Source organism: Stieleria mannarensis, from assembly GCF_014154935.1.
Lineage (GTDB): Bacteria > Planctomycetota > Planctomycetia > Pirellulales > Pirellulaceae > Stieleria > Stieleria mannarensis.
This window is the reverse complement of record NZ_JACEHH010000010.1, coordinates 1-115,343: the sequence shown is the minus strand read 5'-3', so window position 1 is coordinate 115,343 and position 115,343 is coordinate 1. Positions and strand designations below refer to the sequence as shown.

Sequence of the window (115,343 nt, the reverse complement as noted above, 5' to 3'; positions counted from 1 at the left end):
ATCCCTTCGGCAGCCATCCGATCCAACATCGGCGTCTGATGCCGTTTGGAATGCGCCGAATCGTTTTGAAACAAAACCCCGAAATCCCCCCAGCCCATGTCATCGAGCAAAATAAAGATCACATTGGGTCTGGACGGGGCGGCGCCGGCCCGGGAGAGGGCGGTCGAGCTGAACAGGATGACGAAAGACGCGACGAAGATGGCGAAGGAGCGAAACATCGGATGCATGGATTGAGAGACAACGGATTGGCGCAAGACGCGACAGTTTAACAGCTCTCCGGTCCGACATCATTCTGCCCCGTATCATTCTGCCCCTTTGCCTGCCCTGAACAGGAGAAACGGCAGAATGATACGGGGCAGAATGATGTTCAGTGAAGGAGATTCATGACGCGTCCGCGTCAAACTCGAGGGCCGCTTTGGCCTTGGCAAAATCGGTCGTGTCTTCAACCACCCGGCCGTCACGGAGCACGATCGTGCGTTCGGCGTTGCGCGCGATGCCCGGATCATGGGTGACCAGAATCACTGTGATCCGCTGTCGTTCATTTAGCTCCCGAAACAACGCGATCACCTCGCGACTGGTCCTTGAGTCCAAATTCCCGGTCGGTTCATCCCCCATCAAGATCGAGGGACGATTGACCAGTGCCCGGGCGATCGCGACGCGCTGCTGCTGACCGCCGGAGAGCTGGCTGGGATGATGATGATAGCGGTCACCCAGCCCGACCTGGTCCAACACTTCCCGCGCCCGATCGTGCCGCTGGCGAGCCGACATCCGCGGGCCATACATCAGCGGCAGTTCCACGTTTTCCAGCGCCGAGGTTCGATTGAGCAAATTAAAGTTCTGGAACACGAACCCGAGCTGTTTGTTGCGAATCCGCGCCCGTTGGTCACGAGTCATCGAAACGATCTCTTCACCGTCAAGCCGATAGCTGCCGTGCGTCGGCCGATCCAGACACCCCAGCGTGTTCATCAGGGTGGACTTGCCGCTGCCGGACGGTCCGACCAGCGCGATGAATTCGCCCTGTTCGATCTCCAAACTGACCGTGCGCAGCGCATGGACCTTGACTTCGCCCAAGTCGTATTCGCGTCTGACGTCTCGAAGTTCGATCAATGCCACGCGATTCACTCGTAACGGAGCGCGTCGATCGGATCCAACTTGCTGGCGCGGCGGGCGGGATAGAATCCGAAAAACACGCCGACCGCCGCGGCAAACCCCATCGCCACCAACGCCGCGGGAAACGACACCACCATCGGCCAATCCGTGCCCGGCTTGTACGCGTTGATCAACATCGTCGCGGCCATCGACATTGCCGTCCCGAGCGCCAATCCGATCACGCCGCCGATGCTGGACAACACCACCGATTCGATCAAGAACTGGCTCAAGATGTCTCGACCGCGAGCCCCCAAGGCCATCCGAATGCCGATCTCGCGCGTCCGCTCGGTCACCGAAACCAGCATGATGTTCATGATGCCGACGCCGCCGACGACCAACGAAATCCCCGCGATCGCCGACAACATCAACGTCAACGTCCCCGTGATCATCCCCAACATCCCCGCGACCTCCTCCATGTCCGTGATGTCGAAATCATCTTCTTCCCCCGGTGCGATGTCGTGCCGCTCGAGCAGTAGATTGCGAATCTGACGCGTCGCCACACTCATCTGATTCGTGCTCCGCGCCGACACCATGATTGCGTGGATGTTGTCCATCGGCGATCCGAGCAATCGCTTGCGGACCGTCGTCTGCGGCATCAACAACAAGTTGTCCTGATCATCACCGACCATGTTGGCGCCTTTCTTGGACAGGATTCCGATCACACGCACCGGCACGTTGTTCACCCGCAACGTCTGACCGATCGGGTTGGTGGTGCGAAACAGTTTCGGAATCAGCGTCTGTCCGATCACGCACACCTTGGCCTTGGAATCGAGGTCGGCTTGGCTGAAGAACGAACCGGCCTCCAGTCGCCAATTGCGGACCAACAAAAAATCGGTGCCGACGCCCAGCATCTCCTTTGGGCTCCAGTTCTCATTGCCGTAAATGACTTGACCGCCGGTGAACACCAGGGGTGATGCGGCCAACACCGCCGGGCATTGTGAACCGATCGCTTCGGCATCACCGGCGGTCAACGACGGCGCGTCGTTCTGGCGGACACCGCCGTCGGTGGTTTGCCCGGGAATCACAAAGATCACGTTGGTCCCCAGGTTGGCCAGTTCACCCTGCACCAACCGGTTGGCACCCTGGCCGATCGACACGATCGTGGTCACCGCCGCGATCCCGATCACCACGCCGATCACCGTCAACACGGCGCGCATCTTGTTTTTCAACAAGGCCCGCAACGCGATTCGAACGGTATCTAAAAGCGACATGGAAGGCTACGTTTTCAATGGACTACTGTTTGATCTGCTTGCCGGTCACCAATAAATCACCGACCGACAGATCGCCCGACTTAAGCTCCGTGAACCCGCTTTCGCTCAGCCCGGTTTCGATTTCAACGGCCCGCAACCACTGGCCATCGTCGACCCAGACGTGGCGTTTGTTACGCGACTTGCGCTTGGCCGCTTTCTCGACCGCCGGCAATTGCGACTGGTCCTCGTCGCGTTTGTCAGTGGACTTCCACAGCGACCCGTCGATCAGATGCCGATCCGACGGTCGCACCGATTCGATGTCGTCGGGAAAGAAACGCAGCGCGGCGTTGGGCAACTTGGGCACATCGGTGATCGAGTCGACTTCGAAGGAGATGCTGGCGGTCATTCCGGGCAACAGTTTTAAATCGGGATTGCCGGTCGCGATGACGACCGGATAGGTCACGACGTTTTGGTTGGCGACGCTGCTGACACGAATCTGTTCGATCCGTCCGGTAAACAACTCATCCGGGTGCGCGTCGACCGTGAACGTCACCGGCCGGGATTCGGATTGCGCCTTTTGCACCAGACCGATGTCGGCTTCGTCGACCGATGCGAACACGTGCACTTTGTCGCGCAAATCCGGCGCCACGATGAACAGCTCCGGCGTCTGGAACGAAGCCGCCAGCGTTTGCCCGGGATCAATCTTTCGATCGATGATCACGCCGTCGACCGGCGCGGTGATCTCACAATAATTCAAGTTCGCCCGAGAATTTTCCAGCGACGCTTCGGCCTGCTGAATCATCGCTTCGGCGACCTTCAACTGTGCCTCCAGCGATTGCAATTCAAACACCAACGCATCCATTTCGGACTCGGACAAAAAACCTTCACTTTTGGCGTACAGCTTCTGACCGCGCTGATAACTCTTATTCGCCTGGACCAACTCGGCCTCGATCCGCTCCCGTTCGGCCTGACGAGTGGCCAGCGTCGCTTCGTCTCTGGCCACGTCGGCTTTGAACAGTCGCGGGTCGATCGTCGCTAGCACGTCGCCCTTGTTGACCTGGTCGTTGAAGTCGACGTTCAACGCGTCGATCGGCCCCGAAACGACCGATCCGACCGAGACCGACTGGACCGGTCGCACCGAACCGGTGGAATTGACGTAGCGGGTCACGTCCCCGCGGACGATCGCCGCAGTCTCCCATCGCACCCGATTCCGCTGCTGCCAATACGTCACCGCCGGTTTGTAACCGAATGTACCGATGCCGATCAAAATGCCCATCGCGACCAGCATTTTGACAAGCATCTTCATTCAACCGCAGGCTTGAAAAAGTAGAACGGCGACCATTGCCCACTCCAGTCTAGCGAATCGAGCGGGTAAGCAAAAACATTGTCCGTCTGTTCGCGTTCCAATCGCCTTTCTTGGCAGCGATTCCCAGGTCGCGTTCTTAACCGCTGCCCCTTCCTACCTCCAAAATCTTCCTACCTCTCCTCGCGGCTACCGGTTTCCGATCACGTCGGTGGGAGCCCATAGAGCGATAGCGGAACGATCCGGGGCAGAATGATGGGTGCGCGCGCAGGCGGGCATCGGGTCAGGACCACATTTGAAAATCGCCGGCGGCTTCGAAGGCGTGTTCGTAGTGCTCGACGCGGACCGGCGCCGGTTCGCCCTTGGGCCACCAGATGGCGATCACGTCGAATCGGCAGGGCGTGCCGAGAAGGTTGCGGCGTTTAAGAAACCGCAGCGCGGCGCGGGTGATCCGGGCTTGCTTGTTTTCGTCGACCCGATCGGCCGGGTGTCCGGGACGAGTCGTTTGCAGCGTTTTGACTTCGACAAAGATGACGCTGCGCGAGCGTTTGTCGGCGGCGATCACATCGATCTCACCGGCGCGGTCGGATTCGCTTTCCGCGACGACCACCAGCCCCTTTTGGCGCAGCAACCGCGCCGCCACCTGCTCGCCTTGGCGGCCGATCGGCGCTTCGGGATCGATCCGCCCGTAACGCCAGTCGGTGTAGCGATGATGAATTCGGCGAATCGCAGCGGGCAGCGAGGTGCGTTGCATGGTCGCGAAACAGCGATTGGCTTGTTGGATGAATCCGATGCTCGGAACCCACAACGATCATGCCAGCCCGACGCGTGAGCGAGGGGCCACCCGGCGCCCCTCGCTCACGCGTCGGGCTGGCAACGTTGCATTGCCCCTTTCGCGTCCAGCGCTTCAGCAAACCGTTGGCGGCTGTCGCAATGCCAAGTGGACTGACAGGCTGGAAGCCTATCCCACTGGTTCCCGCTACGATCGGCGGCGTTCTTTCAGACGGACGGCCTTACCGACGCGGTCACGCAAGAAGTACAGTTTGGCGCGACGGACGACACCGCTGCGTTTGACTTCGACCTTTTCGATACGGGGGCTGTGCAGCGGGAACTTACGCTCGACGCCTTCGCCGGCGACGATGCGGCGGACGGTGAACATCTCCTTCGATCCGCTGCCGGACATCGCGATCACGACGCCTGTGAAGACCTGGATCCGCTCCTTGTTGCCCTCGAGAATTCGCAGGTGAACGTCAACGGTATCGCCGATTTCGAACTTCGGCGGGTTTTCTTTGATGGAGGTCTGTTCGACCTTGGCCAGAATTGCTTGGCTCATCGTTCTACTCTCTTCGTCTGACTGATCGCCGAAGTCACCAGACCTCGGGCGTGGAATGGGTGCTATCTATTCTTCTTCGTCGAACAAATCTGATCGACGTTGTTTCGTTCGGATCCGGCTTTGCTCGGCCCGCCACGCGGCGATCGCCTCGTGGTTTCCGCCCAGCAAAACGTCGGGAACACCGTGCCCGCGAAAGTCTCGTGGCCGCGTGTACTGTGGGAATTCCAACAACCGGTTCCCACGGCTGAAGGAATCATCGACATGGCTGTTTTCGTCACCGAGCACGCCGGGCAACAACCGCACAACGCCGTCGATGATCGTCATCGCCGCGACCTCACCCCCGTTCAGGACAAAGTCGCCGACACTCACTTCCTCTGGTTCCAATAGGTCGACCACTCGTTGGTCGAACCCTTCGTACCGTCCGCACAGCAACATCACTCGGTCGCTGGTCGCCAAGTCCTCGGCCATGCGTTGGTCAAAGCGTTTGCCTTGCGGCGTCAGCAAAATCTTCCTGGCCGGCGTCTGTGCCATCCGCTCGATGTCCTCCACGCAGGGCACGGTGACATCGACCTGCAACAGCATCCCCGGGCCTCCGCCGAACGGGCGGTCGTCCACTTTTCGGTGCGGCGTGTCGGCGGCCCAGTCTCGCAAGTTATGTCGGTGGATTTCGACCAACCCCTTGGCGATCGCTTTTTCCAACAAACTTTGCGTCAGGTAACCGTCGAAGATCGCCGGGAACAGCGTGACGATATCAAATCGCACTCGTCTCTCTCCCGCGATCCTGGTTGCCGATAAAAAGGGAACGGTTCAACCGCGTCGGATCATTCGGCCGTCGCTTCGGTTTCGGCAACCGCTTCGCCTTCGGCGGCGGGTTCTTCCGTAGCAGCCTCTTCGGCAGCCGGCTCTTCTTTGGCAGCCGGCTGTGGCGGTGCGGCGGGAGCGGGCGTGTATTCCTTTCGCTTGCCGAGTCGCTCGAGGGCTTCTTTTTGGGCTTCCAGGTGCGTTCCTTCGGTGCCGTACTTCTTGATCAACACGGCAACCTTTTCGCTCGGCTGCGCACCGACGCTCAACCAGTGATCGACGCGGTCACTTTTCAGCTGAACACGCGCGTCGGTCTCGGGGCACATCGGGTCGTAGTATCCCAACTCTTCGATCACCCGACCGTCGCGCGGCGACCGCTGGTCCATCGCACAAACTCGGAAGAAAGGTCGGTGGGTACGACCCATCTTTTTCAGACGGATTCGAACTGACATTTCAAACTCACTCCAGGGAAAAATAAATTGTGTTGGTGAATTGCTATCGCTTGTTTCGTTTTTTTTGACGCTTCAGCTTCTCGCGTTGCTTTCGCAACTTGGCGCGTTCGGCGTTGGACAATCGCTTGCCGGTGCCTTTTTTGACCCGCATGCCATCCAGGCTGCCGTTGCCGCTGGCCATCGCTCCTTGCAACTGCTGCATCATTTTGGCTCGATCCATCATCGAGCCACCCGCCATGCCCTGCATCAGCGGCTTCATGATTTCGAACTGTTTGACCAGCTGGCTGATCACCGGCGTTTGCACCCCGGCCCCCTTGGCAATCCGCGTCCGACGCGAGGCGTCGATGATTTTGGGGTTGCGCCGTTCGGCCGCGGTCATGGCATTGATCGCGCCGATGGTTTGCCGGATGCCGCCGGCCGCCTCTTCGCTTTCCAACGCTTCCTTGAATTGGCCCATGCCGGGCATCAAGCCCATCATGCGGCCCATCAGGCCGGGCTTGCTGACCTTCTCCATCATGTTCTTAAAATCGTCCAACGTGAAGTCGCCGGAAGCCATTTTCGCTTCCAACTCCTCGCGTTCCTTCTCGTCGACGATCCGGTGCGCCTCCGCGGCCGCGGCCACGATGTCGCCCATCTGCAGGATTCGGCCGGCCATCCCTTCGGGACGAAACGGCTCGAGTGCATCAAAATGTTCGCCGGTCCCGATGAATTTGATCGGGACGCCGGTGACGTGCTTGACCGACAGCAACGCCCCGCCGCGGGCGTCACCATCCAGCTTGGTCATCACGACGCCGTCCAGCTCCAACGACTTATTGAACGCATCGGCGCTGTTGACGGCATCCTGGCCGGTCATCCCGTCGACGACCAGGTAAACCTGGTCCGGGCCGACCTTTTTGTCGATCCGCGCCAGTTCCGCCATCAACTCCTCGTCGATGGCCAAGCGTCCGGCGGTGTCCAAAATCACGACCCGCGAGCCTTCCGCTTCGGCTTTGGCGACGCCGTTTTTGCAGACCTGGACGGGGTTTTTGTTGTCTGTTTCGCTGTAGACCGGCACGCCCAATTGCTCGCCGATCACCTTCAATTGCTCGATCGCCGCGGGACGCTGAAGGTCCGCCGCCACCAACGTCGGCTTGATCTTTTGCTCGATCAACAACTGCGCCAACTTGCCGCAGGTCGTCGTTTTCCCGCTGCCCTGCAACCCGCACAGCATGATGATCGTCGCGCCATCTTTTTTCAGATGGATCGACGGGTCGACCGGGCCCAGGATCGACACCAATTCGTCATGGACGATCCGGACCAGTTCCTGCTCCGGCCGCAGACTCAGCAGCACCTTTTTGCCGAGCGCCCGCTCGGTCACGTGCCCCATGAACTCCTGGACGACCGGGTAACTGACGTCCGCTTCCAGCAGAGACCGCTGAACGATCTCCAACCCCTCGCGCATATTGCCTTCGGTCAGCTTGCCTTTGCCACGCAAGCTCTTGAACGCCGACTGCAAACCGTCTGAAAGGGAATCAAACACGCTGAAACAGGAAAATCACGAGTCAATAGACAACACCCCGCCGGTCGAAGCACCCAACAGGCGCACCGATAGCGGGCACGGGAAAGCCCGGCAGTGTACGAGGGGCAGGGCCGTTTTGTAAATGGAGAAAGCCCCTACTTTGCCAGCGGTTTCTCGGGTTCGGCCAACCCGGTGACCTGCAACACCCACTCCAACGGCCCGTCGACAGACACCAAACCGGTGTGAGTGGCCGAAAAAGTCTTCGTGCTCGTCGGATTCGGCAAACCCAACGCACTTTCCACGGTGACCGCTCCATCGCCCTTGCCATCAAACAGCTCCTCGGCGTCCATCAGCCGGTTGATCCGTGCGGCGTAGGCCTTGGAGACGGCCAGACGTGCCAGCTCCCCCGGCAACGCCGCGGCCAATCGGTCGCGTCGCGACTTGGTCAAAAAACTCTTGGTCCCGGCGGCCAGATGAAATTGAATCCCCGCCGGCCGCTCCCGACGATGCAATTGCCGCAAAAAATCGCTGCCCGGCTGGAGTGCCTCCGCCGCCTCCCCCCGACCGTCGGCGACCGTGTCGAGCGCCCCGCGTGTCCCCGTGGCCAACCGCACCACGACGTCGAACAACTCCAGCTCGTCATGAAACGACGCCAACGCCGAACCGCGAAAGGGGGTTCCTAGCGTCACCACGTGCGGGACCATCCGGGCCGGAAAATCACTCTCGGTCACCGCCCAGGTCGACACCAGACCGCCCAGCGAATGCGCGACCAGATGAACGTTTGCGTCGGGATGCTCGCGTCCGAATTCTGTCAGCTGCTCGGCCAACCGACGACCGATCTCCGCCGGCGGCCCGTCGTTGGGGTAATCAAATCGCATCGACGCGATCCCCTGCTCGACCAACGCTTCGGCGGCCCCGGCAAACGTCGACTCGCCGCCTTCCAGCCCGTGCACAAACACCACCACATCATCGGCATCACCGACGTCCTCCCGCCCGATCAACCGCGGCGGTGCCAGTTGCTTCATCAGGTCCCACTTCGGCGTCTGCTTCAGCTCGATCACCAACTCGTCGTCGCTGAGCTTGAACTGGATCTTTCCGACCAGCTCCAGCGTGACCAACCCGAGGCGATCTTGGTTGCCGAATTCGCGCCACCGCGGCGTGCCATCGGCTCGCCCACCCATCGCACGCCGCAGTTTGTTTTCGTCGTAACGCCCCTCGACCAGAGACAACCGGATCGTGGTTGATCCCGGCTCGGCCGATGCTTCGGTCGGCGGCTGCGCTAGCGCCGGTGTCGAATGGCTGCCTAGGATGACGGCAGCCGCGATCAACCCGACGGCCCGCACCCGCCGGATCCCCAACCGAGTCGACTGCATCCACAACACGAACCAAGACGCCGCAAAACAGATCGCGGAGATGACCGCCAACGCAGCGGCGGAGCTCCGCTGGACCGAGCCGGCTTGCTCGGGCGGCTCGGTGGTCACCGCAAACGAACGCAACCATTTGTCCCCGTAACGGGACAAGGTCGCATAGGAAAACAGTGACGTGGCCCACAGCGGTCGTTGTTCTTCCACCCAATCATCCTCCCACTCGTCTTCCCACTCGTCTTCCCAATCGTCGTCGTCCACTTCTTCGGCATCCTGCTGCTGCGTCAACACCGTCAGCGAATCATAGTCGGCCAGGGGCTCGTAACCGTCGGGGTCCGAGATCGCGAATGGCGCGCTGAATAGGATTTGAAACATCATGACAACCGGCAAGATCGCCGCGGCCAACAACGGCCCGCGCCCGGCCATCGCCGAAATCAACAACCCCAACATCGTCGCCGCGATCGACACGCCCAACAAACAGAGCACGACACCGGGCAACTGTGTCGCCCGCTCGTCGACAAAAAACGAACGCGCCAACCAGCGATCACGAATGACGTACAGCAACCCCGCAAACACCAGCGTCTGCAGCATGCCGGCGATCGCGAGCACGACCGTCTTGGCCGACAACAACTGCCCCCACGTCACGCCGTAGGACCGTTCGTAATCATACAGCTCGCGATCCCGTGTGATCGACAGATGGCTTCCGCTGGCCGACATCCAGATCACCGACACGACCGCCAAAAACCCCAACCGATTGATCGGCCCCATCTGCCCATAAAGCCCATCGGCGACATCGCGATCCGGGTCCGTCGGCACGCTGATCGCAATCGCAACGGCAAACAACACCGGTACCAATAGCAATCCGATCACCAAATGCGGGACGCGAAGAGGTCCCAGTGACAAACGCGACAATTTCGGCGAAGTCAGTTTTTGTCGTTCGCGACGAAACAGAATCGCCATCCGATTGCAAAAACGATACATCGCCGACGGTACGTCATCCTGATCGTCTGGCAATCCGAACTGACCGGGCGACGACGGCGCCGCGTCGGCGGTGCCCTCGACCGCGCCCCCATCAGGCGTGGCGCGCATCGTGATCACGCGGTCAAACGAATCGAGCACATGGCGGTGATGGGTCACCGCGACGATGGTTGCACCGCGGATGGCCAACGAGCGCAACAGCGCGATCACTTCGCCGGCCGTCTCGTGATCCAACCCGCTATCGGGCTCATCCAACACGATCACCCCGGCACCGGACAACAGCGCCCCGGCGATCCGGAACCGACGCAGTTGCCCGCCGCTCAGCTCTCCCGGAAACTTGTCCTTGGCCGACGCGGGCAACCCGACCGAATCGAGTGCCGCGTCGATTTCAAAGGGCAGCGGCTGGCGTCCGTACAGCCCCGCGATCGCGAGCAAGGCATCGCGGAGTCTTAAGTCGTGATGCACCAAATCACGTTGCGGCACGAAAAACACGCGGCCGGCCGTGTCGACGTCTCCGGCCAGTCCGCTGCCGTCACGAATGGTTTCCAACAACGTCGACTTGCCACAACCGCTGGGACCGACAAGCGCCGTCATTTCACCGCGGGAAAGGTGCAGCTTGGTCGCGGTCAAACGCCCGTCCACTTCCGCATCCACGGCAAGATCGAAGCCGGCGATCGGCGTGACCGGCGCCAGCAGGCCTTTGGTCTGGTTGAACTTCCACCCCAGCGGACCGATTTGAACCACCGCACCGTCGACCATTTGTGCGAGCGACGTCGACCGCCCATCGACAAACACGCCTCGCTGATCGGGACACAGATCGACCAGCCAGACCGAGTCCGATTCGCCCGCCAAGAACGCGACGTGCCGCGGCTGCAGTTCGCGATGCCGAAACGTCTGCACGTCGAATCCATCAAACGCCTGATCATCGCGGCCGACGATCACGCCGCGGTGATCGGCCAACCGAATCACCGCGCCGGCATTTTGAAATTCAATCGCGGGCCGCGTGACGACTCCGCCGTCCAGATTCGAACCGGGCGTGACTTCCAGTGCCCGATAAGTCGTCAGCGGAAACCCGCACCGCGAACAACTCCCCTGCCCTGCCCCGCCCGCCATCTGGCAACACGGACATGTCCCGCCGATCTCCCCCTCCATTTTTTGACCACCCAATCTTTTGACCTATTTCTACGGTCGCGTCGTCAACGAATCACTGCCCCTTGCCCAACAACTTGGCCTCATAGCGAAAATCCGTTTTCACATCGCGCTGCCATTTCGTGCCGAACAGCAAATGATTCTTGCTGCGAACGTTGGCCTGAATGTCGCAGGTCCCGTTGGCCAGCAGAACCAGGTAATCCGATTTGCCATAAAACACGCGTCCTTGGATGCCGCGGACGCGGGCGTCGTAGCGTTTGGCGTTCTGGTCCAGTGACATCGTCAGCTCGCCGCGCTGGATCGCCAGCTGACGACAGGTCTGGCCGTCGTAAGTTTCGTCACGCAAGTATTTTAATTTCAGCGAACCGTCGGACTGTCCGCCTTGCTGGTGAACCATCATTCCGCTGGCGTCCTTGGCATCGACTTCCCAACTGTCGCCCACGGGACGGTCGACATTTTCCATCACGTAGTAATCCAACAACGGATCGGCCGCTTCGGCCCAACGCCGAATGTCATCCAGCTTGACCGTGACCGGGCCATCGGTTTGCCGGACGCGTGTCACGCCCAACCCGTTGGACCAAACGACTTCGAACGTGCATCCGGAATACTGCGCGGGGTCTTCGACAAGTTGGGCTTCGTCGATTTGTGTCAACCGTTCGACGTCAAACCCACTGACTTCGGCCAATCGCGTCAACGCCCGTTCGTACCGTGGGTCGACCTTGCCGTACGTCACCACCAACTTGTAGGCGACGTCGGCCGGCGGCAATGCCGTACGGGTGACGTCGAGCAATTGCTCCAAACCGATCTTCAGGATCGGCGACGCTTCGCTGAAATCGGCAACACGCAACCGTTTCTCACTCGTGATCCGTTGCTGAGACGCTTCCAAGACTTCGATTTCAAAAGTCACGTCGCCGAATTGGTTGGACACCACGCGGGTCTTGCTGGAATAACGATTGGTGTAAACCACGTTGGTGCGGCCTTCGATGCCCCAGTTCTCGTTGACGGCCAACCCGCGAATCCGCAACACCTTCGACGCCGCCCAAGACTTCCCGACCGGGTAACGCTGCAACAGCTCACGCGTGTCGACCTTCGCACGCCTGGGTGACGACTTGTCGGCGCCCAACGACAGCCACTCGCTCGGATCGACCGCCGGTGACGGACAGGCCACGGCGACGGTGATGAGGAAACAAAGTAGGTAACGCATCAGTGTGTTCTCCGAGCGGTTTCAAGTTTCAGGTTTCAAAATGCCGGGTCGGGAGATCGGCAAGGGATGCAGTTGCGGCGGAACAGGAAGGGGCAAAACGATGGGGGGCAAAACAATGTCAGGACCGACCACCGCCTCGCCCTACCACACCTCTCTGCCGCACATCATTTCCGGCTCTGGGATACTCCCCCCCTGCCCTATCAACCTGCTGCCAACGTTCTCTCTTCCATCATTCTGCCCCGCATCATTCTGCCTTCCATCATCCTACCGTCCATCGTCTTGCCCCCATCGTTTTGCCCCCATCAATCCAACCCGAACGGCAAATCATCCATCGGATCCACCACTTTCCGTTCCCCCGCATCGACCACCACCTCCGCGGCCGACGACGACTCCAGTTTCACCGGAGGCCCGAAGCGGACGTTGGTCGAAAGCAGCACGGCGTAGCCGCTTTCGCTGTTCTCCAGCTTCAACCCTTTGGCCAGTTGCCAAATCAACAGCGGGCTATCGAACGTGTGCTCGATCACGGTTTTATCCCAATAGGGGATCGAGCTGTCTTGTTGCACCCAATACGTCAGCGTCTCGCCGGCGTGATAGCCTTCGATCTGCAAGCCAATCGATTCATCGGTCCCTTCGACCGACGCCCACTCCCAATCCACCGTTTCCGAATCGGACGGCGTTTCGAAACCGATGACGTGTGCCAGAAACTTGTTGCCTTCAGCGACGTTGATCACTCGCGTACGAAGATCAAACGATCGGACCTCCAGTGCCTCGGCCAGCCATTGTCCCAAAAACTCCTTCACCAAACCGGACGGCATCAGGTCATGCTGCGTGCGGATTTCATCGATGCTGCGATCACTGCGAGCCCACTGGGTCCAACGGGAATGGGCCTGGCCGAGGGCGAGGATGCGGTCCTGAGCCTGCTGGATGACCACATCATCCCACGGTGCATCGACGGCGCGCTGGAACAGTTGGCGAAGTGTTTCGTCGGCGATCCGCCATTGCATTTGACCGGGCAATTGTCGCAGCTTGACCAAACGCTCGCGCCACTCGCTGGGCTGGAAATCAGCGGATGCCGCGATCGCTTGTTCCAACGCCCGCCCGGCGATCGCATCGGTCCAACGGTCACGGTCGCTGGGACGCACCGATGCCGGTTCGGGGACCGCGACGGCCACCGGCGTCGCGATCGCAGGGGGGGCGGTCATTTCAATCGACTCGGCTTGCCGCCGCAATTCATCCACTTGGGATTCCAAGGCCGCAATTTGCTGGTCGCGTTGATCTCGTTGCTGAACGTTCTGATAGGCGGCCCAAGCCAAGGCGGCCGAGGTCAACAGCAACGCTGCGGCGGCAACCAGAGTCGGTTTTCGGCCGCCGGACGAAAGACGCGTGCTCAAGTGGCCGATCGTCGCGTCGCTAACATTGCCGCTTGCCCCTTCGCGGATCAACGCGATGGCGAGTTTTCGCAGCCGTCGATCGCTCCGTGACCGTTTCAAGTTTTTGATCAGACTTTCAACGAACTTCCCATCCTGTCGGCTCAGTTCCCAGATCTTGTGCACCGCCGCGGAGGACAACGCGATTTCGGCCATCACGATACCCAGCGCGTACCAGTCATCGGCCGGTTGCGGCGGCTTCCCCGATTGCAGACGCGCGGTGGTCCAGTAAATCGATTCCGGGTCACCGCGGTGGACAGCATCGGCTTGAGCGGCCAGCGCCGGATCGATCCACAGCGTCGCTGCCGGTTCAGTCTCGGTCCCGCGATTATGAAACGACGCCGACGTGATGCGGCCGTAGCACAGCCCGGCGTCGTGCATCTTCTGGAGCGACCGGGCGACATCGACCCAGGAATCCGCCAGCGACCGCAAAGCCGACCGCTGCAGTCCATCGATCGGCAACGGCTCGAATCGACGAAAGGCATGTTGCGGCCGGTTTCCCTCAGCCGAGCCATCCCCAGCCAAAATCGGCAGCGAGCATCCCGGCAGCAGTTTTCCTGCGTCAAGCGTTGAGAAATCAGAACGATTGACGTCGTGTCGAGTCATCTCGGCTCAGGCGTAAAAACAGGGCGATTCGGGGCGCAGCACCAGTAGTTTACCGCAGCTCAACTGGCGTCCTTGCCGGTGCGTCGCGACAGTCGCCGTGTTCTCCGAACTCGGCGTCCGAAGAGCGAAACGGTGCCCGACGCCGACCTCGGAGAGGACGGCGACGATCCAGCCGATCCCCAAAAAATAGGCGCCGGCGTCGCGACACGCTAAGGATAGCACGCCGGTAGCGGCCTATCGGACATCGACCCAATCCATCCCGGCTGCCTGGGCGGCTTGGAAACCGAGCGGAGAATCCTCAAAAACGACACAATTTTCCGGTTTCACCTCGATTCGCCGGGCCGCTTCCAGAAACACGTCCGGCTCGGGCTTGTGCCGCTGGGTGTCTTCGGAGGTGACGACGACGGAAAACCAGTGGTCGATCCCCAGCGCGATCAATTGCTTTTCGACGACGACGCGTCCGCTGCCACTGGCGACCGCCATCGGCTTTTTCCCGTGAAAGGTCGCGGCGATTTCGCAGACGGCCGCCATCGGCTGGACTTGGTCGATCAAGCTTTGGAAATGCGTCTCCTTTTCCACCGCAACCGCCTCGGCGTCGACGTCCACGCCATGTTCATCGGCCAACAAGGCGACGATCTTTGCACTCGGCATCCCGCCCATCGAATAGAATCGTTCTTCCTTGAATTCGATCCCATAACGCGACATCGTTTCGCGCCAGGCGACATAATGCACGGGCATCGAGTCGGCCAAGGTGCCGTCACAGTCAAAAATCAAGCCGTCGTATCGTTCAAAGTCGTTTGCGTTCATCGCCAAAGAATCGCACAAGACGCCCCTTTTCGGAACCCGCCCCGCGTCAAACCACGCTCGCTCCCATGAATCAGCCCCCGCAAATCACCCCCCAGGTGTCCCACTCCTCGTCGGGGAAAGACGGCCCGCAAACCGATAAATCGGGCAGCGAGAACATTGCGTTTTGTGACTCGATCTTCGCCAAGGCGTTCCAGGCAAGCGCGTCGGACATTCACTTCGAACCGTTCGAACAGGCGTTTCGCGTGCGGATGCGGGTCGACGGGGTGTTGTCCCAAATCGCCGCCGGCCCCGCGGCCGATTACCCCCAGATCTCCTCACGGGTGAAAGTGCTCTCGGAATTGGACATCGCCGAACGACGGCGTCCCCAGGAAGGCCGTTTGCGATTGGTGATCAGCGGTCGCAACGTCGACTATCGGGTGTCGTCGGTCCCCACCCGGTTCGGTGAGAAAATCGTCTTGCGGGTCGTCGATGCGACCGGGCTGAAAGCCGACCTGACCAAACTGGGCATGAACCCCAAAGAAGCCCAATTGATGGCCCAGGCCACCGGCCAACAGTACGGCATGTGCCTGGTCACCGGCCCGACCGGTAGCGGAAAAACGACGACACTCTACTCCGCGCTCAATCGGCTCAACCAGATGGACCGCAACATCTCGACGATCGAAGACCCGGTCGAATTTGACGTCTTTGGCATCACGCAGATCAATGTCCGGCGTGAATTGAACATGGACTTCGCCCAGGTCCTGCGGTTACTGTTGCGGCAAGACCCCGACGTGATCCTGGTCGGCGAAATCCGTGACACCGAAACCGCCAAGACCTCGTTTCAAGCCGCGATGACCGGCCACATGGTGCTCTCGACGTTGCACACCAACGACACCGTTTCGGCCATCGCGCGATTGCGCGACATGGAGATCGAACCCTTCTTGATCACCGCGGGGTTGAACGTGATCGTCGCCCAGCGGTTGGTGCGACGCATCTGCCAGCATTGCCGAGCCCCCGTGACGATCTCCGCCGCCCAACTCAAATCGCTCGGCATCAGCGAAGAACAAGCGGCCAAGGCGAGTTTCCATCGCGGACACGGCTGTGCGAAATGCAACGGGTCGGGCTGCCGCGGCCGCGTCGCGATCTTTGAAATGCTGACCTTGTCGTCGAAACTTCGCGACATGATCTTTGAAAACGCATCGGTCGAAGCACTCCGCAAACAAGCGATCAAGGAAGGCATGCGGACGCTCCGCGTCAGCGCGCTCAGCAAAGCGTTTCAGGGTCTGATCACGCTGGAAGAAGCCGCCCTATTCTCCGGTCGGGCCTGAAAGCCGAGCGCAACCCAATTTGCGTACATGACGATGCATTCGAAGCGTCGCCGTGTTCTCCGAACTCGGCGCGGGCGCGAAAAAGCAGAGCTTTGCCCCGCGCCGACCTCGGAGAGGACGGCGACTGTCCAACCCCATCGAAAACTAAACTCCGGAAGAGTACCCGTGTTTCATGTTCTATAAGCTGAGCGCCCCGCACGTCTCGATCCGCGAGTACATGTACGAAGGCAACGTGATCACGATGCCGATCGTGCTGCTGATCGCGTGCGTCGTCAAACTGCTGCGGATCCCCCTGCCCGGATCCACCGACCTTCCCCCGGTCGCCTCGTTGCAACCATTTCGCGTGCCGGGTGAAAAAGTCGACCCGGAGATTTTGAACGCGATCACGGATCTGGATTCGCAAGTCCACGATTTGGGGTTCAACCGCATCGACCTGATCGGAATCAACGACCGACAGAACAATACGCGTTACGGCGGCGCGGCCTACCGGTCGCCCGACGGCGAGACCGTGGCCTGGATCCGCTATCGGCTGTGGCCCAACTTGGAACGCCGCAACAAGTTTGCCCGCCTGGCGCTCTATTCACTCGGCCCCGGCGGGGAAATCATCCTGACGACCTCCGCGACCCGGGACCTGCTCGATCCGCCCGACTGGCACGTCCAGTACCATCCCAAAGTCGATGCGAACCAGTTGCGTGATCTGCACCAAACCCATGTTCGCAAGGTGTTGGGAAACGCAAGGCCGATGATCGCCGGTGATACCGATTCGGCGTTTGATTTATTGGAACACACGCACAAAGAGTTTGTCGACTTCCAAGTCGATCGCGGCGTGTTCGTCCCTCCGGCTCCAAGCCAGACTGCCGTTGCTGACGATGACGTCCCAGTCGCCGAGCTGGTCGACGTCTCCGACGAGATCACGGCCGATGCAAACGTCCAAGAGCCGGCCGCTCCCGCCGATGCCGTGGCTGCCACGGAAGTGCTCGCTGACGACCTGCTCGCCGATGAAACGCGGCCGATCATCGAAGCGGTCCGAAAACAGGAAACCAAGCAATCCGGGTGGCTGACGAAATTGGCGATCCTGGCCGTTTCCATCTTGCTGTTCATCGGGCTCGGCGCGTGGCAATGGGAATTGGAACTGGTGTTGATCCTGGTCCCGATCCTGCTGGTCCACGAACTAGGACACTACGTCGCGATGCAAGTGTTCGGGTACAAGAACATCCACATGTTCTTCATCCCGTTGCTGGGTGCCGCGGTCAGCGGCCGCAACTATCGCGTCAACGGTTGGAAAAAGGCGATCGTCGCGCTCGCCGGTCCGCTGCCCAGCATCGCCATCGGACTGGTGCTGGGCGGTGCCGGTCTGATGCTCGGCAACGAGTGGTGCGTCAAAGGCGGATTGATCACGTTGATTCTGAACGTCTTGAACCTGGCGCCGTTTCTGCCCCTGGACGGAGGCCAGGTCGCGCACGTGACGTTGTTTTCACGATCCAAAGTCATCGACTTGCTGTTCCGCATCGGAACGATCGCGGTGCTGATGCTGGTGGCTTGGTTGCTCGATGCAAAGTTGTTGTTTGGAATCGGTGTCGCAATGGCACTGGGGTTACCGACCGTCTGGCGCACGATGAAGGTCACCGAATCGATCCGCGATCGCGAGCTGCCCCAACCGAGCAACGACAGGATGCCCGAGGATGCGATCCGCGTGGTCGTCGATGAAATCCAACGTGCCAATCTGCCGACCCAGGGCACGTCGACCCTGGCAAAATTGACGCTGTCGGTTTACGAAAGCGTGATCACCCGACCGCCCTCCTGGCCGGCGACCCTGGGGATCTGGGCCCTGTATTTCGGCGGGCTGGTTTCCGGCGTCGTGGGCATGATCGTGATCACGTTGGCCAGTGTCGGTGGCGGGTTGTTTGACGACCTGCCCGAATTCGAATCGCAGTATGAACAAGTCGAAACCGACGACGGTCAATTCCGGCTGGGGGCTCCCGACGTCGACCCCACGGCGACAAAACTGGACTTGTTGGTGTGGCGATTTGCCGATGCCGACGCCGCCCGCAAGGCCTATGACACGCTGGTCGAATCGACCGATGACTCGGTCGCAAGACTCGGCAACGTCGTGTTCACCAGCACAATCGCCGACCGCGACGCTGCCCGATTCAACGACGAAGATTTTGCCAAAGGCTTCGAAGCGTTCGCGGCCAATGACCCACGACTCGATCGGCTAACCGATGCCCGGTGGCGGCGATCGTTCGACGGCGACTTCCCACAATTGATCGTCGCCGTCTCCAGCGACACCGCCGACGAACTGATCCGAGCCTCCGAAAACATGCCGTACAACATCGGCGATTCGGTCGCGATCGCCCCCTGGACCCCCAAGATCCAAGCGACCGAAGACCAACTGCGATTGCAAGCCAAACTGTGTGTCCTGCAAGGCAAAACCCAACCGCTGCCCTGGGAACAGCCACCGCCGGCCGACCAGGATGACGCGGCGGCAGACGACGAACCGATGGACTTTCGCAAGCTGATGCGTCAATCTGCCGAGCGTTTCGAACAGATCCAACAGAATCGAATCGATTGGATCGGCGAGCAAGCCGAATCCAGCGACGGCGCCGCGCGACGTCTCTACAACGCCTACCTGGACTTCGAGTCCGAATCCGAGGCCTGGCGACAAGACGAACGCCCGCATGAGCAAAAAGGACCGCCTCCGACGCTGCCCGACGCGTTGGCCCCCTTGCTGCCCGAACTCGGCTACCTGCACCCGGCCCATCCCCTCCGAGAGACGAGCGTCAACGTCGACGCCTACCGCTTGGAACCAGAAGACGAACTCCTCAGCGAGACCTTCCCCCTGCAGCGCGACGGCCGATCACTCGTCTACCTGCACCTATCCCCCACCCGCGACGCCGCCGCCGGCTACGCCACCGTCCACGCCTGGCTGAAAAACCACGGCATCGAAACCGTCATCTGGGCCTACGACACGCCCGTGGAGTGAAGTTTCGAGTCGGCAGGTTTCAGGTTTTTCGAACTGCCTACTGCCGGCTGCCCCCCATTTTCCTGCCCACTCCCCACTCCCCACTCCCCACTCCCCTTACTTGCTAGCAAAACTCTCTTCCCTCCAATCACCCTCGGCGGCCGAAACGATCTACCCTTGTCCCCCGCCGGCCACCTAGAATCTTGAATGAACTGTCGCCACCCCAGGGGATTGCATGGATGCATGAACGGACCCAGCGAGCCGTCGCTCGATTGTTGTTCGTTTTCTGCTGCGCGGTCCCGACCTCGATCGTTTTCCTCTCGATCCTGGTCACCTGGACGCCGTGGTACCAGGCCAACAAGCTGGCCGAGCTGACGCATCATCTGAATCTGCAGACGGGGTTGGTGTTTGAAATCGGTCGTTGCGAGCGTGTCGCGCCGGGCAAGTACCTGTTGGAAAACGTCCGCGTCCGCGATCCGGATTCCCGCCAGCACGTCGTGACAATCCGATTGATCGATTACCTTGTCGAACGTGAGCGGGCGGCGATCATTTTGCACCAGCCGGAATTCCAGTCGGCCGGGCTCGGTCACGCTTGGACGATGCTGCACGACCGTTTGATCAGCCGTCCGGCCCAGACGTTGGTTCCGATTTCGATCCTGGCGACCGACGTCAGCATCCTCAGCCGCACCGGATCGATGCCCCCGGTCGACGTCTCGGCGGAGATCACGCCGGAGGGCGACAGCGTTCGCATGATCGCTCGGGCCGGGCATGCCACACGTCACGTCGGCCCGCGTCTGCATGTCGAACTGTTCCGCGATCGGAATCGCGAACTGCCGGCGACCGAATTGGTGCTCTCGACCGAAGGCACCGCCCTGCCCTGCTCCGCCTTGGCCGAGTACGCACCGGCGATCAAGCATCTGGGAGCAAACGCGGAATTCGTCGGCGTGATCGCATGCCGGCAAACGCCCCACGGTTGGACCTATGACCTGGGATCTTCCTCGCTGAACAAGCTCAGCTTGAACGACCTGACCGATCATTTGCCGCACCGCGTGATCGGCGAAGCGGAAGTCCAGTTTCGACGCTGCGTGATTCATCCCGGCGAATCGGTCAACTTGGTCGGCACACTCAAATCGTCCAAGCCGGCGAACTTGCGGATCAAGACACCGCTGCTGGCGGCGATGCGAGATCACCTGGGGATGGCCGTCGACGAGCGTGAATTGGTTCCCAATCCGAACGGCATCGAGTGCGAATTGGCGCTGAACTTTGACATCCGCGACGAAACGATGACGCTGACCGGCATCGGCGACAACGTCGTGCTGTACTCCCGCGGTCGGCCGATCGCCGCCCCACCGGCAGAACTGATCGATGCCGACCGGATCACCGCGATGCTGGCCCCGCCGAGCCGCTGGATGGCGGCGTGGAATTCGATCCTACTGCCCTCTTCCCCCGCCCCAGCCGACGACGCTTTACCATCCGCAGCGTTTCGAAGCGTTCGCAACCTGGACGGCGACGCCTCGATCCGCCAGCAGTAGCGAAGCGGAGAACCAACCCTCCCTGGCCGTGGCCTGGCGAAAATCAATGGAACCTGGAACGTTGGTTAGGTTCGGGGACGTTCAGCGATTCTGCTGGATCCCTCGATTGCAAATTGCAAACTGTTCATTGCAAAATTCAAATTTTCCGGGAATCGTCGCTCCAATCATTTCGCAATTTGCACTGTTCATTTTGCAATTTTCAATCGTTGCCGGTTCACCACTTTTCGACGCCACGTACTTTTCACCAGGCCACCCTGGCCGGGAGGGTCGAGCGTAGCGAGGGGAGGGTCGATTGGTGGTGATGGGGTGCTTCCGAGCCACAGCGAACCCTCCCCGCTCTGAACGCAAACTCCTCCGCGCCCCTCACTGGAAGCATTGGCGTCTACATCCTTTTCCATGGCTCCTTTCTCCCCCGGCTTTGCGCACAGAGAAGGGCTGGGGATGAGCCCTGGAGTGATTCGATGCCGTACGCCCGCTCTTAACGGCAGATCATCAACTGACCACACAGGTCGGCATCGACGTTAGACGGACACACGCTCGATTGCTGCTATAAAACAATTCCACGCTCTCGACCTTCACGTTCGGAACCTTCTGCGATGACTGAGCCCCCGCTGGACCTTGCCACGTTGTTGGCAATCGCAAACCAACACCCGCATGACGATGCCGCCGCGGCGATCGAGATTGCCAAGTCACTGTTGCTTCGCTCGCGTGCCTTGCAAACCCCTCAGGAACGTCATCAACAAGCCGAATTGGACCGGATGATCGGCCGGCCCGAGGACAAGGCCACGCTGGTGGAGATGACCGACCAGGCCTTTCGCACGCACAGCCCGGCCCGCGTCGCCGATCAGTTGACGCACATCTTGGACGTCCAAGGCGTGCCACGTTTCTTCAGCCCGTTGGAACAAACCATGCTCCGCGGATTCCAAACCTTTGGCGGCTACCTGCCCGGCGTCGCCGTGCCGCTGGTCAAAGACAAGATGCGACAGGAAACGGCCAACGTGATCCTGCCGGCCGAAGACCAACCGTTGCGAGAACACTTGGCCGCGCGCCAGGACTCCGGCGTGCTGATGAACGTCAACTTCCTAGGGGAATCGTTGCTCGGCGAAGAAGAAGCGAATCGTCGCTTGCAGAACTACCTGCGGGCACTACAAATCCCCGAGATCGCGTGCATCAGCGTCAAACTGACGACGTTGCTGAGCCAGGTTTCAACGATCGCCCGCCGTCACACCGTCGGCATCGTTGCCGATCGCTTGGAACTGCTGTATCGCGCCGCCGCCCGCGAACGATTCACCCGCCCCGATCGCACGTCCAGTTCCAAGTTTGTCTATCTGGACATGGAAGAGTACCGCGATCTGCATCTGACCGCCGACGCGTTTGTCGAAACACTCGATCGACCGGGGCTGGAAAAGGTCCGTGCCGGGATTGCGTTGCAAGCCTACATCCCCGACTCTTTCAACGTCCTCACCGATCTGATCGCCTGGTCGGCCAAGCGAGTTCAACGCGGCGGTGTTCCGATCACCGTCCGGTTGGTCAAGGGCGCCAACATGGAGATGGAGCGTGTCGAAGCCTCGTTGGGCGGTTGGCCACAAACGCCGTACACGGACAAGACCCAAACCGATGCGAATTTCAAACGCATGTTGCGGTCGATGATCGCGGCCGCCGCCCAAGGCCATCTGGTGATCGGAGTCGCGTCGCACAACCTGTTCGACATCGCGCTGGCGATGCTGTGGGGATCGCGCACACCGCTGACCGCGGCCGACGCTTCCGAGTCGGGTCGATCGACGGCGCTGGAGCGGATGCAGTTCGAGATGCTCGAAGGGATGGCCAATCACCAACGCCGCGCCTTATTTGAATCCGCACCGCGGATGCTGCTGTACGCCCCGGCCTGTCGCCGTGAAGACTTTATCAATGCGATCGGCTACTTGATTCGCCGTTTGGACGAAAACACCGGCAAAGAGAACTTCCTGCGTTATTCATTCCGCCTGACGCCGGACTCGGACACCTGGAACCGACTGGCCGACGGCTTTCGCGATTCACTGGCGATGATCGACAGCGTTTCGGCACAGCCCCGTCGCAGCCAAGACCGACGTCAGCCACCCACCCAACCGGCCGCAGCGGCCCATTGGAGTTCCTTCGTCAATGAACCGGACACCGATTGGGCGCTCACGCAGCACAGCGAGTGGGCTGAGTCGATCGTAAACGACTGGAAAGACCGCTGTGATGACCGCGCCGTGCATATCCCCTTGAACGTCGGCGGCGAAACACGGGATCCGAATGCATCCACCGAGTCGGACGATCGTGCCTTGAAAGCATCGGCCGACCCGTCACGCCCCGATCACGTCGCCTGTCGATTCACCCAGGCGACCGACCAAGACGTCGATGATGCGATCGCGTGCGCGAGCAACGATCCGGATCAATGGCGTCAGATGTCCTGGGACGCGCGGTACGAATTGTTTCGAGCGGCCGCACAGAACATGCGCCAGCGACGCGGCGACTTGATCGGTGCGATGATGATCGACGGCGGAAAACTGATCGGCGAGGCCGACCCGGAAGTCAGCGAAGCGATCGATTTCACCGAGTTCTACCCGTTGACCGTCCAGGCGTACCTGCAGCGTGCCCAGGATCGCCAAAGTCCGTTTTCGGCATCACCGCGCGGGACCGTCGCGGTGATCAGCCCCTGGAACTTCCCGCTGGCGATTCCCTGTGGCGGGGTCGTGTCCGCACTGGCCGCCGGCAATACGGTGATTCTGAAACCGGCCAGCGATACCGTCTTGCCGGCCTATCTGTTGGCCAAGTGCTTTTGGGACGCCGGTGTTCCCCAGACGGCGCTGCAATTGATTCCCTGCAGCGGGTCGGGTGCGGGCAAACGATTGGTCACCGACCCGCGAATCGAGGCCGTGATTCTGACCGGCGGCACGGAAACCGCCAAAACAATGCTCAAGCTGCGGCCCGAGTTACACCTGATCGCAGAAACCGGCGGCAAGAATGCAACGATCGTCACCTCGCTGTCCGACCGTGACCTGGCGATCAAGCATGTCTTGCACAGTGCCTTCAGCCACTCCGGACAAAAATGCAGTGCCACGTCGCTGCTGTTGCTCGACCAAGAGGTCTACAACGACAAGGACTTCCGAAACACGCTAGCCGATGCGGCGGAAAGCCTGCCGGTCGGATCGGTTTGGGATCTATCGTCTCGCGTCGGCCCATTGATTCGTCCGCCCAGCGGTGAGCTGGAACAAGGCATCAAGGAATTGGAATCCGGTGAAGAATGGTTGGTGATGCCGCGGCGGATCGGAGACAATCGCCAACTGTATCGACCGGGAATCAAATGGAACGTTCGCCGCGGCAGTTTCACTCATCGCACCGAATTGTTCGGTCCCGTGCTGGGCGTGATGTCGTTCACTCGACTCGAAGAAGCGATCGAGATGGTCAATGCGACCGGTTACGGTCTGACCAGCGGGTTGGAAAGTTTGGACGACCGCGAGCAAGAACTTTGGCGTGACAATATCCGCGCCGGCAACCTGTACCTCAATCGCCCCACGACCGGCGCGATTGTGTTGCGTCAACCCTTCGGCGGCATCGGCAGCAGCGGCTATGGGCCGGGTGCCAAAGCCGGTGGACCACACTACGTCCTGCCGCTGATGCGTTTGGAAAACGATGCGAACGCAATCACCAATGCCCCCGGTGACGCGGCATCAAAACAGACGGCCGACACCACATCGATCGACGACGCGCAACGTGCGATCGAGTCAATCGACACAGCCGACATCGACGCCAACCGCGTCTCGCGATTCGCGGCATCGGCCAGACAAGTCGTCCGGGAACTTACCGGCACGATGCATGACCACTTCCGATTGACCGGCCAAGACAATTGGCGGCGTTACCTGCCGGTCGGCCAGCTTCGTGTCCGGCTGCGGGGCGATGAAACGGCTGGCGATCTGGCCATCTCCATGCTCGCCGCGGCGGCGGCCAAATGTGTCGTGACCTATTCCATCGCCGATGACGCCGAGGCATTGATCCCGACGTTGGAAGCGATTTCAGATCACCTGATTGAAAACGCCAGCTCCACGTGGCGCTGCGAATGGGTGCAGGAATCCGACGTGTCGTTGGCCGACGAGATCTCCGACGGTCGCGTCGACCGCCTGCGTCTGCTGCTGCCCACCAAGTCGCTTCCCACGATCATCCACGACGCCTGCAGGAACGAATTCATCAGCATCATCGCCGAAACGGTGCTCGATGACGCGGAGATCGAAATGTTGCGTTACTTGAACGAGCAATCGATCTCCGACGACTACCACCGCTACGGCAATTTGGGACGGCGGCAAATGGCGGAGTAGTGGCCGGGTGCGCGGACGGCGCCACGTTTCGCACGTCGCCAGTCAACCGTAGCTACCTTCGCCAGAAGGTGGTCCGCGGCGTTTGTCCACGCTCGCATCGAGCGTGGCTACGCCGAAGCTGACCAGATTGCACCTCACGCCGGCTTTCGCCAGGCAACGAGCCCCGCGATCAAAAACGCGAATTGGGTGGCCATGAAGATCATCAGCCACATCAACACGCCTTCGGTAAAGCCGTAACTGTGCAATCCGATGCCCAGTTCGTTCGTCCCGAACCAGCTCCACGCCGTGACGATGTTGCCGCCGATGGACAAAATCGCAAAACCGCGTGCCTTGACCATCCCGTCCCAACGGGCGTGCAACATCAGCGCGTTCCAAATCACGATCAGCAAGGCGCCGTTTTCTTTGGGGTCCCAGCCCCAGAACCGGCCCCAACTGTCGTCGGCCCACAGCCCGCCGAGAATCGTCCCGACGGTGCTGAACAGGATCCCGAAGCAAGCCGCCCCGTACACCATCCGGTACAGTGATCGCCCCGCTTTCTCTTCCGCCCCGACCCAGTTGCTGATCAGGTAGCCGATGCCCAGCATCCCGGCGACCAACGTCGCCACGTAACCCAGCGAAACGCTGATCACGTGCGTCGCCAACCAGAACTGGGTATCCAGCACGGCTTGCAACACCGGCATCGTATCCCCGCTGCTCAGCCCTCGGGCGACCAACAACGAAAGCGTTCCGGCGGTCGCGGCGACCAAGTTACCGAATCCCAAACGGAAGATCCGATCGATCACCAACCCGCCCAACACCGCGGCCCAACCGATGAACACGGCGGACGAATAAATGTTGATCACCGGCGCGCGACCGGTGATGTAAATCCGGCTCAAGATGGCGACCGTGTGGATCAGGGCGGCGACCAGCAACACGCCCCAGGTCGCGTTTCTTAATCGATGGTCACCGACGGCCAGGAACGCCAATGCCATGATCATGGACAGGATGTACAGAATCGTCGAACGCACTTCGGGCGAATTGGATTCCATCCAACGTTCCAGCGCCACTTTGTTGGAATTCAACCCGGGAATCGGATAGGCGGTCGACAGTGCCAACTGGTCATCGACGGCCTGGTTGAACCCTTCAAAATCCTTCTTTTCGTCCTGATAGGTTTCGATCATTCGGCTGAAGGGATCCGACGCCAGTTTGCGATCGGAGTCCTGTGACGGGCCCTTGGCGGCATCGTCAAAGAACGCGGGGGCAAAGGCGGTCCAATCGGGATCATTGACCGCATCGGCCGCCTCGTCAGCGGTCGGAGGAATGATCCGCGCCGTCCGCATCGTCTGGATCGATTCCATCCTTCGCTGCAATTCACCCAGCGCGAACCGCTGCACCATTTCTTCGGTGATGCCTTCGGGCAGGTTGTCCGTTGGAATTTCCGGCGGCCGCGGCAATTGGAATGCTTCGGCGGTCACCATGTACTGACGCGTGCGAAGATCCAGCTCCAGCAGTTTCTGTTCCTTGAACGACAACGCCGCTTCGTCCTTGCCGCGAGCCGCCTTGATCAACGCGTCCGCCTTGGGCCATTCGGCCAACAGCTCGTCAAGCGAGTACAGCTTGCTCTTGCGTCGTTCCAACTTCAATTGACTGCGGACTTCTTCGGCATCGACCCGGAACATCGGCAGGTAACGAAGTGCCGGATCATCGATCGCGACTTCCATCAACCATTGCATCGCCGACATGGACTTCTTATCAACACGGCTCTTGATCGCGCCCGGAGCATTCTCCATCGGCAGCGATTCTCGGTTGCTGATCGCCTTGAGCGTTTGGCGGGCAAAGGAATCCAGCGGCAACATCCGGCCGCCGAACTGGGCGGGAATCTTGCCGGCGGCGTAGAAATCGTAGCCCTTGTCACGCGAACCCGGACGCAGCGTCGTCATCGCGGCCGACCACGGGATCAGCAACATCAAGGCGAGCACGGCGGCGACGTTGAACGCGATCACGGCCGGTCGCGAGGACGTGATCACCTGGCGTTCATCGGCGCTCATGGCCGCCATCTCCTTGGCCCGCTCGCGTTCGCGCCTGCCGACGAAACGTTTCAACGTTCCGGTGAAGTGTGCGAGCATGCCCAGCGCCATGATGCTGCAGGCGACATACGGGATCAGCCAGCCGCTGTTGCGCACCACTTGAAGCCCCGTCATCTCCTTCCCACCGGGCAGCGGCGTGTAACTGGATTGAAAGAACGTCTCGCCGCGATACCGCAGCGGGTTGTTCATCCAGACACGTTCACGACGGTCCTCGCCGGTTTCCGTGTCGACGATGCGGATGTACGAACTGTAATCTCGCGGTGTTTCGGTCCCGCTGTAATTGCGACGCTGGACGTCTTCCAAGTGAACCCAATACGGTTTCACCTCGCGGTGATACTTCAGCCCGACCTTGTACTCGGTCTCGCCGATCGTGACTTCGTCGTAGACGTCCTTGGCCGATCCGCCGGGGATCAACGTCTCTCGGTCGGACAACATTTGGCTGACCAGGTGCGTGCCCAGCGACTCGCCCGTCTCCTTGTCGATCAATTCGATGTAGGCCGACGCCACGTTGACTTCCCCATCCGTGCCGCCACGCTTGCGCGCCTGGACCGCCTGGACTTCCAACCCGACCCCCTTGGTCGCCGGGTTGCCGGTCGGTTTCGGATTGACCAGATCCGAGTTTTCGTAAAACGCGACCACCTTCACATCAACCGGCAAGGCGTCGTCGCGGATTAGTTCGCCGCTGGACAGTGCCTGGTCAATCTGCGTCCCAGGAATCGCCGTCACCGTGTCTTCTTCTTCGCCAGGCTGGACGAAGGTCAGTTCGATCTTGTCCAGATTGATCAATGCGTTGGTCGATTGGCCCTCGACCAGACTGATCCGTTGTTCCAACTGGCGGTCACCGAAGGCGAATTGGCCGAACATCAACAGCCCGACGCCGAAGTGCAGCAACAAATTGCCGCCCTGGCGTCCGAAGATCAGCAAACATCCGACCAACAAAATCACACCGGCACCGAGCCCCTTGGCCAGTTGCCAAACGATCCGCAATCCGGGATCACCGATCCGCGAACCGCTGAACAACGTGTAAACGACGACGCCGGCCAAGAGTGCCGCGCCGATGTAACCGGCAATGCGCAGCGAACGATGTTTGACATTCGTCGACACGGCGGTCAAACCGATCGCACCGGCAATCCCGATCCCCTGCAACACGTTCCAAAGTGCGGGGTAAGAGATCGGCGGTGCGCCCTGCAATCCGTCACTGCTGTGTCCGCTGGCGATGATCAATCCGGCGACAACAAAACCGGCCAAGATGAAGAGGATGCCCGCAGCCAATCGACCGCCCGACGCGGAGACGCGGAACCGAGTCGCCTTGGACGCGATCAGGTTCATCATCAACAACACGCCGATCAACGCCCCACCGGGAAACGGGATCACCCCCGGAATCGGATTGGCGTGACGATAGAACGCTTGCGGGATGAAGTCGTCGAAATGCATCCACGCGATCCATGAAACGAAGTACCGTTCCTTGACGTCCTGCATGTTCATCTCGTCCTGGGCCAGCGTCCCGACCAGGACGATGATCAGGGAAGCAGCGAACAAGCCGACGGTCAGCTTCAATGACCCGATCGCCGAAAGCACGTCGGCCGACGAGATCACCGTCGATTCATCACGCTCTTTGGGGAACTGGCCGGTGGGATTGGGGAGTGTCGCCATTTTCTATCTACCATTGTGTTTTATCGCCATCGATCCATCGCGTTCCCGAGTCGGAGAGGCTTCCAGCCTGTCACTCGCATCTCGACAGGCTGGAAGCCTCTCCCACCATCCTAAAACGACAACGAATCCAAAAACGCTTGCATCGCTTCGGATTGATCCGCGACCGTTTTCGCGTCACCGGTCATTTTAATGAACTTGCTGCGGCCGCCTGCCATTTCAACAATTGTCGCATCGATCGATTTCTGTCCCTTTTCGGCGTCGCCTGCGATGATAAACCGCTGCGCCGGGCGGCCGGAAACATCGAATTTCTGTGCCCCGGCCAGCATCTCGTCGACCGCCGCATCCTCGGGAGAATCTCCGGCGACCTGCCCCATCCAACGTGCGACGTTGCTGCGCAGGTCACCACCGGCCGTGATCACCGTGATTTCGGACTCACCGACGCGGAAGGCGGCTTCACGCATCCCGCCGGGCCGGACGTCCAGCTTTTTCCAACCGTCGGGGGTTTCAAATTCCAGTGGTGACGTCGGCGTCGCCGCCGTGGTCGCCCCGCCCGCTGGACTCGTCAGCGGACCGGCGCTGGGCATCCCGGCGCTGGACATCCCGGCGCTGGGCAATCCAGTTCCAGGCATTCCTGCACCGGACATCATTCCCATCGGCGCCGATCCAGCGCCCGGGACACCGACCAGATCGACCCAGACGGCATCGCCCTGGGCCGCGTCGACATCGATCGCTTCGCCGCCGGACCAGGTTTCGGTCGACGGGTCCAAGCCGACTTGGCCGCGCCACCGGTTCACGTTTTGTTGGACGTAGTCGTCCCATGCGTCTCGGTCCATTGTGCCGGGGACCGACAGATTGGAAACGCTCAGGTCGAGTTGTTTTTCGGGCGTATTGATGTCGATCGTCGCGAATCGCATCGGCTTTTCTCCGCCGCGACGCCAGCCGTCGGGCAACGATTCGAGAACCGGTTCGTCATTGGCATCGAACTGGACACTTTTGACAAATGCTTTGAAGGCGTCATCGATCCGGGCGACCGCGTCTTCGGGGCCCAAGACTTTAAAGAACCAGACTTTTTCGCCGCGGGGAACCATCACCGCCAGCAAGCGTTCTTTACCGGGCAACAGCTGCTCGGGGACCTTCTTGGGGATCTTGTAGGTGACGATCCCTTCGGGCTGCTCACAACCGGCCAGGCAAACGAGCGCCAGTATCAGCACCGGCAGCACGGCCAACCGTCGTCGGATCCCACCACCGTGGCGGTGCAAGTTCTCTGTCAGATCCGGAATCATGGGCGCGATCAAAAGCGGGGCGGGCGGGAGGGTGAAATCCGTTTCCGGCGGGAGTGTGGCATCCGAGCAGTGTCAGTATAGACGCGCCACCACCGTTCTTCGTACCCGCCACAGCCAGACCGGGCTCAGGAATCCCAGCCCATCAGCCCCTTTAACGAATCCGCCCAGGGACTCACAGGCGCTGAAAGCCCAGACCGGGGCTCAGGAATCCCAGCCCATTAAGCCAATCAGCGAATCCGTCAGGGCGCTCACCGGCGCGGAGATCTCGTTGTAAGCCCACATGTTTCGGACCAGATCGGACATCAGCATGCCGCCCAACGAAAGCGTCAGGATGATGAACATCAGCGATAAACACTGCATCAACGAGAAGGGGACTTCGTATCCCACCCCGGCGACGGCCGCGCCGACCGCGGGGGCTTCGTCGACCTCGTCCATCTCGATCGCCTCCCCTGCCATGGGGTCTTCGCCCAGTCCGCCCTCGGCCACCGGCGCTTCGTCAAACGCGTCGACTGCCACCGCTTCGGCGTCACCGAATCCGGCGTCGGCAAACCCCGCGTCGTCGCCGAAATCATCCTGGAAATCAACGGCGTCGCCGACCATTTCGGAATCTTCGACTTCGATGACCTGTGAGCTGCTTTCCAGATCGGCATCCAGCCCGACGCCCGACGGCGAGAGTTGGAATTCTTCGTCCGAGCCCGAGCCGCTGCCGCCGGCATTCTTGCCACTGGATCCCGAAATCCCGCTGCCGTCGGTCAATTCGGCCCCCAAATCCAGCGCCGACAGACTGCTGCCGGCCAAATCCAAGGGCTCACTTTCGAGCGACAAGCCGCTGTCACTGGGGCTCATCAGATTGATCCCGCTGTCCCCGGCGACCGAGATGTCACTGACACTGTCCAGCATCAGATCCGCGTCGTCGTCGGCGATCACCAAGTCGTCGTCTTCGTCCAGGGCGTCATCCATTTCGTTGATCACGCTGGACCCCAGTCCGCTGCCCAGCCCGGAGGAGGTCAGCAGGTTTTCGCTGTCGCCGGAGATCAGCCCGCTGCCGCTGCCGGATTGTTCGGCGCCCAGCAAGTCCAATTCGCTCAAGACGTCCGCACCGGACGATTTCATCTTCTCGCCCGAATCCGGCGAATCGAGTTCGTTCATCAGTTCCAGACTGCTCGCCCCGGCCGCTTTGACCTGCAGTTCATCTTCGCTCAGCGAATCCAGATCCAAGCTATCGCTGTCTTCGCCCAACAGCAGATCGTCGCTGTCGTCTTCGTCCAGCGATCCGGAAAACGCGAACTCTTCGTCCGAGCTGGCGTCGTCAGCGACATCCACGTCGCTGATCGAGATTTTCTCCGCTTCGTCCTTGATTTCGGCTTTGGCGACCGGACCGGTGCTGCCCTCTTTGGGATCGATGGCGATGTCGATCGAATCGATGCTGTCGTCCATCAACGCCGGGTCATTGAGTTTCAATTCGGCCGAATCGATTTCCTGCAGCGCGTTTTCGTCGCTCTCAAACAGCGAGTCCTGCTCCAAATCGTCGCTCAGCTTGCCACTGTCGGATGTGACCAGTTCGACATCGCTGCCATCTTCTTTCGATCCGGTGACCAGGTTCACGTCGCTGCCCTCGCCGGGCGTCTCGCTGCCGATGCCCAGATCGCTGCCTTCGCCCTCGCCCGGCGAATCGCCTCCGATCACACTGCCCGATCCCATCCCCGATTCGTCGACCAGGATCCCCGATCCGAAGCCGTCGGCCAGTTCGTCGGCCAAACGGTCGATCTCCGTCTCGGGAAATTTCCAACTGGAACCGTCACGAAAACCGCGGACTTGGCCTTGGCTGCGAAGTTCGACCAGGCGATCGGTGCTGATGCCAAGTTTCGAAGCAGCTTCTTCAAGTGACAGATAAGACATGGGCGAGGATTGATTCGAGCGGGGGAAAGACAAAGTTGATGATTGATTGCCCTGTTTCCCTATCGCTCGGATCACCGGCAGTCGCTACTTCGCCGGACTGCCAAGTTGCCGGATTTGTCCGGGAAGTGGCTTCGTCAGGTTAAGCGATAAGGAGAAGTCGGCATCGATCGGGCGGCTGCTGACCAAGCGGATCTGGCCCGACCTATCGATATGATACACGGCGATTTGCATTTTTCCGGTATGAACCAGCGTAATTGTTTGACTTCCCGAGCCGGTAAATCCGTTAAACCCGATCAACTCCCCCGCCGCAGCAACCTGAGGCCCCTTTTCCGACGCGGACAGCTGCATCAGCGACGCGCCGCTCGGCTGCGACACCTGTTCGGGGGGCAAGCCAGATTCGAAGCCTTCTGCACCGATGTTTTCCGGAATCCCGTACGTCCCGGGCTGGTCCGCCACACCGCCGACGACCAACGCCGAAAGCAACCCCAATCCCAGCAATCCGACTCGCCAATGCATCCTGCATGCTCCTGATATTGTGGGGGACTTCGACTCACCGCCGCCAAACCGTCCCCGTGTCCTGACTCTTCACCGCCCCTCTGTACGACGGTCCCTTCCGGGCCGTCGCCTCCGACCGAATACCACCCCGCCGCGGTCAATCGCAACCCAAGATCCGGCAAACGGCATCATGAAGCACTCCGTTGGTGCCCACGCCGTCACCGCCCCGAACCGTCGCGACGCCCTTCCAATCGGTGAAACGGCCGCCCGATTCGACCATCACCGGCAGAATCGCAGCGACATCCCAGGCGTTGCAAATCGGATCGATCATCACGTCGGCCCGCCCGGTCGCCACCATCAGGTAACCGTAACCGTCGCCCCAGGTCCGGGTGATCCAGCACGCCCGTTCGATCTGTTTGTAAGTCTCCGCCCGGTCGCGGGCATCGAACGAGCCCACTTCGCTGGTCACGAACACGGCCTGCGAAAGCTCACTTCGTTCGGAGACACGAGCCCGCGTCCATTCCGCCGGCGCCCCATCGGTCTCGCGGCGCTGGTGCCAACACCCCTGCCCCAACGCCGCGACCACCATCTCGCCGAGAGCGGGAATGAAGATCACGCCGCCGATCGGTTGGCCGTCTTTCTCCAGCGCCAACAACGTCGAATACAGCGGCACGCCGCACACAAACGACTTCGTTCCGTCGATCGGATCAACGACCCAGCGGTAATTGGATTGGCCCACCGTCTCGGCGAACTCTTCGCCTTGGACCGTGTCTTCGGGAAAGGCCTTGGCGATCTTTCGGCGAACGAGCTGTTCGGCTTCCCGGTCGGCGATCGTCACCGGCGAATCATCGCTTTTGGCATCGACGTGCAACTCTCCCGTGCCGAAGTACTTCAGCGTGTGTTCTCCGGCGGCCCGGGCGATGGAAACCATGGCCGAAAGCCGCCCCGATTCCAGCGACGACCAGTCGGCAGGTCCCTGCAATGTCGATGAGTCCATGTTTAAATCCGTCATGCGTCTGAATCTGAATGTGTCTCGTGATCTGGCGTGTTCTGATCGTCGGCCGATGAGTCGATGAACTGCCCCGGAAAAAAACTTTGGTACAGCAACATCCCCGCACCGACCACCAACAGCGAATCGGCGATATTGAAATTCGGCCAAGTCCACTGTTCGTTGATCCGCCACAAGATCCAATCGCGGACGCCACTTTGCCACTGTTCCGGGTAGCCGGGTTGCCACCACAATCCCAACCGATCGTAAAGGTTGCCGATGATTCCGCCGCCGACCAGCCCCAGCGCGACGGTCAACCAGCGTGATTCGGCCGCCCGAAACCAGAACAACCAGATCACGATGCCGATCGCGGCGACGACACTCATGGCGGCGAAAAAGGTGCCGCGTCCGGCCCCGACCCCAAACACCGCTCCGATGTTGACGGCCGTCTCGATCCCGAAATACGGCTCCCAGACCCACCAGATGTCGCTTTGGGTCGGCAGCCCGCGCCAGCGGAACACCGCCTCCTTGGTCCACAAATCCAACCCTCCGCCGACCACCGCGATCCCCAGAAACACCCAAAATCGGCCCACCAGCGACCTCGGCGGTCGCGACGTCGCAGCGGCAGGTGCGGTCTCGGGGCCGTCGATGGTCGATTCAGCCTGATTCATTGTCTTTCTATGATCCGGTGTTGACGTTGCCAGCATTCCTTGGCCCGCGTTGTAAGGTTGTCCGCTGAAAACTGGAAAGGCCCTACACGGTAGAATCGTTCGCCCCGCTTGCCCAGATCAACCTGCGGGAACTCAGGGCCCACTGCGTGGTTGCACTCTAAGAGTCGCCGTGTTCTCCGAACTCGGCGCGGGAGCAAAAAAGCAAAGCTTTGCTCCGCGCCGACCTCGGAGAGGCCGGCGACAGTCCAGCCCGACCCCTGAATCAAGTGTCGACGAAGCCCGGGGGGTTCTTCCCATCGGCATCCCTGCCGCCCCGCGTCGCCAAGAGTTACATTACGGCTCCGTTCCCCTTTCGAACCCGCTTCCCCAGACGAGCACCCCACCCACCATGTCCACTCCACTGAAAATCGCCGTCCACGGAGCGGCCGGTCGCATGGGTCGCCGAGTCGTCGCGCTGGCATCGGAAGATTCTGCCCTGGAACTGGTCGCGGCGATCGAAAACGACCAACACCCGCTGCTCGGCCAGGACGCCGGCGACTTGGCGGGCGTCGACACGCTGGACATCCCGCTGTCGTCCAAGTGGCCCACGGATGCCGATGTCGTGATCGATTTTTCGTTGCCCGAGGCGATCGATCGCTGTATCGAGAAATGTGAACTGCACGAAACCGCACTCGTCGTGGCCACCACCGGCATGACCGACGCCCAAGTCGAACGCCTGAACGAAGCGTCAGAAAGTATCCCGATCGTCTGGGCCCCCAGCATGTCGCTGGCAGTCAATTTGTCGATGAAACTGGCCCAACAGATCACCGAGAAACTGTTGGACGTGCCGGGCGGGTTGGATATCGAAATCATCGAACGACACCACCGCTACAAGGCCGACGCGCCGAGCGGAACGGCACTGAAATTCGGTGACTTGATCGCCGAAAAATTGGGCGACGACACCAAACACGTCCACGGCCGCGAAGGCCACACCGGCCAGCGAACCCGCAACGAAATCGGATACCACGCGGTTCGCGTGGGCGATAATCCCGGCGAACACACGATCGTTTTCGGCATGCTGGGCGAACGGATCGAATTGAACGTGGCCGCCAGCAGCCGCGATTGCTACGCCGCCGGCTCCTTGGCCGCCGCCAAATGGCTGAGCGACAAACCCGAAGGCATGTACGACATGTTTGACGTGCTGGAGATGTGATGAAGTGTGACGAGGGTTACCGCTGCGACGTCTGCGGCCAAGACGTGACCTCGATCGTCGAAAGTGACTTGTACCTGCGTTACGTCATCGGCGAGCTCGATCCGGAAACCCTGCACACGGCCGCCGAGCGACACATCCGCTGCAACCCCGTCCTGGCTCAATTCATCGATGACGACCAGTTCGAGCCGGTGGTCATCGCTGGACCGATGGCACTGGCCCACCTGGACGGTGATTTCGTCGCCCAGCGACGCCAACTGGTCTCACGCGGCTACCGGCGGCTGCTTGAAATCGTCGACTGGCCGGGCGACCGCGATCTGACCGAATACCCGCTGCCCGAAGCGGTCCGGCACTACCGCTCGCAGTAGCGGCCTCGTGCTCTGTCAGCATCAAACTATCCGGTCGGTTGATTGAATCGAAATGGCCAAGCTAACGATCAGCCGATGGGCGCTAGCCCCGGTCTTGTGGCGGCGAGAACCGCGGCACTAGGGGAAAGGTTGAACGATGCGGCATGTCTTTCCCGATTGCGCGTCTTCTCTAGCGAAGTGCCTTGGTGCGCCGTCAACACCTGATCGCCGATCGCGGGGGACTGCAATTGCCGACGGTCTTGGCAATCCGCCAATCGTCAGCGGGGGTTTGACGTCGACCCAGGCGCTGCTTGATGTGCGATCTGGCGAAGTGTAGTCTAGTGCTGAGGATTTCTGCTCTTTTCCAGCCGTCGCCCCCCACCAGCGACTCGTCTGTTCACCGGATCCCCCATGACGCGTTCAGTGCTCCTTCTGTTTTGTTTGACGATTGGCGGTATCGCCGTGACCGGATGTGGCAGCTCGACGACCGTCGGCAAGCCGACCGGTGGCGACGCGACGGCCTCGGGATACGACGCCATGTCGGACGCGCAAAAGGCGAAGTACGATGAAGCAATGTCGAAGCAGATGGGCCAATAGTTTTGCGCCACGTGAGCCGTTTACTCGTCCGAACCGAAATCCCTTTCTTTTGTCTCCGTAACCTTGGAGTGTTCTATGCGACGTGATTCGCCCCGAGCCGGCTTTACGCTGGTCGAATTGTTGGTGGTGATCGCCATCATCGGCATCCTCGTCGGACTGCTGCTGCCTGCCGTCCAAGCGGCACGTGAAGCGGCACGACGAATGAGTTGCAGCAACAACTTCAAGCAGATCGGATTGGCGTTGCAAAACTACCACTCCGCCTATCAGCGGCTGCCGATGAATTACGGCGGCACGACCCCCGTCGCGCCGCTGGTCAACGGCCCCGGCGGTGTGACCAGTTGGTGGGAAAGCAATAACTTTGGCAACCATGAACTGCTCAGCATGCTGGTCCCGCTGACGCCCTACATGGAACAACAAGCGCTCTGGGAAGCGATCAGCCAACCGCTCCCGATCGCCATGCCGGTCGCCTTCACGTTTCCCGCCATGGGTCCGACACCGACCCCTGGCAGCGCGACCGATCCCGCCCGCAACGGCTATGACCCGTGGTGGACGGACCTCCCCACGTTCCGCTGCCCCAGTGACCCCGGTGAAGGCTTGCCGGCGATGGGACGCTCCAATTACGGACCACAATGTGGTGACAACCGCAGCATGACGTTCGGAGCGAAGGATGCTGGCTTACAGATCGTGAATTCGCTGGACGACCAAAACGGAAAGTTGAACCGTGGGTTCTTCTTGCCACGCGAATTCACGCGTTTCCGCGACGTGCTGGACGGGCTTTCCAACACCATCGCGATGGGCGAAATCATCACCGACCTCAGCGACGGCGATAAACGCACGACGCCTGCAGTCAGCATCATCGGGTCGATCGCGGCCAACCCCAACTACTGCGAAGAGAACTTCGTCAACCCGGACCGCCCGGGGTTTTGGCTCGACCCCGATGGCATGTTGGGTAACTTTCCAGGCGACCAGCCGTATCCGGCCGATGTCGGCATCGGGCGAGGGTTTCGTTGGTGCAACGCACGCCCGGTCTACACCGAGGTCAATTGCATCCTGCCGCCCAACAAGGGACTCTGCACCAACGGGTTCCCGGAGAACGAAGCGATCGCGCCGCCGGGCAGCCGACACCCCGGTGGCTGCCACGTCCTGATGGGCGACGGCGCCGTCGTCTTCATCACCGACTCGGTCGAATCCGGCAACTCCAACGCCCCCCAACCGACCGCAGGTGTCGAAAGCCCCTACGGCTTGTGGGGCGCCCTGGGCACGCGATCTGGAAAGGAAGTCGTCGAAGAATCACTCAACCAATAAGGTCGAGAGAGGCTCCCAGGCTCGTCGATCCAGCCCCCTGCCAGCGGGAAGCGTCAGCGAGCGGCCGAAGAGTTTTACCCCGCCTCCAGCGCCCGCCACTAGCTGACGTCACGTGCTGGCAACCCATGCCAGCGGGAAGCGTCACGGCCTGTTGATCGAATCAGCCGCACGGCGCTAGCCGCGGTTCTCGCCGCCGCAAAACCGGGCTAGCGCCCATCGGCTAGTCGTTAGCTGTTTCGTTTCGACTAAATCAACAGGCCGGTCAGCGAGCGGCACGTGCTGGCATCCATCCAAAACCGATCTGATCGCGGGACAGGGGTGATGCTACAATCGGCCGACACCCGACCGACGCATCGCCACCAACCGCATCAGCGCCGCACCGTGAAAGAGCCTCCTGCCAAGCTGTTCAATGCCGGATTTCTGGGCCTGATGGTGGCTCAATTCTTCGGGGCGATGAACGACAACCTGTTGAAAGTCATCCTGGCCTTTGCCGTCGTTCGCGGCGTCTGGGAAGGCCAACTCGGCGATGGCGGCGAAGGCATCGTCAGCATTTGCTTCACGCTCCCGTTCCTACTGCTGTCGGGTTTCGCCGGCCAAATCGCCGACCGCTACTCCAAACGCACCGTAACGGTGTGGGTCAAAATCGCCGAGATACCGATCGCACTGACCGCTGGCCTGGGGTTCTATTTCGAAAACCTGTACCTGACACTGCTGGCGCTGATCGCCCTGACCTGTCAAAGCTCATTCTTTGGCCCGGCAAAGTACGGCATGATCCCCGAGTTGGTCAGCGACCGTCACCTCAGCCGGGCCAACGGATCGATCAACATGATGACCAACATCGCGGTGATTCTGGGCACGGTGATCGCCGGATCGGCAAGTGTCCGCTATCACGGGGCCGAGGGCGTGGCGCGGACGGCCTGGCTTCCGCTCGCGTTGTTTGTCGCCACCGCGATTCTGGGATTCGTCGCCAGTTTGATGATCACGCGTCTGCAACCGGGCGATCGCGATCTGCAAATCGACTACAACCCGTTTGCGATCTACATCGAAACGATCCGCAAGATGGGCCAAACGCGATTGCTGATGGTGATGATGGCCTGGGGCTACTTTTACCTGCTGGCCGGACTGGCCCTTTCGACCTTGTTCCGGTACCCCGAAGTGCTGGGCGTGGGGGACGACGAAGCCAGCGTGCTGATGGGCGTGCTGGGCGTTGCGATCGGCCTGGGCTGTGCCGTTGCCGGCTTCATCAGCGGCGACAAAATCGAACCGCGGTTGACGACGATCGGCGCGGCGGGATTGGTGGTGTTCTTTTTCCTGCTGGCCGCCGTTCCGCCCTGGATGCCCGACGCCCGACCGATGGTTCGCGTCGCGCTCAGCAACGTCGCGTTCTTTATCTTCTGCGCCGGCTTCTTTGCCGGTTTCTACATCATCCCGCTCCAGGCACTGTTGCAGAAACTCTCCCCGGATGACGAGCGCGGCCAATTCCTCGGCACCGCCAACGCCGTCTCCTTCGCCTTCATGACCGTCGCGGGACTGTTGTACTGGGCCGTGATGCCGGCGTTCATCAACCGCCCGCAAAGCATGTTCTATGTCTCCAGCGCGCTGATGCTGGTCGGCTCGCTGTTTTTCCTCTGGAAACTGCGTGGCACCGGCATCCTGATCGGCACCAAGCCGAGCGAACAGCCGGCCGCGTAGCGAGGGCCAGCGTACCCAAGTGATGGATTAACCCTCCCTGGCAGGGAGGGTCGAGCGTAGCGAGGGGAGGGTCGAACGATTGATGACAACGGTCATCCACCGCAAACCCTACGATGCATTCGCGTCGGCATACGCCGCCCGCCACTGCAGGCAACCCACGCCCCCGACGGAAAAATCGCGACAGACCTGTGGCCGGTGCTGATGATGGCGACACCGCTTTGTCTGTCGGTCCAACCACGTACAAGGTCCGTCCAGCGCCCCATTTCTCGGCGCAACGTGCCCGGCCATCTGCTCCAAAATCCCATCGCGCAGGCCCACCGGCATGGCGACCCAACGCGCCAGGTCAGCCGACGCCACATCCGATAGGGATGCCCGATCGATGCGTTCCACGTCGGACAACTGATCCAACGTCAAATTGAACGCCGGAAAACCCATGTGCATGCAGCAGACGCCGCATCCGTCGCAATCGACAACCGGCAACCCACTCACTCGGCGACCGGCAGCCCGACGAGCTGCTTGTCCTTGGCCATCTTGCGGATGTCCTCGGTGATCTTCATCGAGCAATACTTGGGACCGCACATGCTGCAGAAGTGGGCGCTCTTGAAGGTGTCTTGGGGAAGCGTTTCGTCGTGGTAACGGCGCGCGGTTTCGGGGTCAAGCGAAAGCCGAAATTGCTCGTTCCAATCGAATTCGAACCGGGCTTTGCTGAGCGCGTCGTCGCGGTCTTGAGCCCCCTTGCGGCCGCGAGCGACATCAGCCGCGTGGGCGGAAATCTTGTAGGCGATCACCCCCTGCTTGACGTCTTCTTCGTTGGGCAATCCCAGGTGTTCTTTGGGAGTGACGTAACACAGCATCGCCGCACCGTGCCAACCCGCCATCGCCGCGCCGATTGCGCTGGTGATGTGGTCGTATCCGGGAGCAATGTCAGTCACCAACGGCCCCAGCACATAGAACGGCGCCCCCTCGCAAAGCTCTGCCTGTTTTTCCATGTTCATTTGGATTTGATGCATCGGCACATGCCCCGGCCCTTCGACCATCACTTGCGTGCCGTTCTTTTTGCCGCGTTTGGTCAGCTCGCCCAACACCTCCAACTCGGCAAACTGAGCCTCATCGGACGCATCGGCGATCGAACCGGGTCGCAGTCCATCGCCCAGCGACCATGTGACGTCATACTCACGCATGATGTCGCACAGGTCATCAAAGGCATCGTAAAGCGGGTTTTGCTTGTTGTGAGCCATCATCCATTTGGCGATCAACGAACCGCCGCGACTGACGATCCCCGTCACCCGGTTGATGCTCAGATGCAGGTGCTCCAGTTTCACCCCACAGTGGATCGTCATGTAGTCGACGCCCTGCTTGGCCTGGTGCTCGACCATATCGAGAAAGTGCTGGGCGTTCATGTCTTCGATGTTGCCGCCGAGCTCTTCCAGCATCTGATAGATCGGCACCGTCCCGATCGGCACCGGGCTTTTCTCGATGATTTGCCGGCGGATGTTGTCGATGTCTTTGCCGGTCGACAAATCCATCACCGTGTCGGCGCCGAAATGAACCGCCGTGTGCAGTTTTTCCAGTTCCTCACCGGCGTTACTGGTCACGGCGCTGTTGCCGATGTTAGCATTGATCTTGCACTTGGCCGCCACCCCGATGCACATCGGTTCCAGAGCGCCCGCGGCGTGGACCTTGTTGGCCGGGATCACCATGCGGCCGGCCGCCACTTCGTCGCGAATCAATTCGACCGCCAGATCTTCGCGTTTTGCGCAAAACTCCATCTCCGGAGTGATTTCACCTGCCTGCGCCGCCAAAATCTGCGTTTTGCTCATCGATTTACTCCGATTGTCCCGCCATCACGCGGGGAAAAAGCTCGTAACTGGGAGGCCCTGTTATACGCCTGGACGGCGACGGAGAGTAGATCCCCACCGGCCGGCGGAAACCTCCCACTTTCGATCGTTAAACCGATTCCCCGAGACGCTGATTCAGGTAAGAAGATTATTTGGGTAAGAAAATGGTGAAATCCCATCTCCCTTCGCTGGAGCCAATTTTCTAACCTCCAAAATCTTCTGACCTCTCCACCTGACTGCGGAGTCCTGCCACATCGCCGAGAGACCCCAGTGGGATGGCAGAGTCGATCGGCGGGAATTCCTGGCCGCCACTACAGCGTTTTGAGATACTCCAGCACCTGCCGCTTTTCGGTCTCGCTGAGCAAGTCGGGAAAATCGTGGCCAAAGTTGCTTTTGCCGAATTTCCGCGTGTCGAAGTAACTGCGCCGCACCGCCATGTCGGTGACGCCGTCGGGGATTCGCGGAACCACCTCGACCGTCAGCCCGATCTTTTCGGCGTCCATGTCGGTCGACGTCGGCCGCCAGACCGTGGGCCGTTGCTGGGGATGCAGCACGTCCCACAGCGTCGGCACACTGCCGTTGTGAAAATAGGGCGCGCTGGCCCAAACGCCGTCCAGGGGCGGTGCGACATAGCCATCGGGATCGACCACCGTCTGCTGCTGATCCGCCTCGCCGGCATGAGCGAACCAGCTGCGCGCATACTTCTTACGCCCCTCCACCGTCAGCGCGTTCAACCGCACCGGGTCGGTGCCGATCTCGCCGATCGGGACACGTCGATTCGGATAGTCACCCTCGGCGCCGTAGGTTCCATGGCACTCGGCACAATTGGCCTGGAAGACCGCCCTGCCCTGCTCTGCCAACTTTGAATCGATCACGCCGTCAAAAACCGGCGCCCGCAGCGAACTCAAGTACGCGTACACATCCTTAAAATCTGCCTCGTGACGGGGATAAAAATCCGGACCGTTCTCGGGCACCAGGGTGAACTGCATCAACCCGCGATGCCCCTTGGCGGCAAAGCCGTCGATGTAGATGTTGGGTCGTTTGTGAAAATGCCACCACGGTGGCGCATCCATGTCGTGATGGGTGAAAAACTTCGGCGTCCGGAGGACCAAGTTCAACTTCTCGTCGCGACCGTTCATCAGCCCCATCCCAAACACGACCGCGTTGGTCGTCCCGTTGGTCGTCCCCAACGGCACAAACATCGCGCCCAGTTCCATCCGCCCGGGCAATAACCCCAACTCCAATTTCGCTTTGCCGATCTCCTCGGTCAACGTCTGCAATGCAAACCGATTGTTGGGGGCGCCCGGCGTGACGTCGCCGTAGACCGTTCCGCCATGGCAGGAGAAACAGTTCATCGTCCAGGCGCCTTTGGAATCCACGACGTATTGCAACGGTTTCCCGGAATCGTCCCCCGGCCGCGTCGTCAAACCGTAACGCTCAAACGCCATCTCGCGGCGCCGCTGCGGCGACGCCTTCTCGGCTTCACCGCGCAGCGGTTCGGGCCAAACGGTCCACAACGCGTCGAACGTCGATTGATGAAAATCACTCGGCAACACCGCCGTTTCGGTCAAGAACCGATAGCCCCGCGCGGCCGCCCCGGAATCCACCGCGGCGTCTGGTTCGACGGCAGTCACGCCCGCCGGAAACAGGCATGCCTGGCCGATCCCCAACGCGACGATCACAACGGCAATGAAAGACGGTTTCATCAAGAGAATTTGGTTGTGAACGATGTCTCGAATTTCCACAAAATACGACGTGCGCTGGTGTCCAGCCTTTCGCCGCTCGCCGCTCCCACGCTCCACGTACGGTGGCCCTTCCGGGCCGTCGCCGGCAGCAACTCACCGCGACGACCTGGAAAGGACGTCGTGCATTGATCCCTCCCCGACCGACGAGCGACCGAGAATCGGCTTCAGCCTAGACACCGGCTTCAGTATACGACTCTGCCCAGTCTCGACTCACAATAAACTTGATTCCTTCACCCACCAAAATCCAATCGATACACGACCGGCCGGCCGGGGAAGACTTGCTCGGCCGAAACAGACCGAGAACGATTCAACCGCTCGATCAATCGCTCGCTCGACCGCACACCGGATCGTGAAATCAGCCAAACCCTGGCCCCGGGCCGCGGCAGATTCTCCAGCTGATGTTTCATCCAGCTTTCATGCTCATAGGCACCGACGACCACGACGGGATCGAGTCTGTAGGGGCCGCGGAGCGGAAACGCCAAGTATTCCCACTGGCGATCGGGGATCGATCCGACACTTGAGATCGGCTGCCGCAGAAAACTCGCCTCGATCAGTTGACTGTCCAACCAGACCACGTCTCCGTCGCGGATTTCCTTGCGGACCGCCGCCACCGCACCGCGCCAATGCTCCCCACGCCACTGGACCGGCCAACGCCCCGCGGCAAGTGTCTGCAACGTGCCCTGGTACCAAAGCATGTGACCGACCAGCAGCACCGCCAGTGCGATTCCGATTGCCCGCGTCATGATTCGATTTGCGTCACTGCGTTGACCACTCCATCGGCGCAACATCCCGCCGACCGCGGCAACACAGATCGCACACGACTCACCGGCCGTCCACGCCATCAAAGGAAGCGCGGCGACGAAGTAACGACGATGCCAGAGCGGCACCCACTCGAAATAGGAGGCACAAAAGAACAGCACCGTCCCGATCGCCCCGGCCAATCCGGGCAGCACGCCGATCCAGTCCGCGTGCCGGCGCAAGCCATCGCCGTGCCCCGTCGGATCGGGCCGCAACGAAAACACGAGTCGACGTGCTAGGAACGTGACCGCCGCCGCGCCCACCGGCAGCATCACGATCGGCACCCAGGACCAAGCGTACCAGAGCTGCCACCAAGTGGTCGCCTGCCCGAACGCTTTCCACAATCCCCGCCGCTGCCACGATTCCGGCAGCGACGACATCGCCAGCGCCGCCAGGGTCGCCGACACGATCACGCCGGCGATCAAATCGGCGCGCCACAAACGCAGTCGCCGCCATTTCCAGGCGACCGGCACCGCGAGCGGAACCAGCAACGCCAACACGCCCAACGACGTCGGGTGCACCAGCGCGGCAACACAGATCCAAAACAACATCGCCAGCCGCCATCGCGCTCCGCCGGGACAACTTCCGTTCCGCGCCCCTGGATCAAGTCTCTCGGACGACGGTCCCAGCCATGCCATCATCGACCAAACGGCCAGCACCGCATACAGCATGACGAACGCGTACGCCCGCAACTCGCAACCGAAAAACACCCCGTTGGGATCGATCGCCAACACGGCGCCGGCGACCGCGCCGGCCGACGTCTTTCCCGTCCGCCACGTCACCCCAACGACCAACAAGACCGACGCCAACACACTCGCCAACACGCTGCTCATCCGCATCGGCAATTCGCCCGGGCCGACCAGCGCCGACCAGGCCCACAGCAGATGGAAGTAGCCGGTGGTCTGGTTGCCCGCCGCCGCCCGGGGCGCGACGTCAGAAAAACGGTCCGCGACCGCCCACGCCGAATGAAGCTCATCGAGCCAAAAACTCTCGCGGCACGAAGGCAAACGGAACGCCAGCGCGACCCCAGCGACCAGCAGCATCGCGAACCACATCGCCCGCCGATCGATCTTTCCTTTCTCAGTCCCCTCGCCCTGATCCGCCGTCATTGAGTTCTCCGTCGATCTCAGATCCGCTGTGTTCCACGTTTGTTGCGGTGTATTGTTCCCTGACCATCCGCGGCCGCGCGTGTCGCATCGCCGCATGGTTCCAACCGGGGTTGGGCGCTATCATAGGGATTCCGCCCGGATCGCCATGCCCCCGTCCGCCTCCGGGTCCATCATTCGAGCTCGATAGAAACCTGCGATGTCCGCCCCTGAAATCCGAACTGTGAACTTGCAACGCGTCGACGCACGCGTCGGATCCGCCGAAATCCTGCAGCAACTCCGTGACAAACTCAGCCCCCAAGGCGACGTGGTGTCCCCCCGCGGACGGGCGCTGACCGAAGAGGTGTTCGGGGCGCCGCTGACGCCGATCGAAGTTGTCGGACGAATCTGCCAGGAAGTCCAAAGCGAGGGCACCAAGGCGCTGCTGAAATTCAACCGTAGCCTCGACAAAGCCGACCTGACCGCCGACCAATTGCGTGTCCCCGCCGCCGACTTGGCCGCCGCACACGCCGCCGCCGACCCGGAATTGATCGAATCGATTCGCCGAATCCGCGACAACGTGGCCACGTTTCAGAAAGCGATCCTGCACCGCGACGTCACCATCCAGCCCCAGCCCGGCGTGACTTTGACGCAACGTTACGTCCCGCTGCGACGGGTGGGAGTCTGTGTTCCCGGCGGCGCGGCGGCCTATCCATCGACCGTTCTGATGACTGTCGTTCCGGCTCAAGTTGCCGGGGTCGCGGAAATCGCCGTCGTCGCTCCCCCCACCCCCTTCGGAGCGTACAACCAAGACATGCTGGCCACCTGCCACGAACTCGGCGTCACCGAGGTGTATCGGATGGGTGGGGCGCAAGCGGTCGCGGCGTTGGCCTATGGGACCGACACCGTCCCGGCGGTCAACAAGATTGTCGGCCCGGGAAACCTGTTCGTCGCGTTGGCCAAAAAACACGTCTACGGCACCGTCGACATCGATTCCTTTGCCGGCCCCAGCGAAGTGATCGTGATCGCCGACGGCACCGCCCGCCCCGATTTCATTGCCGCCGATCTGTTGGCCCAAGCCGAACACTCCCCCGGCAGCGCGATCCTGATCACCTGGGACGAATCATTGATCGACGCGGTCAGTGTTGAAGTCGCCAAACAACTCGCCTCACTGGAACGCGCCGATTTGACACTCGACAGCCTGGAAGCCTTCGGGGCGTTGATCCTGGTCCGCGACGAAGCCCAAGCCTGTGAGCTGACCGATTCGTTCGCCCCCGAACACCTGCACATCGAAACGGCCAACCCACACGACCAGATCGCCAAAATTAAAAACAGCGGCGCCGCCTTCCTGGGCCACCACACCCCGGTCGCCCTGGGCGACTATGCGGCCGGCCCCAGCCACGTGCTGCCGACCGGAGGCACCTGCACCTGGGCCGCCGGACTGTCCAGCAACAGTTTTCTCCGCAGCGGCAGCGTGACCGAATTCGACGAAGCCGCGATGAAACAGATCGCTCCCGACGTCGAGCGACTGGCCGAAAAAGAAGGCCTGACCGCCCACGCCCGCAGCGTCTCAATCCGGAAGTAACTCCCAACTCCCAACTCCCAACTCCCAACTCCCAACTCCATGTCAAAAACCGACCTCCGCCCTGCCCTTTCGCGGATGTTGCCCTACACGCCGGGCGAGCAACCGCCGCCGGGCAAGTACATCAAGCTGAACACCAACGAGAACCCCTACCCGCCACCGCCGGCGGTCGTTTCGGCGATCCAAGACGCCGCCGCCGGGCCACTCAATCGCTACCCCGATCCGACCGCCAGCCTGTTCCGCCGGGCCGCCGCCGACGCGCTCGGTCTGCCCGGTCCCGACTGGATCCTGGCCGGCAACGGCAGCGACGAAATCCTGACCATCCTGGTCCGTGGATTTGTCGGCGAAGGCCAGAAGTTGCGTCTGCCCTACCCCAGTTACATCCTGTACCGAACCTTGGCCGATATCCAAGGCGCCTCCTGGGAACAGATTCCGTTCCTCGACGGCTGGCACCTGCCGGCGATGTTCGGTCAAGGCGACGCGGACCTGCGTCTGGTCTTGTTGCCCAATCCGAACAGCCCCAGTGGGACCGTGGTCCCGGCCGATCAGATCGAGCAGCTCGCGGCCACGTTGCCCTGCCCCTTGGTCGTCGACGAAGCCTACGCGGATTTTGCCGACTTCAATTGCCTGGACCTGGTCCAGCGCCACGACAACATCCTCGTCACACGAACGCTCAGTAAATCCTACGGCTTGGCCGGAATCCGCTTCGGGTTCCTCGTCGCCCAACCGTCGCTGATCGCAAAATTGTCGAACATCAAAGACAGTTACAACTGTGACTATCTGGCGACGATCGCGGCCACCGCGGCGATCAACTCCCAAGACTGGCTGGCCGAAGTCGTGGCAAAAATGAATGCCACGCGGGCCAACCTGGAAACCCGTTTGTCCGAACTGGGATTCAACGTGACGCCCTCATACGCCAACTTTGTTTGGTGCCAACACCCCAGCGGCCGGCACGCGGACCTACACCAGTTCCTCAAAAAACACCAAATCCTGGTCCGCTACATGGACTTCCCCGATTGGGGCGACGGGCTGCGAATCTCCGTCGGAACCGACCAACAAAGCGAAGCGTGTTTGATGATGATCCAGCGGTTCTTGGAATCGCTGTAGGGCGGCCGGTGGGTCGGACCGATAGGACACATAGGTCCCATCTGTCCCATTGGTCCTATCTCGGCTTAGCTGTCGACCGCAGGGGAAAATAGGACCTATAGGACATAGACGACCTATACGTCCCCTATGTCCCATTGGTCCTATTGCGCCGCTATATTCTGCCAACTCGCCAATCCCAAACGCCCCCAACCAAGCCCCCATGTCACGCTCCGCCACCATCCAACGCACCACCGGTGAAACCGACATCCGTCTTTCGATCAACTTGGACGGCGACGGCTCGGGGACACGCAACTCGGGGATTGGATTTCTCGATCACATGCTCGACCTGCTCGCCAAACATGCGTTGACCGATCTGGATGTCGATGCCAAGGGTGACTTGCATGTCGACGACCATCACACCGCCGAAGACATCGGGATCGCGCTCGGCCAAGCGGTCGACAAAGCCTTGGACACTCGTGCGGGCATCCGTCGCTACGGCCACTTCACGCTGCCGATGGACGAATGTTTGGTCACCGCAGCGGTCGATTTAGGCGGACGCTATGCGTTCGAGTACCACGCACCGATCGCGGCTCCCAAGATCGGGACCTTTGACAGCGAACTGGTCGAACATTTCTGGCAATCCTTTGCCGCCAATGCCAACTGCAATCTGCACGTCGTGCTGCACCACGGCCGCAACGCACACCACATCGCCGAATGCGTGTTCAAGTCGGTCGCCCGGGCGATACGCATGGCTGCCGAATCCGACCCGCGCTCGGACAGCGTTCCCAGCACCAAAGGCGTGCTGTAACGACTAACCATAAAAGCAAAGGTAAGCGGTCGCCTGTTTGACCTGCAATTGAAATTTTTCTCCTGCGGGGACACGGAACTCGGTCCCGGTCGGGTAGGAGGCAAACTCGGCGGCACCGGGCAGCTTCACCTTCAATTCACCCGAGACGACTTTCACAAGCTCGTGCTCGCTGGTGGAGAATTCATAGGCGCCAATGGCCATCACGCCTGCCGTCGCTCGGCCTTCGCTATTTTCAAACGCGATCGATTTGACATTCCCGTCAAAGTACTCGTTGACTTTCATTTTCGTTGTTGTTCGTCCTAGCGTGCGATAATGGAATCGAGTGCAAAATCCTCGTGTCGGTCGTACGGGTAGAATTGCCGCGCGATTCGCTTGCCTAAAATGCCCAAGTACAGTTTTCGGAACCGGGCTTCGGTGGTTTCGTTGGTGTAAACCCCGGCGGTGTTGGGGTACGTAAAATCGTCGATGTCTCGACTAAAAAGTTCGTCGCCGGTCTTCGCATCGATCACGGAAATGTGCACATCGGCGCGGCCCCGGTACAAGGTCGCTCCGTCGCGGAGTTTCAGATTCGTCACTTCGATCGCCAGCACTTTTTCGGCGTCGACGCCACGGCCGATTTCGGCAAATTCGATCTGGTCCCAGCCGTGCGTGTCGCGCCAGTTGGCGATCTTGTCATCGCGCACCAGTTCGATGTCATCCACCTCTTTGGCCAACCACTGCATCACGTTGCGGCCCAGAATCCGCGCCGAAATATCATCGCTGAATTGGCTGTTTTCCGTGAGCGTCACCACGGCAACTCGTGATTCCTCCAACCCGTCATAGGCGGCCGGAGTCTTGTCGGCCCCGGAGGCATGAATCAGGTTGGACAGCAGGCCCAGGCACCCGGTTTGGCTGGAAAGGAGAACGCAGACGACCGCCGTCAAGCCGAGGCTTGCGACCAGGCGAGACCGTCGGCCCGGGGAATGAAAACGAGACAATCGCATCGACACAAAATCCTTTTCGTGGCTGATCTTCTGGTGAAACCTTACGCCATACCGAAAACCCGCCCCTGACCGCAAGACGCATTGCTGACGGATTGCAATCCAATCCCGCCAGCTCACGCATCCTGCCAAATCACCCCCGCATACCCCACCACGCGGTCTTTACCACTGCCATACTCAGCGCTGGTCGCGTAGGCGATTTCCTCCGCCTTGGCAGTTTTGCCCAGCTTTCGCATCACCATCAACACGATCGCCGCGGGTATTTGGCCGCACATGCTGATGTTTTCTTCGCCGCAAACGCGCAGCAATTCCGCACCATCGCCGGTGGCCAGTGCGTCGAGTGCCAACCGGTCTCGGCGACGATTCTCGCTGTCTTCGGCGAAATGATTCATGTCGCTGCTGACGACCAACAGCGGAGGCTGATCCTGCTCGCGAATCCAGTCCGCCAGGGCCGACGCGGCCGCTTCAAACGCCGGCAAGTCCCCGCCATGCATCGCGATCGCAGCCAGCCGGGCATCGGGGCACAGCCGATTCATCAGCGGCAATTGAACTTCGATCCCATGCTCGCGCGCGTGGGCCCGCGAATCCAGTTCCATGCCGGGAATCTGTTCGGCCAACTCGCGAGCCAGTTCTTCGTCGCCGGCAATTTGGACCGATGCACTGAGTTGCCAATGGTGATGCGGCGCGACGGCCCAATCGACGCCATCGGCCGTGTGTTTGGGCCCGATGATCAAGACGCGATCGGGGACCTCGATCCGTCGCCAAATTTCCGCCGCCACCCGTCCGCTGTATCGCAGCCCCGCGTGGGGCACCATCACGGCAAACGCCTTGCGTTTCTCACAGGGCGGTAACCCCTTGAGCAACCCATCGACTTCCGTTTCGCGGGCCGCATCCTCGGCGGCATAAAACGCACCGGCCACGGCGGGTTTTCGGACCGTGAATTCGGCGTCGGCGCGCGGCCCAAGCGAAACCGAGATGGAATCGCAGGAACAATCACAGTGCATCGAATACAGCTGTTCGTCACCACGAAACGCCTCCATCGACCGAGCCGCTTCGATCAACGCGGGTGGTTCTTGCCCACGGTCATACTGAATCGCCCAACGCCGGCCATCGGTCAACACCATCGCGCGTGTTCCGCCATCGGTCCCCCGCATGTCCGCATCCTCGACCGGTCCGTGATGGACGCAATCACTCAACACAGCCAACTCCACCTCACATTCGTTCGCCGAAAACACGCGTTCATCAAACCACAGCGATGCCTGTTCGGTCATCTGGTACAACGACGTTTGCATCGGCCGTGTGTCCTTGATACTCAACTGCAACCACTGATGCGAACCGTGGGTGGGATGTCGAATCGACAGGATTAACCCCAGGACTTCCAGATCGCTGACGCCCATCGCGTAATACATCGGCGTCGCTCCGATCTGCAACGCGATCAAATTGCTGCGCACCCAGTCGCGACAGAGCGACAATTCGTTTTTGCTGAGCAAGTCGTTCTCGTGTCGCAACAGCGAGGGATCGGTTTCGAACTTACATCCGAAGTGGACGCCGTCGAACAACCTCACGTCGGCATCGTCGCGCAGCCAAACGCCGGCCGGCAACCCCGCCTTGCGACAGACCGCATCGAGGAATTGGTGTGCATTCCAGCCCTGTTCGGTTGCGACCTGTGGCAACAGCAGTCCGCTGTTGTGACCGAACTGGATGCGCAAACCGTGCTTGCCGACTTCGACGGCCTGTTCGCGTTGGTCCCCTTGGACGCCGATCGGTCGCAGGGGGCCGAGCAGGGAAACCGACAAATCCAAGTACGGCAATTCGCTCATCGACAGCGGCGCCATCCGTGGGTCGCGTGCCGTCCGCGCCGCGGAATCCGCCATCGCTTCGCCCAGTTTCATCGCCCCGCCCTGACGGCCGCAACAGCCGCGCAGCGTTTCGCCACGTTTGACGGTCACAAACACGCCGTCGATCGGCAGCTCGGCCAAATCACCGAGCGACTCGATTGCCACGGACAGATCCAATCCGCCGACCGCGGCCTGGACCATCGCCGAGCCCGCTTTCAAAATCGTCTGTTTCTGATCCTCGGTTAATTTCGTCAGATCGTTTAGGTCTGTCATCGTCACTGCACTCCCCTCCACCGTTGGTTGCCGTTGTGTTTCGTCGCTTCCAGATCTCGCCGCATCGATCGGTTCGCGCGGCTGCTGATTTGGCACCTGCTGCTTTGGCGGCTCCAGTGGTTCGATCCGGACACGCTGCCGCCGTCCGCCCCAATCCCCGGGCGCCTTTTCAAACACCCCCGGGATCGTCTCCCCACACTTGGAACAACGATTCCCCGATAACGTGTAGTGTCCCAACTGGTGCCAGTCACGTTCGATCAACATCGCACCGCAACCGTGACAATACGTGCTCTGTCGGGCGACATCGTGCACGTTGCCGACGTACACATAGTTTAACCCGCATCGTTTGGCGATCTCATAAGCCATGACCAGTCTCGACGAGTCTGTCCCGTTGCGATCGGTCATTCGGAAATCGGGGTGGAAGGCCGTGAAATGAATCGGCACATTGGGCCCGACATGGTCCATGACCCACGTGCACATCTGCCGGATTTCATCGGCCGAATCATTCTCACGCGGAACGATCAAATTGGTCAGTTCGACCCAACAATCGGTTTCGTTGCAGACATACTCGATGGTGTCTAAAACCGGTTGCAGATGCGAACTGGTCACCTTGTAATAAAAGTCCTCCGAGAACGCCTTCAGATCGATGTTGGCGGCGTCCATCGCAGCGAAAAAATCACCGCGGGCGGTCGGCGTGATGTAACCGGCGGTCACGGCAACAGCCTTGATCCCCAAATCGCGACAGGCCTGTGCCGTGTCGATCGCATACTCGGCCCAAATCACCGGATCGTTGTACGTGAACGCGACGCTGCGGCAACCGGATCGTTGTGCCGCCACCGCGATCTCATCGGGCATCGCACGATCGCTCAATCGTGCCACTTCACGACTTTTGGAGATGTCCCAGTTCTGACAAAACTTGCACCCCAAGTTACAGCCGGCGGTACCGAAACTGAGCACCGGTGTGCCGGGCAAGAAATGATTCAAGGGTTTCTTTTCGATCGGGTCGATGCAAAATCCAGTGCTCTTGCCGTAGGTGTCCAACACCATTCGGCCGCCGACGTTCTTGCGAACAAAACAAAACCCTCGATCGCCATCCTTCATCCGGCAGGCCCGCGGGCAGAGCTGACACAGAATCCGCCCGTCGTCTGTCTCCGTGTACCAGTGTGTTTGAGTTATCATGGGTCAACTCCCTCTTCTAAACGTGGGATAGGCTTCCAGCCTGTCATGTCCAATGTGGGATCGGCCTCCAGCCTGTCGCCCCAACATTCAGACAGGCTGGAAGCCTATCCCACATCATCCACACCAACCGAATCTAGCATCCATGACCCTCAGTCGCCGTTGCTTCCTCGCCGCATCCGCCGCCAGTTTCGCCGCTGGCATGACCGCTACCGACGCAAAATCGACGCTCGGAAATGACGAGGCGGCCTCATCTAAGAATACCATCTGCGTGTTCACCAAACCGTTTAACTCGCTCTCCTTTGACGAACTGGCCGAAAAGATCGCGGCAATCGGCTATGACGGCATCGAAGCCCCGATCCGTCGCGGCGGACACATCGAGCCGCAAAACTGCGCCGACCAATTGCCCAAATTGGTCGAAGCGCTGGCCAAATGCGGCCTGAAAATCACCGTCATGACCTCCGACATCAACGACCCCGGCGATCCGTTGACCGAGCGTGTGTTGCGGACCGCCGCGACCTTGGGCATCACGCGCTACCGCATGAAATATGTTCACTATGCCCCGGACCTGTCGATCGACGACCAAATCGCCAATTGGCACGATCAATTCGTCGATCTTGCCGCATTGAACCATGATTTCGGGATCACCGGCTTGTACCAAAACCACGCCGGCAACAAGTACATGGGCGCCGCGATTTGGGACCTGGATCGCGTCCTTGCCGGTATCGCGCCGACCGATATCGGCATGGCCTATGACATCCGGCATGCCACCGTCGAGGGAGGCACCAGTTGGCCGACGACCTTTCGCATGATCCGCGACCACATCGACACGGTCTACGTCAAAGATTTCGTCTGGGAAGGCGCGAAGATGAAAAACGTGCCCCTCGGCGAAGGACGGGTCAACCCATCCTTCTTCAAAATGCTCGCCGACAGCGACTTCACCGGCCCGATCTCACTGCACGAAGAATACCTGGATCATCGCCCATCGGAACTCGTCCCCCAACACCTCGCCGCGATCAAACAGGACCTCGCGACACTGCAGGAGATGATGAAGTAGTCCTTTCATTCAAACGTTTTAACCCGACAAAAGTTCGGACAAACTGACCGGAGACGCCGGCGGATTGTCCGATCGAAGCGCGGTCCAGATCCGCTGCTCCAAGTCCGGTGGAAGAAACGTCCAGTCGACGTTCACCGTCAGCGACGGTCCCGATGGAAGTGCGGCGGTCACGGAGATCAGGTGTTGTGCCGACGCTTCTTCGTACAGAAACTCGATCGATGAATCGTCGGCGTAATGCGTTTGACGCGACACGATCGCACCCAACGTCTCTTCAAATCCTTCGATCGGCCGACGAACATCGTCGGGCTCCACCAATTGCGGCGGCCTCACGGGGAGTTCTTCCGTTGGCAGAATCACGAGCGGCGTGCCGATCGACCAGCCGGGAATACATAGATACTGCTCAATCGTTTCGCTTCCGTCGCCGCCGAACTGCGTGACCGTCGCCGCTCCATCGCCATTGGCATATTCGGCGACCAACAAGCCACTTGCCGGTTTGGCAATGATCAAGGGCATATAATCCTGATTGCGCAGATACACGTTGCCTCGATTCCAGACGACCGTCACGCCGGGTTCATCCACTCCGACCGACTTGAATCGTCCATCGTCCGCGGTGTACACCACCGAAGTCGGTTCTCCCTGGTCATCCGGGATCACCGCGACCTGCCCGTTTACAGGCGCCGACGCCTGCTGGATCGCCAATCGATTGATCACGCGCAAGACATCCACCAGCCCGATCACTCCGTCGCCACTGACATCCGGATGAAATCCACCGAAGGGTTCCGTGGCATCGGGAACGTCTGCGTTCCAAGCCGATTGCATCGTCTCGATCGTCGACAATTCGTAATCACCAATCAAATTGATGATTTGCAACACATCGATCGTGTGCACATAGCCGTCCCCATTGACGTCGCAGGCATTGCTTTGGTTGTGCCAGTCACCAAATTCGACGTTCACCCCGTCTCCGGCCAACTGCAGGCGTGGTTCCAACCTTTGCAACCGCAGACGCCGCCGCGGCGTTAAACGGCGTGATGGCAGATTCGGCATGGCGCGAGCACTCAAGTTCGAGGTTTAAAATGATTTCCCTTCCTCTCTCCGTCTATTGTTGGCTGAGTCGCTTGTGAATTGTCACGCAGAATTAAAAAAACTTCCCGAGAATCGCCACCGCACCTTCCGACAACCGCCTCCGTCTGGATTGATTCAGCAACCGTTGGTGTCTGGCCTTTAGGCGATTCCCCCGTCGCTGCTTCGCAGCAACCGTTAATCAGAAAGCACTAACCGCCCACTCGTTTCGCGCCAGACAGCTTCCTTCTTTCCATCGATCGCGCCATCAGACAAACGAACCGATTCAAACACAGATCGCCAGTTCCACCGACGTCGTCCCCCATCCCCTTTATCGAGATCGCCTATTGAACAGCCTGAATGTCACTACTGGTTTAGTTCAGCTATTTTGAAAAAACGAGAGCCAGGCTATTGACGCCCCCCCCCTAGAAGTCTAGGGTGCGTGTGGTTGCAATCCGCGCAATCGCGTTACAGAACGGTGGAGTAGGTGAGGGGCGGATGCCGGGGCAAATTCACCAATCGAATCAAACTTGGGATAGGAGCGGTTTTCTCCTAGTCTCTTTGGGGCTTATCGTGAGTGCAGGCCTAAAGGTCTATACACTCACGTCAGACGACTTCGCGGATCTTCATTTTCAACTTCCGAGCTCTCTTCTCTGGGTCTCGATCGTATTCGAGTTTGCTTACGCTACTTTTCTATACTCAAGCGTAGCGACAGCTGCTAAACAGCTCTCTTGTGTACTCGTATTCTCGGTCTTCGCCGTCATCTCCTTGATTCGCTGGGGCCTGGGGTATGTGGATTGCGGGTGTTTCGGGATGGTGGCGATCCATCCAGTGATTACCGGCGCCATCTGCGCCGTGGCGGCTACCGTTGCTTTGGTAAGACTGTATTCCCATCAAGGATTGACGGATGCGATAAGCGAGCTGTCAGAATTATGGTCGCTCCATCAAGTACCGATTTGGTTTACTGTCGGTCTTGCCTGCGTGACATGGCTGGCGACGGAAAAACGCATCGAAGATTGGGGCGATCGTCTGATCAACGGTCCCAAACCGATCCTCGCGTATGTCGACCAGATCGGTGAAATCCCCATCAATACGGAAGTTTTTGTCAACTTCCAACTCCACAATCGATCAAGCAGCGATGTCGAAGTCGTCGGCGTCACCACCAGTTGCTCATGCATGGGGACGCGTCGCTACGCAGGCTTTATTCGACCGCATGAGTCTCGGCAGTTCGAAGCGCGCCTGGTCAGCACGACTCCTGGTCGATTTCATGAGCGGCTATTGATCTACACCGATTCCAGACGTCAGCCCGTTGTTGCCGTCGATTTTTTTAGCGTCACGATGGAGAAGTAGAATGCGTTCTATTTTAAGTGGTTTGGTTCTTGGTTTGGCCGTGTTTGCTGCGTCTCAGATTGCACACGCCGCGTGTACTGACACTTGCGCGTGGAATCAGGTAGGGGATGCTGGGAGTGGGAGTTATGTCTACGTCTGCTCTGGGGAATGCAGCGGTGTTTCGGGTGAGTTTGAGTGCTATCGGTGCATGCACCCGTTTGGTGGTGCAGGCACACCGTGTTACTGTGCTGTAGTGTAGTAGGCAAGCGTGTGACACGATCTTCCATACGCCATGGCTGAACGGCGGGCTCTTCGCATCCCCCAGCTATGGCGTGTGGATAAGTGGTGCACACTATTTGATTCAGTGCGAGCGATTTCGTTTTAAGGCGAACTGTCAATGTCGATGTCAAAAGCTAATCTAGTTTATGGGGTCAATGTATTACTTGCGAAGTCGACTTCCGACAAACGGATTCCTGAGCGTAAGTGGCTACAATTAAGATCCTGGGGTGCATTGCTGATACTTGCCTTCAGCTATTCGTGTTCATTTGATGCATCCGTCGCTCGGTCACAAGACAGACTTCCGCTTCATGAACGCACTGCGGATTCGATCACTGTCCCGATGTTGTGGGATCATTGGATTGAAAACCAACGCGGACTCAGGAGTTTGCCTCCAGTTGCAATCGAGGCGGAAGTTGTGCGTCACGGCTTTGGGGACCAGGGGATCGAGTACAGTCGTGTCACGATCTATGCCGATCGACCGGAGTATCTCGTTGAACAGGGTGAACGCATCGCGCTTGCAGCCGGTCTGCAGCCTCCACTGAAGCCTTGGTACGTGGCGATTGATGAACCCAACGCGTATTCCTTTCTAGAGAAAGACCGAAAGAGTGAACGCTATCGGGTCGGCTATGTTTCACCCAGTCGACGTGATCCTGCTCCCTTATTTCTGTTCGATCGAATCCTGGATTTGCCTGTTGCAATCAGCCTGCAAGACCGTCCTTTGAGCGAGTTGTGTTCGTTCGAAGTTGAGTCGAGATCGGACGATGCGATTGAAGTCCGTTTTGAACCGTTGACCGAAGAAGCAAAAAAGGCGGCGGGTCCCCGGGCAGGTGGGATGGTGCAGCATCTGCATGTTCAGTTTTCGAAAGCCGAGCATTGGCTTCCGACGCGCATTGACAGGTACCTCAAGGTCGAGGAAGCGAACTACCAAGGATACAGCACCTTGATGTTGGACGACTACCTTGCACTGAAGGACATCTTTGTCCCCGGTCGCTTCGGATTCGGAGGCGGCACAGAATCGAGAGACTGGAGCTACGGAAACGATGACCGGTGGAATGTTGAAATCGAATCCATCAAGGAGGTCTCAAGGAAGGATGTAACGGACCGGGCGTCGAAGGAGTTTTGGGATCTTCCAGAGCAGCGGTCGAGTTCAGGAGTATTTTTCAGGGTTCTACTTGGGATCATCGCTGCCGTCGTCCTGGCGATCGCAGTGGGCATCTCAAAGTACAGAGCCAGAGCAACGTGATCGCTACCGATACGCAAGACAGGCACATGATGACTCAACATTCTCGTCGTGCATTGACGTTGATCGAACTGCTGGTCTGCATCGCAATCGTTGCCGTGGTGGTTGCGGTTGCACTTCCCGGCGTTCAAGCGTCACGTGAAGCAAGTCGCAAGACGGCGTGCAGCAATAACCTTCGGCAACTTGCGTTGGGGATCCACCAATTTCACAATTCCTATCGTCGCATACCGACAAACGGATGGGGATTCCGCTGGATGGGGGAACCGGGACGTGGAACGGAGGAGCAACAACCCGGTGGGTGGGCATTTCAATTGCTCCCTTTCATCGAACAAGGGCAGATCAGTTCGTCCATCTCCGCCGTGTCGGGGACAGAACGAGCCAATCGACTTGCGGAGATGGCATCAATTCCCATCTCAATTTTCAGATGCCCAAGTCGTCCGGGTGCACCAACGATGCCCGTCGCCGCAGAGATCAACTACGTCAATGCGGCTAATGTTCAGTTTTCGAATCGCACGGATTACGCGATCAACGAGGGAGACTGGGTCAGCAACTCGGGGCCAGGCCCACGGTCAGCTTCTTTAACCGACATTCGATCATACCCATGGATCGATTCGCAAAAAGTAACGGGAGTTTCTTGGGAAAGGGGAAGCGCCCGGCTCTCTGACATTTCGGACGGAACGTCCTACACGTATCTGATCGGAGAGAAAAGAGTATCGGAACTGGGATATGGTACAAGTGCCGACAACGGTCACGACCAGAGCATGTTTAGCGGCGTTGATCTCGACACGACCCGTTGGACACACGTTCCACCTGCGGCTGATTCACGACACATGGAGCCGCTCGAACGACGATTTGGCGCTGTACATTTCTCTGGTTTTCACGTTTCCATGTGTGATACCTCCGTCCATTTTTTCAGCTACAGCATCGATGCAAAGCTCCATCGCGAACAGGGAACGCGACGCTAGTCGCGGCTCACTGTCTTCCCTCTCAATTTTCTTCGGCTACCCCATAAGCTCTTTTAAGCTGCGTTGCAGAAAAAATGCGAATTGAATAGCCAGCCCAGCCAATTGGTTCTTCCCGACGCAATCGCTCCAGCGGTCGCGAATCCATTTCGACAAATTTCCCGTCTCTGTCAATGATCGAAACTGGCATTCCATAAAGAACATTGGTTGAAACCGCGTACGACGCTCGGTGATCAATCGCCACGGCTTGGTCACTTGATGTCCAAGGCCATTCGTCGATGGAATCCGCGAGCAGTTCAAATGGATTGTATTGCCCCTCGAACGCAAGGTACGTTCGGTCCTTTGCGTGACTGGGCTGCAAATCCCGCCAGCGCTGAAGCCATCGCAGGTCTTGCCCCCAATCAATGTTGCTACCCAGCAAGTAGTCTGCACCTTGCTTAGGACCACCTGAAAGGACATTGAAAAAGCTGATGCAATGCGGAAACACCGTCAAACACTCGATACCGTGCAGAGTAACAAGCGTTAGCAAAAACATGCCACGAATCCGCCGGTTCCGTGTTTGACACCCAAGCTGGCGAGTATTCCCCCGGTCAATTCGCTTTGTGTCGGCTTGGCCAGGGTGATCGCACGTGGCTGCAAAACCACTTAGCCAAATACAGAGAAATGGCAGACAAGGCAATAGATACCTACCGTGTTGATTCAGTCCCGTCTTTAGACTTGCGACGACAAAGATGACGATTGCCGGCGCAAGCAAGGTCGTGCCCTCAACGGTCTGCCAACGACTCGCCGTAGCCCATGGCAATGACACACTCCGCACCAACGCCAGCAGCAGGAATCCAGCCGGTGCTCTCAGTAACAGTACCCACGCGTAATAGGCCAACCAGCCCTCGGACTGGTGTATTCCAAATAAGTAGTTCGGAAGACGCGGTTGGTCAAAATCCCGTTGCTGTACATCAATCCCAAGCAGATAATTTGCAGGTAGAGGGACCGGAATTGAGTGTAGGACCGTCCCCCCAAAGACATTGCCCACACGGCCTCGCGTCAGGTCGTCACCACCAAGACTTCGGCTGACAAATTCAAACTCACCAAGAGGTTCGAAAGAACGTTCAAACAAATATCCAGCATGAATGATCAAAGCAGAAAGCAGTCCGCTCCACGCGATCATCGACGCATCTTTAAAACATCGTCCACGGGAGCGATCGGTTAAGAGCAAGCCACGTACCACCAGCCACAACAGGAACCAAATCGGAACAAGAATGAGTGCCGTGAACTTAGTCAACAGCGCTAATCCCAGCGTGATGCCCATCCACGTCGCATTGTGCCACCCCGGAGCGAATAACCATCGCCGGAACAAAAAGCATGCCAAAACAATCACGGATGCTGACGGAACATCGGGAGTGATTAAGCACCCATGTCCAATGACCATCGGAAAGAATACCCAAAGCGAGGCCGCGATCCGTGCCGCCAGTTTTCCGTACAGCCCGTTGGCCCAATAGTAGCAAACCACGGTGCCGAGCAGCGCGAATGGAATCACCATCCACCGCGCCCATCGCAACAACGACATCGTGCGAATCCCATTGGCATCAACAAAATCCGCGCCCAGACGAAACACGGGCCGGCTGCCGGCTCGGTGCGCAAACGGATCGACACGCAAGAGCGACAAGTCAGTGTGATGGGGCATCGCCAAAACGGGCAACGTCGCAATCAGCCGCACTAACGGCGGGTTGACGCGATAGAGATCAAATGCTCCCGTTTTCCAATTTTCGAGGCCGGCAACCATATGGCCCGGCTCATCTTGCGTTGGACTTGAGGAAACAGAACAAATGACCAGCATGATGGTTTGGACGACCATCAGAATTCGAAGCACTGTGTCATTCATTCTGCATTCTAGAACTTTATCGATTGATCGCAGGCACCTGACGCTGAATTGTTTTAGCGTAACACGGCAGGCGAACGAACGGTTGCCGCCGCAAGCGTTTATTCGATCAAGTTGAAAGCATTAGCATGAGGTGTTTTCACTCTTGCATCGCCCCTGGCACGATCGTATCGATCTCGAAACATCGTCAAGGCACTCAGTGGGGTGGCATCTTTTTTAAGATCCCGATGCCAGACCTAACCGCCCAGATTCAGTTGATGCCGGGACAACGCGAGTCACATTTAAAGCGCACCTTTCCTTCACCACCGATCATTTTGCCGAGTAGATACCCGATTTCAGTCCTGATCATCCCGGCCGGCCCCATCGCTCGGATCGGCCTCCAAGTCATCGCGTTCAACAATGAATCGAAACCGATCGATGAACGCTCGGCCGGCGTTTGATCCTCGATCAGCGTCGCAATCAACCCCCGTCCCTTTTAAATCCGCCTAGGAGCCGTTGTTCGCCTTCGGAACAAAAAACCCGACCGACGACAGCCCGACCAGACAGAGCAACACCGAATACAGCAGGTGATTGGAAAAGAACGCGATCGAAAAGAAGATCGCCATGCCCAGCGCCGCTGCCCATTTCGGCGGCAACAACCAGAGCCCGAATCCGAACAGCGTCTCGACCACGATCACCTTGCGACTGTACCAGGTCGCAATCCCACGTAACGTCTCGGCGTCGTAGGTCTCGCGCAAGTAGTTGAACACCCAGAAGTCGCGGTCGAGAAAATAAATGTCAAAGAACACCTCCCCCGACCAATACTCCGGGGTCCACTTTCCGACTGCACCGCCAAGCAAGATCATCGAGGCGATCGCGCGGGATAAAAACGCCCCGCGACGAAATAACTCACTCGGCTCGTCGCGATCCATCCGCGTGGTAAACCAAAACACCCAGATCGACGCCCACAAGCTGGTCGCAAACGTCATGTCGTTGTGGCTGGCTTGGTGGATCAACAAAACGCCCAAACACCCGACTTGGCCGAGCGCGCTGAGCGTGCGAACCCAGGGCAACATCCCGACCACGCCCAAGATGATCGCGGCGAGGGATCCCAGGTAGGCCCAGCGGACGACCTCGGCCGATTGCAACCAGGCAGGAAAGAACGGATCGGAAAGCAGCAAGCGGTGATAGACCTGATCGGCCAACATGAAGAATTCGTACTTCCACGCCAGTGAGCCGAACACGCTGATCTGAACGATCAAGTACGCCCACAACACCCGCACCGAACCTGGACTCAGGGTCTCGACATCACTGGTCTGCGGTTCAGGCGTCGCTGCAGCATCCATCACGGTCCTCCCTCGGGCGACAGGAACTCAGACGATTCGCGAATCCACTCGAACCGGCCTTCACCGATCGGCTTGGCATGAATCTTTGTGATCAGCGTTTGCCCGCGATAGGACGACCACAGCGTCACCCAACGGTCCTGGCCGGGATGCAACAACGAGTAACGCCCGTTGGCAAATGTCAGCACCCGGGTGGGAAAGTGATTGATGTAGCGGGGGCGACTGGCATCGATCACCGGCGTGATCAAGCCTTCGGGCAAATCGCGGATCTCATAGCGATTGCCGAAGTTGTACATCGCCGGAACCGGAGCTTGGACGGCCCACAAAGCGAACGAGTCGGTCGACAGATGAAAGCGTTTCATGGTCGCCCGCGCGATCGCCGGATAAAACGGCATCAACAGCAACCACACGGTCACGACACAGACGCCCAGCAGGATCAGAACGAACAACGGATCGCGTCGGGGATGCGGTTCGCGATTGTCCATGACATCCTCCGTCTCATCGTCACGAGCGTTTTTGTTGATGTAATCGCGTTATCTACCGCAACTTCGTTTTCGATCGGGCTGGACAGTCGCCGTCCTCTCCGAGGTCGGCGCGGGGCAAAGCCTGGCTTTTTCGCGGCCGCGCCGAGTTCGGAGAACACGGCGACTATTCGCAGCTCGCCGAGTTCGGAGAACACGGCGACTATTCGCAGCTCGCCGAGTTCGGAGAACACGGCGACTATTCGAACGCATCGTCAGGTTTGCAAATTGAGTTGCGGAAGCTTATCCCAGTCCCTCATACGCTCGATCAAGATCCAGCGTCAGGTTTTCAATCGGCAACCGGACGGCCCGCCCTGCACCGTACTCGCGCCGAACAAAGCCCGAATCCCCGCGGGCGTAGACCACTGCCGATTTCACGGTTTGTTCCACCAGCACATACGCTTCAAGCGTCTCAATCGCCAAAATCGTCGATCGAAACGAGCGGCTTGGCCGGAATGCTGCTCATCAATTCGTTGCTGCCGAGAGGTGGGACTGTTCTTTGACTCCCTATTGGTACGGGTTGTTGCCCGCCGTCGTCGCGGAAGTCGCCAAGACTTTCGCATGCCGCGGGCCCTCTCTGGCGTTTGCTTGCTGGGCAAACGCCGTCTCTCCCTGAGGGAGAGAATCTGAGTTCGTCTGGATGTCACGCACAGCATGCCCCACGGGTCGACCACCCCTGCTCACGCCTGATCGATCAATCGCAGGGCGATCTCACGGATTTTTTGCGGGTTGGCGTTGGGGTTCTTGCCGCGGGCCTGACCGATCAACGAACCGACGGCTTTCTGGTTGCCGTTCTTGACATCGTCGACGACCTTGGGGTTGGCCGCGAGCAGCTCTTTGACCAGCGATTCCATTTCCGAATCGTCGACCGCTTCGATCCCCAACGCCTTGATTGCATCTTCGATACCCCCACCGTTTTCGCTGACGTGTTTGAACACGTCGCGGGCACGGTCGTTGGTCAATTCGCCGGCTTTGACTTTGGAAAGCAGCTTGCCGAGTTGTTCCGCTGAGACGCCGAAGGATTCGATGTCACTGCCCTGCTCTTTCAGCGTTCGCATCACGTCTTGCTGGATCCAACTGCTGGTCCGTTTCCCGTCGCCACTGGCCATCGCGGCGGCGTCAAAGTACTCGACCATCGCGCGGCCTTGAGACACGATCACATCGGCATCGTACGCCTTGATGCCGTATTGTGATTGCAACCGCTCGCGTGTCTCTTCGGGTGTTTCACCCAGCGACGCGCGGATCTGTTCGACACGCTCGCGAGGGATTCGAATCGGCAGCAGGTCCGGGCAGGGAAAATAGCGATAGTCCGCCGACTCTTCCTTTTCACGCTGGGGATACGTGACGCATTTGACGTCGTCCCAGCCGAAGGTGCGTTTGCCGTGGGTCTGGATCGTGTGTCCGGTTTCCTCCCATTCGGCGTATTGGCGTTCGACTTCGTAATCGAGCGCCGCGGCGACGTTGCGAAAACTGTTCATGTTCTTGACTTCGACGATCGGGGTGGCGATCCGCTGGCCGTGCTTGTCGATGTGCAGGTTGACGTTGGCGTCGACGCGCAAACTGCCCTCTTGCATTTCGCAATCCGAAACGCCCAGGTGCGTCATGATCTCTTTCAGTTTGATCAGATATGCCAATGCCTCGTCGGCCGTTCGCATGTCGGGCTCGCTGACGATTTCCAACAGCGGCGTGCCACAGCGATTCAAATCGATGCGGCTGTCGGCACGACCGGCCGCTTCGTCATGCATGCTTTTGCCGGCGTCTTCTTCCAGGTGGGCGCGGATGATCCCGATGCGACGGATGGCATCGGGATCGGCCGGATCGGTGATCTCCAAACAGCCGTCGGCACAAATCGGCAGATCAAACTGGCTGATCTGATAGCCCTTGGGCAAATCGGGATAGAAGTATTGTTTTCGGTCCCATTTGGTCAGCGGCGGGATGTCACAACGGATCGCCAACCCGGCCCGGATGGCCAGTTCGATCGCGTGTTCATTGATCACCGGCAACGCGCCGGGCAATCCCAAACAAACCGGACAGACCTGGGTGTTCGGTGGGCTGCCGAATTTGGTGCTGCAACCGCAAAACAACTTGGTTGCCGTCTTCAATTGGACGTGGACTTCCAGTCCGATGATCGTCGTGGTCGGTAGCTGTGACATCGTTTATTGCTTCGGTCGTTGGGTGTGATAGTCGGTCGCCGATTGGAAGGCGGATGCGGCAAACAGCAAGCGACTTTCCTCGAGCGTCGGCGCCTGCAATTGAATCCCGATCGGCAATCCCGCCGGGTCAAATCCGCCCGGCAAGGAGATCGCCGGCACACCGGCCAGATTCGCGCCGACGGTAAACAAATCGCACAGATACATCTGGATCGGATCGTCCACCTTGTCACCCAACTTGAACGCCGGCGTCGGCGTGACCGGCCCCAACAGCAGATCGACTTGCGAGAACGCGGCGTCATAGTCACCGCGGATCAGCCGCCGCACCTTCAGCGCCTTGTTGTAATACTCGTCGGCATAGCCCTCGCTGAGCGCGTAGGTCCCGACCATGATGCGACGTTTCACCTCCGCCCCAAACCCTTCGGCACGGCTGCGGCAATACATCGTGACCAAATCCTTGGCCTCTTCGCCGGCGCGATGCCCGTAGTGGGCGCCGTCGTATCGCGACAAGTTGCTGCTCGCTTCGCTGGGCGCGATCACGTAATAGGTCGGCACCCAGTACTCGCGGTGCGGCAGATCCACATCGACGATCTCGGCCCCCAGTTCTGCCAACACGCCGATCGCGTGGGAGACCGCGGTGCGAATCGATTCGTCGATCCCCTCGGCCTGCAACGATTCACGCAACACGCCGATCCGCATGCCGCGAAGGTCATTGGATTCGGTCGCCAAGGTATAGTCGGGGACGGGCTGGTCCAGCGAGGTGGAATCCCGCGGCTCGAATCCGGCGATCACGTTCATCAACAGCGCACAATCGTCGGCCGACCAGGCGATCGGGCCGATCTGGTCCAGGCTGCTGGCAAAGGCGACCAACCCATAACGACTGACCCGACCGTAGGTCGGTTTCAATCCCGTCACACCACAAAACGCGGATGGCTGGCGGATCGAGCCCCCCGTGTCGGTCCCCAGGCTGAGCGGCACGGTGCCGGCGGCCACCGCCGCGGCCGCCCCGCCGCTGCTGCCGCCGGGGGTGCGGGTGGTGTCCCACGGGTTCTTGGTGATCCCAAAGGCACTCGTTTCGGTGCTCGCCCCCATCGCGAACTCGTCCATGTTCGTCTTGCCGACAATCACGGCGTCGGCGGCACGCAGTTTTTCGATGACCGTGGCGTCGTAGGGTGGACGAAATCCACGCAACATCTCCGAGGAACAGGTCGTCGGCATGTCCGAGGTGCAGAGCACGTCTTTGACGGCGATCGGCACGCCGGCCAGCGCCCCGAGCGGTTCTCCGGCGGCCCGCTTGGCGTCGATGGTTTTTGCGCTGGCGATCGCCGACTCGCGATCGACGTGCGTGTAGGCGTTGTGCACGGTCTGAGACGCCTCGATCGCGTCCATCGCGCGCTCGGCAATTTCGACCGCCGATGCCTCACCGGCGGCCTGCATTCGCAGCACTTCCAAAGCAGAATCAAGCATGAAGAGGGTGACCCGTTACGACCAATTGGATGACAGGTTCGAATTATCGACCATCACCGCTCGATCGAACACCGGGCATCGATGGGAGGAAATGGCGCGAGGATTGGTGTCTCGCCTTGAGGGACCGATTTAGATTCTCTCTCTCTGGGAGAAACGGCGTTTGCGCAGCAAGCAAACGCCAGAGAGGGCCCACACGGCAAATGTCGCTTCCGCCCCTGCAAAACGAACGTCTTGACGACTTCCGCTACGATCAAATCCGCCACCGATTCAATCGACGGGCCAAGCAACAACGCTGAGCGGCAAAAGCCTGGACACCAGCGCAACCCGTTCACTCCGAGATCGCGATCGTGGCGACGCAACCGGCCAGGCCGCCGGAAAGTCGGATCGTGGCGTCATGCAATTGGGCGACGCGGTAGGCACGACAAAGCCCCAATCCCAAGCCGCGCCCGGCCTCGCGGCCGCTGTAAAACGGATCAAACGCATGCCTGGACGCCTCCACACTTAGCCCCGGTCCGCTGTCGGCGATGTGGATCAACCACTGCGGATCCCGCGAAGGGGCCTCCTCCCGCTCCATCGACAACACCACCGTCCCACCGCTGCCGATCGCCTCGATCGAATTCCGCAACAGAACGCGGATCGCTTCCAACATCATTGCGCGGTCCGCCATCACGCATGCCGGGTCGGCAAGCGTCTCGACCATCAAGCGGATGTCGACGTCCGACGCGATCGAGCGGAACTCGTCCCCGGCCTCGCGGACCAACTCATTCAAATCGATGCGTTCTCGATTGGTCTCCGGCGGGTTGGCGAAAAACATCAATCCCGCGATCATCTCGTGCGCCCGATAGACTTGCTGGACGATTTGCTGAAGCGATTGCTGTCGCTGTGGATCGGCTTCGTCACGGACAAGCTGCTGGGCCCGCGCCGAAATGTTTGCCAACGGGTTGTTGATCTCGTGGCTCAACCCGTACGCCAATTGTTTCGCCGCAGCCAACTTCCGCGTCTCGGCCAGCTCCGACAAACTGTTCTCGGTCGCCAATTCCCGCTCACGCGCTCGCGCCAATCGCTGCAACAGACGACTGCCTTCGAGTTTCGGTTTCGGCTCGGAGCCGCCGTCCCAGATCACCGCCGGCAAGCGCTCGATCCAATCCGATTCCACCACCGGCCCCAAGACTTGCAACCACTCGGCCGCCGAGGCGATCCAGTCCTTCGGCTCGGTCGTTCGGCTGCGGGCCAGCAGGCGCGACCAACGATGCTGGTGCATCTTGGTGATTCGCGGTGCCGAAACGATCCACTCTCCGGCGGAAAACTCACCCGGCGCGGCGCCGATGAACCACTCGGCCAATTCGGTCACCGAAACAAAATCATCGCCAGGCCAACGCAGCAGTGCGAACAACAACAACGGCGGATCTTCGAGAAACGCCGCTGTCACGCGACGGGCCACCAGCGGATTCGAATTGTCCCACTGCGCGTCCGAAGCGGAAATCGCTGTCGCGATGGCAACCATCGCCGCATCCGACAGCGGCAACCACCAACGTTTGCCCGCGCGGTCGATCGGCGGCAGAACACCCCACCAGCCGAGCTCGAGCGACGAGGCCGGAAACGGGGATTCGTTCGATTGGTCGCGGAGACTCGTCACCGCATTCATCTAATTCGGGACTTTGCGTTCCATTTCCAACAGATCGCAGGATCGCAACACCAAGTCGTCGATCGCAAACGGCTTCTGCATGAAATCATTCGCACCGGCGGCACGCAGCGCATCGACCTTGTTGTGCTCCACCATCCCGGAAATGCAAAGAATCTTGACCATGTCCAAGGCCGGATCACTGCGGACCCGCTGGCAGACTTCTTTGCCGTTGATGTCGGGCAACATCACGTCCAGAACCACCAGGTCCGGACGAAATTCCTTGACGCCCATCCCCGCATCAAACCCGTTGTTGGCCGTGCGGATGTCGAATCGCCCGTCGCGTTCAAAGCCGTCTTTCATCAATTCGACCAAATCCTGGTCGTCATCGACGATCAACAACTTCTTCTTGCCGCTCTCGAGCGCGTCGGTCGGAATCCCATTGTCTTTCATGAACAGATAAAGCTGCTCACGTGGAATCCGCCGAAATTTGCTTCCGGGAACCCGGAAGCCTTTAAGCGACCCGTTGTCAAAACAACGAATGATCGTCTGCTGGCTGACCTTGCAGATCTTAGCCGCTTCGCCTGTCGTAAAGACCGTCTTCGTGGTCATCGCAGAAACCATCCTCCCTGCAGGACGAGCCGTTTCCCAACCTGTGCGTTTGTCGTGAGTGAACCCTCAACCAGGCTCACCCTGTTCCATGTCCTTTCAGTGCTAGCATTTGCCGACACTGTTGTGCCGGTCACCAAACCAGCACGACAAGGTTCTTTTAGCAAAACCCCCACGCTTCCGCACAAGAGCATTTCATCGCCAATTTGCGTCAAAAACGTAGGCAACAGCAAACTCCAAAACCCTCAAGCTTGCCGATCTTGCCCGACCAACGAATCTTACCGAATCCCCAGGCGAGGTCAAGATCGCTTGGTGGCGATCTTTGATCGGCGGTCGAGCGTGGTGGACGATTACCGTTCGCCCCGCCGAGTTCGGAGAACACGGCGACGGTCCGACCGCATCAACTTGATGACGGTGCTTCCAGATAGGCTAGCAACAGCGCGATGTCCGCCGGCGTGATCCCGCTGATCCGCTGGGCCTGGTCCAGCGAGACGGGGCGGATGTGGCTGAGTTTCTCCTTGGCTTCGTTTCGCATTGCGGCGATCGATGAATAGTCGAAACCGCCGGGAATCTTCTTTTTGAGCATCCGTTGCTGCCGGGCCACCTCGTCGCGTTGACGACTGACGTAGCCTTCGTACTTGATGTCGTAAACGACTTGCTGTGCCGCTTGGCCGCCGATATCGGCAAGCTGGGGGACAAACTCGCACATCTTCGCCCAATCGACCTCGGGGCGGCGCAGGTAAACGTCTCCCTTGACGTCTCCCTTGGGCGTGTTGATTCGGACCGCCGAGAGCAACTCGATCGCCTTGTCAATGTCGGTCAGTTTGTCGGCGAACCGTTGTCGCCGCTGGGCATCGATCAGGCCAAGTTCATCCGCGTCCGGAGTCAAGCGACGATCGGCGTTGTCTTGTCGCAACAGCAGCCGGTATTCGGCGCGGCTGGTAAACATGCGATAGGGTTCGTCGGTGCCGCTGGTCACCAGGTCGTCGACCAAGACGCCGAGGTAGGCCTGGTCGCGGGTCGGCACCCACGTCGATTTGCCGGCGACTTGGCGGGCGGCATTGAGCCCCGCGATCAAGCCCTGGCCGGCGGCCTCTTCATACCCGGTCGTCCCGTTGATCTGGCCGGCCAAAAACAAACCCGCAACGCGTTTGGATTCCAGATGCGGCCAGAGCTGCGTGGGCGGACAAAAGTCATACTCCACGGCGTATCCGTAACGCATGATCGACGCCCGTTCCAATCCGGGAATCAAACGGAACATTTCGTCTTGAACGTCACGCGGCAAACTGGTCGAGATCCCGTTGACGTACACCTCTTCGGTGTGATGCCCCTCCGGTTCAAGAAACAGTTGGTGGGCACTCTTGTCGGCAAACCGCACCACTTTGTCTTCGATCGAAGGGCAATAGCGTGGACCACGGGTCTGGATTTGTCCGCTGTACATCGGCGCGCGATGAAGGTTGGCGCGAATCAAATCGTGCACCGCCTGGTTGGTCATCGCGATGTGGCAAGGCACCTGATCGATCGCCAGAGAATCGTTCAGGAACGAAAACGGCTGGGGATCGTCATCGCCGGGTTGTTCATCCAGACCGGCATAGTCGATGGTGCGGCGATTCAATCGTGCCGGCGTGCCCGTCTTGAAACGATCGATCTGGAATCCCAACCGATTCAGCGCGCCGCTGATGCCGGTCGTCGTCCCTTCGCCGGCCCGTCCGCCGGCCGTCTTGGACTCTCCGGTGTGCATGATCGCCGACAGGAACGTGCCGGTGGTCAGCACGACCACCGGCGCACGGTATTCGGCGTCGCCGCGGACGCGAACGCCCACCACCCGCTCGCCTTCGCCGCTGGTTTCGGTCAACAGATCCTCGACCGTCTCCTGGCGCAGGTCCAAGTCGTCCTGCAATTCGATGGCGTGCTTGATGTATTGCTGGTAGGCCTTTTTGTCGGCCTGGGCGCGGGGACTGTGCATCGCCGGTCCCTTGCGGCAATTGAGCAATCGGAACTGAATCCCGGTCGCATCGATCGCCTTGCCCATCAATCCGCCCAACGCGTCGACCTCGCGCACGATCTGGCCTTTGGCGACGCCACCGATCGCCGGGTTGCAGGACATCTGCCCGACGGTGTCCAGATTGGTCGTCAACAGGGCCGTGCGGGCCCCCAGCCGCGCGGCCGCCGCCGCCGCCTCGGTCCCGGCATGTCCCGCCCCGATCACCACCACGTCATATTGATACTGAATCATCAACTCTCACTCATAAGTCTACTGCAGTTTCGTTTTCGATTGGGCGGAACAGTCGCCGTCCTCTCCGAGGTCGGCGCGGCGCAAAGCTTCGCTTTTTCGCGCCCGCGCCGAGTTCGGAGAACACGGCGACGTTTCGCAGCTCGCCGAGTTCGGAGAACACGGCGACGTTTCGCAGCTCGCCGAGTTCGGAGAACACGGCGACACTCCGAACGCATCGTCAAATTTTATGGCCTGTTTCATCTGGTCCGTCTGGCGAACTCCCGTCAGGGTACGAAACGATCGATGCACCACTTTTTCCCGCATCCCGATCAAGATCGGCCCATTCTTTTGCCGAACCGGAAATTGAGGTACATCCGTTTCTTTCGACTCCGGCATTTCCGATGGGCGTATTCGGCCAATTCGTCAGGGCGATCGGGCATCGCCCGCAATCGATTCTGTCGGCATCCCCGTGGATGCCGGCCGCATCCCTGGGGACGCTTGTGTTCCTGGCGATGTTCGCCGTCCGGACCGGCCCCGCCGCCGCAGCGGAAGTCGACCCGGACGCCATTGTCCTCACATCTCGCGTTTTTGACATCCCATTTCAGATGGATCGGGGCACCAAAGCGAGCCTGGTGCGGCTGTACGTCTCGGCCGACCGCGGAAAAACCTGGACCCAAGCCGCCCAGCAGCCGCTGCCGATCAAGAAATTTCACTTCGAAGCGACCGCCGACGGCGATTATTGGTTCACGCACGCGACCGACCTGGACCCGCCCCCCCAGCCGACCGCAAAGTTGACTCCGGAACGCAAAATCTTTATCGATACGACCGGGCCGGAGATCGAGCTCAACGGGGGCGCCGACTCCGATGGAAACGTCACGGCACAATTGAAACTGACCGACCCACACCAGGTTGCCACGCTGCGCGTCCTGTACGCGACCGATGTCAAACGCCAGTGGGTCACCGTCGCCAACGCACAAATCGATCACGAAGGCCGTTTCGCGATCCGGCCCCAAGAGGACTGGCGACAGATGTCGGTCCACATCACGGCGACCGATTCGATCGGTAACGCGTCGGTCCAGGCCAAGACGTTCCGCCGCCCGCGTGTCGCAGCAACGAAGTTGCCACATCTGGCGGTGTCGCCCCAGGACTCGATGGCGCAAGAAGAACGAAACGCCGGGGAAGATCCACAAGCGGAAATCGACGCGATGCATCATCACGTCGCTGACAATCACGTCGCTAGCGATCATGCCGCAGACCAGCAATCCGAAGCGACCGCCCCGGCGGGCAACCAGCTTCGCGCCCAAACCGTCGCCGGCCCGAGCGACCCGCCCAGCTATCTGCTCGGACCGACCGCCGGCGCGCCCCCCTCTGCCGCCGGCGCGACCCCCTCTGCCGCCGGCGCGCCCCCCTCTGCCGCCGGCGCGCCCCCCTCTGCCGCCGGCGCGAATCATCCGGCCGCGACGTCGCCGAATCATTCGGCGTTGCAGTCCCCCGGCGCGGGCCCGTTGCGGCCATCGCCCGGCACGCTGCGATCGCCCGCCGGTGCGAACCCGATGCGGAACACGCCGCCACCCCGCAACGAAGGCTCCAACCCGCGCTCGCTGTCCACCTTCGGCTCGGCCTTCGGCGCCGCTACCCGGCCGGCGACCCGACCGATCGAATCGACACCCGCCGGCCGGACCGCCAGAGCCGATTCAGCGGCCGGGAATGAAACCGGGCCCCGAACGCTACCGGCTTCGGGACTGACGGCAAAGCTGACCCCGGAAGGCATCGAGGTCTTGCCGACGCCCCAAGCTGATCCGGCCCCGGCGACCGACGCATCGGCAACCGACACACCGTCTGCAACCAACAAGCCGCCCGCTGCAGCCCCGACGCCGGCACCTGAAATGCTGCCCGCGCCGACTCCGGAAGCGGTCGATGGGCCGACAATCAATCTCACACCGCCGAGATCGCCCGGTGACCCGATCACCGAATCGCTGCCGCTGCCGGCCGCCGAAACGGATCCGCAAACAGAAGCCCGGCGCTCACGCACGCTGGAAGAAGCCATGCGTCCGATCACACCCGGTGCCGCGACGACGCCGAACCCGCCATCCACGCCGAACCGACCGGGGGCCGAATCGGGCCCCGAGCAAATCCCCACGCCGGCTCCCAGCAGCACGCCGGAGGACCAGCGTCGCTATCGAGCCGAGCGTGCCGCAGAACTCAGCCGCGAACAACAACTGCGTTACGACCGCGCCCAACTGGCCCGAACCGTTCCCTTTCGCTGGAGCGACTCGAACCGATTCAGCTTGGAATATGAACTCGAAGCCGTCGGGGCGTCCGGAGTCGAAGCGGTCGAACTGTACGGCAGCCTGGATGCCGGCCGGACGTGGAAACGCTGGGGCGCCGATCCGGATCGAACCAGTCCGTTTGACATCGAAACCAAGGGCGAAGGCGTGTTCGCGTTCCGGATCGTGGTGCTCGGCAACAACGGCCTGGCCAGCCCTCGTCCGCTGCCCGGCGACCAACCCGACATCGCGGTGATCGTCGACCAGACCTTGCCGGAGATCAAGATCACTTCGGCCCGCTACGGCGAAGGGGACCGGACGGGATCGTTGATCATTCGTTATGAGTGCAGCGACGAAAACCTGATGAACCGTCCCGTCTCGATCGCGTTTAGCGATTCGCTGGACGGTCCGTGGACGACCATCGCCGCGGGATTGCGCAATGACGGGCTGTACGTTTGGCCGGCCGATCCGAAGTTGCCGCACGAAATCTATTTGCGCATCGACGCGACCGACCAGGCGGGCAACACGGGCAGCTACTTGCTGGATCAACCGATCGCCACCGGTGGTCTGGCCCCGCGGGCTCGAATTCTAGGCTTCCGCTCGCGATAGCAGCCGGTCAAACATAGCTACCTTCGCCAGAAGATGGTCCACGGGGATTCCCGCGCCTGCATCGAGCGTCGCGACGTCAAAATGGCGCGATCGTCCGATGATGGACGTCGGATGGATCCGTTGTGGCTACACTATGCTCCCCTGCCCTGCCCTTCCCCGCCTCGGAGCCCGTGATGCGTTGCCTGCTGTTGATCCTGGCGTTGATTCCCCTCGCCTGCCACGCCGCCCGTCCGAACATCATCTTGGTGATGGCCGACGACCAGGGCTGGGGCGAAACGGGTTACAACCGTCACCCGCGACTGCAAACGCCGCACTTGGATGCGATGAGTCGATCCGGGCTGCGTTTCGATCGGTTCTACGCCGGTGCTCCGGTCTGTTCGCCCACCCGCGCGGCGGTGTTGACCGGACGATCGTGTTACCGCGTCGGGGTTCCCGAACACGGCTACGCGCTGCGGCACCAGGAGATCACGTTGGCCGAGGTACTCGCCGATGCGGGCTACCAGACGGCGCACTTCGGCAAGTGGCACCTGAACGGACTGCGTGGTCCCGGCGCACCGATTCTCGGACACGACCGGTTTCATCCCGGCACGTTCGGGTTTGACCATTGGCTGTCGGTGACCAACTTCTTCGATCGCGATCCGTTGCTTAGCCGCCAGGGAGAATTCGAAGATCATCGCGGCGATTCGTCGGACGTGATCATGCAGCAAGCGCTCAAGCACGTCGAACAACAAGCCGCCGCCGACCAGCCGTTCTTCACCGTCATCTGGTACGGCACACCGCACTCCCCGTTCAAAGCGTCCGCCGAAGACAACGCGCCGTTTACCGACTTGAACGAAGCGTCGATGCATCACTATGGCGAACTGGTGGCGCTGGACCGCAGCGTCGGCGCGCTGCGAAGCCGATTGCGTGAACTGGGGATCGAAAAACAAACCTTGGTTTGGTACTGCAGCGACAACGGCGGGTTGCCGAACATCAAACCGGCCACGACCGGCGGACTGCGTGGGAACAAGGGAACGATTTACGAAGGCGGATTGCGGGTGCCGGGCATCATCGAATGGCCCGGTACAATTCGGCCGCGGCAAACCGCTTTCCCGGCCAGCGTGATGGACATGATGCCGACCCTGCTGGAGCTTGCCGATCAACCGCACCCGGCCCCGCAACGACCGCGAGACGGCATCAGCCTGACGCATCTGTTTGACGGGCCGTCGGACGCGGAACAACAACGCCCTGAGCCGATCTTTTTTCGCTACAAGACATCGGCCGCAGTGGTCGACGGCGACTGGAAGTTGTTGACGCGAAACTTCAACCGAGACGCGTTCCAGCTGTACAACCTGGTCAAGGACGTCGACGAATCCGACGACGTCGCCGCACAACATCCCCAACGATTTAAATCCCTGCGACAACAACTCCGCGACTGGCTGGAATCCACCGACGCCAGCGAAGCCGGCCGAGATTACCCGCAGGGGACCGTCGCGGCCGACCATCCCCAACCGATGTTCTGGGTCGACCGCCCCGACTACCAGCCCCACCTGAAACAATGGCAACACCGCTGGGAATACAAATCCTGGCTCGACCGCCGCAGGAAACAGAAGAAGTAGGGAAGGATGGCAGAATGGTGAAGGCGGGAGGGGCAAAACAATGGGGGCAAAACAATAGGCAGCACCTTGGGGACGCAGATTGAGTTATGACTCAATTGTTGCCATTTTGACATCGTGGTGATTTAGGTTTGTCCATTGGATGCAGCGAAGGCTGGTGTGGCACAGCAGTCGTTTCAGTTGCTCCTCCATTTCAGTGATTCCGTCGGTCAACGTTGTGATGGACATCGCCGTGTGACTGTCGATCAGAAACACGTCGTGCAATCCAGCCTGAAAGTCTCCGTCAAAAATTGGAACACGCACGGATCCACTCTGGGATCCTTTGAGCAAACACATGGAGGCTTCACGATAGAGGGAGGCGTTTAAGAAGACGCCCCAATCATCTAACAGGTCCTCGACAACCTCTCGCGAACGCACGCTCGCGTCATCGACACCCCGCCACCTTTTCGCATCGACTGCGAATCGGTGACGTGCGACCGAATCGAGATTCGTTGAAATGAAACGTTTTTGGACACGTGGTGTTCGCAGATTCACCAATAGCCCATGTTTCATTCCCGTCAGCAGCAAATAATTGATGGCTTGAGCTTCGTGAGCGGGTGTCAGGCAATCAACGGTTTTGGCTTCCACCATCAACGCATGCCCGAGCAGCAAATCCATGAAATACGACTTGCGAAAGTGTTTGTGCGACAGCCTGATTTCGACCTCGCGTCGAGCGGGCAAGACGCCTGCCAATTCACACCGTCGACGGATGATGTTCTTGAACGGCGTCTCGTCGATCAGTCGACTGAAGTCATTGTGAGCGGAGAAGATGATTCCCATGACTTGGTAAGCGAATGACTGGAACTCATCGCGGTCAAGCACCTGAATCTCGGAATCAACTTCAATAGGCATGACGATACCTCTCGTAACGAGTGAAAAGGTGGCAAAACAATAGCCAAGACCCGAGTAAATGCCCCCCCCCCGACCCATCGTCTTGCCCCCATCGTTTTGCCTGCCCAGCCCTGGTTCGTTGGACACGTTCTGCCTGTTAGACTACGCCGATGTCGAAAACTCATGCGTTTGAATTCTTGGCTGCCCACTCCGGCGCCGCTCCGGTCGACTTTGCCGTGGCGGGGTTGTTTGGGGGTGACAGCACATTGACCTCTTGGGCGACCGCGGTGCTGGCCGGTGCGGCGGATGTCACGGAGGTGGACGGGACGACGGGTCGTTGGGCGGATATCAACGACGAATTGTCGACCGCCTCGTTGTTTGACATGGGCGAAAAACGGACGGTCGTGATTCGCGATGCCGACAAGTTCGTTTCTGCCAATCGCCCCGAGATCGAAACCTATCTGGCCAAGCCCGGGATGGCGGCGCGGCTGGTGCTGCAGTTCGAATCGCTGGCCTCCAACACCAAGGTCTACAAGGCACTCGACAAGTCTCACGTTCTGGTTTGTTGCAGCGGCGAGACGGGGCAAAAGACCGGCGCGACGGCGGCCAGCCGGCGCAAATTTTTGACCCAGTACGTGGCCGCACGCCATCAAACCAAGCTGACCGGCGGGGCAGCCGACGCCTTGATCGAAATGCTCGGCGAAGACATCGGGTTCCTCGATACCGAGATCGCCAAACTCGCCCTCTACCTACCGCCCGGTGAAACCATCGAAGAACCGTTGGTGCGAGACGTCGTGGCCGGTTGGCAAGGCAAGACGATCTGGCAGATCACCGACGCGATCTCCTCGGGCAACGCCGCCGAGGCGATCAAGCAACTCGACAAATTGATTTCCGGCGGGCAACCGGCGATCGCCCTGCTGCCGCAAATCGCCTGGTCGCTGCGACGCCTGGGGCTGGCCGCGTCGGCCCATGTGGCGGCCGAGCGGGCCGGCAAACGCCAGACCCTCGAAGACTCACTGGCCCAAGCCGGCGTGCATCGTCCGGCGGAGATCTCGCGTGCGATCGCCGACATGAAACGGATGAAACGCGAGAAAGCCGTCCAGCTGCTCGCCTGGCTGCTCGATGCCGATTTGCGGCTGAAAGGAACCCACAGCGCCGACGGCCGCGACCGGTTCATGCTGGAACAATTCGTGATGCGTCTGGCCAGTGTCACCTAGCGTCGGAACCAGCGTTTTCGTTTCACATAACACTCGCGCATCGGGTCAAAGAACACCGCGTGGCTGTTCTTTTCCAGCAGCGAGAGGAACTTGTGAATCCCGCCGGTGTCAATCAGCTTGCGTTCCGCCTCGGTGATCGTCATCAACCAGAACAACTGGATCACGCCGCCGATCCCCGCTTCGGTCTGGATCGGTTTGGAATCGGATTCGATCACCGGCAACATGTAGACACAGTCCTTTTGTTGACTGTCGGGCATCAGGTCGTGCAACCCTTCGAGTGACCCGGTGGTCCCGATCGAAAGCCCTTTCTTTTTCCGATAGGGTTCTTTAGCGGCGCCACGGACGATCTGGATGGCCAAGTCATCCAGGTGGGTGACGTAGAGCAACAGTTCGGCCCGCACGCTCCGCTGTCCATTCGGCATCGGAATCGGATAGTCGCTCATCCCGCTGGTGACCAGCGTCATGAAGTCTCGATTGCCCTCGGGGGAATGGACCGAGACATCGACGCGCATCGTGGGGTCGTCATCGACGTCATAGCGACAGCAGGGTCCGAAGCGTTCCTCGAACGCCGCTCGGCGCAACCGATTCAACTCCGCGTCCGTCGCCGGGACACCGGCGGCGACCGCCACGTTCCCTTCGGACTCCGCCGCTTGAGAAACGCCGTCGTAATGCGGCAACTCCGACGGCAGAATCTCCGACGGCAAGCGATCCCGCCGCGGAACATCCGATTCCGGCAAATCCTCGTGATGCGTCGGTGGATCATCGAGCTGCGCCCCCGAGGATGCTCCGTCGTCGGCATCCACCGGATCCTCGTCGGGCCCAACCGTTTCAGAAAGTTGGTGTTGGTCTTGCGACGTCACCGGCCCATAGCGTGGGGCATCGTTGACGGCCAATTCGTAGGCGTCGGCCCGCTCATCGGTTCGCCCCAAAACGTCCTCCCACGAAGCAGGTGCAGCGTCGGCGGCCATCGACTCGTCCGGCCGCTCGACGGCCGGCTCGGCTGCATTGTCCTGGTCGATCGCTGCAGGCGGGGACGCGTCGGCGGAGACAACGTCGATCGAGGACACATCGGCCTGCTCTGGCGCCGCTTGCTCTGGCGCCGCTTGCTCTGGCGCCGCCTGCTCTGGCGCCGCCTGCTCTGGCGCCGCCTGCTCTGGCGCCGCCTGCTCTGGCGCCGCTTGCTCTGGCGTGGCCTGGTCGTGTTGGGGTTCCGGCTGAGCGGTCGGCTCTGGGATAACCGAGGCACCGGGGCGGACGGTGATGTCCAATTCGCGCCGAGTCAATTCGTCTTCGCGACGCATCAGGTCGGCTTCCCGCTGCGACAAGGACGCCTGGCGGGCGGCGAATTCTTGCAGCAGTTTCCGCTTCTCACTGAGAATCGATTCGGCCGTTGCGTCGGAGACTTCGGCATGGCGACCGTCGATCTCGCTCTCACGCTCCGCTTGCGACGTCGCTTGTTCCTCAAGCGATGCTTGTTTCCGGTCAACCGCTTGCTCACGCTCGACCAGTTCTTGCTCGCGCTGGTCCAGTTCTTGCTCGCGCTGGTCCAGTTGCTGTGTTCGCCCGTCGATCTCCTCTCGCTCGGCCGTCAGTTGACTCTCGGCTTGCTGGACTTCGGCACTCCGCGCCGCAAGCTGCGATTCGCGCTGTTCCAACTCATCGCGTCGGGCTTCGCATTCGGCTTGCTGCTGGGCCAACTGTGAACGGTCATCGGCAAGCGTTTGCTGTTGGTCCTTCAGCAACGCGGTCTGCTCAGCCGACTGCGATTCCAACCGTTCACGCTGTGACTCCAGTTCCCCACGCTGTGACTGCAGTTCCTCTCGCAGCGATTCCAGTTCATTACCTTTGGACTCCAATTCCTCCTGTCGCGCCCGCAGCTCTACCTCGCGCCGTTCCAGCTCACTGTCACGGGCGTCCAGCTCACTGCCACGGGCGTCCAGCGTCTTTGCCAGACCCTCGAGCGTTTGTTCCCGTTGCGTCAGTTCTGCGATCCGCCGCTGGTGATCCTCGTCGCCGCGCGTTTGATCGGGTGCGTCGTCTGTTGGTGATTGCGCGGCACGTTGCGGATTGGCAGCCGCTTGATCAGCCCCCGGTGCTGCGGTCCGATGGGCCGCGCGCAGTTTGGCTATCGATTCGGCGGGAAACGTCAGGCCCTGGACCGTCGCCGCTGCGACCCACGGGCCTTTTCCGTCTCTCAATCCGGCGTTGGGCAGAATCGCGCCGGCATCGACGTACCGCTGCAACTTCTCAATGGGATAGGGGCCACGCATTCCATTGGTGGTTTTGATGTACCACTGTCCGGGTGACTGCGGGTCAGGCATCAGATGTACTTGGGGGGAGAAGAGTCTTGTCGGCAGCAGAAACAACGGGGAATCGCGATCGCCACCTCGCGTCTGACAATCCTAGCACGCTGCGATCGCCACCGGACAGGCAGTGCCATCACCTACCCTTCCCATCGGCATCAACTGAAGACGAAACCCTACCTGGAAGAGGCCGTGCGTTGTTTAACCTCTGAAACAACAGAAGTTTACGACTTCACCCTCCCGTTGGGAGGGTCGCGGAGGAGTATGCGACGACGCGGGGAGGGTCCGCTGTGGCTCGGATCCACCCAATCGCCACGAATCGACCCTCCCCTCGCTGCGCTCGCCCCTCCCTTCCAGGGAGGGTGAATTGCCAAAAACCGCACGACCTTGGAAGGGAGGGTGAATTATTTGACTAATGGTTCCACCTGTTCGCTTGATGCAGATGGTGTCATTTCCCGATCCCCCGGTTGCTACATCCGAGTGCTGGTGCCCTTGGTCAGCGCCATAAAGGCCGACTCCAAATCGAGTTCTTCTTCGGAGAAACGCTTCAAGTCGATGTTGTTTTCGATCAACAGCTTGGGCAGCTCGCTGTACTGGTCGACCTCCGGTTTCAAAATCACTCGGACGGCCGCATCCCCCAGTTCACAGCTTTGCACTTTGTCATGCCCGGCCAACAGGTCGATGATCGCGTTTAATTGTTCCGGTTTGTTGGGTTGGATCACCAAGACGACATGCTCTCGCACCATGCGAATCACTTCGGTGACCTCGGCATTTTGTTTCAGTTCACCGCGATCGATGATGCCGACCTTGTTACACACGTCGGCCAGCTCCGGCAGGATGTGGCTACTGACGATGATCGTTTTCCCCATTTCACCCAACTTGCGCAACAAGTTACGCATTTCGATTCGCGCCCGCGGATCCAACCCTGAAAGGGGCTCGTCCAACAACAGAACCTGGGGGTCGTGCAACAGGGTTCGCGCGAGGCCCAGTCGTTGGGTCTGTCCCCGTGAGAGTGTGTTGGCAAAGGCATCGCGTTTGAATTCCAGGTCAACGATTTCCAGCATTTCGTTCACACGTTCGCGGCGTTGCTGGCCGTTGATCCGATAGGCGGCGGCGAAAAATTCCAGGTACTCGACGACGGTCATGTCGTCATAGACGCCGAAGAAGTCGGGCATGTACCCGACCAGTCGCCGGATCTCTTTGGGGGCGGTGTGGACCGAATGGTCACACACATACGCTTCGCCCCAACTCGGTTCCAGCAACGTCGCGATGATCCGCATCGTCGTCGTTTTCCCCGCCCCGTTGGGTCCGATAAACCCGAACAGATCGCCTGCCTTCAGATCCAGATCGATGCTGCGAATCGCGAAGGCATCGCCATACTTTTTGGTCAAATCGACGGTTTTGATCACGGGAGTTTTTTCTCGTAAGGGCGGCAAAAAAAATAAATTCCGCGTTTGGCATATTTGCTTGAAGGAATCCGTTGCTGAAAACTCGATTCCCACAGTGATGTTCGCGTCTGATAAAACCGAGGTGTTTTCGGAAACGGATTCCTTCTAGCGATGTCCACTTGGCTTCTGACCGATCTCGCTCAAGTTTCACCATTCTCAGTTTCTTCCGCTCACGTGAGGCGAGTGTTCGAAAACCGCACTTCACACTGCCGGAAGAGAATTGAACGCACATCGCCGAGTGATTGAGTGGTTCGTTTTCGATGCGTTCTCGACTCGGTTTTCCGGACCGGAACTTATAAGAGCAAGGGAGTTTAACTGCTTCGATCGAAATCAACCATCATTGAACCATCGATCGCTGCGGATACGTTCCACTCCCTTGCTCTTATAAGTTTGCCAAACGCGGAATTTATTTTTTTGCCGCCCTAACGTTCTGGCGGATCAGTTCAGGCGAGTCTCGCGGACGGGCATGACCACGCGGACCATCGACAACACGCGGCCGCCGGGTTGGACGAAACCGGCGGATTCATCCATCGTGTCTTGGACATCGAACTCGAACAGCGGCGTTTCGGTCCGCCCCATCAACAGGCAGCGGTCATCGACCAGCACCCCGGACAGGTCCAGGTCACCGATCACGTCGTGGCGAAGTCCGGTGTAGAGTTCTCCGCCGGCGGCGCGATGAAACAGAATCATCTCGGCGACACGCTTGGCGTCCGAAAAATCGCTCGGCGTCCACGAAGTCGTCGTGGTCGTGCTGTCTTCGGACGATCGTTGCCGAGTCAATCGCCAACGAAAATTCTTCTGCCTCAACTCGCTCAACTCCGGCACACCCGATCCGGTAGGCACACGCGTCGGCAACAGATACACCCAGTTTCCATAAACCAACACGCCGTCCAGGATGTCATAGGGCAACGGGTTGACGAACTTGCCCCGCAACAGCTCGCTTCCGGGCCGCCGCGTCACCGGAGCGGTCTCAACGGTCTCGACGGCAAACGTCGCCCGTGTGGCAATCGACTTGCTGCTCCGCGGGGCGATCGTCAATCCACGGACCTCCGTCGCCACCCCTTGCTGGCCCTGTTTGTCGATCGACGCGGGCACCACCGAATAATCACCGAACACGCTGTTCTCACCGGCCAACTGAATCCCACCGAATTCCCGACCGGGGTACCCCATCGGAAACACAAACGAGCGTGGCGGGGCTGCACCGGGCGATCGATCCGATGCCGGCGCAAGCGGTTGCAAGTTTTCTCCGGCGGTATAACGAACGTCCACGCGGGCCGGATGGTGCGAGTACAGCGAGCACCAGGCGAACCCGCGTCCGGCGCCATCGATCAAGTCGATGTCGGTGACTTGAAATTGATTCGCCCGCAACAATGCCGCTGTCGGTGAAGCGGTCGATGCCGTGTCGGGGATCACCTTGGGTGCCGCCTGAAAGACCAGGAATACCGAGAGCGTGATGGCGACCAGCGGAAACGAAATCCACCCCAACAGCGGCTTGCCCCAGACCCGGTTGATCAAGAGATAATCCAGCGGTCCGATCGCGGCAATCAACAGCATCACGATCAACGAAACGACCGAAAAGCTAAACCGCGGCTTGATCACAAACTGGTCCAAGACGCCGCGCATCTGGCCGGCCAGGTCAGCAAAGGCCGTCGATCCCGTCCGAGTGTCGCGTTCTGCGTTTGGCTCCTGAAGCAACTCGCCGACGACCTCTTTGACCAAATCCAACCGTTCCGGCCAGCCCGCAAATGGAGGACGATCCAAGTCCGCCGTGACGACGGTCAGGTGACCCAACCCGACGACGTAATCCGCGGCCAAGACGGCGGCCACCCGCCGCGTCGTCCGCCCGGAAATCAGCGTGCGGCCCTCGCGTCGCGGCAGTTTGATGCCACGAAAAATGTCCAGCGGCGTCTGACTGGACGTGAACGTCTCCAGCGCCGCGGGGTCATACCGCGAAACCGTGACCTCGTCGACCGGCAACAGCGAAATCAGCCACGGCGCCGCCTGCACCGTCCGCTCGGTCGCTTCGCCCAGACAGACAAACAGATGTCCGCCACGACGCAGCCACGACACCAGCGCCCCGCGCTGGGCCTCCGTCATCGCCTCCAGCACCGGCACTCCGGTCGCGTTGACCATCACCAGGTCCACGCCGTCATAGCCGAGCGGTTGAAACGGCAATCGGTCGGCGGTGTCGATTTCGCTCACCGCGATGCTGGCCGCTTTGTCCAACAACACGTTGGAGGCACCGATCTGGTCCACCCCCAATGGATCGCCGATCGCGACCACCCAGGGCATTCCGGCTGGAATCATCGAGGGGCCACGTGAGGGAACACCGGCCGCGGGAAAACGCGTCTTGGCGACGACTTGGGTGCCGGATTCGCCGGCCCGATGGATCTCCAGCGGTGCCGCTTCGGACCCCGGCACCACATACCCCAGCTCGCTCGATTGAGTCTGGTCGGGCACCGCGGGATAAGCCCCAAATCGAACCTCCACACCGTCGCCGTCGAGCGTGTGCAGCGTGAAATCCGACCGTGGCGTGTCCTCCGGTAGACTCGAACGGACCGATTCGCCCAACCGGACCGCGGTGCAGCGACCGACTCGGTAGTGCCCGTTGATGCCGACAACGACCGCAGCCGGAGCGGCATCGGCGACCGCCGATTCTGCGTCCGCGCTCGGCACAGGGTCCTGTGCGGAATCCTGTGCGATGGCCGCTGATCCCAACAGCAGCAAGAAGACCGCAGTGGTGGCGGCAAACTTGACGTGATCGGTCATGGTTTTTCTGAATCGGGACACTCGCAGACCAATTTGCCACAACCGGGACACCCGCCGCCGTATTTCGCGACCAAGGCAGCGTTGAGGTCGATTTCGGCGACGTTGGCAATCGTCGTCAGCCAAGCGATCACGTCGGCGAATTCTTCGGCCAAATTGGCTCGATCGTCACCCCGCAAGGCCGACGACAGCTCGCCGACCTCCTCCATCAACCACATGAACGTGCCCTCCACCCCTCTGGCAACGTCCTTCTCGTGGTACATCTGACGAATGTGCCGCTGAAGATCCGCAAACGATAATTCAGTAGAATCACTCATGCTGGCAGATTGTAGCGCGTGGGTGGCGCTTTCGCGATCGGGGTGGGCTGAGTTAGATTAGGGTTTAGCCTTCCGTACAGTCTGCCCAGCGATTTGGTTCAGTCTGCCCAGCCATTTGGTTCAATGTCTCCGATCATTACCCCGCCTTTCGAATCTCTCTCATCTCTCTCATTTAACCCCGCAGCGTCCTTCGTTGACTGATACCGAGCACCGCCGGCCGGCCTCCCCTGTCGATACAGCGAACCTTGCCGACAACGCCCCGCCCGCCGAGCGAACCCGACGCGACGACAACGCAGCGGCCAAGCCGCGGGCGGAGTTTCACCGCTACCCGTTCTACGCACCGCGGTTTTGGCACGGGATGCGTCCGAGAACCTGGTGGGGGCTGTTGCGTCAGGGACGATTCCGGATCCACCCGAGCCGGTTGCCCAACCTGTTGGGCGTTTCGCTGGCGACCCCCTGGAACACGGTGCTGGCGTGGATCCAGCAGTTGTTTTTCCGCAAACGCCTTGCCAAAGCCGAATTACACGGCCCCCCGGTGTTCATCATCGGGCACTGGCGCAGCGGCACCACGTTGTTGCACGAGCTGTTGGTGCTGGACGAACGCTACAGCAGTCCGACCACGTTCCAGTGTTTCGCCCCGCATCATTTTCTGGTCACCGAATGGATTTTCCAGCGTTTCTTCGGCTGGTTGCTGCCGGGCAAACGGCCGATGGACAACATGGCGGCCGGCTGGGAACGGCCGCAAGAAGACGAATTCGCGTTGATGAACCTGGGCCTGCCGTCACCCTACCGGAATATCGCGTTTCCCTGTGAACCGCCCGTCGATCTGAATTACTTGGATTTCCAAGACGTCTCACCGACCGACCTGCAGCGTTGGCTTGCCGCCCTGCGTCGCTTCCTGCTGGGCGTCAGCACGGTCACCGGACGGCCGCTGGTGATCAAAAGCCCCACTCACACCGGCCGCATCGCCGCATTGGCCAAAGAATTCCCCGACGCCAGATTCATTCACGTCACCCGCGATCCCCGCGCGCTGTTCCCATCGACCTGCCGCCTGTGGGCCGGATTGGCCGAAGCCCAAGGCATGCAGGTGGCCCGAGATCCGAGTGACGATTCGACCGTCAGTCCGACTGCGCGGGCAGGCGACGACCAGACGTTGAACCCCGAAAAACAATACGTCGTCGACTGCCTGCGCCGCATGTACGACGCCTTCCTTCGCGATCGCCCCGGCATCGACCCCAATCGGATCGTCGACATCCGCTACGAAGACCTGGTCGCCGATCCAGTGGCGATGTTGGAAACGATCTATCGCTCACTCAAATTGAGCGACTTCGATTCGGTCCGCCCGGTCATCGAATCCTGGGCGGCCAGCGAACACCGCTCCTATCGAACCAATCGCCACCAATTGTCCGACCAAGACGAAGCGACCATCCGCTCGGCCTGGAAACACTATTTCGAAACCTATGGGTACTAGCCGCATGCACCCGCACCTGAACGACTCGCGCCGCACCCACCGGCGCACGCCCTTCACCGCCGCGTTCGCCCCCTGTGCGATACTCGTCCTGGCGAGTTCGCTGATCGGTTGCGGCCAAAAGGATGCCGCAACACCGACGGCGGAACAGCCGGCTGCGGAACCTGCCGCAGCCGCCGAACAGGCGACTGCTCCGTCAGAACCTGCACCAGCTTCACTCGCATCACAATCCTACTCGGCCAGCGCCGACGAATTGCTGGCCGCCCGATTGAGTGACGAAGAAGCCGCGGCCGGTTGGATCCGCCTGTTCGACGGGCACACGCTGTTCGGATGGGAGATCACCGGGGATGCAAACTTTCGCGTCCAAGACGGCGCGATCGTCGTCGACCAGGGTGAGCAATGCCTGATGTGCACCTCGTCGACCTGGGGTGACTTTGAATTGACCTTCGACTTCAAAGCCCAGGAAGACACCAACAGCGGCGTGTTTGTTCGCACCCCGTTTCGACCGGCCGACATCACACGCGATTGTTATGAAATCAACATCGCCCCCGATGACAACCCGTTCCCCACCGGCAGCATCGTCAAACGGCAAAAGGTCGACGCCGAAGCGGCGGGGCCACAAACGCCGGGCCAGTGGCGAACCATGTCCGTCATCGCCGATGGCAACCAGGTCACCGTTTCGCTCAATGGCAACGTCGTGTGCCGGTACACCGATCCGGCCGACTTGGCGCCCCAACGCATCGGGCTGCAACACAATTCCGGTCGCGTGGAGTTCAAAGACATCAAAATCCGACCGTTGGACCTGAAACCGATGCTCGATGCGGAACTGTCACAGTGGAAGAAATACCCGGAAATGCCCGGGTCCTTCACGGTCAACGACGACGGCGACCTACATGTCCGCGGCGGCAAAACGCAGCTGGAAACCAAACAGTCCTACGGCGATTTCTTCCTGCTGGCCCAGTACAAGATCGACGACCCGGAAATGAATTCCGGGATCTTCTTTCGCTGCATCCCCGGCGCTGAAATGATGGGTTATGAATGCCAGATCAACAACGGATTCAAAGACGGCAACCGATTGACGCCGCTGGATTGCGGCACCGGAGGCATCTTTCGTCGCCAAGACGCCCGGGTGATCGCCGGAGAAAACGCGGCCTGGTCAACCGTGCTGCTGCACGCCAGCGGCAACAAAATCGCCGCCTGGGTCGGCGGGGTGCAAGTCAGTGATTGGGAAGACACCCGCGAAGCACACGAAAACCCTCGCAAAGGGAAACGCACCGAAGCGGGAACGATCATGATCCAAGGTCACGATCCGGAAACCGATGTGCTGTTCCGCGGCCTGCAGATCGCCGAGCTGGAGTAAGGATTGGCAGAATGATGAACAGAGCCGGGAGCAGCGGGCAAAACGATGGGGGCAAAACAATTTTAATGCCCGAACTCAAAGATCGACTCAATCGCGTAACCTGACGCGTCCATCACCCAACCTCCCCATCATTCTGCCTTCTTATCGTTTTGCCCCATCTCACTCCTTCACTCCTTCACTCCTTCACTCCTCCACTCCTTCACTCCTTCACTCCTCCACTCCTCCACTCCTCCACTCCTTCACTCCTTCACTCCTTCACTCCTTCACTCCTTCACTCCTTCACTGCCCCACCGAGATCGCCCGCAACGGCTTGGGCAACGGAAACTCCACCGACTCTTCCCGCACGGTCGCCGTTTCCACCTCGGCATCAAACTCTCGTTGAAGCCACGCGATCGTCTCCTGCACCACCGACTCGGGCGCGCTCGCACCGGCGGTGATCAACACGGTGTCGGAGTCATTAAAATCGTTGCGTTTCAGGTCCCCGGGTCCATCGACCAGGAACGCCCGTTTGCCTCGGTCGGCGGCCAGTTCCCTTAACCGCGCGCTATTGCTGCTGTTCTGGCTGCCGAGCACGACGACGACGTCGGCATCTTGGGACAGGGCTTTGACGGCGTCTTGCCGGTTCTGGGTGGCGTAACAGATGTCGCCTTTGGGCGGGCTTTGGATCGCCGGGAACCGTTCTCGCAGCTTGGTGATGATCCGGTTGGCGTCGTCGACGCTAAGCGTGGTTTGGGTCAGCAGTGCCAATTTGGATTCATCGGCGACCCGCAACCGCTCGACGTCCGCTTCATTCTCGACCAACACGATCGCTTCGGGCGCTTCGCCCATCGTGCCGATCACTTCGTCATGCCCTTGGTGCCCGATCAGGACGATGGTGTAGCCCAATTTGGCGTACTTGATCGCTTCCAGGTGCACCTTGGTGACCAGCGGGCAGGTGGCATCCAGGGCGGTCAGGTTACGTTGCTTGGCTGCGGCACGGATTTCCGGCGACACCCCGTGTGCGGAAAACATCAGCACGCTGCCTTCGGGGACCTGATCGACCGAATCGACAAACACGGCCCCCTTTTGCTTGAACGTGTCGACGACGTACTGATTGTGTACGATCTCGTGATAAACGTAGACCGGAGCACCAAAATGTTTCAGCGTCAACTCCAGCGAGTCGACGGCCATGTTGACCCCCGCACAGAATCCCCGGGGGGCGGCCAGCACAATCTTCATCAAATCAATCCTGAATGTCGTCCGGAACCACGTTGCCGATCGAATTAAAACAAAGCGAGCAGTTTTGCCGTCGGCTCGCCACAGGGCACTACGAGAATTTCCTGGTCGCTTCTATTTTACTGCCGCGACGCATGCGACAACCGTTTTACAACATTTATGCGTTTTGTCGTACCGCCGACGACGTGGCCGACCAGTCCGCCAGCGACACGATCGCCCTGGAAGGGCTGGACCGCCTGCAACAGCAAATCGACTGCGTCTTTGACGGACAATCCCCGGCCGATGGCCTGTTTCCCGCCTTGGCCGACACGATCGCGACGTTTCATTTGGACAAACAGCCCTTTGATGACCTGCTGTCGGCCTTTCGGCAGGACCAACGGATGAAACAGTACGAAACGACGGCTCAGTTGTTGGACTATTGTTCGCGTTCGGCCAACCCGGTCGGACGCCTGGTCCTGCAGCTTGCCGATTCACTGACCCCCACGACGGCGGCGTTTTCGGACAAGATTTGCACGGGGCTGCAATTGGCCAATTTTTGGCAAGACGTCTCGCGCGACCATGCGATCGGGCGGATTTACCTGCCCGGCGACGTCCGCCGACGATTCGGGGTCACGCCGTCGATGTTGTCTGCCAGCTCCACCCCCCCTGCCCTGCGTGAAATGCTGGCGTTCCTCTGCGACCAAGCTGAAAACTGCTTTCGGCAGGGATTGCCGCTGGCCGATCATGTCCCCAAGTGGCTTCGGAGCGACATTCAATTATTCGCCCACGGTGGTCTGGCGACACTGCAGGCGATTCGAGACATTGACTTCGACGTCTTGAGGGTTCGCCCGACGGTGGGGAAACTCACGCAGGGGTGGCTCGTCGCGCGCGCGATCGTGGGCAGACTTTAAACCATGCCATCGTCCTCCATCACGAACGACAGCTACCGACAAGTCCGACGCATCGCGCGGCGCAGCGGCAGCAGTTTCTATCGCTCGTTCTGGCTGTTGCCGCGAGAGAAACGGCGGGCGATGTACGCGTTGTATGCCTTTGCACGGATCACCGACGACATCGGCGACTGCAACGAACCGGCGGCCCTGCGGACCCGTTGGCTGGATTGGTGGCGACAAACCACGGCACTGAACCTGATCAGTGACACGCCGATCGACCGGGTACCGCTGTCACCGGGCTTGGCCGACGACACCTCGGATTGGCCGATCGACCTGATCCGTCGCGCCCAAGAAATCATGCCGGCCCTGCGCGATTCGACGCGACGTTTTCAAATCCCCACACGCTACCTGTTGGAAATCGTCGACGGCGTTCTGGCCGATCAACAGAAAACACGTTTCGACACCTACGAACAATTGGAACATTATTGCTACCTGGTCGCTTCGGCCGTCGGTTTGGCCTGCTTGCACATCTGGGGATTCAATGGCCCGTTGCCGATGCGTGCGGCCGTCGACTGTGGGCTGGCGTTTCAACTGACCAACATCCTTCGTGACATCTCCGAAGACGCCCAGCGGGGGCGGATCTATTTGCCTCGCCAACACTTTGCCCAACACGGTTTGTGTGAAGACGACTTGTTGCAACCGCGACCGGACGACCGATTGGTTTGCTTGATCGAAGACGAAATCCGCCGCGCCAAGACGCTTTACGTCAGCGGTTGGAACGTCTGGGATGCACTCGGTCGGGACGGTCGCCCGATGTTTTCGATGATGTGGCGAACCTACCGCCGGTTGCTCGATCGCATCGCGGAAAACCCCCGCGCGGTCGCCACACGACGGGTTCAACTGAGAACCGGTGAAAAGCTCGGAATCGTTTCCCAACACTTCGTCAAACCGATCTTCCATCGTCTGCCCGTCCCGCCGACCGAAGTCAGCGAGGTCGGATCGTGACCAAGCGTGCGCCCGCGCCGCCACACGTCGCGATCGTCGGCGGCGGGTTGGCCGGAATGTCGGCCGCCGAAACGCTTTCTCGCGTCCATCCCGAACTGCGTCTGACGCTGTTGGAATCCAAGCGGCTGCCCGGTGGCCGAGCCGGTTCGTACGTCGATCCCCAGACCGGCGGTGAAGTCGATTACTGCCAACACGCAGCGATGGGATGCTGCACCAACCTGATCGACTTGCTGCAAGCGTGTGGCTTGGAACAACACCTGCGCCGCGACCGCTCGCTGACCTTCTTGCATCCCGATCATCCGCCCAGCCGGTTCGCCCCGAGTCGCTGGCTGCCGCCGCCGCTGCACCTGCTGCGGACGCTTCACGCACAGCGTTACCTTTCGGCGAGGCAGAAACGCGAGATCCGATCCGGGCTGTGGAAACTGATGCGGACGCCGGTGGATACGCTGCGGAACTGCCGCGCACACCAGTGGCTCTCGGACGCACGGCAAAGCGAGGACACGGTGCGAGATTTCTGGGACGTGATCTTGGTCAGCGCCTTGGGCGAACACACCCGGCGTGTCTCGATGGCCGCCGCCCGCAAGGTGTTGATCGACGGATTCGCCGCCTCACGCGGCGCCAGCGATGTCTTGGTTCCGATCGTCCCGCTGGCCGACCTGTTCGGGCGTCAGTTGGCAAGCGAACTGACGCGGCGCGGCGTGGAAATTCAATCTGGACAAACGGTGCGACAGATCACGTCGGAGGCGCGTGTGATCACGTCGACGCAGACACTGGACGCGGACGCCGTGATCTGTGCCGTCCCCTGGCACCGGATCGCCGAGCTGTTTGATCAGTGGCCCGACGGCCGGCGCGACGCGCTGCCGGATCTGCCGGCGATTTCAGCGATTCCGTCCTCGCCGATCACGGGGCTGCACCTCTGGTTTGATTCGCCCATCACCCCGATGGACCATGCGGTGATGGTCGGCACCGTCGCCCAGTGGTTGTTCCGCGCGCCGTTCGGTTCGCAGGAAAAACATCACTATTATCAAGTCGTGATCAGCGGCTCGCATCCGGCGATCACCGGAACCAAACAGACGCTGATCGACACCGTCCTGGCCGAACTTCGCCACGCATTTCCGGCGGCCCGCGATGCGACGCTGTTGCGACACCGACGGGTCACCGATCCCAACAGCGTGTTTTCACTTCGCCCCGAAGTCGATGCGATCCGACCGGCGGCCACCACCAATGTCCCCTGGCTGTCGTTGGCAGGGGATTGGACGCAGACCGACTGGCCGGCCACGATGGAAGGCGCCGTGATCAGCGGACGCCTAGCAGCCGCAGCGGCGGTGAACCACCTGCAACGTGACACTGATTCCTCGTCGCTGGCCCCCGACCGCTTTCTCACCCCCGGCCTGGCCCCCGGACGGCTCGCCGGCCTGTTGATCCGGTCCGATCAACGTGACGGCGATGCGTGGACGTAGCTACGCTCGCCAGAGCGTGGGAACCGTCTTCTGGCGAAGGCAGCTACGATTGACCAAACCGGCCGAATGATTGACATTCGCTTACCATTAGACGCAGGACTTTCGTTACCCCGACCGAGACCAGAACGCTTGGACATCGCGCTGCCCCAACACATCGCCGAGCGTCTTCGTTGGCTCGCGCCGCCCGACCGGGGGGCGTACGAGCCCGGTCAATTTGTGTTGTACTGGATGCACAATGCATTGCGGGCTCACGAAAACCCTGCGTTGGACGCCGCGATTTGCCTGGCCCGGCAAAATGGTCTGCCGCTGCTGGTTTATCACGGACTCAGTGAGGATTACCCGTACGCCTCCGACCGGCTGCACGCCTTCATGTTGCAGGGGCATCGCGACGTGCAACGCGAATTGTCCGACCGCGGCATCGTGGCGGCGTTTCATTTGCAACGTCAGGGCCAACGCGGACCCTACTTGCGGAACCTGACGCGGGCGGCGGCTTGCCTGGTTACCGAAGAGATGCCGGTGCAGCCGCTGGTCGGTTGGTTGGACCGATTGGTCACGACCTGTCGCACCCCGGTGGCGACCGTCGACTGCTCCTGCATCGCACCGGTCACGCTGCTCGGTCAGACGTGCACTTCGGCCGCCGAATTTCGCCGCCACGCAAAACCGCTGCACGAGGCGCGTCTGAACGCGCCCTATCCCGAACAGACCATCGACGTGCCGATGTGTGACGTCGATGACTTGATCCCTTCGCTGGGCTTGGAACCGATCTGCTTACAAGACGTCGATCTGGCATCATTGATCGGACAGTGTCGCATCGATCACTCGGTCGCCCCGGTCGCGGACACGCCCGGTGGATCCCGCGTTGGCTATGCGCGCTGGAACGACTTCAAAGAACGCGGTCTGGAACACTACAAACACGCTCGCAATGATCCGCTGGCCGAAGGCACCGCCAGCCGCATGAGCGCCTACTTGCATTACGGGATGGTCAGCCCGTTTCGGATCGCCCGTGAAGCATCACAGCGGAACGCGACAAAGTTCCTCGACGAATTGCTGACGTGGCGCGAGCTGGCGTTCCACTACTGCTTTCACAACCGCGACATCATCGACAGCCTGGACGCGCTGCCCGATTGGGCCCAGGAGTCGCTTCGCCGGCACCAGGATGACGCGCGCGAACAGGATTGTAGCTGGGAAACGTTGGCGCGGGCCGACACGGGGCGTCCGCTGTGGGATGCCGCCCAACGCAGCCTGCTGAAACATGGCGAGCTGCACAACAATGTCCGCATGACGTGGGGAAAGGCGATGCTGCCCTGGCTGGAATCCCCCCATCGCGCGTTACAGGTGACGTTGGATTTGAACCACCGCTACGCGCTGGACGGTCGCAACCCCGCGTCTTACGGCGGTGTGCTGTGGTGCTATGGCCAATTCGATCGTCCGTTCACACCCGAGCAACCGGTGATCGGCAAGATCCGACCGCGCCGCACCGACGAACACGCCCAACGGATCGATCTGGAGGGCTACCGCCGGCATGTCGATCGCCCGATCGCCGGCTCGCTGCCGCGTGTCGCGATCGTCGGCGCCGGCATCGGAGGCCTGTCGGCGGCTCGGACGTTGGCCGATCACGGCATCGACGTGACGGTGTTCGACAAATCGCGCGGCGTGGGCGGACGAACGGCCACGCGACGCGCGACGTCGCCCAACGGTGCCGGCGAGCTACGGTTTGATCATGGCGCCCAGTACTTCACCGCCCGAGATGCGCGGTTCTGCAGACTGGTCAGCAGTTGGATCCACGACGGATTGGTCGAACCCTGGATGGGACGGATCGTCCACCTCAGCGATCGCGGTAAACTGCTCGGGGAAAAGAACGACATGCCCCGCTACATCGGCATCCCAGGGATGACCGCCGTCGCCAAACATCTGGCGAAAGGCCTGACGGTGCAACTGGGAAAACCGATCACTCGCCTGACCAATCGATCGGGACAATGGCAGATTGAAAATGCCGACGGCGAAACACACGGCCCGTTTGACGTCGTGCTGTGCAATTGCCCGCCGCCGCAAACACTCCGCTTGATCGACGGCCACACCGAATTGGCTGATGTCGTACGTTCGGTCACGATGCGTCCCTGCTGGGCATTGATGCTGGCTGATCCGTCGCTGCCTGAAGCCGCCTTTGACGGTGCGTTTGTCGACAACAGCCCGATCGCGTGGATCGCTAGAAACGATCGGAAACCGGGACGAACCACGCCCAACGCCTGGGTCGTTCACGCGTCGGCGGATTGGTCGCAGTTGCATGTCGACGACGATCCCGCCGACGTAGCCGTCGCCTTGCAGTCGGCGTTTGCGTCGTTGTTGGGCGTCAAGATCACGCGTCCCGAAGTCGCAACCGCACACCGCTGGCGATACGCCGTGCCCGCCCGGCCGCTCAATCAAGAGTGCCTGTTTGATGCCACCACGGGGATCGGCGCCTGCGGTGACTGGTGCGGCGGATCCCGGGTCGAGGCGGCCTACCTGAGCGGCATCGCCCTGGCAGGCACGCTATTGCGCCGTTACACGATCGACCGGACGCCGTTCATTTCAGCGACTTGATCACCTCTTCGATCTTCGCCGGGTCTTGTTTCGCATTGACCGCCGAATCCTTGTAGGCGATGTTGCCGTCCCGATCGATCACAAAGGTCCAACGTTTCGCCGTCGCAGTCCGCAACAAATCCGTTTCGACTCCGTCAATCTCCCGGGTCACCGTCTTTTCGCCCAACGTGACCGGGACCCCGAACGCTTTGGCGACCTTGCCGTCGGTGTCGGCCAGTAGGGCGAAGTTCAACTGGTGCGCCTTCTTGAAGATGCGATGGTTCTTGGCCGAATCGCCACTGACCCCGACAACCTCCACCCCGTCGGCGGTGAACGATTCCATTTTGTCGCGATACCCGCAGGCTTGGGCCGTGCAACCGCCGGTCATGTCGGCGGGATAGAAGTAAACGACCAGGATCTTTTTGCCGACATGATCGGCCGACTTCCACGTCGCGTCGGTATCATCGATCGCTTCAAAGGACGGCGCCTTGTCGCCGACGTCAACCGCCATCGCGTCCGAGGTGACGAACGACAACAACACACAGGACAACATCAGGAAGGAACGCATTTCGGAGAGACCTTTGTATTCGGTGGGAAGGGGTAGTTGGCAGGACGCACCATTGTAAACGATCCAGCCACCGTTGGTGTCTATTCGTTGGTGTCTAGCCCTTAGGCGATTCCTCTCGCTGCGATCGCAGCGACCCCGGGCGGCGAAAGGCCCAATAGCGCGACGTTGACGACAGCCGATTGACGTGGGACCGTTGGTCCGCGAAAAGTTCGGCCAACGGCCGTGGACAATGCGTTTTCCGATCCCGGCGTTGCTGGTGTGCATGGCCGTTGGCCAAAAGTGTTTTCCTTCACCGGCCTCCTGGGGCGTTGCCCCAGGCTACCGGTGTATATGCCCTTTGGGCAACCTGCACCCCAACGCGCATGCTGGTGCCGCTGGCCGCTTCGAGTTGCCGCCGCCAGAAAACTATTTCGCCAGAAAATACTCGTTTGTCGGATAACTGTTGTACTTCGTCGGTGGGGCGTTGCGCTCGGGCAATGCAGCCGACAGCTGGTCGATGACCGGCTTCATCGCCGGATCCGACGCGAGGTTCTTCCATTCGTTCGGATCGACCTGATGATCGTACAACTCCATCGAACCATCTTCGTAGCGATAAAACCGATAGCGCTCGGTCTGGATCGCATGATTGTCTTTTCCATAGGTGGTGATCGTGGGCGTCGGCCAAGATTGTTCCGGATCGTCCACCAAGGGAACGATCGAACGCCCCTCGTTCATCGGATTGGCCTGTAGACCACACAGGTCCAACAGCGTCGGGTACAAATCGATCAATCCGACCGGTTGTTTGCAGATCTTGCCTCCCGCGCGACCAGGAACGGAAACGATCAAGGGCACACGATTGGCGCGATCCCAAAGCGCCTGCTTGGCAAACCGGTTCTTTTCGCCGACGTGGTAACCGTGATCGGACCACAGCACGACGATCGTGTTGTCGGCGTATCGGCTGGCGTCCAACGCATCGAGCACCTTGCCGACCTGGGCATCGACGAACGTGGTGCAGGCCAAGTAGGCCTGCACGATGTTCTTCCACTCGTTCTCCTTGATCGCCCACTCGGTCGTCGGCATCGCGGGCAATTCGTTGACCCGCCGCGACAGCTCCGGAACGTCGTCCAGATCGTTCTTCAAGTACGGCGGCAATTGGATTTGATCGATCGGATGTTTATCGAACCATTCCTGCGGGCAATACCACGGCACGTGCGGTCGCATGAATCCGACCGCCAGGAAGAACGGCTGGTCATGCTTCTTAGATAACTGCTCGACACCGTAGGCGGCGATGTGGTAATCCGGCATCAAGTCGTCCGACTCGGGAAACACGCCCCAATCGGTCTGGGTGCCGCCGATCTTTTCGGGAAACCAAGCGGGATCGTACTTGAATCGCTGTTTCGGTTTCGGGCCGAAACTGGAATGCCCGCCGTAGTCGTCGAACACCTTGGCGGCGTCCCCGTTGTGAAACAACTTGCCACAGGCCAACGTCGTGTAACCGTGCCGTTCGAAGTAATCGGGCATCAACGTCGCCCTGGCGGTGATGTCACTGGCCCGTGGAATCAGTTTGTCCTTGATCTGACCATAAATCCCCGACGTCGACGGCAACAGTCCGGTGAACAGACTCGCCCGGCTGGGGCCACAGATCGGCGCCTGGCAGTGGGCGTTGGAAAACAACACGCCACGTGCGGCCAATCGGTCGATATTGGGCGTCGACGCGTTGGGGTGCCCGCCGAGACAGCCGACCCAATCGTTCAGGTCATCGATTGCGATAAACAGCACATTGGGTGGTGGGGTCGATTGCCGCGCGATTCTCTCTTGGGCCGTCGCAGCATTCGGCACCGCACTGGCGATCAAAGCGACGAAACAAACAGCGGCAAAACGGTGGCAACGCATCAATCGTGTTTCCGGTGAACTGACAGGCTATGATGGGGAGCCCCGATTGTAACCGGACAGCGTCAGATTGACGTAGCCACGCTCGCCAGAGCGTGGAAAGCCCTCCGCCCCCACCTTCTGGCGAGGGCAGTGCCGTTTCACGGACGGTTCGCGATGCTTTAACTGGACCGTGGCGTTGTCCGGCTCACCTGATTCCCACCGCGAGGATTGTATGTCGACCGATTTTCATCGCCCCCACCAAACCGGACAGCCTCACGAGACGGTATCGACGCTCGTCGGAACGCGAAAACCCCCAGCGATCCACCTTCTGGCCAAGGCAGCGACGTTTTATCGGCCACGGCCCCTGATGATCGCCGTGATTCTGTTCGGCTGGCTTTCGATTCAAAACTGCGACGGATTCGCGGCGGAAACCGCCCCCGTCAAAATTGCCACCTTCGATCTGGATGTCACGCCACCGGTCGGTTCGATGATGGCCTATGATCCCGTTCGCCGCCAGGACGAACTGGGACTGCGCTGTCGTGGTTTGGTGATCGTCGGTTCGGGCCAACCGATCGTTTTGTGTGCGTTTGATTGGATCGGCATCGCCAACGGTGCCCACGACGCCTTCCGCGACGCCTTGGCAGAGGCCGCCCAGACGACCCGTGATCGCGTGGCGGTGCATTGCCTGCATCAACACGACGCGCCACGCTCGGACTTCACCGCCGAACAGATCTTGCACCACGCCGGGGCGACCGACCTGGGTACGTTCGAAAGTTCCTTCCAACGCGACGTGCTGCAGCGGCTCGGCCAAACCGTGGCCGCTGCCCTGCCCCACGCCCAGACGATCACGCACGCCGGATTCGGCACCGCGGACGTCAAAAAGGTCGCCTCCAATCGGCGTCTGCTCGGCCCCGACGGAAATGTCAAAGCGACCCGTTACACCACCTGCCGTGACCCCGCGATGCGAGCCGAACCCGAAGGTACAATCGATCCGGAACTCAGTTGCCTGGTGTTTTACAACGGCGACCAAGCGATCGCATCGTTGACCTACTACGCCTGCCATCCACAAAGCTATTACCGCACCGGAGTCCCCAGTCCGGACTTTCCCGGCATCGCACGGATCATCCGCGGTCAAGACGTCCCCGAAACGATGCACATCCACTTCAACGGCGCCGGCGGAAACATCGGCGCCGGCAAGTACAACGACGGCAACAAGGCGAACCGTTTGATCCTGGCCGCCCGCGTTGCCGACGCCATGAAGCGGGCCTTTGATTCCGCCGAGCGATTCCCGATCACGGCGGATTCGATTTCCTGGTCGGTCGCCCCGGTGGCGTTGCCCCCGGCCCCGCATCTGGATCGCGATCAATTGCAAGCGGCACTGGAAACCCCGTCGTCGCCCGAAGCCCAATCTGCACCGGCCAATCTGGCGTGGCTGGGTCGCTGCCAATCCGGTCACAAGATCGACCTGACGTGTCTGGGTGTCGGCGACGTCCGCGTCCTGCACATGCCCGGCGAACTGTTCGTCGAATACCAATTGGCCGCAAAGAAAATGCGTGACGACCTGCACGTCGCCATGGCCGCCTACGGGGATTACGGACCGGGCTACATCGGCACCGAAATCGCCTACGGACAAGGCGGCTATGAAACCAGCCAACGGGCCTCACGCGTCGACAAAAGTTGCGAACAAGTCCTGATGGACAACATCGCATTGCTGCTCGGAAAGACCGAGTAGCCACACGTGGGATAGGCTTCCAGCCTGTCATCCGTGGGATAGGCTTCCAGCCTGTCATCCGTGGGATAGGCTTCCAGCCTGTCATCCGTGGGATAGGCTTCCAGCCTGTCAATTCAGCATCGACAGGCTGGAAGCCTATCCCACTTCCTCCCCGCCTCAAAAACCGACACCTCATGAACCGTCTGCCCCACCGCTTGATCCCTCCCTACCTGGCCGCCCTGCTCTTTTGCACGCTTTCCCCCGCGGCCGACTTTGCCGATCAGTTGCCGCGAATCGCACCGACCGAACCGGGCAACACGCTGGACGACTTCCGAATCGCCGACGGCTACCAGATCCAACTGGTCGCCGCCGAACCGTTGGTCAACAGCCCCGTTGCAATCCAGTGGGATGCCGAGGGCGCATTGTTCGTTTGCGAGATGCGCGGCTACAGCGAAGACCGTGATGACAAGATTTCACGGATCACACGGTTGATCGATACCGACAACGACGGCGTCTTCGATCGACACACCGTTTATGCCGACAAGCTGCTGTGGCCGACCGCGTTGTTTCCTTACGACGGAGGACTATTCGTCGCCGATGCGCCCGACATCTTTTATCTGAAAGACAACGACGGCGATGGCGTCGCCGATTCAAAGCAAGTCGTGTTCACCGGGTTTTCGATCGGCAACGTCCAGGGCCTATTGAATTCATTCCATTGGGGCTTGGACAACCGCATCCATCTGGCATGCGGCACCGTCGGCGGCAAGGTGCGACGGGCCGACCAAGACGAATCGGCAGCCGTGGAAGTCCGCGGACATGATATGGCGTTTGATCCGGAAACGTACGAGTTCACGTTGACCAGCGGCGGCGCCCAACACGGGATGTGCTTCGACGACTGGGGACGAAAATTCGTTTCTTCCAACAGCGACCACCTGCAACAAGTGATGTACGAAGACCGCTACATCCGCCGCAATCCGTTGCTGGTCGCCCCGTCGGCTCGCCAGTCGATCGCCGCCGATGGGCCGCAAGCGGAAGTGTTTCGGATCAGCCCGGTCGAACCGTGGCGAATCGTCCGCACCCGACTCCGCGTCGCAGGCTTGGTGGGCGGCCCGGTCGAAGGCGGCGGACGGGCCGCAGGGTACTTCACCGGCGCGACCGGCGTGACGATCTATCGCGGTGATGCCTGGCCGCAAACCGATCACTCCTTGGCCATCGTCGGCGACGTCGGCAGTAACCTGGTCCATCGCAAACGTCTGACGCCGGCGGGAGTTCAGTTGATCGGAGAGCGCATCGACCCCCAGTCGGAATTCCTCGCATCGACCGACAATTGGTTCCGCCCGGCCCAATTCGAGTGCGGTCCGGATGGTGCCTTGTCGATCGTTGATGTTTACCGCGAAGTCATCGAGCACCCCAAAAGTTTGCCACCGGAAATCAAGCAGCACTTGGACCTGACCTCCGGACGCAATCGTGGCCGAATCTATCGCGTTGTCCCCGATGGTTATCAACATCGCCCGACGCCCGAGTTGAACGCCATGGACACCGAGTCGCTGGCGCGTCTGCTGATGCACACCAACGCCTGGCATCGCGAAACCGCGGCCCGCTTGATCTACCAGCGTCAGGACAAGTCGATCGCTGCGACATTGCGTCGACAACTGGAACAAAGCCCCACGCCACAGGGACGACTGCATTCGCTCTACGCGCTGTCCGGTTTGGGATTGCTCACCCCCGACGATGTGATCGGTCGTTTTAAGGACGAACATCCCCAGGTCGTCCGCCATGCGATTCGGTTGGCCGAAGGGTTTGCGTCCGACCAAGCCGTCATCCGATCACTGAAACCGCTTGCAGGCCATGCCTCGATCGATGTCCGTTATCAATTGGCATTTTCGCTCGGCGAGTTTGACTTTGATGCAAAACCACGGTGGCTCGCCGAGTTGCTGCTGCAAAACCCCAGCGACCGCTGGATCCAAACCGCCGTTTCAAGTTCCATCGGCGGCCAGACGGATCAATTGTTTGCGGCATTGTTGCGTTCTGATTCGGTCCAGCGGCTCGCCCCGTTCCTGCTGGAACTTGCAAAACAAATCGACCGCGGCGATTCCGGCGACCAGCGACGTCGCTCGCTCGCCGCGTTGGTGGACGCGACGCCCGATCCCAGCCTGTTGCCGGCGATCGGACGTTTGAATCGATCGGATCGACAAGCGGACATCGGCAAGGAACTTTATAACCGCGCCGAGTCGCTTGCCGCCGGTTTGATCCCGATCGCGTTGGACCAGGTTGCCGATACGAAGCGTTCCGATGCCGACCGAATTCGGGCGATCGGCTGGCTGGATGATGCCCCGATCGACCAGGTGTTTGAGACACTGGTGAAGGTTTTGCGTCAAAGCGAGTCGTCCGAATTGCAGAGCGCCGTGATCGCCGCGCTGGACCGTAGTGATTCGCCCGAGTTGATCGACATTCTGTTGGAACCCTGGCCGACGTGGAGCCCTCGACTTCGTCGCGCCGCCGGCGATGTGCTGTTCGCGACGACCGAGCGATCAACCGCGGTGCTGGACGCGATCGATGCAGGGACGATCGACGCCGCTGACATCTCGTTGACACGTTGGAACACGCTCGCATCGAGCCGAGATCCGGAACTGCGAAAGCGTGCCCAGGGATTTTTGGCGGTGACGAAGGGGCCGTCGCGTGAATCGGTCCTCGAGCGCTACCAAGAAACGTTTCAGTTGGAAGGCGACGTGGCACGCGGGGCCGAAGTGTTCAAACAGCAGTGCGCCGGATGTCATCAATCGGCAGGCGTCGGACACGCGATCGGTCCCAGTCTGGCCGCCGCGGCAACACGCGGCGGAGAATCAATTCTGACCAACGTGCTGGATCCCAATCGTGAAGTCAATCCGCAATACGTCAATTACGTCGTGTTGACGACCGACGGCCGAACGATCGCGGGGATGATTGCATCGGAAAACGCCAACAGCATCACGCTGCGTCGTGCGGAAAACGTCTCCGACACCATCTTGCGACAGGACATCGAATTGCTGCGAAACACCAACCAATCGATCATGCCCGAAGGCTTCGAAAAAGCGATCTCGCCCCAAGCGATGGCCGACCTGATCGAGTACCTGATCGCGAGTTTAAACCAATGATGCCAGCGGGGCGCGTCACGGCCTGTTGATTTAATCAGCCGTATGGCGCGAGCCTCCGGGCCCCGGTGCGTTCATTCGATGGTTCAGGCCCGTGCGCTCGCGTGAAACGGCTGATCCCACGTCGGGTCGGATTAAATCAACACGCCCGTCAGCGAGCGGCCCACGGTCACCGCTCCACCAACGTGGCCTGATGAAGATTGCGTGGCGTCTGAAACTGGTGGACCGGCAATGATTGAAAATTGCAAAATGAACAGTGCAAATTGCAAAATGATTTGAGCGGCGATTTCCGACAAATTTCAATTTTGCAATGAACAATTTGCAATATGCTATCGAGGGGGGGCCAGCAGAATGGTTGAACATTCCCGAACCTACCCAACGTTCCAAGCTCCATTGGTTTTCGCCAGGCCACCACCAACGCCCGCCACTGGCTCACGCCACGTGCTGGCATCACCTACGCAACCAAGCGGTTGGGTCCATGGGACTTTTACCGATTCTGAACTCCAGCTCAGGCTCAATACACTTGACACGTCGCACCCCAAAAGCGATCAAGAGGTCAGGGTGTCACTGAAAGCCTAGCCCCGATGGGTTCGTTGGACGTCGCGTCGGAGCGGGGTAAAGCTTCGCTTTTTGGGCGCCGAGTTCGGAGAACACGGCGACTGTCCGAACGGGGCGACTACCCCAGGAATTGAGCTGCGGTAGACTACGAGAAGCCTTTCCCGCGGAAACTCACCGCTGACGACTTTTCTAGGAAACACCAAGAACATCATGACGATACGCTGGGGACTGCTGGGCTGTGGCGATATCGCCAGCAAACGGGTCGCCGACGCGATCATCGCCGACGAAAGGTCTGAGCTGGTAGCCGCGTGCCGACGAACCGAACACCTGCTGCAGGACTTCGCAGACCGGTTCAACATCCCCACGCGATTGACGTCGGCGGAAGAGTTGTTTGCCCGCGAGGACTTGGACGCCATCTACATCGCCACGCCGGTGTTCCGGCACTGTGCCCAGACCATTGCCGCGGCCGAGGCCGGGAAACACGTGCTGGTGGAAAAACCGATGGCCTATTCGACGGCGGAGTGCCAGCGGATGATCACCGCCTGCTCCACGGCCAAGGTGACGTTGGGGGTCGCTTATTACCGCCGGTTTTACCCCGTCGTGTTGCGTCTGGCGGAATTGATCGCCGACGGCACGCTGGGGCGACCGCTTTCGATCCTGGCGACCACGGGAAACCCGAATCGGTTTCCGACCGAAGACTGGCGGGTGGTCAAGGCGCTCGGTGGCGGCGGGCCGCTGATGGACATCGGCAGCCACCGCTTGGACTTGTTCCTGCAATTGTTCGGACGACCGCGGCATGTCCAGGCAGCCTGTGCTCCGTCGCCGGAACACGACACCGAAGACATGGCGTCGCTGTTGATCGAATTCGAAAACGGCTGCCACGGCGTCTTGCAGTGCTACTTCGGCACGGTCGACACTCCGGACCGTTTGGAAGTGATCGGCACCGACGGCCGCGCCACGACCGAAGACCTGAACGCCGGCGATTTGACGATCATCACCGCCAATGGCGCCCGCACCGAGTCCCATCCGCCGCACGCCAACCTGCACGCCCCGCTGATCAGCGACTTCACCGACGCGATTCTCTGCGGCCGGCCTCCGACCGTGACCGGCGAACTGGGCATGGCGACCAACGAAATGATGGCCACCGCCTACCGCGAATCCTCGGGCAAGTGCCGACAGTAAGCTCACCGATGGTTTGCGGCCTGTCATCCGTGGGTACGCTTTGCCATCCGTGGGTTGCCTGTAGTGTCTTGTCCATGGCCGTTGGCCAAACCGATCGTGCACGATCCGAAAACCTAGGGCGTTGCCCTAGGCTAGGGATGTGAACGGCCTTTGGCCGAGCCTGTCCGGTCGGACCGAACGACCGAACTGACACCGTAACTCGTTGGCCAACGGCCAAGGACACCCGTAGCCTGGGGCATCGCCCCAGGAACACCGGCCCACGAAAACGCTTTGGCCAACGGCCATGCACAACCAGTCACGGGCGCAACCTTTACTGCGCGTCCGGATCGACTTCTTCGGGTTCGGGGTTTTCGTCGACCCACTGCGCCAACTCGTCATGCTCGGCGGTCGTCTCCACTTGCTCGGCAGAACCACCACATCCGACGCACACCATGGCGGCAAATATCATCACCAACACACTCCAATTCCACTTCTTCATCGCGATCCTCAACGGAAAAAAAGACACTGACTCGTCAACCGAACGAATGGAAACTCCATCCAACCGCTAACCCGCACCGCAAACTAAAACTCCGACGAGATGACTTCGGACGACGCTCGTGTGCCGAGGGCTCCCCACAAACCAAAGGGACTCGCGCTGCCCGGCGGGACCATGTTCGCATCGATTCCGACCTGGGCACTGGTCTGATCGCCCGCCTCGATCGAATCGGTGATGAAGCGGACCGAACCATCGGTCAACAAGATGTGGCATCCTCCCTGGTGCCGACTGCTGGGCGGCAGGATGCCTGCGTTGAAGTTGTTCCAGTCCGTGCAGAGTGGAGAATTCGGGGGCGAAATCGTGGTGAACATCCCCCACAACGATCGACTGTGCGCCCAGCGGAACCCCCGTTTCTGTTCCGGGTGACCGCCGGGCCCATGGGGGTTGGTGAACGTGGCGGTTGCCAACCAAAACCGGGGCCGGTCGGGATCGATGTAAACATCACATTCCTGCACGCCTCCTTCCAGCCAGATCGTGTCTCGGCCACTCGGTGCCAACGCGGCACGCGTGCGGACGTCGTTGTCGCCCAAACTGGTCGCGATCTCACCGGCGGCGATGGTGTTGGACAGTCCATCCAGAATATCGCGAAATTTCGAATCGAAACGATGGACGAACACCCCGCGACAGGACGCCTGCCGATGGCGCGGGCCGGCAGCGCCAAAGTCGGTCCCGTTGTCGCGGCGACCACCATGCCAGCTTCTCATCGAGTCACCGACACACGCGATGTAGTTGGTTCGTCCCTGTGCCGGCAATCCGACGCCGGGATCACTCGGACATCGAAACATCGGGATCTCCGTCAGCCACGGTTCGTAGCGGGCGTTGGCGTGCTGAGCCAACGAGCGGCGCGGACACGGTCCCATCGGAGGAAACACCGCTCCGGTGCTCGCGTCGGTCAGCGGATTGCCGATTTGATCCCACAGGCCCTGTTGCTCGACGTAGGGCAACATCGAAACCAACCAGCTGACTTCCAAGCGATTGCTCGACCGAGGTGCCGCGCCCGGATTGGGTCCCTCGGGGTTTCCACCATTGCCACTGGGTGTTCCCGTGCCGTGCTTGGGCAACTGCTTGAATGCCGAGTGGTAGTTGTGAAGCCCAATCCCGATCTGCTTGAAGTTGTTGCTGCAACTCATCCGGCGAGCCGCCTCGCGCGCCGCTTGGACCGCAGGCAAGAGCAGCCCCACGAGAATTCCGATGATCGCGATCACGACCAACAGTTCGACCAAGGTGAACCCCGACCGTTGGGACGGACGAAGGTTTCTTTCGCAATGATTCTCTCTAGCAACCACGACACTGCCCCCTGAGACGCGTGACAACCCAACGCCACGGCATCCTTTTGCGGTGGCTCCTGAAGACACCGAACGAATATAGCGGGGCCCGAAACACCCCTGTAAAAAAAACCTGCGAAATATTCGCGTGAAGAAAATGCCCCGCATGGGAGAAAACAAAAGTCCACCGGTCGGGTGCACGAAACAGGCGTGATCGTCGCTGCGACGTAAGAGGGAAGGCAGAATGATGGTGCACGTTAAGGCTGGCGCCAGGCGGCGGGATCTGGCGATAAGTGCAGGGTCATCGCGAAGCGGCTCACCGGCGACGGGCCGGGGTCGCTGCGAAGCAGCGAGGGGAGTCGCCTAAAGGCTAGACACCAGCGTGCTTCGAAGACCGTGCCTACTCCGGCTCGTAGGCCAGGTTGGGGGCCAGCCATTTTTCGATCTCGGCGATCGGTTTGCCTTTGCGGCCGGCGTAGTCTTCGATCTGGTCTTTGGTGACGCGGTCGACGGTGAAGTAGCGGGCGTCGGGGTGGGCAAAATACAATCCGCTGACCGACGCGCCGGGTGTCATCGCGAACGAACTGGTCAATTCCACCGAGGCGTTGGCTTCGGCATCAAGCAGGTCGAACAACGTCCGCTTCTCGGTGTGATCGGGGCAGGCCGGGTAGCCGGCGGCCGGGCGGATGCCTCGATAGTCTTCGTCGATCAATTGTTCGGTCGACAACGATTCTTCGGCACCGTAGGACCAATCGCGGCGCGCCTGCTGGTGGAGCTTCTCCGCCAGCGCCTCGGCACAACGATCGGCGACCGCTTGGACCATGATGGCGTTGTAATCGTCGTGCTTGGCCTTGTAGCTGGCCGCCAACTCCGCCGCACCGAGCCCCGCGGTGACGGCAAAGCCGCCGACGTAGTCCTTGCGACCGCTATCGACCGGAGCGACATAGTCGGCCAGACTGCGGAAGTCCTTTTGTCCCTTTCGCTCCCATTGCTGGCGGAGGAAGTGGAACCGCGTCAGTTCGGTTTGACGGGTTTCATCGGTGTACAAGATCACGTCGTCGCCATCGCTGGCGGCCGGCCAAAAACCGTACACCGCACGGGCTTTCAAACTGCCGTCGGCGATGATTTGGTCGAGCAACTTGTTGGCATCGTCAAAGATCTTCTTGGCCTCTTCGCCGACCACGTCGTCGTCAAAGATCTTGGGATACTTGCCCTTCAATTCCCAAGTCGTGAAGAACGGCGACCAGTCGATGTATTCTCGCACCTCGGCCAGCGGGACATCCTCTAAGACACGAGTGCCGGTGAACGAGGGTTGGTCGATGCGGACGTTTTCCCAATCGGTTGCGAAGCGTTTTTCGAGTGCCTCGGCATACGGCACCAGCTTTTGTTTTCGCTCCTTGAAACTGGCGACCAGTTTGACCTGATCCTGGGCGTTCTTTTCGATGAAGTCATCACGCAGCTCGTCGCTGAGCAACCGTTCGACCACACCGACGCTGCGGCTGGCATCGACGACGTGCACGACGGGCCGATCATAGGCCGGTGCGATCTTCACGGCGGTGTGCTTGGCGCTGGTGGTCGCCCCGCCGATCAACAACGGCACTGTCAGACCGCGACGCTTCATCTCGCGGGCGACGTTGATCATTTCGTCCAAGCTGGGCGTGATCAATCCGGACAGCCCGATGATGTCGGCGTCGTGCTTGGCCGCTTCGTCCAAGATTTCGTCGGCGTTGACCATCACGCCCAGGTCGACGACTTCAAAGTTATTGCACTGCAACACGACCCCGACAATGTTCTTGCCGATGTCGTGCACGTCGCCCTTGACCGTGGCGATCAGGAACTTTCCGCGTGCCGAAGCATTTTCCAATCCCGCGGCGCGTTTCTCTTCCTCCATGAACGGTTCCAGGTAGGCGACCGCCTTCTTCATCACACGCGCCGATTTGACGACTTGAGGCAGGAACATCTTGCCTTCGCCGAACAGGTCGCCGACGACCTGCATGCCGTCCATCAAGGGGCCTTCGATCACTTGCAGACATCGATCAAAGCTCTGCCTGGCCTCTTCGGCGTCCTCTTCGATGAACTTGTCGATGCCCTTGATCAAGGCATGTTTCATCCGCTCGGCCACGGGCGCGTCACGCCATGCCAAATCTTCGCCGGCCTTTTTCTTGCCGGTTCCCTTGAACGTCTCGGCCAGTTCCAACAAACGGTCGGTCGCGTCGCTGCGACGGTTCAGCAGCACGTCCTCGACGTGTTCCAGCAAGTCCTTGGGGATCTCTTCGTAAACTTCCAACTGACCGGCGTTGACGATGCCCATGTCCAAACCGGCTTCGATGGCGTGGTACAGGAACGCGCTGTGCATCGCTTCGCGGACACGGTCGTTGCCGCGGAAGGAGAAACTGATGTTGCTCACCCCGCCGCTGGTTTTCGCTCCCGGGCACTCTTTCTTGATCCGGCGGATGGCGTTGATGAAGTCGACGGCGTAGTTGTCGTGCTCGGAGATGCCCGTGGCGACGGTCAGGATGTTGGGGTCAAAGATGATGTCTTCGGGCGGGAATCCGACTTGGTTGACCAGGATGTCGTAGGCGCGTTTGGAAATCCGCACCTTCTCGTCCTCGGTCGCCGCCTGGCCGTGTTCGTCGAAGGCCATCACGACGGCCGCGGCACCGTACTGGCGCACCAAATTGGCCCGCTCGATGAAGGCTTCTTCGCCGTCCTTGAGCGAGATCGAATTGACGATCGCTTTGCCTTGGACGTTTTGCAGCCCCGCCTCGATGACTTCCCATTTGCTGCTGTCGATCATCACCGGCACCGACGCGGTCACGTCGTCGCCGGAGATCAATCGCAGGAAACGGACCATCGCCGCCGCACCGTCCAGCAGTGCGTCGTCGAAATTGATGTCAATAATCGTCGCGCCGTTTTCGACCTGTTCACGAGCGATTTCGACCGCGGTGTCGTAATCTTCGTCGCGGATCAGTCGGGCGAACTTGCGGCTACCGGTTACGTTGGTTCGTTCGCCGATCATCGTGAACGGCACTTCGGGCCGCATCACCATCGGCAACAAACCGGACAGGCGGGTGTAGACCGGGCCGGGGGTTTCCTGCTTGGGTTTCAGCCCGGCGACGCGATCGGACATCGCACGGATATGGTCGGGCGTGGTGCCACAGCATCCGCCCAAGATATTGATCCAACCGTTGTCGGCAAATTCGCCGACGATGTCCGCCATCGCTTTGGGGCCGAGATCGAATTGGCCCATTTCGTTGGGCAAACCGGCGTTGGGGTGACAACTGATCGGGATTCCGGCAACGTTGGACAGTTCTTCGATGTGTGGACGCATCACATCGGGACCAAGGGCGCAGTTCATTCCGACCGACAGCATCGGGAAATGTTCCAGCGCCGTGAAAAAGGCCTCGACCGATTGGCCGCTGACGAACGTTCGGCCGCCCTTGTCGAAGGTGCCGCTGACCATCACCGGCACGCGGCGTCCGCCGGCATTGAAGAAGTCCTGGATCGCAAACAGGCACGACTTCAAGTTCAGCGTGTCGATCGCCGTTTCCGGTAGCAGGATGTCGACCCCCGCGTTGACCAGTGATTCGACTTGGGCGCGATAGCTGGCGCGCATCGCTTCGAAGGTCGTCGGGCGAAACGACGGATCGTCGACTTTGGTGCTGATCGCCAGCTGCATCGTCGTCGGACCGATCGATCCGGCGACGAAGCGCGGCTTGTCGGGCGTCCGTTCGGTCCACTCATCGGCTGCCTTTCGCGCACACGCGACCGCGGCGCGGTTGATTTCGTCGACCAGTTCGATGGGCAGATCGAATTCCACCATCCCCACCGGCGACGCGCCGAAGGAGTTGGTTTCGACGATGTCCGATCCGGCCTCGTAATAGGCCCGGTGGATGTCGGTGATTTTCTCCGGATGCGTCAGGCACAAAATGTCCGAGAAATTCTTGAGGTCCTTGTGGTGATCGGCGAAACGCTCTCCACGCACCCCGGCTTCATCTAGCCCCAATCGCTGAATCATCGTCCCCATCGCCCCATCGAGCAGCAGGATGCGTTCGCGGACGAGTTCGGAAAGCAGATCGGCGGTCGAATTGGCTTGCAGCATTCTCTCAATCGCAGTTTTTAGGTTGGGTTCAACGAGGGTGTATTGTCCTAGTCCCGTGGAAAATCACAAGGCGAACCACGAAAGTGCGCCACAACACCACATTCAGCCTTGCCGTAACCGGCCAAGTTTCGCTATTCCGCAAAAGCCTGAAGACAGACACCGTTGAACACCGATGAACCCATCCAGGGCCGGTCGGTGGTCCCCAAGGGGAAATGGATCCACGGATGGGTCAATTCCGGGGGTTTTTTGACGTTCTTGCCCAAACAGGCGTGGAAACTCGCTGCGGAAAATCACTGATGGACCAGGAACCAGACACGACGAATCACGCTCGAAGTTCGCGACCGGGACGATTTCGCCCCGAGAAAACGACGCGCGACGATCGCCCGGGCAGCCCCGCTGGCGACGCCAATCCCAACGGAACCAACAAGACACACCGCCACAGTGGGGGTTTCCGTGAAATCCCCGCCCCACCGGCCGAGCCACTTGACTCGCCGGCCGAAGCGTTGCCGACCCTGTTCGAACTTCCCGACCGAACGCCGGAGGGATTGCAGCGCAAGCGTCAGGGCGGCCGGTTTTCGATTCACGACGCTCACAGCGGGCCTCCGGCCAGCCACGTCGATCCACCCTCGGGTAACCACAGCCACCTCAGTCGCCCCGAACCGTTCTCGCCGGTCGATTCGGATTCCGCGCTGCCCGGCGGCACCGGTGACAATTCCGACCTGGGACACGACCCCATGGGCCCACCAGCCGATGCGGGAACCCCGATGGAGGAATCACGCGTCGCAGCCTTCCATGGTGCTCCGATGAAATGGGCCAGCGCCAAAGCGTCCTGGGCCACACGTTCGGCAATCGTGATGTTGGTGTTGCTGTTGGTCAGCATGGCCTTCCTCTTCGGCCGCAGTTCCAATTCACCGAACGATCCATCGCAGCTGGCCGATGTTGATGGCGACGAACTGGGCGAAACCGTGGTCGTGATCACCGAAGACTTTGACATCAGCGACGATCCGTCGTCGACCGGCCTGAGCCAGCAGATCGCCGCGACCGACGATGTGGTGACACCCGAGGTTGCCACCCAAGAAAACCAAACACCGCCTGCCGAGACTCTTCCCAGCTACATCGCCGAAGCTCCGACGCCGTCGGGCGCACTGGGCGAACCCTCGGCATTGTTGCCAGCCGAACCGTTGCCCTCCGACGCGCTGCCAGCGGAAGCGCTGCCAGAGGAAATCGCCCAAGCACTCCTGGACACTCCCGTTACCTCGGCGACCGAAGACATTCCCGCAGTGCCGCCGAGTCTGGAATCGAATCAGTCCGTCGTGGCCTACCGCACGTCTGAAACCGACGCAGCATCCGATGCCGTTTCCGATCCGCTGCCGGCGGGCATGGAGGACCGGTTGCGGCTGGAGGATGGTCTGCGCTACAGCGACACCCCGTACGCGATCGGCAACTTCTTGGAGATCTTGAAAGCCTGGGAAGAATCGGCGGCGGCGCAGTGAACGACGCCACGTTTCCCCCGGGCAGCTTCGACCGCCCAAAAGTCCTTCTCGCAGCGCCCCGTGTTTGTCATTTGATTTAAAAGCAACAGAACCATGAAGACCAACCAGACGTTCATCGGCGCATACACTCGCAACCGCCATCGCGCTGGCATGCAGCCCACCGCTGCAAACACGCCCGATGCGGCAGTCGACGCGGCGGCAAATCCGGTCACCGAAGAACGCCTTGAGCGGATGACCGAGCAGGTCGCGGAACGGACCGAGAAACAAGCGACTCCGGTCACCGAATCCGTCGCGGATCAGGCACACCCGTCGCCCCCGCCATCGCATCTGCCACCGGCGCCCGTCGATCGGGCAAAGGTGGTCGAGCAGTTGCTCGGACAATCGATGACGGTCTCGGACACCTTTGTGGAACTCAACGAAGTCTGGAGCGAACAGCCCACCGGGCAAGTCCTGCGGATCGATCGCCCGGTGGCGACGCCGGTCGAGACAACCGACGTCGCGCCTCCCCAGCCGCAAAACGACGTTCGCGAAATGGAGGCGATCGCCGACGAGATTGACGAACTGTCCGTCGCGATCGACGCGCTGGCAGAAGAACCCGTCAGCGCGGAACCCAACCCGGTCGCGACCGTACCGGCGCGTCCGATTCAAACGACGAGGCCTCCGGCCGCACCAAGCCCATTGCCTGCCCCGGTTCAGATGCCTGCCCCGGTTGAGTCCAACACTTCCATCGAGCACGCTGCGGCGGTCCAGCCCCAAGCTTCACCGGTCCCTCAAGCTTCATCGGCACCCCAAGCTTCACCGGCACCCCAAGCTTCACCGGCACCCCAAGCTTCACCGGCACCCCAAGCGTCGATCGAGCCGCAAACTTCTGCGTCCGAGCCGCCCGCCCCACGCTGGGCCGGCGCGACCTGGGAAGTCGACGCGTTCGATCTTCCCTCCACCGTCGCGGAACTGTTCTTCGACGAAGCCTTCTTTCGCTCGATCGCCGAACACCTCGGCCAATCGGTTCGCGAAGGACTGCGGAGCGTCCTGGTCACCAGCCTGTCCGCCGGCGAGGGGCGTTCGACCGTCGCGATCGGAACCGCGATCGCCGCGGCCGCCACGGGGATTCGCGTGGCGCTGGTCGACATCGACCTGCAGACGCCCAGCCAAGCCGACTTGCTGCGTTTGGAAGTGGAAACCGATTGGGTAACCGCACTCCGTCAGGGCACGCGGATCGAAGACGCCGCGATCGCATCGATCGAAGACGGCGTGACGCTGTTGCCGCTGGTTCTGTCACAGCATCGCGGCATGCCGATCACTGCGACCGAAATCGACTTGCTGTTGGAACAACTCGACGGCTGTTTCGATCTGCTGTTGTTTGACGGCCCGGTCGCGGGCGCCTGGGCCACTCCAAAAATCGCATCCGCCGTTGATTCCAGCCTGATCGTCCGCGACGCCCGCACGACCAGCAAACACGCCGTCGCCTCGGCCGCCGCCGGGCTCCGCCGCCAAGGCGTGAAAGGGATCGGCGTGGTCGACAACTTCTGCGGCTAGGTAGAACAAAGACGGGTGACAGAAAAATAGCGGGCAGAAAAATGACGAGAAGTAGACAAGAAAATCGGTGACAAGAAAATGAAGTCACCGGCACAATCTTCTTGTCACCCATTTTCTTGTCGTTTCATACCCACCAATTTTTCTGCCCCACATTTTTCTGTCATCCCCGGCAATCCCTCACCGATCAATCACTTCGCCGCCGTCGCGGGTGATCAGTTTCTTCAGCAGGTCCCGATCGAGGACCGGGGTCGTCCGCGTGCTGCCGTCGACCATCAGGTACGTGATTGGATCGAAAAACTCGATGTCGTCACTCCCGCTTAGGTCCTCCGGCTTGGTCCAGGGCACGCTGTTCTTCGTTTCGATCAACAGCAAGGTGTTGCTGGTGCCGTCACGAAATTCACTGCGGCCGACGCCGCCTTCGGTTCCGATTGCGCTATTGCCGGCCGCAAAGCCTAGGTAATTCGTGTGACCGCCGGGTTGGCTATCGGGCGCGCTCGGACTGCGGTAGAGCTCCGGCATTTGATCGAGTAGCTTGAGGTTATGTTCGCTGTTCCAGGGTTCGTCGAATCTGTATTGCTCGTACAACCTGGCTCCTTCGACAAACGGCAAGATCGCGACCCGCCAGCTGAAGGGATACACCTTTTTCTTTCCCGCTCGCACGGCGCCTTCTTGCACGTTGACCGAGCCGGGGAACTTGCGATAGACGTCGTGAAAGTTGTTGAAGGCGAGTCCGATCTGGCGGAGGTGGTTCACCGAACCCTGCTGCACCACCGGTTCAGCCGTCTTGCCAGCGTGTTGTTTCAGATACGCGTCACGTTGTCTGAGATATTCGTCGACTCCCGTTCGTTTCAGCATCCGAATCATCGAGAAGGCCTTGTCCTCATCCGACCCGGGGCCTCCCGGCCGACGATTATAGATGTCAGAGAATGCTCCCATCTTTTTGAATCGATAGACCTGACCTTTTCCTTGATTCTTCAGCTGCCCCTGGAACGGCATTTCGGCGGTGTTCAAGAAGGGATCGAATTGAAACACCATGGAGGATTCGTCGGGGAACTGACAGCCGACTTGAATGCGGTTGCCGGTCACCTCATCATCCGCTGTCAGCCATAGCCCATTGTGATCCTTCTGCAATCTCGTGAACGTGCCGGCGGAGACATGGAAATCCGCCTGGGCGTTTTGTTTGGTAACGGCATAGAATTCGTTCTGGTCGATGGCCAACAGCATGCCGTCTGGCATGACGGCGTTGGGTTGTTTGTAGCCTTCCAACAACCAGATTCCCGACAGTTTTTCGAGCACGTCGCTGTGCCGCGTCGCCGCCCGCTTGGCCAACGTTTCCTTGGCGGCCGGCGGGGTGACGTCTGTCGCTTTCGCGTCCTGGGCGTCTGCGTCGTCTCCCTCGACGACTTCGATCGTGGCCCCTTCCAGCGGCGCTTGAAACACCGTCCCATCGGGGAAGGTGATCTTGATGAACAGGCCCATCAGTAGCCCGATGAAAATGCCCAACAGCCCAGATGCGATCGCGATGGTCAACGGGACCGAACGTCGATACCACGGACGAGTTTGCGCCGACGTCGAGGGCGGCAGGGGTTGCGTTTGCGCTTCGGCAGCGGACGCGTCTTTGACCAAACACACCAAGTCATGCCCGGAGACCCAAGTCGCCAAGGCGGCCGCGACATCGCTCGGCGATTGCGGACGCTTTTCAGGGTCCTTGGCCAACATCGAATCGACCAACCGCACCAACGCGGGCGGGCAATCGGCGGCCCGTTCGCCCAGACTCGGCGACGGCTCGGACACGTGTGCGGTCATCTTGGCGAACACGGTCCGGTGCGATTGATCGTCGAAGGGCGCGTTGCCCGAGAGCAGTTTGAACAGGGTGCATCCGAGCGAATAAATGTCCGATCGACAGTCCACGTCGCGGCCGTCGGTGACCTGTTCCGGCGAAACATAATCGGCGGTCCCGATCGCCTGACCGGCGGCGGTCAACTCCTGCGCCCGACCGGATTGGTAGCGGGCCAATCCCAGATCCAACAACTTCACTTCGCCACTGCGGCTGATCATGATGTTGGACGGTTTGACGTCGCGATGCACAAAACCTTGATCGCTGGTGTACTGCAGCGCCGCGGCGACTTTCAGCACGATCTCACAGGCCTCGGCGATGCCCAGCGGCCCGATCCGCGCCACCAACTCGCCCAGATCCAATCCGTCGATGAATTCGGTGACCAAAACCGCCGTGCCATCAATCTCGCGGGCGTCGTGTGCGGTGACGATGTTCGGGTGACTCAATTGTCCGACGGCACGCATCTCGGCATCAAAGCGATCGCGTGTGCGTTGGTCGGCCAATCGATGGCTCGACAACAGTTTGACGGCGACCTGGCGTCCGAGTTTGGTGTGCCGAGCGAGAAAGACTTTGCCCATGCCGCCGCGGCCCAGCAGGCGGACGATTTCGTATTCACCGATCGTACGCGGGATGGCATGCATCCCGGTTTCGGAAAGCTCATCGGAGACCGCCAGTGCGCCCAGCGCCTTGGCCATCGCGAGTTTGCAATCGGGTTCGTCCGTAAGGCCGGCGTGGGGATCGCGCTGACGCAGTTCGCTGATCAGCGAATCTTCGGCATCGTCCACCGTTTCCAATTCGGCCTGACAGGTGGAACAGGACCGCAGATGCTGAAAGAGTTCGTCGTTTTCGGCGTCGGGCAGTTGCCCGAGCGAATACGCTCTCAATCGTTCCACGGTCGGGCACTCGGTCGCTGTCATCATCGTATTCTCCTCAGGTTTTAAATCAGGTTCAAGCATCAGTTGTGGGATAGGCTTCCAGCCTGTCATGCCAGCGGGAAGCGTCAGCGAGCGGCCCGTGGGGTTCACCCCGCCACTGGCTCACGCCACATGCTGGCATTCGGCCTCCACACAGATAAACGCAGACGTCTGACACCACTTTCCCCGAAAAAGATTCGGTTAGACTTTCCCCTATGAATCCCACCCCCGACGACCGACGCCGCCCCGAGCACCCGACGCTGTCGCAGCCGTTTCTCGAGGGCGTCAAGCAGAACGATCCGGCCCAGTGGAGCCGGCTGGTGGAAACGTTCGGCCCGATCGTGTACCGCTGGTGCCGAACCTCGGGTGTCGCCGAAAGCGACGCTGCGGACGTCGTCCAAGAAATCTTCGCTTCGGTCGCCCGAGGCATTTCGGGATTTGAACGCCAAAAGGAATCGGGCAGCTTCCGCAGCTGGCTGGCCACGATCACCCGCAACCGTGTCCGAGACCACTTTCGGCGACTCGCCGACCGGCAACCAGCCGAAGGCGGCACGGAGGCGTTGACGCGATTGCAACAACAAGCCGACTCGTTGGACCAATCGATCGATGGCGATTCGATCCACAGCCCGCTGGTCCGTCAGGTCTTGAAGTCGGTGGAGGCCGAATTCGAACCGACGACCTGGAACGCGTTTTGGTTGACGACGATCGAAAGCCAACCGGCGTCACTGGTCGCCGAAACCACCGGACTGTCGGTGGCCAGCGTGTACCAATCCAAATCGCGCGTGCTGCGCAAACTGAGACGGCGGCTGAGCGAATTACCGTGAAGGGGTCGGCC

General features: G+C 60.3%; 81 protein-coding genes (1 of these 81 running past the window's edge). 32 read left to right on the top strand and 49 right to left on the bottom strand.

The features are described 5' to 3' along the window. The 13 genes from H1B37_RS09165 to H1B37_RS09105 form a co-directional block, all read right to left on the bottom strand. Positions 1 to 218: the 5' portion of an arylsulfatase gene (locus H1B37_RS09165; RefSeq protein WP_182866340.1), read on the bottom strand. The gene continues 1,801 nt to the left of window position 1, outside the view; the window shows 218 of its 2,019 coding nt (coding positions 1-218); the start codon lies at positions 216 to 218; the stop codon falls past the left edge of the window. Between the two features lie 163 nt (positions 219 to 381). Further along, on the bottom strand, positions 382 to 1,107 hold the full coding sequence (locus tag H1B37_RS09160) for an ABC transporter ATP-binding protein (protein WP_220498118.1): 726 nt from the start codon (positions 1,105 to 1,107) through the stop codon (positions 382 to 384). An 11-nt stretch (positions 1,108 to 1,118) separates the two neighbouring features. Continuing rightward, positions 1,119 to 2,360, bottom strand: coding sequence for an ABC transporter permease (locus H1B37_RS09155; protein ID WP_182866338.1), 1,242 nt, complete (start codon positions 2,358 to 2,360; stop codon positions 1,119 to 1,121). 22 nt (positions 2,361 to 2,382) lie between these two features. Beyond that, positions 2,383 to 3,639, bottom strand: coding sequence for an efflux RND transporter periplasmic adaptor subunit (locus H1B37_RS09150; protein ID WP_220498117.1), 1,257 nt, complete (start codon positions 3,637 to 3,639; stop codon positions 2,383 to 2,385). Positions 3,640 to 3,925: 286 nt separating this feature from the next. Continuing rightward, positions 3,926 to 4,396, bottom strand: coding sequence for a YraN family protein (locus H1B37_RS09145; protein ID WP_182866336.1), 471 nt, complete (start codon positions 4,394 to 4,396; stop codon positions 3,926 to 3,928). Between the two features lie 225 nt (positions 4,397 to 4,621). Further along, positions 4,622 to 4,975, bottom strand: a complete 354-nt coding sequence (rplS, locus tag H1B37_RS09140; protein WP_147866485.1) for a 50S ribosomal protein L19 — start codon at positions 4,973 to 4,975, stop codon at positions 4,622 to 4,624. Between the two features lie 66 nt (positions 4,976 to 5,041). Continuing rightward, a complete protein-coding gene (trmD, locus tag H1B37_RS09135; RefSeq protein ID WP_182866335.1) occupies positions 5,042 to 5,737 on the bottom strand; it encodes a tRNA (guanosine(37)-N1)-methyltransferase TrmD in 696 nt (231 codons plus the stop codon). 59 nt (positions 5,738 to 5,796) lie between these two features. Continuing rightward, the gene (gene rpsP, locus H1B37_RS09130; RefSeq protein ID WP_182866334.1) at positions 5,797 to 6,228 is read right to left on the bottom strand and encodes a 30S ribosomal protein S16; all 432 of its coding nucleotides are present in this window, start codon (positions 6,226 to 6,228) and stop codon (positions 5,797 to 5,799) included. A 43-nt stretch (positions 6,229 to 6,271) separates the two neighbouring features. Beyond that, complete coding sequence (ffh, locus tag H1B37_RS09125; protein ID WP_182866333.1) at positions 6,272 to 7,747, bottom strand: signal recognition particle protein; 1,476 nt, start codon at positions 7,745 to 7,747, stop codon at positions 6,272 to 6,274. Positions 7,748 to 7,881: 134 nt separating this feature from the next. Further along, positions 7,882 to 11,181 carry an alpha/beta fold hydrolase gene (locus H1B37_RS09120; protein WP_182866332.1) on the bottom strand — a complete coding sequence of 1,100 codons (3,300 nt, stop codon included), beginning with the start codon at positions 11,179 to 11,181 and terminating at the stop codon, positions 7,882 to 7,884. A gap of 91 nt (positions 11,182 to 11,272) precedes the next feature. Continuing rightward, on the bottom strand, positions 11,273 to 12,421 hold the full coding sequence (locus H1B37_RS09115) for a hypothetical protein (protein WP_182866331.1): 1,149 nt from the start codon (positions 12,419 to 12,421) through the stop codon (positions 11,273 to 11,275). A 302-nt stretch (positions 12,422 to 12,723) separates the two neighbouring features. Beyond that, the gene (locus H1B37_RS09110; protein ID WP_182866330.1) at positions 12,724 to 14,454 is read right to left on the bottom strand and encodes a hypothetical protein; all 1,731 of its coding nucleotides are present in this window, start codon (positions 14,452 to 14,454) and stop codon (positions 12,724 to 12,726) included. 234 nt (positions 14,455 to 14,688) lie between these two features. Then, on the bottom strand, positions 14,689 to 15,261 hold the full coding sequence (locus H1B37_RS09105) for an HAD family hydrolase (RefSeq protein ID WP_182866329.1): 573 nt from the start codon (positions 15,259 to 15,261) through the stop codon (positions 14,689 to 14,691). Between the two features lie 65 nt (positions 15,262 to 15,326). On the opposite strand from H1B37_RS09105, the gene H1B37_RS09100 reads away from it, so the two are divergent. From H1B37_RS09100 to H1B37_RS09085, 4 genes are all read left to right on the top strand, one after another. Continuing rightward, positions 15,327 to 16,568 carry a GspE/PulE family protein gene (locus H1B37_RS09100; protein ID WP_182866328.1) on the top strand — a complete coding sequence of 414 codons (1,242 nt, stop codon included), beginning with the start codon at positions 15,327 to 15,329 and terminating at the stop codon, positions 16,566 to 16,568. Between the two features lie 172 nt (positions 16,569 to 16,740). Continuing rightward, positions 16,741 to 19,551 carry a site-2 protease family protein gene (locus tag H1B37_RS09095; protein WP_182866327.1) on the top strand — a complete coding sequence of 937 codons (2,811 nt, stop codon included), beginning with the start codon at positions 16,741 to 16,743 and terminating at the stop codon, positions 19,549 to 19,551. Between the two features lie 218 nt (positions 19,552 to 19,769). Beyond that, on the top strand, positions 19,770 to 21,062 hold the full coding sequence (locus H1B37_RS09090; RefSeq protein WP_182866326.1) for a hypothetical protein: 1,293 nt from the start codon (positions 19,770 to 19,772) through the stop codon (positions 21,060 to 21,062). A gap of 596 nt (positions 21,063 to 21,658) precedes the next feature. Further along, positions 21,659 to 25,396, top strand: coding sequence for a proline dehydrogenase family protein (locus H1B37_RS09085; protein ID WP_182866325.1), 3,738 nt, complete (start codon positions 21,659 to 21,661; stop codon positions 25,394 to 25,396). Between the two features lie 134 nt (positions 25,397 to 25,530). Here the strand turns inward: H1B37_RS09085 and H1B37_RS09080 are convergent, their stop codons facing one another. From H1B37_RS09080 to H1B37_RS09055, 6 genes are all read right to left on the bottom strand, one after another. Beyond that, the gene (locus H1B37_RS09080; RefSeq protein ID WP_182866324.1) at positions 25,531 to 29,115 is read right to left on the bottom strand and encodes a cytochrome c biogenesis protein; all 3,585 of its coding nucleotides are present in this window, start codon (positions 29,113 to 29,115) and stop codon (positions 25,531 to 25,533) included. A 110-nt stretch (positions 29,116 to 29,225) separates the two neighbouring features. Next, entirely contained in the window at positions 29,226 to 30,398 is a 1,173-nt protein-coding gene (locus H1B37_RS09075; RefSeq protein WP_182866323.1) for a hypothetical protein, read from the bottom strand. Between the two features lie 201 nt (positions 30,399 to 30,599). Beyond that, on the bottom strand, positions 30,600 to 32,297 hold the full coding sequence (locus tag H1B37_RS09070) for a helix-turn-helix domain-containing protein (protein WP_182866322.1): 1,698 nt from the start codon (positions 32,295 to 32,297) through the stop codon (positions 30,600 to 30,602). An 84-nt stretch (positions 32,298 to 32,381) separates the two neighbouring features. Further along, on the bottom strand, positions 32,382 to 32,813 hold the full coding sequence (locus H1B37_RS09065) for a hypothetical protein (protein ID WP_182866412.1): 432 nt from the start codon (positions 32,811 to 32,813) through the stop codon (positions 32,382 to 32,384). Between the two features lie 136 nt (positions 32,814 to 32,949). Continuing rightward, positions 32,950 to 33,789, bottom strand: coding sequence for a histidinol-phosphatase (gene hisN / locus H1B37_RS09060; protein WP_182866321.1), 840 nt, complete (start codon positions 33,787 to 33,789; stop codon positions 32,950 to 32,952). Positions 33,790 to 33,800: 11 nt separating this feature from the next. Continuing rightward, the gene (locus tag H1B37_RS09055) at positions 33,801 to 34,451 is read right to left on the bottom strand and encodes a signal peptidase II (RefSeq protein ID WP_182866320.1); all 651 of its coding nucleotides are present in this window, start codon (positions 34,449 to 34,451) and stop codon (positions 33,801 to 33,803) included. Positions 34,452 to 34,839: 388 nt separating this feature from the next. Between H1B37_RS09055 and dapB the strand changes: the two genes are divergently transcribed. The 5 genes from dapB to H1B37_RS09030 all read left to right on the top strand — a co-directional run bounded on the left by dapB (position 34,840) and on the right by H1B37_RS09030 (position 39,581). Continuing rightward, positions 34,840 to 35,643: a 4-hydroxy-tetrahydrodipicolinate reductase gene (gene dapB / locus H1B37_RS09050; RefSeq protein WP_182866319.1), complete on the top strand. Its 804-nt coding sequence runs from the start codon at positions 34,840 to 34,842 to the stop codon at positions 35,641 to 35,643. After that, entirely contained in the window at positions 35,640 to 36,008 is a 369-nt protein-coding gene (locus H1B37_RS09045) for a hypothetical protein (protein ID WP_182866318.1), read from the top strand. Before dapB ends, H1B37_RS09045 begins: the two co-directional genes overlap by 4 nt. Before the next feature lie 390 nt (positions 36,009 to 36,398). Continuing rightward, a complete protein-coding gene (locus tag H1B37_RS09040; protein WP_182866317.1) occupies positions 36,399 to 36,584 on the top strand; it encodes a P-loop NTPase family protein in 186 nt (61 codons plus the stop codon). A 75-nt stretch (positions 36,585 to 36,659) separates the two neighbouring features. Next, on the top strand, positions 36,660 to 37,889 hold the full coding sequence (locus H1B37_RS09035; protein ID WP_182866316.1) for a DUF1559 domain-containing protein: 1,230 nt from the start codon (positions 36,660 to 36,662) through the stop codon (positions 37,887 to 37,889). Positions 37,890 to 38,210: 321 nt separating this feature from the next. Next, the gene (locus H1B37_RS09030) at positions 38,211 to 39,581 is read left to right on the top strand and encodes an MFS transporter (RefSeq protein ID WP_182866315.1); all 1,371 of its coding nucleotides are present in this window, start codon (positions 38,211 to 38,213) and stop codon (positions 39,579 to 39,581) included. Between the two features lie 108 nt (positions 39,582 to 39,689). Here the strand turns inward: H1B37_RS09030 and H1B37_RS09025 are convergent, their stop codons facing one another. The 4 genes from H1B37_RS09025 to H1B37_RS09010 all read right to left on the bottom strand — a co-directional run bounded on the left by H1B37_RS09025 (position 39,690) and on the right by H1B37_RS09010 (position 45,071). Continuing rightward, positions 39,690 to 40,070: a YkgJ family cysteine cluster protein gene (locus H1B37_RS09025; protein ID WP_182866314.1), complete on the bottom strand. Its 381-nt coding sequence runs from the start codon at positions 40,068 to 40,070 to the stop codon at positions 39,690 to 39,692. Continuing rightward, positions 40,067 to 41,401, bottom strand: coding sequence for a phosphomethylpyrimidine synthase ThiC (gene thiC, locus H1B37_RS09020; RefSeq protein ID WP_182866313.1), 1,335 nt, complete (start codon positions 41,399 to 41,401; stop codon positions 40,067 to 40,069). Before thiC ends, H1B37_RS09025 begins: the two co-directional genes overlap by 4 nt. A 329-nt stretch (positions 41,402 to 41,730) precedes the next feature. After that, positions 41,731 to 43,125: a c-type cytochrome gene (locus H1B37_RS09015; protein WP_182866312.1), complete on the bottom strand. Its 1,395-nt coding sequence runs from the start codon at positions 43,123 to 43,125 to the stop codon at positions 41,731 to 41,733. A gap of 269 nt (positions 43,126 to 43,394) precedes the next feature. Continuing rightward, positions 43,395 to 45,071 (bottom strand): hypothetical protein, encoded by a 1,677-nt coding sequence (locus tag H1B37_RS09010; RefSeq protein ID WP_182866311.1) that lies wholly within the window; start codon positions 45,069 to 45,071, stop codon positions 43,395 to 43,397. A gap of 196 nt (positions 45,072 to 45,267) precedes the next feature. Between H1B37_RS09010 and hisD the strand changes: the two genes are divergently transcribed. The 3 genes from hisD to hisB all read left to right on the top strand — a co-directional run bounded on the left by hisD (position 45,268) and on the right by hisB (position 48,523). Further along, positions 45,268 to 46,632: a histidinol dehydrogenase gene (hisD, locus tag H1B37_RS09005; RefSeq protein WP_182866310.1), complete on the top strand. Its 1,365-nt coding sequence runs from the start codon at positions 45,268 to 45,270 to the stop codon at positions 46,630 to 46,632. Positions 46,633 to 46,671: 39 nt separating this feature from the next. Next, entirely contained in the window at positions 46,672 to 47,736 is a 1,065-nt protein-coding gene (hisC, locus tag H1B37_RS09000; RefSeq protein WP_182866309.1) for a histidinol-phosphate transaminase, read from the top strand. 199 nt (positions 47,737 to 47,935) lie between these two features. Continuing rightward, positions 47,936 to 48,523, top strand: coding sequence for an imidazoleglycerol-phosphate dehydratase HisB (gene hisB, locus H1B37_RS08995; protein ID WP_182866308.1), 588 nt, complete (start codon positions 47,936 to 47,938; stop codon positions 48,521 to 48,523). Positions 48,524 to 48,526: 3 nt separating this feature from the next. Here the strand turns inward: hisB and ppnP are convergent, their stop codons facing one another. The 3 genes from ppnP to amrS all read right to left on the bottom strand — a co-directional run bounded on the left by ppnP (position 48,527) and on the right by amrS (position 52,793). Beyond that, positions 48,527 to 48,805 (bottom strand): pyrimidine/purine nucleoside phosphorylase, encoded by a 279-nt coding sequence (ppnP, locus tag H1B37_RS08990; protein WP_182866307.1) that lies wholly within the window; start codon positions 48,803 to 48,805, stop codon positions 48,527 to 48,529. Between the two features lie 17 nt (positions 48,806 to 48,822). Beyond that, positions 48,823 to 49,506, bottom strand: coding sequence for a hypothetical protein (locus H1B37_RS08985; RefSeq protein ID WP_182866306.1), 684 nt, complete (start codon positions 49,504 to 49,506; stop codon positions 48,823 to 48,825). 113 nt (positions 49,507 to 49,619) lie between these two features. Continuing rightward, complete coding sequence (gene amrS, locus H1B37_RS08980) at positions 49,620 to 52,793, bottom strand: AmmeMemoRadiSam system radical SAM enzyme (RefSeq protein ID WP_182866305.1); 3,174 nt, start codon at positions 52,791 to 52,793, stop codon at positions 49,620 to 49,622. Positions 52,794 to 52,935: 142 nt separating this feature from the next. Here amrS and H1B37_RS08975 point away from each other — a divergent pair, with 142 nt between their 5' ends. Then, on the top strand, positions 52,936 to 53,847 hold the full coding sequence (locus H1B37_RS08975) for a sugar phosphate isomerase/epimerase family protein (RefSeq protein WP_182866304.1): 912 nt from the start codon (positions 52,936 to 52,938) through the stop codon (positions 53,845 to 53,847). Positions 53,848 to 53,865: 18 nt separating this feature from the next. Here the strand turns inward: H1B37_RS08975 and H1B37_RS08970 are convergent, their stop codons facing one another. Beyond that, on the bottom strand, positions 53,866 to 54,891 hold the full coding sequence (locus H1B37_RS08970) for a dockerin type I domain-containing protein (RefSeq protein ID WP_182866303.1): 1,026 nt from the start codon (positions 54,889 to 54,891) through the stop codon (positions 53,866 to 53,868). 453 nt (positions 54,892 to 55,344) lie between these two features. On the opposite strand from H1B37_RS08970, the gene H1B37_RS34340 reads away from it, so the two are divergent. From H1B37_RS34340 to H1B37_RS08955, 3 genes are all read left to right on the top strand, one after another. Further along, positions 55,345 to 56,256 carry an Ig-like domain-containing protein gene (locus tag H1B37_RS34340; RefSeq protein WP_182866302.1) on the top strand — a complete coding sequence of 304 codons (912 nt, stop codon included), beginning with the start codon at positions 55,345 to 55,347 and terminating at the stop codon, positions 56,254 to 56,256. A gap of 376 nt (positions 56,257 to 56,632) precedes the next feature. After that, the gene (locus tag H1B37_RS08960) at positions 56,633 to 57,757 is read left to right on the top strand and encodes a hypothetical protein (protein ID WP_182866301.1); all 1,125 of its coding nucleotides are present in this window, start codon (positions 56,633 to 56,635) and stop codon (positions 57,755 to 57,757) included. A 26-nt stretch (positions 57,758 to 57,783) separates the two neighbouring features. Continuing rightward, positions 57,784 to 58,719: a DUF1559 domain-containing protein gene (locus H1B37_RS08955; RefSeq protein ID WP_182866403.1), complete on the top strand. Its 936-nt coding sequence runs from the start codon at positions 57,784 to 57,786 to the stop codon at positions 58,717 to 58,719. Positions 58,720 to 58,741: 22 nt separating this feature from the next. Here H1B37_RS08955 and H1B37_RS08950 read toward each other — a convergent pair whose 3' ends face one another. Continuing rightward, entirely contained in the window at positions 58,742 to 60,595 is a 1,854-nt protein-coding gene (locus H1B37_RS08950; protein WP_182866300.1) for an ArnT family glycosyltransferase, read from the bottom strand. A 224-nt stretch (positions 60,596 to 60,819) separates the two neighbouring features. Between H1B37_RS08950 and H1B37_RS08945 the strand changes: the two genes are divergently transcribed. Further along, positions 60,820 to 61,032 (top strand): hypothetical protein, encoded by a 213-nt coding sequence (locus tag H1B37_RS08945; RefSeq protein WP_182866299.1) that lies wholly within the window; start codon positions 60,820 to 60,822, stop codon positions 61,030 to 61,032. Between the two features lie 45 nt (positions 61,033 to 61,077). On the opposite strand, the gene H1B37_RS08940 is transcribed toward H1B37_RS08945, so the two are convergent. The 8 genes from H1B37_RS08940 to mnmG all read right to left on the bottom strand — a co-directional run bounded on the left by H1B37_RS08940 (position 61,078) and on the right by mnmG (position 70,518). Beyond that, complete coding sequence (locus tag H1B37_RS08940; RefSeq protein WP_182866298.1) at positions 61,078 to 61,917, bottom strand: hypothetical protein; 840 nt, start codon at positions 61,915 to 61,917, stop codon at positions 61,078 to 61,080. Continuing rightward, positions 61,917 to 62,399: a hypothetical protein gene (locus tag H1B37_RS08935; protein ID WP_182866297.1), complete on the bottom strand. Its 483-nt coding sequence runs from the start codon at positions 62,397 to 62,399 to the stop codon at positions 61,917 to 61,919. Before H1B37_RS08935 ends, H1B37_RS08940 begins: the two co-directional genes overlap by 1 nt. A gap of 279 nt (positions 62,400 to 62,678) precedes the next feature. Continuing rightward, a complete protein-coding gene (locus H1B37_RS08930) occupies positions 62,679 to 62,858 on the bottom strand; it encodes a hypothetical protein (protein WP_182866296.1) in 180 nt (59 codons plus the stop codon). Between the two features lie 257 nt (positions 62,859 to 63,115). Next, positions 63,116 to 64,588: an Asp-tRNA(Asn)/Glu-tRNA(Gln) amidotransferase subunit GatB gene (gene gatB / locus H1B37_RS08925; RefSeq protein WP_182866295.1), complete on the bottom strand. Its 1,473-nt coding sequence runs from the start codon at positions 64,586 to 64,588 to the stop codon at positions 63,116 to 63,118. Between the two features lie 3 nt (positions 64,589 to 64,591). Continuing rightward, positions 64,592 to 66,052, bottom strand: coding sequence for an Asp-tRNA(Asn)/Glu-tRNA(Gln) amidotransferase subunit GatA (gene gatA / locus H1B37_RS08920; RefSeq protein ID WP_182866294.1), 1,461 nt, complete (start codon positions 66,050 to 66,052; stop codon positions 64,592 to 64,594). 328 nt (positions 66,053 to 66,380) lie between these two features. Beyond that, the gene (locus H1B37_RS08915) at positions 66,381 to 67,697 is read right to left on the bottom strand and encodes a sensor histidine kinase (RefSeq protein ID WP_182866293.1); all 1,317 of its coding nucleotides are present in this window, start codon (positions 67,695 to 67,697) and stop codon (positions 66,381 to 66,383) included. Next, positions 67,698 to 68,285: a response regulator gene (locus tag H1B37_RS08910; RefSeq protein WP_182866292.1), complete on the bottom strand. Its 588-nt coding sequence runs from the start codon at positions 68,283 to 68,285 to the stop codon at positions 67,698 to 67,700. 397 nt (positions 68,286 to 68,682) lie between these two features. Beyond that, positions 68,683 to 70,518: a tRNA uridine-5-carboxymethylaminomethyl(34) synthesis enzyme MnmG gene (mnmG, locus tag H1B37_RS08905; protein WP_182866291.1), complete on the bottom strand. Its 1,836-nt coding sequence runs from the start codon at positions 70,516 to 70,518 to the stop codon at positions 68,683 to 68,685. Between the two features lie 380 nt (positions 70,519 to 70,898). Here mnmG and H1B37_RS08900 point away from each other — a divergent pair, with 380 nt between their 5' ends. Then, positions 70,899 to 73,373 carry a hypothetical protein gene (locus H1B37_RS08900; RefSeq protein ID WP_182866290.1) on the top strand — a complete coding sequence of 825 codons (2,475 nt, stop codon included), beginning with the start codon at positions 70,899 to 70,901 and terminating at the stop codon, positions 73,371 to 73,373. A 173-nt stretch (positions 73,374 to 73,546) separates the two neighbouring features. After that, positions 73,547 to 74,971, top strand: a complete 1,425-nt coding sequence (locus H1B37_RS08895) for a sulfatase-like hydrolase/transferase (protein WP_182866289.1) — start codon at positions 73,547 to 73,549, stop codon at positions 74,969 to 74,971. Between the two features lie 84 nt (positions 74,972 to 75,055). On the opposite strand, the gene H1B37_RS08890 is transcribed toward H1B37_RS08895, so the two are convergent. Continuing rightward, positions 75,056 to 75,859 (bottom strand): GxxExxY protein, encoded by an 804-nt coding sequence (locus H1B37_RS08890; RefSeq protein ID WP_182866288.1) that lies wholly within the window; start codon positions 75,857 to 75,859, stop codon positions 75,056 to 75,058. Between the two features lie 149 nt (positions 75,860 to 76,008). Between H1B37_RS08890 and holA the strand changes: the two genes are divergently transcribed. After that, the gene (gene holA / locus H1B37_RS08885) at positions 76,009 to 77,055 is read left to right on the top strand and encodes a DNA polymerase III subunit delta (protein ID WP_182866287.1); all 1,047 of its coding nucleotides are present in this window, start codon (positions 76,009 to 76,011) and stop codon (positions 77,053 to 77,055) included. Here the strand turns inward: holA and H1B37_RS08880 are convergent. From H1B37_RS08880 to H1B37_RS08865, 4 genes are all read right to left on the bottom strand, one after another. After that, positions 77,052 to 79,376 carry a suppressor of fused domain protein gene (locus tag H1B37_RS08880; RefSeq protein WP_182866286.1) on the bottom strand — a complete coding sequence of 775 codons (2,325 nt, stop codon included), beginning with the start codon at positions 79,374 to 79,376 and terminating at the stop codon, positions 77,052 to 77,054. The genes holA and H1B37_RS08880 overlap by 4 nt on opposite strands. Positions 79,377 to 79,828: 452 nt before the next feature. After that, positions 79,829 to 80,767 (bottom strand): ABC transporter ATP-binding protein, encoded by a 939-nt coding sequence (locus tag H1B37_RS08875; protein ID WP_182866285.1) that lies wholly within the window; start codon positions 80,765 to 80,767, stop codon positions 79,829 to 79,831. Between the two features lie 477 nt (positions 80,768 to 81,244). Further along, complete coding sequence (locus H1B37_RS08870; RefSeq protein ID WP_182866284.1) at positions 81,245 to 83,575, bottom strand: hypothetical protein; 2,331 nt, start codon at positions 83,573 to 83,575, stop codon at positions 81,245 to 81,247. After that, positions 83,572 to 83,889: a MazG nucleotide pyrophosphohydrolase domain-containing protein gene (locus H1B37_RS08865; RefSeq protein WP_095737597.1), complete on the bottom strand. Its 318-nt coding sequence runs from the start codon at positions 83,887 to 83,889 to the stop codon at positions 83,572 to 83,574. Before H1B37_RS08865 ends, H1B37_RS08870 begins: the two co-directional genes overlap by 4 nt. 193 nt (positions 83,890 to 84,082) lie before the next feature. Between H1B37_RS08865 and H1B37_RS08860 the strand changes: the two genes are divergently transcribed. Further along, a complete protein-coding gene (locus tag H1B37_RS08860; RefSeq protein ID WP_286177553.1) occupies positions 84,083 to 85,360 on the top strand; it encodes a sulfotransferase family protein in 1,278 nt (425 codons plus the stop codon). A gap of 4 nt (positions 85,361 to 85,364) precedes the next feature. After that, entirely contained in the window at positions 85,365 to 86,717 is a 1,353-nt protein-coding gene (locus tag H1B37_RS08855; RefSeq protein WP_182866283.1) for a 3-keto-disaccharide hydrolase, read from the top strand. Positions 86,718 to 86,996: 279 nt separating this feature from the next. Here the strand turns inward: H1B37_RS08855 and ispH are convergent, their stop codons facing one another. Continuing rightward, complete coding sequence (gene ispH / locus H1B37_RS08850) at positions 86,997 to 87,935, bottom strand: 4-hydroxy-3-methylbut-2-enyl diphosphate reductase (RefSeq protein ID WP_182866282.1); 939 nt, start codon at positions 87,933 to 87,935, stop codon at positions 86,997 to 86,999. Between the two features lie 14 nt (positions 87,936 to 87,949). Between ispH and hpnC the strand changes: the two genes are divergently transcribed. The 4 genes from hpnC to H1B37_RS08830 all read left to right on the top strand — a co-directional run bounded on the left by hpnC (position 87,950) and on the right by H1B37_RS08830 (position 93,846). Continuing rightward, the gene (gene hpnC / locus H1B37_RS08845) at positions 87,950 to 88,822 is read left to right on the top strand and encodes a squalene synthase HpnC (RefSeq protein WP_182866281.1); all 873 of its coding nucleotides are present in this window, start codon (positions 87,950 to 87,952) and stop codon (positions 88,820 to 88,822) included. A gap of 3 nt (positions 88,823 to 88,825) precedes the next feature. Then, on the top strand, positions 88,826 to 89,806 hold the full coding sequence (locus H1B37_RS08840; protein WP_182866280.1) for a phytoene/squalene synthase family protein: 981 nt from the start codon (positions 88,826 to 88,828) through the stop codon (positions 89,804 to 89,806). Further along, positions 89,803 to 91,266, top strand: a complete 1,464-nt coding sequence (hpnE, locus tag H1B37_RS08835; protein WP_353620807.1) for a hydroxysqualene dehydroxylase HpnE — start codon at positions 89,803 to 89,805, stop codon at positions 91,264 to 91,266. The genes H1B37_RS08840 and hpnE overlap by 4 nt, the downstream gene beginning before the upstream one ends. A 66-nt stretch (positions 91,267 to 91,332) precedes the next feature. After that, on the top strand, positions 91,333 to 93,846 hold the full coding sequence (locus H1B37_RS08830; RefSeq protein ID WP_286177552.1) for an FAD-dependent oxidoreductase: 2,514 nt from the start codon (positions 91,333 to 91,335) through the stop codon (positions 93,844 to 93,846). Here H1B37_RS08830 and H1B37_RS08825 read toward each other — a convergent pair. Then, positions 93,830 to 94,393, bottom strand: coding sequence for a peroxiredoxin (locus H1B37_RS08825; protein ID WP_182866279.1), 564 nt, complete (start codon positions 94,391 to 94,393; stop codon positions 93,830 to 93,832). The two genes, H1B37_RS08830 and H1B37_RS08825, sit on opposite strands and share 17 nt — an antisense overlap. 405 nt (positions 94,394 to 94,798) lie before the next feature. Continuing rightward, the gene (locus H1B37_RS08820) at positions 94,799 to 96,265 is read right to left on the bottom strand and encodes a sulfatase (RefSeq protein WP_182866278.1); all 1,467 of its coding nucleotides are present in this window, start codon (positions 96,263 to 96,265) and stop codon (positions 94,799 to 94,801) included. A gap of 211 nt (positions 96,266 to 96,476) precedes the next feature. Between H1B37_RS08820 and H1B37_RS08815 the strand changes: the two genes are divergently transcribed. Both H1B37_RS08815 and H1B37_RS08810 read left to right on the top strand, forming a co-directional pair. Continuing rightward, positions 96,477 to 97,976, top strand: a complete 1,500-nt coding sequence (locus H1B37_RS08815) for a hypothetical protein (RefSeq protein ID WP_220498114.1) — start codon at positions 96,477 to 96,479, stop codon at positions 97,974 to 97,976. A 173-nt stretch (positions 97,977 to 98,149) separates the two neighbouring features. Then, entirely contained in the window at positions 98,150 to 101,089 is a 2,940-nt protein-coding gene (locus H1B37_RS08810) for a PVC-type heme-binding CxxCH protein (protein WP_182866277.1), read from the top strand. Between the two features lie 131 nt (positions 101,090 to 101,220). Here the strand turns inward: H1B37_RS08810 and H1B37_RS08805 are convergent, their stop codons facing one another. Continuing rightward, positions 101,221 to 101,382: a hypothetical protein gene (locus tag H1B37_RS08805; RefSeq protein WP_182866276.1), complete on the bottom strand. Its 162-nt coding sequence runs from the start codon at positions 101,380 to 101,382 to the stop codon at positions 101,221 to 101,223. A gap of 472 nt (positions 101,383 to 101,854) precedes the next feature. Here H1B37_RS08805 and H1B37_RS08800 point away from each other — a divergent pair, with 472 nt between their 5' ends. Then, the gene (locus H1B37_RS08800) at positions 101,855 to 102,826 is read left to right on the top strand and encodes a Gfo/Idh/MocA family protein (protein ID WP_182866275.1); all 972 of its coding nucleotides are present in this window, start codon (positions 101,855 to 101,857) and stop codon (positions 102,824 to 102,826) included. Between the two features lie 310 nt (positions 102,827 to 103,136). On the opposite strand, the gene H1B37_RS08795 is transcribed toward H1B37_RS08800, so the two are convergent. The 3 genes from H1B37_RS08795 to metH all read right to left on the bottom strand — a co-directional run bounded on the left by H1B37_RS08795 (position 103,137) and on the right by metH (position 108,728). Then, positions 103,137 to 103,304 carry a hypothetical protein gene (locus tag H1B37_RS08795; protein ID WP_182866274.1) on the bottom strand — a complete coding sequence of 56 codons (168 nt, stop codon included), beginning with the start codon at positions 103,302 to 103,304 and terminating at the stop codon, positions 103,137 to 103,139. 83 nt (positions 103,305 to 103,387) lie between these two features. Then, positions 103,388 to 104,647 (bottom strand): DUF1559 family PulG-like putative transporter, encoded by a 1,260-nt coding sequence (locus tag H1B37_RS08790; protein WP_353620812.1) that lies wholly within the window; start codon positions 104,645 to 104,647, stop codon positions 103,388 to 103,390. Positions 104,648 to 105,026: 379 nt separating this feature from the next. Further along, entirely contained in the window at positions 105,027 to 108,728 is a 3,702-nt protein-coding gene (gene metH, locus H1B37_RS08785) for a methionine synthase (protein WP_182866272.1), read from the bottom strand. Between the two features lie 296 nt (positions 108,729 to 109,024). Between metH and H1B37_RS08780 the strand changes: the two genes are divergently transcribed. Beyond that, positions 109,025 to 110,221, top strand: a complete 1,197-nt coding sequence (locus H1B37_RS08780) for a hypothetical protein (protein WP_182866271.1) — start codon at positions 109,025 to 109,027, stop codon at positions 110,219 to 110,221. 93 nt (positions 110,222 to 110,314) lie between these two features. Continuing rightward, positions 110,315 to 111,757, top strand: coding sequence for a P-loop NTPase (locus tag H1B37_RS08775; protein ID WP_182866270.1), 1,443 nt, complete (start codon positions 110,315 to 110,317; stop codon positions 111,755 to 111,757). Between the two features lie 177 nt (positions 111,758 to 111,934). On the opposite strand, the gene H1B37_RS08770 is transcribed toward H1B37_RS08775, so the two are convergent. Next, complete coding sequence (locus H1B37_RS08770; protein WP_182866269.1) at positions 111,935 to 114,514, bottom strand: protein kinase domain-containing protein; 2,580 nt, start codon at positions 114,512 to 114,514, stop codon at positions 111,935 to 111,937. A 209-nt stretch (positions 114,515 to 114,723) separates the two neighbouring features. On the opposite strand from H1B37_RS08770, the gene H1B37_RS08765 reads away from it, so the two are divergent. Beyond that, positions 114,724 to 115,332, top strand: a complete 609-nt coding sequence (locus H1B37_RS08765; protein WP_182866268.1) for an RNA polymerase sigma factor — start codon at positions 114,724 to 114,726, stop codon at positions 115,330 to 115,332. Positions 115,333 to 115,343 lie beyond the last annotated feature (11 nt).

Bases quoted from the DNA above. Each gene is read 5' to 3' on its own strand.
- hisB (WP_182866308.1), top strand. From the start codon at position 47,936: ATGTCACGCTCCGCCACCATCCAACGCACCACCGGTGAAACCGACATC.
- H1B37_RS08825 (WP_182866279.1), bottom strand. From the start codon at position 94,393: ATGCGTTCCTTCCTGATGTTGTCCTGTGTGTTGTTGTCGTTCGTCACC.
- H1B37_RS08985 (WP_182866306.1), bottom strand. From the start codon at position 49,506: ATGCGATTGTCTCGTTTTCATTCCCCGGGCCGACGGTCTCGCCTGGTC.
- H1B37_RS08940 (WP_182866298.1), bottom strand. From the start codon at position 61,917: ATGGATGCTGCAGCGACGCCTGAACCGCAGACCAGTGATGTCGAGACC.
- H1B37_RS09095 (WP_182866327.1), top strand. From the start codon at position 16,741: ATGTTCTATAAGCTGAGCGCCCCGCACGTCTCGATCCGCGAGTACATG.
- H1B37_RS08935 (WP_182866297.1), bottom strand. From the start codon at position 62,399: ATGGACAATCGCGAACCGCATCCCCGACGCGATCCGTTGTTCGTTCTG.
- H1B37_RS08970 (WP_182866303.1), bottom strand. From the start codon at position 54,891: ATGCCGAATCTGCCATCACGCCGTTTAACGCCGCGGCGGCGTCTGCGG.
- H1B37_RS08955 (WP_182866403.1), top strand. From the start codon at position 57,784: ATGATGACTCAACATTCTCGTCGTGCATTGACGTTGATCGAACTGCTG.
- H1B37_RS08890 (WP_182866288.1), bottom strand. From the start codon at position 75,859: ATGCCTATTGAAGTTGATTCCGAGATTCAGGTGCTTGACCGCGATGAG.
- rplS (WP_147866485.1), bottom strand. From the start codon at position 4,975: ATGAGCCAAGCAATTCTGGCCAAGGTCGAACAGACCTCCATCAAAGAA.
- H1B37_RS08800 (WP_182866275.1), top strand. From the start codon at position 101,855: ATGACGATACGCTGGGGACTGCTGGGCTGTGGCGATATCGCCAGCAAA.
- H1B37_RS08880 (WP_182866286.1), bottom strand. From the start codon at position 79,376: ATGCCTGACCCGCAGTCACCCGGACAGTGGTACATCAAAACCACCAAT.
- H1B37_RS09115 (WP_182866331.1), bottom strand. From the start codon at position 12,421: ATGCGTTACCTACTTTGTTTCCTCATCACCGTCGCCGTGGCCTGTCCG.
- H1B37_RS08830 (WP_286177552.1), top strand. From the start codon at position 91,333: ATGATTGACATTCGCTTACCATTAGACGCAGGACTTTCGTTACCCCGA.
- thiC (WP_182866313.1), bottom strand. From the start codon at position 41,401: ATGAGCAAAACGCAGATTTTGGCGGCGCAGGCAGGTGAAATCACTCCG.
- rpsP (WP_182866334.1), bottom strand. From the start codon at position 6,228: ATGTCAGTTCGAATCCGTCTGAAAAAGATGGGTCGTACCCACCGACCT.
- H1B37_RS08810 (WP_182866277.1), top strand. From the start codon at position 98,150: ATGAACCGTCTGCCCCACCGCTTGATCCCTCCCTACCTGGCCGCCCTG.
- H1B37_RS08820 (WP_182866278.1), bottom strand. From the start codon at position 96,265: ATGCGTTGCCACCGTTTTGCCGCTGTTTGTTTCGTCGCTTTGATCGCC.
- H1B37_RS09075 (WP_182866323.1), bottom strand. From the start codon at position 30,398: ATGATTCCGGATCTGACAGAGAACTTGCACCGCCACGGTGGTGGGATC.
- H1B37_RS09090 (WP_182866326.1), top strand. From the start codon at position 19,770: ATGCATGAACGGACCCAGCGAGCCGTCGCTCGATTGTTGTTCGTTTTC.
- H1B37_RS08770 (WP_182866269.1), bottom strand. From the start codon at position 114,514: ATGATGACAGCGACCGAGTGCCCGACCGTGGAACGATTGAGAGCGTAT.
- H1B37_RS08910 (WP_182866292.1), bottom strand. From the start codon at position 68,285: ATGACCACGAAGACGGTCTTTACGACAGGCGAAGCGGCTAAGATCTGC.
- H1B37_RS08870 (WP_182866284.1), bottom strand. From the start codon at position 83,575: ATGACCGATCACGTCAAGTTTGCCGCCACCACTGCGGTCTTCTTGCTG.
- hpnC (WP_182866281.1), top strand. From the start codon at position 87,950: ATGTCGTCCGGAACCACGTTGCCGATCGAATTAAAACAAAGCGAGCAG.
- H1B37_RS09120 (WP_182866332.1), bottom strand. From the start codon at position 11,181: ATGGCGGGCGGGGCAGGGCAGGGGAGTTGTTCGCGGTGCGGGTTTCCG.
- hisN (WP_182866321.1), bottom strand. From the start codon at position 33,789: ATGGACTCATCGACATTGCAGGGACCTGCCGACTGGTCGTCGCTGGAA.
- H1B37_RS08945 (WP_182866299.1), top strand. From the start codon at position 60,820: ATGCCAGACCTAACCGCCCAGATTCAGTTGATGCCGGGACAACGCGAG.
- H1B37_RS09145 (WP_182866336.1), bottom strand. From the start codon at position 4,396: ATGCAACGCACCTCGCTGCCCGCTGCGATTCGCCGAATTCATCATCGC.
- H1B37_RS09085 (WP_182866325.1), top strand. From the start codon at position 21,659: ATGACTGAGCCCCCGCTGGACCTTGCCACGTTGTTGGCAATCGCAAAC.
- metH (WP_182866272.1), bottom strand. From the start codon at position 108,728: ATGCTGCAAGCCAATTCGACCGCCGATCTGCTTTCCGAACTCGTCCGC.
- H1B37_RS09055 (WP_182866320.1), bottom strand. From the start codon at position 34,451: ATGAATCAGGCTGAATCGACCATCGACGGCCCCGAGACCGCACCTGCC.
- H1B37_RS08950 (WP_182866300.1), bottom strand. From the start codon at position 60,595: ATGAATGACACAGTGCTTCGAATTCTGATGGTCGTCCAAACCATCATG.
- hisD (WP_182866310.1), top strand. From the start codon at position 45,268: ATGTCCGCCCCTGAAATCCGAACTGTGAACTTGCAACGCGTCGACGCA.
- H1B37_RS09110 (WP_182866330.1), bottom strand. From the start codon at position 14,454: ATGACTCGACACGACGTCAATCGTTCTGATTTCTCAACGCTTGACGCA.
- hisC (WP_182866309.1), top strand. From the start codon at position 46,672: ATGTCAAAAACCGACCTCCGCCCTGCCCTTTCGCGGATGTTGCCCTAC.
- H1B37_RS08915 (WP_182866293.1), bottom strand. From the start codon at position 67,697: ATGAATGCGGTGACGAGTCTCCGCGACCAATCGAACGAATCCCCGTTT.
- H1B37_RS09155 (WP_182866338.1), bottom strand. From the start codon at position 2,360: ATGTCGCTTTTAGATACCGTTCGAATCGCGTTGCGGGCCTTGTTGAAA.
- mnmG (WP_182866291.1), bottom strand. From the start codon at position 70,518: ATGATTCAGTATCAATATGACGTGGTGGTGATCGGGGCGGGACATGCC.
- ispH (WP_182866282.1), bottom strand. From the start codon at position 87,935: ATGAAGATTGTGCTGGCCGCCCCCCGGGGATTCTGTGCGGGGGTCAAC.
- H1B37_RS08960 (WP_182866301.1), top strand. From the start codon at position 56,633: ATGTCGATGTCAAAAGCTAATCTAGTTTATGGGGTCAATGTATTACTT.
- holA (WP_182866287.1), top strand. From the start codon at position 76,009: ATGTCGAAAACTCATGCGTTTGAATTCTTGGCTGCCCACTCCGGCGCC.
- H1B37_RS09080 (WP_182866324.1), bottom strand. From the start codon at position 29,115: ATGGCGACACTCCCCAATCCCACCGGCCAGTTCCCCAAAGAGCGTGAT.
- H1B37_RS09040 (WP_182866317.1), top strand. From the start codon at position 36,399: ATGACGCGTTCAGTGCTCCTTCTGTTTTGTTTGACGATTGGCGGTATC.
- H1B37_RS08975 (WP_182866304.1), top strand. From the start codon at position 52,936: ATGACCCTCAGTCGCCGTTGCTTCCTCGCCGCATCCGCCGCCAGTTTC.
- H1B37_RS08900 (WP_182866290.1), top strand. From the start codon at position 70,899: ATGGGCGTATTCGGCCAATTCGTCAGGGCGATCGGGCATCGCCCGCAA.
- H1B37_RS08780 (WP_182866271.1), top strand. From the start codon at position 109,025: ATGGACCAGGAACCAGACACGACGAATCACGCTCGAAGTTCGCGACCG.
- H1B37_RS09035 (WP_182866316.1), top strand. From the start codon at position 36,660: ATGCGACGTGATTCGCCCCGAGCCGGCTTTACGCTGGTCGAATTGTTG.
- gatA (WP_182866294.1), bottom strand. From the start codon at position 66,052: ATGCTTGATTCTGCTTTGGAAGTGCTGCGAATGCAGGCCGCCGGTGAG.
- H1B37_RS08895 (WP_182866289.1), top strand. From the start codon at position 73,547: ATGCGTTGCCTGCTGTTGATCCTGGCGTTGATTCCCCTCGCCTGCCAC.
- amrS (WP_182866305.1), bottom strand. From the start codon at position 52,793: ATGATAACTCAAACACACTGGTACACGGAGACAGACGACGGGCGGATT.
- H1B37_RS09150 (WP_220498117.1), bottom strand. From the start codon at position 3,639: ATGCTTGTCAAAATGCTGGTCGCGATGGGCATTTTGATCGGCATCGGT.
- H1B37_RS09105 (WP_182866329.1), bottom strand. From the start codon at position 15,261: ATGAACGCAAACGACTTTGAACGATACGACGGCTTGATTTTTGACTGT.
- H1B37_RS08840 (WP_182866280.1), top strand. From the start codon at position 88,826: ATGCCATCGTCCTCCATCACGAACGACAGCTACCGACAAGTCCGACGC.
- H1B37_RS08855 (WP_182866283.1), top strand. From the start codon at position 85,365: ATGCACCCGCACCTGAACGACTCGCGCCGCACCCACCGGCGCACGCCC.
- H1B37_RS08775 (WP_182866270.1), top strand. From the start codon at position 110,315: ATGAAGACCAACCAGACGTTCATCGGCGCATACACTCGCAACCGCCAT.
- H1B37_RS08765 (WP_182866268.1), top strand. From the start codon at position 114,724: ATGAATCCCACCCCCGACGACCGACGCCGCCCCGAGCACCCGACGCTG.
- H1B37_RS09015 (WP_182866312.1), bottom strand. From the start codon at position 43,125: ATGAAACCGTCTTTCATTGCCGTTGTGATCGTCGCGTTGGGGATCGGC.
- H1B37_RS09030 (WP_182866315.1), top strand. From the start codon at position 38,211: ATGCTACAATCGGCCGACACCCGACCGACGCATCGCCACCAACCGCAT.
- H1B37_RS08815 (WP_220498114.1), top strand. From the start codon at position 96,477: ATGTCGACCGATTTTCATCGCCCCCACCAAACCGGACAGCCTCACGAG.
- H1B37_RS09065 (WP_182866412.1), bottom strand. From the start codon at position 32,813: ATGCATTGGCGAGTCGGATTGCTGGGATTGGGGTTGCTTTCGGCGTTG.
- H1B37_RS09010 (WP_182866311.1), bottom strand. From the start codon at position 45,071: ATGACGGCGGATCAGGGCGAGGGGACTGAGAAAGGAAAGATCGATCGG.
- H1B37_RS08865 (WP_095737597.1), bottom strand. From the start codon at position 83,889: ATGAGTGATTCTACTGAATTATCGTTTGCGGATCTTCAGCGGCACATT.
- gatB (WP_182866295.1), bottom strand. From the start codon at position 64,588: ATGTCACAGCTACCGACCACGACGATCATCGGACTGGAAGTCCACGTC.
- H1B37_RS09070 (WP_182866322.1), bottom strand. From the start codon at position 32,297: ATGTCTTATCTGTCACTTGAAGAAGCTGCTTCGAAACTTGGCATCAGC.
- H1B37_RS09100 (WP_182866328.1), top strand. From the start codon at position 15,327: ATGAATCAGCCCCCGCAAATCACCCCCCAGGTGTCCCACTCCTCGTCG.
- dapB (WP_182866319.1), top strand. From the start codon at position 34,840: ATGTCCACTCCACTGAAAATCGCCGTCCACGGAGCGGCCGGTCGCATG.
- ppnP (WP_182866307.1), bottom strand. From the start codon at position 48,805: ATGAAAGTCAACGAGTACTTTGACGGGAATGTCAAATCGATCGCGTTT.
- H1B37_RS08795 (WP_182866274.1), bottom strand. From the start codon at position 103,304: ATGAAGAAGTGGAATTGGAGTGTGTTGGTGATGATATTTGCCGCCATG.